We start from the raw sequence: 112018 nt of genomic DNA, 5'->3' as shown, positions 1-112018 counted from the left end.
CCGCGCCGGCGCAAGGCGTCCGCCTGGGTGCTGGCCGCGCTCAGCACGCTCGGTGTGCTGGCCGTGATCGCCCTGATCGCCGGCCTGATCCTCTCCAACCAGGGCAACGAGACACCGCAGACCACCGTGCCCAACGTGGTCGGCCTCGAGCTGGCGACCGCGCGGGCCAATCTGAGCAACGCGGGCCTCGTCGCCACCACCGGCGACCCCTACTACGGCGACGACTGCCAAAAGGGCACGGTCGCCAAGCAGAGCCAGCCAGATGGCGAGCGGGTCAACCGCGACACCGAGGTCGTCATCAACGTCTGCCAGGGTCCGCAAGAGGTCGAGGTGCCCAACCTCGTCGGCAACACCAAGGCCGCCGCTGAGTCGGCGCTGGCCAAGCTCGGTCTCAAGGCGGACTTTCGGCCGGTAGACAGCGAGGCGCCGGAAGACCAGGTCACCAAGGTGCCAGACGCCGGCAAGAAGGTCGCCAAGGACGCGACGGTGGTCGTCGAGATCTCCCGCGGCAACATCGTGCCGGTGCCCAACGTGGTGGGTGACGAAGTCGACAGCGCCGAGGACGAGTTGCGGCGGGCCGGCTTCGACGTCGACATCCGCAACGGCGAGCCGGCCCCGAGCGCCAGTGAGGCCGGCACCGTGCAGCGGCAGAGCGTGCGAGACAAGGCGAAGAAGGGCACGACGGTCGTGCTGACCGTCTTCACCGAGCCGGAAGAAGAGCCGACCACGCCGCCACCGTCCACACCGACACCGAGCGTGTCGGCTACGCCGGGTCCGTGATCGCTGGCGATTAGGCCTGTGGATAACTCTGTGGGCTGTGGATAACTGCCTACGAGGCGAAGGCGGCCCGGCGGCGCTCCTCGACCTCCGCGGCGAGCGCCGGCGCACGGTCGACCGCGCTCGGCAAGCCGCACGTGGCCAGCCAGTTTGCCAGCATGATGTGCCCGCCCTCGGTGAGCACCGACTCGGGGTGAAACTGAACGCCCTCGATCGGCAGGTCGCGGTGGCGCATCGCCATGACCACGCCGGACTCGGTGTGACCGGTCACCTCGATCTCGTCGGGCAGGGTCGACTCTTCGACCGCCAGCGAGTGGTAGCGGGTAGCCGTGAACGGGTCGGGCAGGCCGGCCAGTACGCCGGCGCCCTTGTGATGCACGTCCGAGGTCTTGCCGTGCAGCAGCTCGGGAGCCCGGTCGACGGTCGCGCCGAACGCGGCGCCGAACGCCTGGTGGCCCAGGCACACGCCGAAGATGGGCAGCGCGCCACCGTACTCCCGGATGACGTCGATGCAGATGCCGGCGCGCTCGGGTGTACCCGGACCGGGTGAGAGCAGGATCCCGGCGGCCCCGGAGCGGCCGACGGCGGCCAGGTCGATCTCGTCGTTGCGCCGCACGTCGCACTCGGCGCCGAGCTGGCCCAGGTACTGGACCAGATTGAAGACGAACGAGTCGTAGTTGTCGATCACGAGGACGCGCATGCCATCACCTTGGTGTCGCGGGCTCTGAAGTGCTGTAAGGGATATCGTGCTCGTCTCCGGTCGAGGGCTCGTCGCCGACCCCCGGCGCACCCGGATCGGCGGGCGCGCCCGGCACGCCGGAGTCTTCGGTCACCTGCACGTCGTCGAAGGGCAGCAGTGGCTCGGCCCACGGGAAGACGACATACCAGAACAGTGCCCCGATCGCGGCGATGAGCACCAGTGAGGTGGCCAGCTTGGCCGGCCATTGGCGAAACGGCAGGTGCCGCCAGATCCACGCGTACACCTTGGCCCCTAACCCAGCTCCGCGGGCTGGCCGGCGGATCGGGCCTGCTTTCGGGCCAGCTCGCCGTGGACGATGAGGCGCTGGTAGTTGTCGAACTTCGGGTTACAGGTGGTGAGCGTGACCATGGCCTGGGTGGGCTTGGCGCCGGGCCGGCCCGGCACCGGCGCCACGACCTCGACCTGCGTCGGCTTGACGATGCGGGTGCGGACCACCTTGTAGACGAACCACTCGGTCTTGGTCTCCACCACGATCGCGTCGCCGGTGTCGACCTCGTCGAGCCGCCAAAACGTCGCCCTGTTGCGGTGTCCGGCGACGGCGAAGTTGCCGACGTCGCCGGGATCGGCACTGCTGGGGTAATGACCGGGTGCGTACCGGATGTCCTTTTGTGTCACACCCTCGACGACGACCCACTGCTTGCCGAGCTTGGGGATGTACAGGCGGGCGATGGCCCGGCCGGCGAGCGCGTCGGGCGTGGCGCTCGGCGTGGGCCCGACGGTCGGGTCGGGCTGGTCCCACTGCTCGGCGAGCTGCTGGTCGAGCGTGTCCTGGTGAGAACCGATGACCGCGGTGGTGCCCCACACCTCGTATGCGGCGAAGAGCAGCACGATCACGCCGAACGTAATCATGATCTCGCCGAGCCCGCGGACTCCCGTGCGGATCCGCGAGCCGATCGTCGGGCGGGTGAGCTCGGAGTACACGCTCTTGTAGCCCTCGTCGGTCTGCTCGGGTCGCAGCTTTACCACCCGCTCGCCGCGCCGCGGCTGCGGAGGCGGGCTGGCGGCGCCCTCCGTGGACGGATCGGGCTTGGGTGGTGCGGGTGGCACGGCGCCGAGCAGCCCGGTGGCGTCCGCCGACACGGCCGGGATGATCGCGGTGGGCGTCTCGTTTCGGTCGAGCGACACGCGCGCCGGCGGCGAGGCCACGTCCGCGGGCGGCCGCCCGGCCACGGGACCCGGAGGAGGGCCGGGCACAACCGGCACGGCCGGCCGGGGGCTGGGACGCGGCGAGGGCCGCTCGCGTGCCGGCTCGTCCGCGGGCACGCGGGGTATGACGCCCGTGGGGTCCTCACCGTCGGGGGCGCGGTGCCGACTCATTGCGGGACCTCGACCTCGCTGAGAGCGCTGGAACCGTCGTACGCCAGCACGGTCACGCTCCCTTCCACGGTCTCCCGGTAGCCGAGGCCGAAGTGGTCGACGGCGTCGCGAAACAGGCGCACGCCGTCGGAGGCGTCCAGGGCGCCGCGCAGCTTCGACGAGTCACCGATCGCGGTGATCTTGAAAGGTGGGGAATACACCCGCCCATGTAGCAGCAGGGTGTTGCCGACGCAGCGTACCGCGCTGGTGGAGATCACCCGGACCCCCATGATCGACATCGCTTCGGCGCCACCGGCCCACAGTGCGTTGACCACGGCCTGCACGTCGCTCTGGTGTACGACGAGGTCGTCGTTGCTGGGGTTGCCCGGCCGGGTCTCGCTCAGCCGGGGCGCGTCGTCGAGCTCGACGGTCAGGCCCGGCCCACGCAGCGCGGTGAAGCCGGCGCCCTGCCGGCTCGACTCGCCTCGGCGGCGCTGCTCCGCGATCGGCGCGTCCGAACCGGCGAGCGCCTCCGTCTCGGCCTCGACCTGGGTCAGCAAGGCGGCGCGCTGCCGGTCGCTCTCGTCGACCTGCTCCCGCCGCTCTTCGATGAGCTGGGCGAGCTGGGGGCGCCGGTCGTCGCGCAGCGATGTGCCGTTGGCCGTGGTGGCGCTCGTGGTGAAGAGCAGACCGGCCGCGATCGCGATCAGGGGCACCCCGATCGACCAGGGAGAACGCCGGTGTCCGGTGGGCCTGGAGAAGAGCCCGGAGGCGGCGGTGCGCAGCGCTTCACGCCAAGAGGCGCCGCCGGAGGTGTACTCCACCCGTCTCAGCCCCCTCGTGCTTCCGCGCGCCGGCTTGACTACTCTAGCGGTAGGTGCGAGCCTCGCCCGGCTGACGGCCGGGTGCAGCGGCGCTAGTCTATGTACCAAAGTGCTGACAGGAGTAAGCGTCGTGCCCAAGTCTCAGGTCCGGAAGAAGAAGGTCTACACCCCGCCGACCGACGTCCGTCCGTCGGCAGCGCAGGCAGCCAAAAAGCCGAGCCCGATCTGGCTGCCGATCACCGCGGTGGGTCTCATCTTCGCCGGCATCGGATGGCTCGTCGTCTATTACTTGTCGGAGACCGCCTACCCGGTCGAGTCCTGGGGTTACTGGAATCTCGCGGTCGGCTTCGGCTCGATGGTCGCCTCGCTGATCCTGCTGTCTCGCTGGCGGTGACCCGCAAGTCCTGGCCAAACCTCTAAGGTTGTGCTCTGGGCTGCGACTTTATTCACGTTACCGGCCGGTAACTAACACAGTACGCTGCTCTCGTGGCGACGATGCCACAACCTTTCCACAGGGAGGGCTACGTACATGGGCGCCGTCCAGGTCGTGACCACTGCCGTTGCGGCCGCGATCACCGTTGTCGCGGTGGTGTTGGCTGTGCGGGCGGTGTGGCGGATGCTCGCGGTCATCCGGCTCGGCCAGCCGGATTCGACCCGCTTCGCCGACAAGCCGGTCCGGCTCACGCGGATGCTGGCCGAGACCGTCGGGCACACGCGGATGCTCAAGTGGTCCGTCGTCGGTGCGGCGCACTGGTTCGTGATGGTCGCGTTCATCGTGCTGTCGCTGCTGGTGCTCGAGGCGTACTTCGAGGTGGTCGACCCCGAGGGTGGCCTGCCGATCATCGGCGGTTGGGCGGTCTACGGCCTCGCGACAGAGATCATCGGCGTGTTCGGCCTGGCCGGCATCCTCGTGTTGATCGGCATCCGCCTCGCCAACCGGCCCACCCGGCCGCAGGGGCGCTCGCGGTTCACCGGTTCGACGATGTGGCAGGGCTACTTCGTCGAGTGGGTGATCGTCGCCGTCCTGATCTGCGGCTTCCTGATCCGCGGCTTCAAGGCCGCGACCGGGCACTCGGAGTGGCCGACCTGGGCCGCCCCGGTCTCGCACGCCCTCGGCGACGTGCTGCCCGACTCCGAGGCCGCGCTATCCATCGTCGCGATGGTCAAGATCGTGGTGTCGATGGTCTGGCTGATCACCATCGCGACCCACCTGACCATGGGCGTGGCCTGGCACCGGTTCGCCGCGTTCTTCAACATCTTCTTCAAGCGCGACCCCGCCCGCCCGGCCGGCTCCGGCCTCGGCGGGCTGAAGCCGATGACCTCGAACGGCAAGCTCCTCGACTTCGAAGAGGCCGACCCGGACAAGGACCAGTTCGGCGTCGCGAGCGTGGAGCAGTTCACCTGGAAGGGCCTGCTCGACTTCACCACCTGCACCGAGTGCGGCCGCTGCCAGTCGCAGTGCCCGGCCTGGAACACCGGCAAGCCCCTCTCCCCGAAGCTCCTCGTGCTGTCGCTGCGCGACCACGCGTACGCCAAGGCGCCTTACCTGCTGGCCGGAGACGACCACTCGAACGTGGACGCGCTCGCCCTGGCGGAGGCGCAGCGGCCCTTGATCGGAGGAGCCGACGAGCAGGGTGTGATCGATCCGGACGTGCTGTGGTCGTGCACCACCTGCGGCGCCTGCGTCGAGCAGTGCCCGGTCGACATCGAGCACGTCGACCACATCGTCGACATGCGCCGCTACCAGGTGCTCATCGAGTCGTCGTTCCCGTCCGAGGCCGGCGTCATGCTCCGCAACCTGGAAAACAAGGGCAACCCCTGGGGCGCCCCGCCGAACACCCGCGAAGACTGGACCAAGAGCCTCGACTTCGAGATCAAGCGGGCTGACGGAGACACCGAGTTCGAGTACCTGTACTGGGTCGGCTGCGCCGCCGCGTTCGAAGACCGGGCCAAGAAGACCGCCCGCGCGGTCGCCACGCTGCTGCACGAGGCCGGCGTCGACTTCGCGATCCTGGGCGAGGGCGAGACCTGCACCGGCGACCCGGCCCGGCGGATCGGCAACGAGTTCGTCTTCCAGATGCTCGCCCAGCAAAACGTGGAGACGCTCACCGAGGCCAAGGCCACCAAGATCGTCGCGTCCTGCCCGCACTGCTTCAACACGCTCGCCAACGAGTACCCGCAGCTCGGGCTGAAGAACGTGCAGGTCGTGCACCACACTCAGCTGCTGGCCGACCTTGTCGCGGGCGGAAAGCTGACCCCGGTGCAGCCGCTGGACGGTGCGGTCACCTACCACGACCCCTGCTACCTCGGCCGGCACAACAGGGTGTTCACGCCTCCGCGTGAGGTCCTGGGCCAGGCCACCAGCGAGCTCACCGAGATGCCCCGCAACCAGGAGCGGTCGTTCTGCTGCGGCGCCGGCGGCGCCCGCATGTGGATGGAAGAGCGCATCGGCAAGCGCATCAACACCGAACGCGTCGAGGAAGCCCTCGCCACCGGCGCCACCACCATCGCCGTCGGCTGCCCGTTCTGCCACACCATGATCAACGATGGGGTAACCGGCAAGGGAGCAAACGAGCAGGTAGAGGTGGTCGACGTGGCGACCGTGCTCCTCCGTTCGGTCAAGGCCGACGCGTAACCGGACCCAGCTGTCGGATTAGCGCCAAGGCTCCTCGCGTGCCTCCGGTAGAAAGGCACTGATGCGCGGCTGGGCCTTGGACTTCCTCTCCCAACCGTGGCCGGCTCTTACGTTCGTGCTGCTGGCGGCGGTCGCCGTGGTGGCACACCGGCCACTCGCGGAGCGAACGGGGTGGGCCCGCTGGCCCAGCCTCGGTCTCTTGCTGAGCCTGGCCGCCGTGCTCACGCTCACCTTGCCGCCCGCGCCCGACATGCCGATCGGCGTGCCCGGCGTCGCGGACGTCGACCGCTGCGTCGGCGCGCTCTCCGACCCCGGGCAGCTGTGGCACGCACTGATATCGACCACCGAGCGGGGCGAGCGGGTCGGCAACATCCTGATGTTCGTACCGGTGACGTTCTTCGCCGTGCTCGCCACCCGGCGCACGGCGCTCGTCGCCGGCGCGGGCGTGCTCTCCTCCGGCGCGATCGAGCTCGCCCAGTCGGTCATGCACGTGGGTCGCGAGTGCGTCGGCTACGACTGGGTCAACAACGCGATCGGCGCCGGGCTGGGCGTACTCCTCGGCGTACTCGCCACCCGCGTGTCAACCCGCCAACGCGCTGACGTGGGAGAATCACCGCCGAGGTGAACCGACCATCGACGGCCTTTTACTGACCACAATCCTGCCGCTGCTCGGCTTCGCCGCGCTGACGGCGGGCAACGCCTTCTTCGTCGCCGCCGAGTTCGCGCTGGTCACCGTCGACCGTGCCGAGATCGCCCAGCGCGCCGAGGCGGGCGACCGCCGCGCCGCCACCGTGCGAAAGGCGTTGCACGAGCTGTCGTTCCAGCTCTCCGGCGCGCAGCTGGGCATCACGATCACCGCGCTGCTGACCGGCTACCTCGCCGAGCCCGCGCTGGCCAAGCTCTTCGCCCCGGCGATCCGCCCGCTCGCCGGCGACTCCACCGACTCGGTCACCCCGGTCCTCGCCCTCGTGCTGGCGACGCTGCTGTCGATGCTCTTCGGCGAGCTAGTACCCAAGAACGCCGCCCTCGCCCGCCCGATGCCGGCGGCCCTGTCGACCGCCGCGCCCATGCGCACCTTCTCGATGGTCTTCAGGTGGCTGATCCGCGCGCTCAACAACTCGGCCAACTGGCTCGTGCGCCGGCTCGGTGTCGAGCCGCAGGAGGAGCTGGCGAGCGCGCGTTCGCCGGAGGAGCTGGGCCTGCTGGCCGCGATCTCGGCGCGGGCCGGCGCGCTGCCCACCGAGACGGCGCGGCTGCTCCAGCGCACGATCCGTTTCGGCGAAAAGCGGGCCGCCGAGGCGATGACCCCGCGCGTCGACGTGGTCGCCCTGAAGAGCACCGCCACCGTGGCCGAGCTGATCGCCGCCGCCCAGGAGACCGGACGCACCCGCTTCCCCGTGTACGAGGACACCCTCGACCTGGTCACCGGCGTGGTCGGTGTTCCGGACGCGCTCGGTGTACCCCCGGCGAGAAGGTCGACGACGACGGTGGCCGCGGTGGCCCGCGAGCCGGTCTATGTCCCGGAGAGCCTGGATCTTGACGGGGTGCTGGCCGCGCTCCGCGCGGCCGACGCCGACCTGGCGATCGTGGTCGACGAGTACGGCGGCACCGACGGCGTCGTGACCGTCGAAGACCTCGTCGAGGAGCTGGTCGGGGAGATCGCCGACGAGTTCGACCCGGACGCGGTGGATGACGCCGGGCCGGTGGAGCTGACCGTGCCGGGTGGCGAGCGCACGTTCCAGGTCGACGGGCTGCTCCGCGAAGACGAGCTGGCCGAGCAGATCGGGTTCCGGCTGCCCGAAGGGCCGTACGAGACGCTCGCCGGCTTCCTCATGGCACGGCTGGGGCACATCCCGGTGGCCGGCGAGACGGTGGAGGAGAAGGGCTGGGAGTTCACCGTAGTGGAAGTCGACCGGCACCGGATCGAGCAGGTGCGCGTGGTGGCGCCGGAGGTGACGGCCCATGACTAAGATCCTGATCACGGTCCTGCTGCTGCTCGGCAACGCCTTCTTCGTGGGCAGCGAGTTCGCGCTGATCGCCTCCCGCCGCACGGTCATCGAGCCACTCGCGGAGACATCCCGGCGAGCCCGGTGGGCGCTGTCGGCGATGAACCAGATCCCGCTCATGATCGCCGGTGCACAGCTCGGCATCACGCTCTGCGCACTGCTGCTCGGGGCGATCGCGGAGCCGGCGCTAGCCCACTTCCTGGAAGGTCCGTTCCACACGCTGGGCGTGCCCGAGAGCGCGCAGCACCCGGTCGCGTTCGTGCTGGCTCTGGGTGTCGTGGTCTTCCTGCACACCGTGATCGGCGAGATGGTCCCGAAGAACATCACGCTCGCCGGCCCAGAGGTGTCGGCGCTGTGGCTGGGGCCGGCGATGCTGGCATTCTGCCTGGCCACCAAGCCGCTGCTGCTGGCGATGAAGTGGGCGTCCCGGGCAGTGCTGCGGATCTGGCGGATCGAGGCCACCGACGCGGTCAAGACCGTCTTCACCGCCGAGGAACTGGCCGGGCTCGTGTCGCAGGCGCGCACCGAAGGCCTGCTGGACGCCGAGGAGCACGCCCGGATCACCGGCGCCCTCGCACTAGGCCAGCGCACGGCGGCCGACGCGCTCCGCCCCTGGGCGCAGGTCACGACCGTCTCGGAGGACGTCTCGCCGGCGTCGCTGGAGGTGCTCGCCACCCGCACCGGCCGATCGCGCTTTCCGGTGGTACACCGGGAGACCCGGCGCGTGCTCGGCTTCGTGCACGTGAAGGACGTGCTCGGATACGAGGGCCCGCGCCGGACCGCGCCGGTGCCCCAAGAGATCGTGCGCCCGCTCGCCGTGGTGCCTCCCGAACGGACGCTGGCCGAGCTGCTGCTCGCCATGCGCCGCGAACGCCGGCACATGGTCCTGGTCAGCGACGGCCGCGCCGCGCTCGGAGTGCTCACCCTCGACGACGTCCTCACCGCCGTCGTCGGCCCACGCGCGCCGGTCTGAGCGGCGCCTCCGGCGGGGCGTGCCGTAGCCGAGCGCCGAGCTGCCGCGACCGGACATCGCGGCAGCTCAGGTGGATCACAAGCTCACAGGAACGACGGGCGGACGTCCACGTCGGCCAGGTCGACGAACATGATCCGGTGTCCGAACTGGATCTGCACGTACCTCTTGTCGCCGCGGATCACCGTCCAGTCCCCCGGTGAAGAGCCGTCGAACGTCACGGCCCGGTAGTACTCGCTGGGCAGCACGTTGCCGACGGCGTACCGCTGGCCGGCCGCGAGCGTGTACTGCAACGGTGTGATCGCCTGGTACGGCACGCCCTCCGGGTAGGCGGCCTGCTCGGGGTAGGCGCGCCCGTACACAGGGATCGTCGCCTTGCCCGCCTTGGGCGTCACCACCAGCCCGGTGGCCCACTTGGCCGCCGGCGCTGAGCCGGGGTTGTAGAACCACGCCTTCTGCCCCAGGTACCAGATCGCCGTCCAGTCGCCCTGCCGGCCGGCCACCGCGTACGTCTGCCCGGCCGACGCGCGGGCGCCGTGGTCGGAGATGTGCATCGTGGCGTTCTCGCCGCCTGGGCGCAGGCCGATGTCCTTGACCAGCGGGGCGGCCGCGTCCGGCGCGGTGTGCAGGATGACGGCCGACGAGCCGCGCGGCGGGCAGGGCACTGTGGCGCCGCCGGAGCAGCCGACGAAGGCGGGCTTGTTCGTGGCGAAGTCCGGGTCGATCGTCACGAGCCCGCTGCCCGGCCAACCTGTGGTGCGGAACGGCGCCTTCAGCAGGTCGAAATAGTGCGACCAGTTCCAGTACGGGCCTGGATCCCAGTGCATGCCGCGGACCGTCGAGGGGATCGTGCCGGGCACGTTGTCGTGGCCGATGATGTGGTTGCGGTCGAGCGGGATGCCCAACCGGAGCGCGAGGTGCCGCACCAGCTTGGCCGACGTGCGGTACATCGCCTCCGTGTACCAGGTGCCCTGCGCCGCGAAGCCCTCGTGCTCCAGCCCGATCGCCTTCGCGTTGACGTACCAGTTGCCCGCGTGCCAGCCGACGTCCTTGGCCTTGACGTGCTGCGCGATGTGCCCGTCGACCGAGCGGAGCGTGTAGTGCCAGCTCACGTACGTGGGGTCGAGCACAAGGTCGATCGACGGCTTGAAGTAGCCCTCGGTGTCGTGGATGACGATGTACTCGATCTTCTGCTGCTTCGGCCGGTTGCCCTTGTCGTGGTTGCCGTAATCGCCGCCGCCCAGGTCCTGGTACGGCGCCGGGATCCACTCGCAGGAGATGTCGGTGGGGCATTCGAGTCCGTCCGGGCGGGCCAGCTTGCGCAGGCCCAGGCGGGCCAGCCAGCCGCGGTCCGGGGCTACGTCGCGCGCCGCGAGCGTCACCCGCTGGCCGTCGTCGGTCACCCGCGTCGCGCCGGCGCTGATCGTCGCGAAGACCTCGTCGGCGAAGGCCGCCGCCGCGTCGGCACTGTCCGCGCCGGAATACCTGGCCACCGCGCCGTACCAGGCCGCCGGGTCACTCACGCTCCCCGCCGGTCCACCAATGCTTCTCTGGTACGAGGCGAGAAGCGCCGCCCCGCCGCCGATGTTCGCCGCCGGGGTGGAACGCAGCGCCTCCTCGGACGCGCCGGTGATCGCCGCCGCCCGGTCGAGCGTTTGCAGCGCCTCGGGCGCCGGAGCCGGCACGCCGCCCGAGTCGACGTTTCGGGCTTGGCGGCTGTCGTCGCCGCGCGGGTCCTCGCCGTCGTGGTCGTGGTGGTTGCCACCCGGCAGCGACGTCACGTACGCGGCGTCGGTGAGGTGCATCGGGCCGTACCCGCCGCTGGTGCTGGGCGTGCCGGCGTTGGTGTCCCAGCGGGACTCCAGGTAGGACACGGCGAGCAGGACGCTCTCCGGCACGCCGTACTCCGCCGCGGCGGCCGCGTACTCCTGCTGCCTGGTGTCCTGCGGGCTGGACGCGAGGGTGGGGACGGCCGGCACCAGGGTCGCCGCGCCGACCACCGCTGTGGTGAGGGCGATGCGCGTTGTCAGGTTGGGCATGGAGAAACCCTGGCTGGGTCGAGTGGTTGTCGTCAATAGATTCCGCCGGATCTCGTGTCTACGTAAAAAACCTTCAGGCCCCTCGGCCGGGGGATTGTCCGTCTCGCCACGAATCTCCACAATCGAGCAATGTCGCGCAAGATGCACACGACGCGCCGGCTGGCGGTTGTCCTCTTCGGGCTCGCGAGCCTGCTCCTCGCCGCCTCCGCGCGGCCGTCGGCCGACCGCGAGCCGGCACTGTCGTTGCGGTACACGTTCGACGGCTGGTGGCTCGGCCCGGTCGCGGACGTTGACGGGCGGTACCCGCTGAACCCCCGCGGCACGCTGGCCTACACGCCACACGGCGCCGGGTGGGCGGCACGCTTCCCGCCGCGGTGCGTGGCGCCCGGCTGCCCCCGCGTGATCCTCGAAGGCCTGCCCGCGCCCGAGCTCAACCCGGGCACCCGTGGCGTGCGGTTCGGTGCCTCGGTGCTGATGGCGCCGGCGGACACGGGCGACGGCGCGAACGTTGTGCAGAAAGGGTTTTCGACCGGCGGCGTCACCCAGCTCAAGCTCCAGGTCGACGGTAAGGCGGGCCAGCCGAGCTGCGTGCTGGCGAGCAAGACCACGATCTACCGGGTGGTCGCGCCGGTGACGGTGGCCGACGGGCGGTGGCACGCGCTCGCCTGCGCCCGCTCCGGTCGCCTGCTGTCGATCGCCGTGGATGGCGTGCCACGCGCTGCGGTCACAGTGCCACCGAATGTGTCCATTGTGAATTCCGAGCCACTGCGAATCGGCGGAAAGAACGTGTCCTTCGACAACGACCAGTACGCCGGCCTGCTCGACGACGTGTTCCTAACCATTGACTGAGGCCGTTTCGATACACGCGGTGCTACCAACCGGTATACGGACCGAAGGGGTTGTCCACACGGCTTGCGCGGGTGATTGGGCCGCTCCTACCCTTGGGGATCGTTGAGCCGGCGGTCGGCCTCCCAGCCTGGGAGACCACGGCTCAGCCCGCCGAGTCGGACCAAGAAACGAGCCGGGGACCCAAGCACCTCGGGGTGAATCCGCGAAAGCGGTAGGGCGCGCTCTCCCGCCCGAACCCGTCAGCTAACCCGGTAGGCGGCCAGGGAGAAGGAGTAACGGCTCCGGTGGCACGCTATGCCGCGCGTCGCACCGTAATCACCGCTCTCGTCGCTGTCGCGACCGTGCTCTCCAGTGGCACCGTGGCGCACGCCGCGCCCACGCCGGCCGAGATCGAAAAGCAGATCGACGCTGCCTGGGTCAAGCTGGAGCCGCTGGCGGAAAAGCACAACGCGACCCGGCTCGACCTCCAGGCCAAGCGCCAGAAGGCCCAGGCGCTCGCCAAGAAGATCGCGCCACTCCAGCTCCAGATCGACCTCGCGATGCAGAAGGTCGGAGAGTTCGCGGCCGAGCAGTACAAGGGCGGCAACTTCTCGGCGCTCAACGCGGTCCTCACGACGGGTTCGCCCAGCACCTTCACCAACCAGCTCGAGATCCTCGACGTCTTCGCCCGCCGCTCGCAGGCCGACATCCAGGCGGTCGTCGACCTACGCGCGAAGTACGCGGAGCAGAAGGCACCGCTCGACCAGCTCGTCGGCCAGCTCACCGAGGAAGAGGCGCAGCTGGCGGCGAAGAAGAAGCAGATCGACGGCGAGATCGCCAAGCTGGAGAAGATGCGCCTCGAGGCGTACGGCGAGGGCGGCGGCATCGGCGAGCTCCGGCCGGCACCCTGCCCCGTCGAGTACGACGGCAGCGCCGGCACCAAGGCGGCCAAGTTCGCCTGCGCGCAGATCGGCAAGGGCTACGTCTTCGGTAACGAAGGCCCCGACACGTACGACTGCTCGGGCCTCACGATGAAGGCGTGGGCGGCCGCCGGCGTCGGGCTGCCACACAACGCGGCCCGCCAGCGCGGCACGGTCGACCCCATCAGCAGCAAGAGCGACCTGAAGGTCGGCGACCTCATCTTCTACTACCCAGACCTCCACCATGTCGGCATCTACGTTGGCGGCGGCTACATCGTCGACGCGTCCAAACCCGGCGTACCGATCAGGATGCGCACGATGAACGCCGCGCCGATCAACAGCTACGGCCGACCCGGATAAGCGTTACCCACCCCCGTGGCCGCGCCAGTCGCGTGTTCCCCCGTCACGCGACCGCACCGGCCAGTAAAGGAGACGCCCTCCCATCCATCCGGGATGGGAGGGCGTTTCTTGCTTGGGCCAGATTTCCCGGGCCGCGTCAGCTGCGGACCGCCGCTCCCGCCGGAGACCGCGCAGGCCGGCGGCTCGCAGGGCGAGCCGAGATCCCCGGCCTCCGCTGCCACGTCCGCGCTGCAAGACCAACAGCGGACGGGTGAGGCCGCGGGAGCAGCGGTCTGGACCACGACGGACGTCGCGGTAGCTCACATCTTTGTCTTGAAGTGGATCTTTTAGGTGGTCGTCGGCCAGGTGCGCCAGTTTTTCCAGGCCCGGCTCGGTGTGGGGCCGCGCTGGCCCTGGTAGCGGGAGCCGTAGACGGTCGAGCCGTAGGGGTGCTCGGCTGGCGACGAGAGCCGGAAGATGCAGAGCTGGCCGATCTTCATGCCCGGCCAGAGCGTGATCGGCAGGTTGGCCACATTGGACAGCTCGAGCGTGACGTGGCCACTGAAGCCCGGGTCGATGAAGCCGGCCGTCGAGTGCGTGAGCAGCCCCAGGCGACCCAGGCTCGACTTGCCCTCCAGGCGGCCGGCGAGCTGGTCGCCGAGGGAGATGACCTCCAGCGTGGAGGCCAGCACGAACTCACCCGGGTGCAGCACGAACGGCTGGCCCGGCGGCACCTCGACCTGCGAGGTCAGCTCGTCCTGCTGCACCGACGGGTCGATGTGCGTGTACAGGTGGTTGTTGAACACGCGGAAGAGCCGGTCGAGCCGCACGTCGATGCTCGAGGGCTGGACCAGCGCCGGCTCGAAGGGATCGAGCGCGAGGCCGCCCGCCTTGATCTCGGTCACGAGGTCACGGTCGGAGAGCAGCATCAACACACCATAGGGGACTACCTGCCTCGAACATATGTTCGATAGGATGTTGGGCATGGCATCCTGGTCCGACTTTAGTGCCGACGAGCCCCGCCTGTCGGAGGCGATCCGCGCCCTCATGCTGCAATACGGTCCCGGCCTGGGCTACCTGGCGACCGTGCGCGCCGACGGCGGCCCGCGGGTCCACCCGGTCTCGCCGGTCATCACGGACGACGGGCTGTATTGCTTCGTGGTCGACTCGCCCAAGCGGCGCGACCTGGAGCGCGACGGGCGATACGCGCTGCACTCGTTCCCACCGGAAGACAGCGACGACGAGGCCTATCTGGCCGGCCGGGCCACGGTGGTCACCGACCGCGCCAAGGTCGCCCGCCTGGCCGGCCACCTGCGGGCGGCGCCACAGGTCGATTGGCAGCTGTTCGAGTTCACGGTCGACGTCGCGATGCTGGCCCGCCACGGGCGCAATGGCGCCACCCCCTTCGCGGTCGAGCCGCCGGCCCGCCCCGCGGTGCAGGTGTGGCTCGACCCGTCGGCCGCCCCCACTACGGCGCGCGAAACGCGTCCCAGCCCGCGAGCATGCGAGATGCCTGCCCCGGCGTAAATTCGAGCATGCACGCGTCCGTGCTGTAGTCCATGTAGTTGTGGATCGGGTCCAAGCCCGGGTCCGCCGTGCACGTGTCCCGGCCCTCGGGGCAGCCACTCGCCTGCGACGCCTCGGCGGGCGTGTCGTTGACGAGGTCGCCGTCTTCGGTGCAGCCGTTTTGGAACGTGTGGAAGAGGTTGAGCCAGTGCCCGACCTCGTGCACGGCCGTGTCGCCCTCGTTGTAGGGCAGTGACGTCCCGCCCGGCAGTGACTCGCTGTGGACGACGACCCCGTCGCTGGGGTCGAGCGCCGGCTGGGGGTAGGTTGCCCAGCCGAGGAGGCTGTCGCTGAGGTCGCCGAGGTAGAGGTTGAGCGTCTCCATGCCACCGACACGGAGCGCCGTCTTCATGGCACGCTCGGCGGCGGATTCGTAGACGATGGGGTACCAGGCCGGGTTGACCACTCTGTCTACTTCGACGAGCTCAAACGCGAACTCGGTCGCCGTCGCATAGGCCCGGTTGAGCACGTCGATCTGCGCGGTGACCATCTCGTCGGGGATGTTGCCGCCTTCTCGGGTGCTGTCTCCCGAGATGACGTGGACGATGACCGGGATCGTGACGGTGGCCGTCGTCCGCGGCCCACCCTTAGCGGCGAGGGCCTGCTGAGTCAGCCGCTCACGCTCGCGGACCTGGTCGGCGGTGAGGTGGTTGGGGTCGCGGGTCGCGGTGGTGGCCTTGGCGGGCGTTAGGCAGGTCGCGCCGGCGCTCGCGGTGATGAGTGGCATCGGCCCGCCCACGACAGCCAGGGCCGCGACGATGGCTCCGGCCGCACGCCAAGCCCGCATCGCAAGCCCTCCCCGGGTTCGCCTGTCAAGGTACGGCGAACCTACCTCGCATCGATGTTCTTGAAAATAGGGAAATTCGGATTGGCACGCCTTTGGGAGGCTTCGGCCTGGGGTCGGTGAGGTGCGTGCGCCGCGGTCGTGTGACCAGGTACAGTGGTCTCCGCTCGCGGGTGTAGTTCAATGGCAGAACATCAGCTTCCCAAGCTGACAGTGCGGGTTCGATTCCCGTCACCCGCTCCAACTTCCGCCTCGTCGCCGCCTGTCGCGGGGTTTACTCGTCACCATGGACGACCGCCTGAGCGACTTCCAGCGTGAAGTGCGTGCCTTCACCGACGCCCGTGACTGGCACCGGTTTCATACGCCGAAGAACCTTGCCATGGCCCTTGCCGGCGAGGTGGGTGAGCTGCTCGCCGAGCTCCAGTGGCTGACGCCCGAGGAGTCCGCTCGGGTGATGGGCGACCCGGACGCCGGCGGCAGGGTGGCGGCCGAGATGGGCGACGTAGTGATCTACCTGGTGCGGTTGGCGGATGTGCTCGGCATCGACCTCGTCGATGTCGCCCGGGCCAAGCTGGCCGACTCCGCCAGGCGCTACCCGGTGGGCTGGCAGCCGGCGTCAGTCCGGGGCGAGGTCGTCTGAGGTCAGCAGTGACCTGATGCTCAGGTCGGCGGTCACCTCGCCGCCGCAGTCGGCGACCACCGTGGCGCATCCCACGGGCACCGCGCCGAGCGTGCGAGCGACGTCGTAAAGCGCCCTCACCTGGGCGCCTGTCGTGACCCAGTCGTCGACCACCAGTACGCGGTCGGCGGGGCTGATCAGCCGGCTGCGCACACCCAGGCCCAAGGTGCGGCCGCGGTAGTCGACCGCCGTCCGGGCCCAGGTCATGGGCTCGGCGATCTGGCGGTCGGCGCCTTCCTTGTGACCGGCGGCGAAGCCGACGCCCAGCGCCGTTGCCACCAGCGGGCCCAGCAGGTATCCGGTGACTTCCGGTGAGACCACGACCGTCGGGCGCGACGAGCGGAACAGGTCGGCGAGGGCTGGGCCGAGCGCGGAGATGATCTCGGGGTCGCGCCACCAGCCGGACATGTCGCTGACCAGGTGGGTGCTCTCCGGACCGGGGTCGATCCACCTGAAGGCGTGGATCAAGCGTTTCCTGAGGTCATCCACAGGAACTATCTTCCGCCTTTGGACAACCGACCCACATACCCTCATTCGATCGGCTGAACGTTTCACCGCAAAGCCGTACGAAAGCCATAGATCACTTTGACATCGGAAGTGGCGGTCTGGCTACGGTCCGCCGGTGACCGGAAAGCATCACCGCAGGTCCCAGGGGAGTCGGGTCAGCGCCGTGGCCTCGGCGGCCGTGGTTGGCGCGCTGCTCGTCGGGGGTGGGGTGGGCGCGGTCCAGTTGGTTGGGGCGCGGACGCCGGAGGCGGTAGAGATCACCGCGGGCCCTACGACGAGCGCACCCACCATCGAAGCGACCCCGACGCCGTCGAAGACGCCGCAGCGGGCATCGCGGGGCAAAGCTCGGGCCGCGGAGCCCACCAAGACGACACCCAAGACCAGCCCCAGCCCGAAGACCACGAAGACCGAAGTCGTCACCGGCACCGGTTCGTGCGGGGCGTCCTTCTACGACGAGCCGCAGGGCACGGCGAACGGTGAGACGTTCGACCCCGAGGCGATGACGGCCGCGCACAAGACCTGGGCCTTCAACACGCGAGTGCGGGTGACCAACCCGGACAACGGCAAGTCGGTCATCGTGCGGATCAACGACCGCGGTCCGTACATCGACGGGCGTTGCATCGACCTGTCGCGGGCGGCCTTCCGCGCGATCGCCTCGCTGGACCAGGGGCACGTCGAGGTACGGTACGAAATCCTGAAATGACCGGGTGAAAGGCAACCTTCGGCCAAGCCGATCGCGAACTTTGCACCAGGCGGTCAAAACCCCATCGGACGAGGGGTCAACTTCGTTCAGTCGCGCCCGTCGATCAGGCATGCTGTTCGGCGTACCCATGCGTTTGCTGCCACCGGGCCGCCGCCCGCTGAGCCCTGGTTCCCGCGCCGGCCTCGGCGCGGCCCTTGTGCTGCTCGCGCTCGTGTCCGCGATCGAGCTCGCGGACGGCTCGGAGGCCCGCTACATCGGCCTGATCGTGGCCGCGCCGTTCCTGGCCGCGGCCTTCGCGTCGTGGCGTGTGGTGTTGGGGGTGGGCGTGCTGGCCACCGCGGTCGGCGGGGCGTTCGCCCTGGCCGGGCGGGAAAACCGGCTGGCCAACGCGACCATCGTGGTGGGCATCGGCCTGGCGACGGCCATCGCGGCCGCGGTCGCCGTCATCCGCGAACGGCAGGCCGAGCGCATCGCCGAGCTCTCCCGGCTGGCCTCGGTGGCGCAGCAGGCGGTGCTGCGGCCGCTCGGGCCCCAGGTGGGCACGCTCGCGGTCGCGGGCCGCTACATCTCGGCCACGGCGGCCGCCGATATCGGCGGTGACCTCTACGAGGCGCTGGATACTCCGTACGGCGTCCGCATGATCATCGGAGACGTGCGGGGCAAGGGTCTCGACGCGGTACGCCTGGCCAGCATCGTGCTCGGCTCCTACCGCCACGTGGCGTACGAGCGGGCCGACCTGCGCGCGATCGTCGCCGACCTGGACCGGGCGGTGGCCCGCAGCGTCGGTGACGAAGACTTCGTGACGGCCGCGCTGGTGGAGGAGCGAGGCGGCACCCTCACGATCGTCAACTGCGGCCACCCGGCCCCACTGCTGCTGCGGCGCGGCGAGGTGATCCCGCTGGAGCCGCCGGCGCCGGCGCCACCACTGGGCTTCATGCCGGTGGTACGCCCGCGGGTGGAGCGCCTCGAACCGGGCGACCGCCTGCTGCTCTTCACCGACGGGCTGGGCGAGGCGCGGCGGGAGGGCGAGTTCTTCCCGACGGCTGACCGGGCCTGGCGGCTGCTCGGCCACGGCACGGTCGGAGACGGGCTTGCCTCGCTGGAGACCGCCCTGGTCGAGTGGGTGCACGGCCGCCTCGACGACGACATCGCGCTGGTGCTGATGGAGTACGCGGGCGCCCGCCCGGTCACCGCCGCCGCTGTCCCCAGCTGGGAAGTCGGCGCGCCGGAAAACTAGCCACGGGCGCAGTGTCGGCGTGCCGACTTGCCCGCGGGCTAATCGCCACTAAAGGGGACGAAACTTCGCCCCTGTGGCGACGGTCACCTTAGCTGTCTCCTTGTCGCTCGCTACTGACCGGTAATAAAATCAACTTACTGACCGGTAACCACTGCCCGGGAGCGGGGGCCAACGAGCATGACGCACTACAAGAGCAACGTCCGTGACCTTGAGTTCAACCTCTTCGAGGTCTTCGGAGCCGAGAGCGACGCGTTCGGCAAGGCGCCGTACTCGGATATCGACGCGGACACGGCCCGCAGCATCCTCGGCGAGATGGACCGGCTGGCGCGCGAAGACCTCGCGGCCGGCTTCTCCGCGGGTGACCGCACGCCGCCCGTCTTCGACGCCGCCGCTCACTCCGTCGCGATGCCGGAGGAGTTCCGCAAGTCGTACGACGCGTTCATGAAGGCGGAGTTCTGGCGGCTCGACCTGCCCGAGGTGATCGGTGGCACGCCCGCGCCCCGGGTGTTCTGGTGGGCGCTGGCCGACCTCGTGCTCGGCTCCAACGCGCCGGTCTGGATGTACGCGTCCGGCCCCTCCTTCGCCACGACCCTGCACCGCGAGGGCACGCCTGAGCAGAAGGAGTGGGCAAAGCTCTTCGTCGAAAAGCGCTGGGCGTCGACCATGGTGCTCACCGAGCCGGACGCCGGCTCCGACGTGGGTGCCGGGCGCACGCGGGCGATCCCGCAGCCGGACGGCAGCTACCACATCGAGGGCGTAAAGCGGTTCATCACGAGCGGCGAGCACGACCTGACGGAAAACATCATCCACTATGTGCTGGCCCGCCCGGTCGGCGTCGAGGGCGCCGGCGGCGCGGGCACCAAGGGCCTGTCGCTCTTCGTCGTGCCGAAGTTCCACTTCGATCCCAAGACCGGCGAGCTCGGCGAGCGCAACGGCGTCTTCGCCACCAACGTCGAGCACAAGATGGGCCTCAAGGTCTCGACGACCTGCGAGCTGACCTTCGGCGAGCACGGCACGCCGGCCAAGGGCTGGCTGCTGGGCGACGTGCACGAGGGCATCCGGCAGATGTTCCTCATCATCGAGTACGCCCGGATGATGGTCGGCACCAAGGCGATCGCCACCCTGTCGACCGGCTACCTCAACGCGCTGGAGTACGCCAAGGAGCGCGTCCAGGGCGCCGACCTGCTCCAGATGACCGACAAGACCGCACCCCGCGTGACGATCACGCACCACCCGGACGTGCGGCGGTCGCTGATGCTTCAGAAGTCGTACGCCGAGGGGCTGCGTGCGCTGGTCATGTACACGGCGACGTGGCAGGACCGGATCAACCTGGCCGAGGCGGCCGGCGACGAGCGTGCCGCCAAGATCGCCAAGAAGATCAACGACCTGCTGCTCCCGCTGGTGAAGGGCGTCGGCTCCGAACGGGCGTACGAGCTGCTCGGCCACGAGGCGCTACAGACCTTCGGCGGCTCCGGCTACCTCCAGGACTACCCGCTGGAGCAGTACGTCCGCGACTCGAAGATCGACACCCTGTACGAGGGCACGACCGCCATCCAGAGCCTCGACCTCTTCTTCCGCAAGGTGGTCAGGGACGGTGGCAAGGCGCTGCTGACCGTGGCCGGCGAGATCCAGGCGTTCCTGGAGAGCGAGGGCGGCAACGGCCAGCTCAAGGAGGAGCGGCTGTCGCTGGGCAAGGCGCTGGCCGAGGTGCAGACCATCCTCGGCACGATGACCGGATGGCTCGGCGAGGCACAGGGCGGCGAGCCGCGCGCGCTGTACAAGGTGGGTCTCAACTCCCGGCGCCTGCTGCTCGCACTCGGTGACCTGATCATCGCGTGGCTGCTCCAGCGCCAGGCCGAGGTAGCGCTGCGCGCGCTGGCCGGCCAGCCGTCGGCCGCCGACAAGTCGTTCTACGAGGGCAAGGTCGCCGCGGCTCGGTTCTTCGCGCACGAGGTGCTGCCGCGCATCGGCGCCGACCGCCGGATCATCGAGTCCACCAACCTCGAGCTGATGGATCTGCCCGAGGAAGCTTTCTAGTTTCCCGGGCCCGTGTCAGCTGCGGACCGTTGCTCCCGCCGGAGACCGCGGAGGCCGGCGGCTCGCTGGAGCGAGCCGAAATCCCCGGCCTCCGCTGCCGGGTCCGCGGGTCAAGCCCAAACCGCGCGACCAACAGCGGGCGGGTGAGGCTGCGGGAGCAACGGTCCGGACCAATGCCCTTACCGTAAGTTGATCAAGGTGCTGGCCTGGACATTTCGGGGCGCACGGGGTGACGGGACCGGCAAGGGTCCACGGCGCTACATGGCGGGCCGGCCGCCGGCCACTGTCTGTGACGCAGCGTCAGCAGGCTCGGCTGAGAAACTTCCAGATCTTGGAGAGTTAAGGTTGAAATAGCGCCCTAACTCTCCAAGATCTCGAATCTTCGGCCGCAGGCACCGGCGACGGCGGTTACTCACTGCGACGTTTTCGGTTCTCCCATCGCGTGGGTCGGCAATAGGCATTGTGGACAAACACCGCGGGCCGCGCATCGCCGGGCGGCAAGGGGGTCGACCGCGACCAAACGCGAGGGTGGGCGCGACCAACAGCGGACGGGTGAGGCCGCGGGAGCAACGGTCTGGACCACGGCGGACGTCGCGGTAGCTCAATTCTCGATTTTGGTTGGTTTCTGACCTTCCCGGCCAATCGGACGCTGTAATGGTCGGATGGGCATCAGCGGCGGGATTTTCCTGATCGCGCTGGGCGCCATGCTGGCGTTCGCGATCCGGTTGGATCCATGGTGGATCGACATCGACACGGTCGGCATCGTGCTCATCCTCGCCGGCGTAGCCGTGATCCTCGTGACCCTCTGGTATTGGCAGGACCGGCGGCGGCGCGTCGTCCGCTCGTGGGTCGAGGAAAACCGGCTCTCACACCAGACGGGTGACGGTGGCTCGCAGCCCCCGATCCCGCCGGACGCCCCACCGCCACCGTCGCCGTCGGGTTAGCCCCGAGCCGTGTGCGTGTCCGCGAGCGCCGCCTTGCCTGGCTCGATGTCGGCCCACGCGCCCTCGAAGCGGTGCACCGCCAGGCCGCTGGTCCGCAGGCCGTCGGAGTCACGCATGGCGACCGGGTCGAGCAGGCCGGAGAGGTCGGAGATCGTCGGATTGTGCCCGATGACCAGCACAGTGCCCGCGTCGCCGGCCGCCCCTCGGATGAGATCGAGCAGGTCGCGCGCGGTCCCCCCGTACACCATCGGCTCGTAACGGACCTCGGGCCCGGAACCGCCGAGTGCCAGGGCGACCCCGTGCCAGGTCTGGCGGGTCCTCTTCGACGGCGAGCAGATGACCTCGGCCGGCAGCAGGTCACGGCGGTGGAGCCAGGCCCCGACCGCGGCGGCGTCGGCGTGGCCACGTGCCGTGAGTGGCCGGTCGATGTCGGCGGTGCCCGCGGGGCGCTCGGCCTTGGCGTGGCGCAACAGCACGATGGTGCGTTCCGTCATGTGTCACAGCTTGCCTGATTGAGGGACGAAACACCTGGGTAAGCAAGGCTTATGGGTATCGGTGGAAGCATTTTCCTCATCGCCTTGGGCGCGATCCTCGCGTTCGCGGTCGAGGCCAACCTCGGTTGGCTCGACATCAACGTCGTCGGTTGGGTGCTCATGATCGCCGGCTTCGCCGGACTCGTGCTCACTCTCTGGTTTTGGCAGAACCGCCGCCGCACTATCGTCCAGCCGACCGTAACCGAGCGGGTCGTGCCGGCGCAGACCGAGCGGATCGAGGAACGCCGCGAGGTGCGCCGCCCGAGCGGCCGGCTCTACGAGTAGATCGCGAAGTAGATCGCGATGTGGTGGCACAGCGCGGCCACCAGCGTGCAGGCATGAAAGAACTCGTGGTGGCCGAAGACCGTCGGCCACGGATTGGGGCGGCGTAGCGCGTAAAACACGGCGCCGACCGTGTACGCCACGCCGCCCACGATCAGTAGGACCAGCGCGGCGGTGCCGCCGCGCCGCCCGATGTCGGGCAGCACCGCGATCGCGACCCAGCCCAGCCCGATGTAGAGCGGCGCGGACGCCCAGCGCGGCGCGTGCGGCCAGAAAAGCTTGAGCACCACGCCACCCACGGCGCCGATCCACACGATCGCGAGCAGGATCGTCGCGGGCTTTTGCGGGAGCAGGAGCGCGCAGAACGGCGTGTATGTGCCCGCGATGAAGATGAAGATCATGGAGTGGTCGAGGCGCCGCATGATCTGGAAGCCGCGCGGCGTCCACACGCGGCGGTGGTAGAGGGCGCTCGTGCCGAAGAGCCCGCACACCGTGAGGCTGTAGATCACGCAGGTCACCAGTGGCGCGGTGCCGGGACGCGTGGCGGCCAGCGAGCAGAGCACGACGCCGCAGACCGCGGCCACGAAGAACGCGTACGCGTGCAGCCAACCGCGCATCCGCGGCTTGCCCACGTCGACCGGGCGAAGCCGGACAGGTGCGTCAGTCGTCACGGCATCCAGGTTACGACACCGTAGGTTACTTGCAAGTAGACCTGAGACATCGGGCACGATGACGTCATGCACACCCGCCGCGCCGGCTCCGCCGCCCTGCTGCTCGAGTGCGCGGACGGCGCCGAGGTGGAGGCGTGGCGGGCCGAGCTGTGGCGCCGCCGCGAGCGGGGCGAGCTGGCCGCCGCCGAGATCGTCCCGGCCGCGCGCACCGTCCTCCTCGACGGCCTGGCCGACCCCGAAGAAACGGCCGGCCTGGTCGCCAGTTGGGCGCCGCCGCCGGCCGCCAGCACCGCGCCGGGCCCGCTCGTCACAATCACCGTCTGGTACGAGGGAGAAGACCTCGCCGCGGTAGCAGCCGAGTGGCACGTGCCAGTTGCGGAGGCGGTGAAACGCATCGCCGGCACAGAGCTGCGGGTGGCGTTCTGCGGCTTCGCACCCGGGTTCGCATACCTGACCGGGCTGCCGTGGTCGGTACGCCGCCTCGACACCCCGCGGCCTCGCGTGCCCGCCGGCTCGGTGGCCCTGGCCGGGGAGTACGCGGGCATCTATCCCACCGCCTCGCCAGGTGGGTGGCGGTTGATCGGTCACACCGACGCCGAGCTGTTCGACATACACCGGGATCCACCGGCCCTGCTGGCGCCCGGCACGCGCGTGCGGCTGGTCGCCGCGTGATCGAGGTGCTGCGGGCGGGTCCGCTCACGACGGTGCAGGATCTGGGCCGCCCCGGCTTCGCCCATCTCGGTGTGCCACGCGCCGGTGCGCTCGACGCGCCGGCGTTGCGGCTGGCCAACCGCCTGGTCGGCAACCCCGCAGGCGCGGCGGGGCTGGAGGTGACGGCGGGCGGGTGTTCGCTGCGGCTGCCGTCCGCCGGGACTGTGGCGCTGACCGGTGCCTGCGCGCCGTTTTTGGTGGCCGGGCGGCCGGCTGGCTTCGGGCTGCCCGTGCCGGTGCCGGCCGGCGGCGTGGTCACGGTCGGTCGCGCGGTGCACGGCGTCCGCTCGTACCTGGCCGTCGGCGGTGGCATCGAGGTGGAGCCGGTGCTCGGGAGCCGGTCGACCGACACGCTCTCCGGGCTGGGGCCGCCACCCCTTCGCGACGGCGACGCGCTCCCGCTCGGGCCGGCCGCCGAGCCGTCCACTGTGGACTTCGTGCCGTGGCGACCGCCGCCGACGGCGCTGGCGCTCCGCATCGCGCTGGGACCGCGAGCCGACTGGTTCACGGACGAGGCGGTGGCGGCGCTGCTCGGCACGGTGTACACGGTGAGTCCGGTCAGCAACCGCGTCGGCGCGCGACTCACCGGCGTCGCCCTGACCCGCGCGGTGGTCGAGGAGCTGCCGAGTGAGGGCATCGTGCTCGGGGCGGTACAGGTGCCGGCGAGCGGCCAACCGCTGATCTTCTTGGCGGATCACCCCACCACCGGCGGATACCCGGTGATCGGGGTGATCGAAGACGTAACGCCGCTCGCGCAGGCGGTGCCCGGTACTACCGTGACCTTCCATGGACCTCAACGCTGACCTGGGCGAGGGTTTCGGCGCCTGGCGCCTCGGCGACGACGACGCGCTGCTCGACGTGGTCACCTCGGCAAACGTGGCGTGCGGCTTCCACGCCGGCGACCCGGGCACGATGCGGCGCGTGTGCGCGGCCGCGGCGGAGCGGGACGTCGCGGTGGGCGCGCAGGTCGGCTACCGCGACCTTGCCGGCTTCGGCCGGCGGCGGATCGAGTACACCTTCGCCGACCTGCGCGACGACGTGCTCTACCAGATCGGGGCGCTGGACGGCTTCTGCCGGGTGGCGGGCATCCGCGTGCGATACGTGAAGCCGCACGGCGCCCTCTACAACACGGCGGCCGTCGACGAGGCGCAGGCGGCGGCGGTGGTGGCCGCGGTGGTCGACTACGACAGCTCGCTGCCGGTGCTCTGCCCGCCCGGCTCGGTGCTCGCCCAGCTCGCGACCGGTGCGGGGCTGCGGGCGGTGGCGGAGGGCTTCGCCGACCGGGGATACCAGGCGAGCGGCGCGCTCGTGCCCCGATCGTCGCCCGGCGCGCTGGTGGAGTCGCCGGACGAGGTGGCCGCGCGGGCGGTGCGGATGGCGGTGGAGTCGAGGGTGCGCACGGTCGACGGGGTGGAGCTGCGCCTGCCGGTGGAGTCGATCTGCGTACACGGCGACACGCCCGGTGCGGTCGCGCTCGCTCGTGGGGTGCGTTCTTCTTTGGAAGGGGCGGGCGTCTCGCTAGGCGCCTTCGTCAAGTCCTCTGAGGACGAGCGGTAGGCGTGCGGTGCCTTCCGCGGTGACGTTGATCGGCACACCCCAGTCCTGGCGGGTGAGGTGGCAGGCGGCGTGCTCGGCCTCGGCGTCGCAGGTCGCGGCCTGCGCCATCACCTGGAGCACGCCGTCTTTTACGGCGGGGTTGAGCACGAGCCGGCGGGAGAGCTCGGTGGTCGTGCCGGCGCCGTCGAGCAGCAGCTCGGGTGGAGACGCCGACACCTCCAAGCGCGTCGACGGGCCGAACGACTCGTCCAGCTTTTGCCCCGGCGCCGGTGTGAAAACCACGTCGAGCCGCACCTCGCCGGGGGTGAGGTCGGTCGGTGGGCGCTCGGTGCGATGGCGGGCACCGGCCACCGTCGCCGCCTGCGGGATCGCGCCGGGCGCCAGCCGCACGATCCGGTGGGCTCCCGACTCGACGACGAGCACGCCGCCGTCGGCCGCCAGCACCACGTCGCTCGGCTCGGCCAGGTCACTGGCCACAGTGGACACCGCGTCGGTGGCGGGGTCGTAGCGGCGGACGGCGCCGTTGTAGGTGTCGGCCACCAGCACCGAGCCGTCCGGCAGGGCGCACACGCCGAGCGGGTGCTGCATCAGCGCCTGGCTCGCCGGCCCGTCCATGTGGCCGAAGTCGAAGAGTCCCTGGCCGACCGCGGTGTGCAGCACACCGTCGCGGATGTAGCGGAGGGCCGAGGTCTCACTGTCGGCGAGCCACAGCGTCGTCCCCCGCGCCTCCGCGGAAAGGCCGGAGGGCTGCGCGAGCCACACATCCGGGATCGGGCCGTCGCGGAGCGCCTCGACGGTCGTGCCCGCGTACATGCCGGTGGTGCGCTTGACCGGGTCGAACCACCACAGCTGGTGGATGCCGGCCATCGCGACGATCACCCGGTCGTCGTACCAGGCGACGTCCCACGGCGAGGATAGGTTGGCGGCGAGCGCGTCGTGCGCATGGTCGTCCACAGTGGAACGCCAAGGATTTCCGCTGCCGGCGATCGTGGTGACCTCGCCGGTCTCCAGCCGCAGGCCGCGGAGCAGGTGGTTGACGGTGTCGGCGACCACGACGTCGTATCCGGCGATGCCGGCCTCGTGCTCGGGGAGCAGGCACACGCCCTGCGGCTCCGAGAAGGCCGCTGCCTCCGGCCCGCCGTCGGCCCGCCCGCGCTGTCCCGAACCGATCCGCCGCACGACCGTCTCACCGTCGGGCGCCAGCTCCACCAGCGAATGGTGCGCCGAGTCGGAGACGAGCAGGTTGCCGCTGGGCAGCACGAGCGCCTTGCCGGGGAAGCGGAGGGTGGTGGCCGGGTCGGCCGGCGGCACGTACGGCCCGTCGCCCCGGTGCAGCGTGCCCTTGGCCTCGTGGGTCGCGACAAGCTCGTCGAACAGGCGGCTCAGCCCTTCGGCGTGCCCCTCGCCCGCCATCGAGGCGACGACGTACCCCTCCGGGTCGACGACGGAGAGGGTTGGCCAGGCCTTGGCCGCGTACTGCTGCCAGGTCTCCAGCTCCGGATCGTCGAGGACCGGGTGAGCCACGCCGTACCGCTCGACGGCGGCGGCGAGCGCGTCGGCGTCCCGCTCGTGCTCGAACTTCGGCGAGTGCACGCCGATGACCACGAGCACGTCGCCGTACGTCTCTTCGAGGGGGCGCAGCTCGTCGAGGACGTGCAGGCAGTTGATGCAGCAGAACGTCCAGAAGTCGAGCAGCACGATCTTGCCGCGCAGGTCGGCGAGCTTGAGCTGCCTTCCCCCGGTGTTGAGCCAGCCCCGCCCGCGCAGCTCGGGTGCCCTCACCCGGGCGTGCCGGCCGGTGGGGGACGGACGCTCCGCCACTGGCCGTTCGGCTTTCGCGCGGTCAGCCAGTGGCTGGTCGGCTTTCGCGCGGTCAGCCAGTGGCTGGTCGGCTCTCGTGTTGTCAGCCAATGGCCCTTCGGCTCTCGTGCTGTCAGCCACTGGCCGCCGGCTTGAGGCAGAGCACCTCGTCCTTGCCACCGTCGCCGGCGAGCACGATGTGCGGTTGACTCTTGTCGGCGCACTTGTCCGCGGTGTCCTCCTTGGACACCACCGTGAACGCATTGGCCTCGTCGCACTGCGCCGCGACCGCGCCGGTGGTGCCGGACTGCTTGACGCAGGTGCCGACGTCCGGGCTGAAGGCGCCGTCGGAGCCGCGCAGCGTGAGGAGCCACACGAAGCCCAACGGGACGATCACCAGCAGTGCCGCGGCGACCACCACCAGCACGAAGACGCGCAGGTTGCGCTCCTTCGGCGGCGCGTCTCCCTCAGGCTTGGCAGGTGCCTCCGTGGCCGCCGTCCGGTCCGGCTGGAACGAATTGAAGCGGTCCTGCTCGTTGTCTTGCGGCCCAACCCAGGCGCCGCCTTGGGGTGCCCCCGGCGGGAAGCCGGCGGCTGGGAAGGTGGCCGTGCCGTGCGGCGGCCCCTGCGGCGGCTGGAACGCACCGTGGGGGCCGGGCGGGTCCTGGGATCCGTAACCACCTGGTGGACCGTGCGGTGGCTCGAAGCCTCCGGGCGGCCCTTGGTGCGGCCCGAAGCCGCCCCCGGGTGGCCCTTGGTGGGGTGGTTCGAACCCTCCAGGTGGCCCCTGGTGTGGCCCGAATCCACCGCCGGGTGGCCCCTGGTGCGGGTCGAAGCCCCCAGGTGGCCCCTGAGGCGGCCCTTGGCGCGGGTCGAACCCTCCGGGCTGGCCCTGCGGTGGCGGGAAGCCGCCTGGTGGCGGCGGGTAGGTCGAAGGTGGGAACGTCGCAGGGCCAGGCGGGCCGCCGAACCCCTGCGGTGGCTGGTTGGGCCCCATCGGGCCGGCAGGGCTGCCCGGCGGCGGACCGACCGGGCTGCCGATGCCAACCGGACTGCCGGGCCCGACCGGGCTGCCAGGTCCGACCGGGCTGCCAGGGTGGCCGTCGCCGTATGGCGAGCCGCCCGAAAAGACACCGGTGGGCTCGGAGTACGGCGCGGCCGGCGAACCGGGCGGTCCCGGCGGAGCGCTGGACGGCGGCGGGGCGACGCGCGCGCTGGCCGACACGCTGCCCTGGCGGGGCGCGGGAGGCGGCGGTGGCGGCGCATCGTCCGGGTCAACCGGCGCCGGCCGGCCGTAAACACGCGGCTGAGGCGTCGACACCTGCGGCGGCACCGGCTGCTCGGTAGGCGGCGTGACCCGGCTGGCGACGGGCACCGAGGCACTAGCCGACACCGGCTTGGGCTCGACACCGGGCGTACGCGGCTGCGGCACCGGCGGCGCGGCATCCGGATGCGGCTGGCCGAACTCGTGGCCATTGGAGCCAAAGGGACCAGCACCCGGCACCGACGCGGCGCCACTGGGCCGGGGCGCCGACGCACGCGCGGGCGGCGCGTCGTCGTCCACACTGAACAGCCCACGGCCACTACTCGGCTCATCCGGCGGAGGCGTGCCGAGGTTGGCGCCCGGTACCCGCACCTCCTGACCCTCGAAGGGCCGCGGTGGCGGTGTGTCTTCACGCTCCGGCTGGCGGTGACCGGCAGCGAAGCGGGGCTGGTCGTAGCCACCCGCTTCGGCGCGCGCCGGCTCGTAGCCGCCGCTGTCGGGGCGTGCTGGTTCGTAGGCGCCACTGTCGGGGCGTGCTGGTTCGTAGCCGCCGCTACCCGGCCGGCCGGATTCGAAGCCGCGGCCAGCTGGGCGGCTCGACTCGAAGCCGCCGCCTTCGTAGTGCCCCGGCTCGAAGCCGCCTGGCGCCGGTCGGCCAGGCTCGCGACCGCCCGGCTCGTAGCCGCCGGCATCGGGATGCCCGGGCTCGAAGCCGCCGGCGTCCTGCCGACCGGGCTCGAAGCCGCCGGCGTCGTGGCGCCTGGGCTCGTAGCCGCCGGCGTCGTGGCGGCCCGGCTCAAAGGCGGCGGGCTCATGGCGCCGAGGCTCGAAGCCGCCCGCGTCATGGCGGCTGTTTTCAAAGCCACCCGCTTCGGGACGACCAGGCTCGAAGCCACCCGGCTCCGGCCGCCCGGGCTCGAAGCCACCCGGCTCGCGATGGCCCGGCTCGAACCCGCCGTCATGACGGCCGGACTCGAAGCCGGCTGGCTCATGACGGGTGGAGTCGAAGCCGCCAGCGTCGTGGCGGGTCGGTTCGAAGCCGCCAGCGTCATGACGGCCGTGGTCGAAGCCGCCGGCGTCGTGGCGGGTCGGTTCGAAGCCGCCGCCAGCGTCGGGGCGGCCTGGCTCGAAGCTGCCGGCATCGTCGCGGGCGGGCTCGAAATCGCCGGGCCGGAAGCCGTTGCCGGCGCGGCCGCCGAAGTCGACGCCGCCCTCGGGGAAGCGACCGCCACCACCGGCACTGGGGCCGAACGAGCCGGGCTCCGATCCGTCTGAGTCGCGGCCGCCGAAGTCGGCGCGGCTGGGCGGACCGGCGTCGAAGGACCGGTCGGGCTCGGCCGGGCCACCGTCGGGGTGTCCCAGGGCCTCGTAGCGGCTTGGTGGCTCGGCGCGCCCGGAGCGGCCGGAGTCGAAGGCGTCCGGCCACGCGGTACCGAAGCCGCCGCTGCCGCGCGGGCCTGGACCTGGCTCGAAGCCGCCGTCGTCGCGCTGGCCTGGACCGGCGAAGCCGCCGTCGTCGCGTTGGCCTGGGCCGGCACCGAAGCCGCCGCTGTCGCGCGGGCCTGGACCTGGCTCGAAGCCGCCGTCGTCGCGCTGGCCTGGACCGGCGAAGCCGCCGTCGTCGCGTTGGCCTGGGTTGGCGCCGAAGCCTTCCCCGCGGTCGGCCTGACCGAAGCCTTCGCGACCGCCCTGCCCGTAAACCCCACCGCCGGCGGGGCCGAAGCCTTCACGATCGCCTGCGGGGCCGAAGCCTTCACGAGGTGGACCGCCCGCCGGGCCGAATGCCGCGTCGCGGGGCATCGGCTCTAGCGGCTCGTAGCGACCGGGCTCGCGCTTGGGCAGGTCGCCCCGCGCGGCGAGGGGCTCAGGTGGTGAGCCAGGGGGCGGCAGGTCAGGCGGGGGGAAGCCGAGGCCCGGCTGGTATCCGGGCGGGAAGCCACGATCATCGCCATGGACCGGGGCGGAAGCCGGCGGTGGTGTGCCGGGCGGGACCGGCGGCGGGAAGGTCGCGGGCGGCGCGGTCGGGGCCGGCGGCCAGGAGCCAGCTGGTGCCCATGCCTCGGGTGGCAGCCCCACCGGCTCGGCAGCCGGGGGCGGCACCGAGTGGGAGCCCGGCGGCACGGAGGCGGAACCCTGCGGCACCGAGGCCGAACCCTGCGGCACGGACGCGGAGCCCTGCGGGACGGAGGCGGCGCCCTGCGGGCGGGCGCTGCCGTAAGCGCCACCCTGTGGCACCGACGCCGAACCCGAGGTGCCACCCGGACCGGGTGGTGGCGGGTATGCGGCTGGCGGGGGCGGGTAAGCGGCCGGCGGCGGGTATGCGTCGGGCTGGGGAGACCAGCCAGCGGGGAAGGTAGGTGCGGGCGGAGCCGGCTCGGCACCGCCGGGCGGTGGTGCGTCCCACGGTGGGGCGGCACCCCACTCGCTGTCGTGCGCCGCCTGGGGCGCGGGTCCGCTGGCGCCCCGCGCAGCGTCGTCCGGCTCGTGGCCGGGGTGCTGCGGGCCCTCGGACGTCATGTTGCGCCTCCTCCATCGCATCTCGGCCGAGCCGCCTCCGCGCGGGAGGTCCGGCTGGGCCGGCCGTGCAAATCGCCGGCCCTTCGCACGCTGCGCTGTCAAACGGTGGTCGATCGATGACGGCGGGTGCGTGGTCAGTGGCGGCGACCCCGCCAACCGTACCGGGCGCTCGCAGCCATGAGGAATCCCGGTCTCAGGACCTGTAAATGCCCGTAGAGGCCGGCACACATGCCAACGACCCGCCCGGTGAAACCGGACGGGCCGTCGATCTGAGTAGCGAAACTACCCGTAGTGACGCTGCGCGATGATGCGGATCTCGTCGCGCACGGCAGGCGAGTTGGCCTGGCTGAGCGCGCGCTCGATGGCGCGAGCGCGGCGCGAGGCCTCCCGGCGGCTGCGGTAGCGGTCGATCATCTTCATGGCATTCCCTCCCCCTGTGCTCTCGTCTATTGAAGCGCGAGGGAGGGGTGGGCGGCCAACGATTATTAGGTGAGGTCGGCCACCCGCCGAACAAACTAAGACCAAGCCAGGAGTGTGGCCTCCGGATCGGTGAGGAAAGCGCCTACATCGCGGAGGAACTTGGACCCTTGCTCGCCGTCGATGACCCGGTGGTCGAACGAGAGGCCGAGCGTCGTGACCTGGCGCACACGGATCTTGCCCTTGTGCACCCAGGGCGCCTCCTTCACCATGCCGAGCGCCAGAATCGCCGACTCACCAGGCGGCAGGATCGGCGTGCCGGTGTCGACGCCGAAGATGCCGACGTTGGTGATGGTGAAGGTGCCGCCGGACATGTCGGCCGGCGAGGTGCGCCCCGACTTGGCGGTCTGCACCAGCTCGGTCATCGCGTCGGCGAGCTCGCGCAGCGACAGCCGCCCGGCGTCCTTGATGTTGGGCACGATGAGGCCGCGGTCGGTGGCGGCGGCGATGCCCAGGTTGACGTACTGCTTGACGACGATCTCGTCGCCGGCCCACGTCGAGTTGACGATGGGGTGGCGGCCGATCGCCAGCAGGACCGCCTTGGCGACCACCAGCAGTGGGGAAATGCGCACATCGCGCCACTCCGGCAGCGTGCGCAGCCGGTCGAGCGCCTTGATCGACCGGGTCATGTCGATCGTCAGGAACTCGGTGACGTGCGGCGCGCTGAACGCCGACGAGACCATGTTTTCCGCGGTGAGCTTTCGCACGCCCTTGACCGGGATGCGCTGCTCACGCTCGGACGAGAAGGCCGGCGCGGCCGCGGGAGCCGACACCGCCGCCTGCACGTCGTCGCGCGTGATCGAGCCCTGCGGGCCGGTGCCGGTCAGGCCGGCGAGGTCGACGCCGAGGTCTCGGGCGAGCTTGCGTACCGGCGGCTTGGCGAGGGCCCGCGCCGGAGGCGCTGGCGCCTCCTCGACCGGCGGAGGCGGCGGGGGAGCGGGAGCTACCTCTACCGGAGGCGGGGAGACCGCGGCGGTACTCCCATTTGCTTTTCGGGGGCGACGCGACGCCGCGGCCGTCCGCGGGCCGTAACCCACCAGGACCGGGGTGCGCTCGGGCTCGGCCGGCGGCTCGCCGGCGTCCGGGTCGGTGTCGATCGAGATGATCGGGGTGCCGACCTCGACTGTCGTGCCCTCTGCCTGGTGGATCGCGTGGACCTTGCCGGCCCACTTGGCCGGGATCTCGACCGCGGCCTTGGCGGTCTCGACCTCGACGATCGGCTGGTTGAGCTCGATGGTGTCGCCCACGGCCACGAGCCACTTGAGGATCTCGCCCTCGACAAGGCCCTCGCCGAGGTCGGGGAGGGGAAACTCCTTGATCCGCGACATCCCGCTCACCAGCCGAAGGTGCGGTCGACGGCGTCGAGCACCCGGTCGAGGTCGGGCAGGAAGTCCTCCTCCAGCCGCGCGGCCGGATAGGGCGTGTCGAAGCCGGTCACCCGCAGCACCGGCGCCTCCAGGGAGTAGAAGCACTCCTCGGTGATCCGGGCGGCGATCTCGGCGCCGAGCCCCACGTTGCTGGGCGCCTCGTGCACGACCACGCATCGGCCGGTGCGGCGCACCGACTCGTAGACCGGCTCGAGGTCGAGCGGCGACAGCGTGCGCAGGTCGAAGACCTCCAGATCGCGGCCATCCTCGGCCGCGGCGGTCGCCGCGTCGAGGACGGTGCGCACCATCGGGCCGTAGGCCAGCACCGTCGCGTCGGTGCCGGGGCGCAGCCGCCGCGAGGCGTGCAGCGGGTAGGTGGCCTCCGTGTCGACGTCACCCTTTTCGTGATAGCGCCGCTTGGGCTCGAAGAACACGATCGGGTCGTCGGAGGCGATGGCCTGCTGGATCATCGTGTACGCATCCTGCGGCGAGCTGCACGCCACCACCTTGAGGCCGGCGGTGTGCGAGAAGTACGCCTCGGGCGACTCGGAGTGGTGCTCGACCGCGCCGATGCCCCCGCCGAACGGTATGCGGATCACCATGGGCACCTTGACCTTGCCCTGCGACCGGTAGTGCATCTTCGCGACCTGGGAGACGATCTGGTCGTACGCCGGGTAGACGAAGCCGTCAAACTGGATCTCGCACACCGGGCGGTAGCCGCGTATCGCGAGGCCGATGGCGGTGCCGATAATGCCCGACTCGGCCAGCGGGGTGTCGATGACCCGGTCCTCGCCGAAGTCTTTTTGCAGGCCGTCGGTGATGCGGAAGACGCCGCCCAGCTTGCCCACGTCTTCGCCCATGATGAGCACCTTGGGGTCTTGCTCCAAGGCGCGGCGGAGACCGGCGTTGAGCGCCTTGCCGATGGTGAGCTTTTCGGCCATCAGTGCGCACTCCCCTCGAACGAGTCCAGGTACTCGGCGAGCCGCTCCCGCTGGGCGTCCACCAGGGGTGAGCCGTTGGGATAGGCGTGGTCGAAGAGGGTCAGCGGGTGCGGATCAGGCATGGCGAGCACCCGCTCGCGCAGATGAAGGGCCTCCTGCTTGGCCTGCTCGTCGACCTCGGCGATGAAGTCGGCGTCGGCGATCTGCTGCTTTTCCACGAACGCGCGTACGCGGGCGATCGGGTCTTTGGCCGCCCACTCCTCGACCTCGCTGGCCACGCGGTAGCGCGTCGGGTCGTCGGTGGTGGTGTGTGCGCCCATCCGGTACGTGTACGCCTCGATCAGGGTGGGCCCCTGCCCGTGGCGGGCGCTGTCGAGCGCGGCCCGGGTCACCGCGTACGTGGCGAGCACGTCGTTGCCGTCGACCCGCAGGCCGGGGAAGCCAAAGCCGTCCGCCCGCCGGTAGAGGGGGATGCGGGTCTGCTTTTCGATCGGCTCGGAGATCGCGTACTGGTTGTTTTGGCAGAAGAAGACGATCGGCGAGTGGAACACGCTGGCCCAGATGAACGCCTCGTTGACGTCGCCCTGCGAGGCGGCGCCGTCGCCGAAGTAGCAGATCACGGCCTCGCCGTCGTCGCCGCCGACCTTGCCGTCCTTGGTGATGCCCATGGCGTATCCGGTCGCGTGCAGCGTCTGAGCGCCGATCACGATCGTGTACATGTTGACCTTGAACTCGATCGGATCCCACGCGCCCTGGTCGACGCCGCGGAAGAGGCTGAGCGGCATGATCGGGTCGATGCCCCGGCAGTAGAGCACGCCGTGCTCGCGGTAGGTGGGGAAGGCCATGTCCTGCGGCCGCAGGGCCCGCCCGGAGCCCACCTGCGCCGCCTCCTGCCCCAGCAGGCTGGCCCAGATGCCCAGCTCACCCTGGCGTTGGAGGGCGGTGGCTTCGGCGTCGAGGCGGCGGATCACCACCAGGTCCCGGTAGAGGCCCCGGTACTCCTCGTCGGTGAAGTCGACCGTGTACTCCACGCCGTCGGCGCCGACGGACTTTTCGATCCGCTCCCCGTCCGGGGTGAGTAACTGGACGAAATCCGGCGCTGGTTCGCCGGCAACCTCCTTGCCGCGGGCTGGAGCTCCGCGGTCGCCCTTCGCCATCCGTCTCTCCCTGTCGTCGGTGCGGCTGCCGGGGGTGTCCCGGACCGCGCGGCTCGGTCGCCACGCCTAGCCCGGGTGTGGGTTGCCGCGTGGCGGTGGCGGCGGACCGTCTCGTGATCACCGCGGCTGGGCGGAGACTACGGCGGCGGTGCCGTCGGGTCCATATTCGCAGAGGTGAGGAGGCTCTCTATAGAGCCACCTCAGATCCGGCGGCCGCCATCTTCATCTGTTGGCTGGTAGTGGCGTATTTCCCCTCTTCGGTCAAGGCCACCAGCAGTGGGCCAAGATCGCCACTGGGAGCGGATTGGGCGGATTAAGGCGGAAAGTTGGCACATTGACACGCCCGCCAGCGGTGGCGCTGTGTGTCGCGTTGGCCCACTCTGTGTGAGGACCTTGACGCAAAGGAGCTTCGGTCGTGCCGCAGTCCGGGGACAGCCCGGTGCCACTGCTCGTTCGCCACCGGCGGACGGGCGGCACACACGTCGCGGTGCGGCGGGTCGCCGGCGTGCACCGGGCAGGCGGCCTGGCAGGTCCCACCAGGCGGTACACGGTGATCGTGGTCATGCTCGCCACCATGTCGTCACTGCCGATCATCGCGGCCATCGGCACCGGCTCGGCAAACGTGGGTGATTCGGTCGACGCGAGCGGCACCACGCCGTTCATCGCGCCGCCCTCCGAAGGGCCGGCGGTCGTGCCGCCGCCCCCGCCGCCCACCGTGCCGGTCGAGGTGCCCGTGCCGGCGGGCGTGGCGGAGCAGCTGCGCGCGGTGGCACCCAAGCGGGAGCCCCGCCAGCGACGCCCGGTGCGAAAGCTCAAGCGGCCGGTGCGCGCCACCGAGTCGGCGCCCGCGCCCGCACCACCCCGGCCGAGCAGGCCGGTGAAGCCGACGAAGCCCTCGCCTTCGCCTTCGCCGTCTCCCTCGCCCACGCCGTCGCCGCGGCCGCCGCTCATTCCCCGGCCGCCGCTGCCATCCGCGCCATATGTGCCGCTGCCACCGTCGGCGAGCCACTCGGTGCCGCCCACCGGACTGCCGACCTGCTGGCCCGATCTCGATGCCTGCCTGTCGGATCCGAGCGCTAGCGTCCGGCCATGACTGTTCACTATCAGGTGACGTTCTCGACCGCCGATCCGCACGGGTTGGCGGCGTTCTATGCCGAGGCGGTCGGCTACGTGGTGGAAGACCACTCCGCCCTGATCAAGTCGTTGCTGGAGCAGGGCCAGACCACCGAGGCGGAGGTGGAGACCGTCGACGGGCGGCTGCGCTGGCGCAAGTACGCGGCGATCCGTGACCCCGAGGGCCCATTCGACGAGTTCTCCGGCGCCGGCCGCGGCGGGCGGATGCTCTTCCAGGACGAGCCGACACCCAAGACCGCCAAAAACCGGCTGCACCTCGACCTGCACGTCGGTGACCGGCAGGCCGAGGTGGTCGAGCAGCTGACCAAGCTCGGCGCGCGCCGGCTGTGGGACGCCTCGCTCGGCCCGATGAGCTGGGTCACGATGGCCGACCCCGACGGCAACGAGATCTGCGTCAGTTGAGGTCGTCGCGGTTGGCCTCGAGCCAGGCGTCCAGGGCCGCCGGGTCGCTGGGGTCGATGCCCTCCGCGATCAGCTGGGCCACCGCCGCCGTGGCAGGGCTGCGCCGCTCGCCGGTCGTGTAGAGGCGGACGAACTCCGGCACCATCTCCTCGATCGCGGCGTCGGTGCGTTCCGCCGCCGTCGCGGGCAGGCCGCGCTGACGGTTGGCGTATTTGGCCCAGGCCCGCACCACGCGCGGCAGCATCGCGGCGTCGTCCATGTCGAGCACCGCCCGCCGGTGCACCCAGTCGAGCAGAAAGAGGCCGGCCACCGCCGGGCTCCACCGCATCGGGTCCGGGTCGGGAAACGTCGCCGTGTGGTCGAAGACCAGGCTGAGGCAAAAGTGCAGCGACGGCAGCTCCGCCTCGGAGACGTGGGTCAGCCCGAAACGGGCCGCCTCCGAAGAGTCGAGAAACCGGCGTACCAACTGCGTGCGTTCGTCGGGCGAGAGCGGCTCGGGCTCGGCCGGCACCGCGGCGAGCGCGGGCGCGGGCAGCAGCGCCAGCCGGGCGCCGGCCAGCGCGCGGTCGGTGGCGAGCGAGCCCTCCTCCGGCAGGTTGGTCAGGCCGTCGGTGATCCGCAGATGGCGGGCCACCTCACCGCGGAGCCGGCGGGGGTCCTCCTCGCGAAACCAGGTCAGCTCGTCGCCCGCGCACATCTCGCGCACCTGCTCGAGGATGCGCTCGGCCGGCCCACCCACGAAGACGTCCTTGGTGATGCCGATGTTGTGGTCGACCAGGGCCACCACGGCGTGCTCCGGCCCGCCCGAGTCGCGGTCGTCGTAGGCGAAGGTGGCCAGGTAGGAGGTCTGGTCGCCCCACACGTCGCCGTACGCGTACGTGCCGGTCAGGCGTACCCGGCCGAGCTGGTCGGCCCACGACGGCGCCTGCGGCCCGCGCTTGACGGTGGCGGCGCCGGGAGCCTCGGGCACGAGCGTGGCGAAGATCTCCCGGATGGTGGTCGCGGCTGCGGTGCGGCGACGCGAGGTGGCGGCCAGAAACGCGCTCACGAAGTCACGCACCGCGCCGGCGCGGTCTTCTTCGGCGATGGCGTAGACGCTGCCCAGCAGGGCGGTCCCGAGCATCTCGGCGTCGAGCGCGCAGTCCAGCTTGGTCACGTCACGCGCGGCCCGGAGCACCGCGTCGTATGGAGTCGTTGGCGTGGCCATGTGCCAGACCCTACGCCCGCTCGCGGCGATCAAATACAAAAAGTGCGGCCGGGACCGTCACGAGCGGGCGGAGTCGAGCGCCTGCCGGGCCTCCGCGTACGAGTGCAGGACCGTGCGCACCGGCGCCACGATGTGCTCGCGGGCCACCTCGGTGACGGCCGCGCGGAGCCGGTTTTCCGCACGCCGCCGCGCCCGCCGGGACGCCTGCCGGATCAGCGGGCGCACGAGCAGGCTGAGCAGGAGCCCGAACAGCAGGCCGCCGAGCAGCATGACGGTGGGCAGCGGCACTACGCCGACCTCGGGATAGTCGAGCGGTGGCAGGCCGAGCACCCGCAGGGCGTACCCGACGACCAGCCAGAGCAGCCCGGCCAACGCGGCGAGCGTGACAAGCCACTGCAACCCACCGACCGCCCGCCACCAGGTGGGGCTGTGGTCCATGTGGATATTGGTGCTGGCCACCGCCTTGTCGAGCGCGTCGGGTACGTCGTGCAGGCGCGAGCGGGCGGCCGTGTTGACCGCGGCGGACCAGGGCGCGGGCAGCGGCGTGGCGGCCCGGTCGGCGACCGCGCGCACCGCGAGGCCGACCGCGGCGCGCTGGGCGGCGTCCGGATCCGGGACCGAGGTGGCGCCGATCGGGGTGCCCGGCTCGACCGGCCCCTCGGGCAGATGCAGCCGGCGCAGCGGGTCGGCCCGCAGCCGCCGCCAGCCGCGCACGATCGGCCAACCGGTGGCCCGTGCGGCCCGGTGCTGGTATGCCCGCTCGGTCGCCTCGGCCACCGCCGGCACGCCCGCCGTAACGGCGAGCGCGTCGGTCAGCCCGCGCACGGTGTTGCGGTCGATCTCGTCCTCGGCGACCGCCGCTCCGACCACATCGGACAGCTGGTCGACCACGGTGTCGACGTCGCCGGAGAGGCGCCGCAGGGACGCCTGGCGCTCGGCGACGGTGTGTTCGAGCAGGCCGCGCAGCTCGGTGATGGCCCGCTGGTGCAGTGCGGTGGTGGCCAGCAGCGGCACGCCGTCGAGCTCGTCGGCGTCGAGCAGCTTGCGCAGGTCGTCGAGGACCCGCTCCACCTCGTCCTGGGGGAGCCGGTCGGCCTGGTTGAGCACCACGACCGTGACGTCCTTGTGGTTGCGAAACTCCCGCAGGTAGCGCGTGTGCACCACCCGGTCGGCGTACTTTTGCGGGTCGACCACCCACACGACAAGGTCGACAAGGCCGAGGAGGCGGTCGACCTCCAGCCGGTGCGAGCGCTCCACCGAGTCGAAGTCGGGCAGGTCGAGCAGCACCAGGCCGCGCAGCGCCGCCTCGTCGTCGCCGTCGAGCGCGCTCTCCCGGATGAACCGGTGCCGGGGCAGCACACCGACCCAGTCGAGCAGCCGGTTGGCGCCCTGTAGGTTGCCCCACACACAGGCGTGGGCCATGCCGGTCGTCGGCCGCCGCACGCCCACGGGCGACAGGTCGAGGCGGGCGAGCGCGTTGAAGAGGCTGGACTTGCCGCTGCCGGTCGCGCCGGCGAGCGCGACGACGGTGTGGTCGCGGGAGAGCGCGAGGCGTGCACCGGCCCGCTCGACAACGGTGTGTGCCGCGATCAGCCGCTGCTCCGGCAGGTGGCCGGCGACCACGCGGACGAACCTGTCGATCGCCTCCACCCGCCCGGCGAGCCGGTCGGCGTCGATCCGCTCCTCGCCGCGCAACCTACTCAGAAGGCTCACCTATCCACCCCCGGGAGGGTCAGGCCGGTGCCGCTGGTCAGCTCCGCCTTCGCCCGCATGTACTCCACCAGGGCGGCCGCGTCGCGCAGGTCCTTGCCCGGGTCGGCGCTGATGCCGGCCGCGATGAGGCGGTCGGCGTACCGCCCGGCCTCCGCGTCCAGCAGGGCGTTGGTGCGGGCGATCAGGTCGTCGCGGGCCTTCGCCGCCAGCCTGCGGATCGCCTGATCACCAAAGATCGCTTCGAGTACCTTCTGCGCCGCGACCGTGGTGCCGCCGGCCACCGCCACCTCCGCGCCCGTGGGGATGAACGCCGTCGAGGCGAACACCCCGATCATGACGAGCAGCCCGGTGGCGTTGACCGCGTAGGCCGCTCCCCGGGCGGTCGCGCGCTTGTGCCCCGCCTCCTTGCGGATCAGCTCCAGCACGCCGCGCTGCCAGTCGCGGACCAGCCGCTCGGCCCGCTCGGCCAGGTCGGGGCTGGGCCGGCCCAGTGAGGGCTCAAGGAGAGCGGCGCCGGCCGGGTGGGCCTGCCAGCTCGTATAGGCCGTGTCGGCCGCGTCGGCCGCCGCGCCGCGGATCAGCGTGACGAGGTTGGCCTCGATCGCCGACTTCAGCTCGCGGCCCGGCTGGGGGCGGCCGGTGAACGCCGCGACGATCCGGTCGCGCAGCCGCCCCACCCGCGCCTCCAGGGTGCGCAGCAGCTCGCCGGTGCCGACGAACTCCTGCCACCGGGCGAGCACCTCGCCGCGCAGCAGCCGCCCGTCCTGCACGCCCTGGGAGACCGTGCGGCGGCTGGCCCGGTACGCGGTCCGCACCCGTTCGTCGAGCGCGTCCGCCGTGGTCACCTGCTCGTCCGCCGCGGACGCCAGCCCTTCCACCGCGGGTACCAGCGCGGCGAGCGCGCCGTCGAGCGTCTGCCGCACCACGGCAGCGCGGGTGGCCGCGTCGGTCGCGATCCGCTGGAACCACTCGCGCAGCGGAGCGGTCACCCCCTCGGGCAGCAGCCCTTGGCGGTCCACTTCGGTCTCCGGGAGCACGAAGAGCGGCGCGGTGTCGAGGCCGTGGATGGAGAGCATCTCCAGCAGGTGGGCGGTGACCTCGTCGGTGGCCTCGGACGGCACCCGGTCGAGCACCAGGGCGGTCACCGTGCCCCGGTAGCGCGCGGTCTGCAACAGCTCCCACGGGACCGCGTCGGCGTACCGGGCCGCGGTCGTGACGAAGAGCCAGAAGTCAGCGGCAGCCAACAGCTGCGCGGCGAGGGCCCGGTTTTCGTCCACGACGGAGTCGATGTCGGGCGCGTCGAGAAAGGCCAGCCCGGGCGCCAGCGCGGGCGCCGCGACGATTTGCAGCGAGTGCGGGTCGGCGGTCGCCTCGGCCGTGCGGGTCAGCCCCGGCAGCAGGTCGCCGCGGCGAAACCACTGGGTATCGGCGGGATTGCAGACGAGTACGGGCGTGCGCGTGGTCGGTCGCAGCACGCCGGCCGGGCTGACGGGCGCCCGCACGAAGCTGTTGACCAATGTGGACTTGCCCGCGCCGGTGGAGCCGCCGACCACGACGAGCAGCGGCGCGTCGAGCCGGGCCAGGCGGGGGAGCAGGTAGTCGTCGAGCTGCCCGAGGAGGGCCGCGCTGACCCGGCGGGCGTCTTCGGCGGACGGCAGGACCAGCGGATAGGCCGAGCCGGCGATCGCGGACCGCAGCCGGCGGAGCGCCGAGGCGATCTCCGCGCCAGTGTCGTCGTCGTTTTCGGTGTCGTCGTCTCCGTCGGCGGGCGCGGCGAGCAGGGGCGGCGCCGGGTCGTCGGCAGGGACGACCGGCTGGACCCGCAGGGCGGGCTCGAACGTCGGCTGCGTCTTGGCCGCGACCGCCGCGGGTGCGGGTGCCGCCTCCGCCTCGGCCTCCACCTCCGCCGGGACGGCGTCGCTGGCGCCGGGCTCGCTGGCGCCGGGCTCGCTGGCGCCGGGCTCGCTGGCGCCGGGCTCGGAGGCGCCAGGCTCGTTGGTGATGGGCTCGGTCGGGGTGGCGTCCGCCTTGGCGCTGTCCGGCTCTGCCGCGGCCTCAGCCGGGGCCATCTCCGCCGCGTCGGCCATCTCAGCCGCCGGAGCGGGCACGCCAGGCCCGGCGGCTTCGGCCGCTCCCACGGGCGCTTCGATCGGCGCGTCGGTCTTGCCGACCACGGCGGTCTCGGCGGCGGAGCCAGTTTCGCCGGGCGCTTCGGCCTCGGCACCCTCCGGCGCCTTCGCGGGGGTCTCGGTCGCGTCAGCCGCTGCCGGCTTCGGGGGCGGCTCGGGTGAGTCGGGCGCTTTGGACGACTCGGGCGGATCGGTCGCTCTCGCCTCGGCCGCCGGTGTTGCTTCGGCGGCCGCCTCCTTAGAGGGCTCCTCGTCGGCCGGGGGCTCGGCGGTCGGCTCGTCCTCGGCGGTCGGCTCGTCCTCGGCGGGTGGCTCCGCCTCGTTCACCGTCGGGTCTGTGCTCTTTTTTGTGGTTTTCGGGTCTTTGTCCTGTGCGGCTGCGGACGTCTCGCGCTCAGCGTCAGACTCGGTGCCGGTGCCCTGGTCAGGCCCCGGCTCCGGACTGGCCGGCGGCTCCTCGGGAGTCACGGTAGGCGTGCCAGATCTGCCCGCCGGCATGTCACCGTGCGACGTCACGGGTAAAGACTGCCCGATCCACGCATCGCAGACAACAGGAACCGTGCCGCTTCCGCTCGCCTTTGCCCGTTTCGGGAGGGCCCGGGTCGCGCGCTCGATTCATCAGGATCTACGTGTGGGCAACGTTGCGCGTGTCGGACTCAACCTTTGACTTGACGCTGACGAAGCCCGTGGCACTATTGAGTCCGGTCCACTCAACTTGACACAAAGACTCACGTCAGAAGCGAGGGAAGCGAACATGGCACGTGCGGTCGGCATCGACCTCGGCACTACGAACTCCGTCGTAAGCGTGCTCGAGGGTGGCGAGCCCACCGTCATCGCGAACGCCGAGGGATCGCGCACCACGCCGTCGATCGTCGCGTTCGCCCGTAACGGTGAGGTGCTCGTTGGTGAGGTCGCCAAGCGCCAGGCGGTGACCAACCCCGACCGGACCATCCGTTCGGTCAAGCGGGAGATGGGCTCCAACTGGAGCATCGACATCGACGGTAAAAAGTACACCCCGCAGGAGATCTCCGCGCGGGTGCTGATGAAGCTCAAGCGCGACGCCGAGTCCTACCTCGGCGAGCGGATCACCGACGCGGTGATCACGGTGCCGGCGTACTTCAACGACGCGCAGCGCACCGCCACCAAGGAGGCCGGCGAGATCGCGGGCTTCAACGTCCTCCGGATCGTCAACGAGCCGACCGCGGCCGCGCTGGCGTACGGGCTGGACAAGGGCACCAAGGAGCAGACCGTCCTGGTCTTCGACCTCGGCGGTGGCACGTTCGACGTGTCGCTGCTCGAGCTCGGCGAGGGCGTCATCGAGGTGAAGTCCACCAGCGGTGACAACCACCTCGGTGGCGACGACTGGGACGAGCGGATCATCGACCACCTGGTCAAGACGTTCCGCGGCCAGCACGGCGTCGACCTGTCGCAGGACAAGATGGCCATGCAGCGGCTCAAGGAGGCCGCCGAGAAGGCCAAGATCGAGCTGTCCGCGGCCACCACGACGAGCATCAACCTGCCGTACATCACGGCCGGCCCGGCCGGTTCCGACGGCAGCCCGTCCGCGCCGCTGCACCTCGACGTGACGCTGACCCGGGCCGAGTTCCAGCGGATGACGCAGGATCTGCTCGACCGCTGCAAGGGCCCGTTCGAGCAGGCGATCAAGGACGCCGGTGTCAAGCTGGCCGACGTCGACCACGTGATCCTGGTCGGCGGCTCGACCCGTATGCCGGCGGTCTCAGACCTGGTCAAGCAGCTCACCGGCCGGGAGGCCAACAAGGGCGTCAACCCGGACGAGGTCGTGGCCGTCGGTGCCGCGCTCCAGGCCGGCGTGCTCAAGGGCGAGGTCAAGGACGTCCTGCTGCTCGACGTGACGCCGCTGAGCCTGGGCATCGAGACCAAGGGCGGCATCTTCACCAAGCTCATCGAGCGCAACACCACGATCCCGACCAAGCGCTCCGAGGTCTTCACCACGGCTGACGACAACCAGCCCTCGGTGCTGATCCAGGTGTTCCAGGGCGAGCGCGAGATCGCGGCGTACAACAAGAAGCTCGGCACGTTCGAGCTGACCGGCCTGCCGCCGGCGCCGCGGGGAGTGCCGCAGATCGAGGTCACCTTCGACATCGACGCCAACGGCATCGTCCACGTCAACGCCAAGGACCTGGGCACCGGCAAGGAGCAGTCGATGACGATCACCGGGGGCTCGGCGCTGCCGAAGGACGACATCGACCGGATGATGCGCGACGCTCAGGAGCACGCCGACGACGACAAGCGGCGCCGCGAAGAGGCGGAGACCCGCAACCTCGCCGAGCAGCTCCAGTGGCAGACGGAGAAGTTCATCGCGGAGAGCGGCGACAAGCTGCCGGCCGAGTCCAAGGACCAGATCAACGAGGCGCTCGGCGACCTGCGCAGCGCGCTGGGCGGCAGCGACATCGAAAAGATCAAGTCTGCGCACGAAAAGCTGGCCACGGTCTCCCAGCAGGCCGGCTCACTCCTCTACGCCCAGCAGGCCGAGCAGGCCGCCCCGGGCGAGCCGGGTGACGCCAACGCCGGTGCGGGTGCGGCTGGTGCCGCCGGTGCCGGTGCCGGTGGCGCCAAGCAGGATGACGTTGTCGACGCCGAGATTGTGGACGAGGACGACAAGAAGTGAGCTCAGCACGAGACGATGGCCAGGCCGCCGAGCGGGTCGTCATCCGTGACAAGCGGAAGATAGATCCGTCCGGCGGCAAGACGAAGGAAGCCGAGACCGCCGAGCCGGACCAGACCGACGCGGCGCCAGTCGAGGCCACAAAGGACAGTGCCACGCCGGACGGCCCGGCCAAGAAGGAGCGCAAGCCCAGCCACGCCGCACCCGAGCCCGACGAGGAAACGTCCACTGTGGATGAGCCCGCGCCGGAGGAAAAGGCCGAGTCGGCCCCGCCGCTGGGCGCCGAGCTGGAGGCGCTGCGCTCCGAGCTGGAGGAGCGCACGCGCGACCTCCAGCGGGTCACCGCCGAGTACGCCAACTACCGCAAGCGGGTCGACCGCGACCGGGGCGTACAGGCGGAGCAGGCCACCGGGCTGGTGATCAGCGCGCTCCTGCCGGTGCTCGACGACCTCGACCGGGCCCGCGAGCACGGCGACCTCGTGGGTCCCTTCGCCGCGGTGGCCGAGCAGCTTGTCGCGGCGCTGGGCAAGTTCGGGCTGACCGCGTTCGGCGAAAAGGGCGACCCCTTCGACCCGACCCGGCACGAGGCGGTCGCGCACCGCACCTCGTCCGAGGTCACCGAACCCACCTGCGTCGAGGTCATGCGCCGCGGCTACCTGCTGGGCGACCGCCTCCTGCGGGCGGCACTGGTAGCGGTAGCCGACCCCGAATAACACCCCTCAGTTGATCAGGGAGTTGGCGTCGGCAGCCCGCCCGCCGACTCCCTGATCAGCAGCAAAGACGGAGGAGCTAGTGAGTTCAAAGGACTGGCTGGAGAAGGACTTTTACGCCGTCCTGGGGGTGCCCAAGTCCGCCTCCTCCGACGACATCAAGAAGGCGTACCGCAAGCTCGCCCGCGAGCTGCACCCCGACCACAACCCCGGCAACACCAACTCCGAAGACCGCTTCAAGGCGGTGTCCGAGGCGTACTCCGTGCTCTCCGACGAGCGCAAGCGCAAGGAGTACGACGAGATGCGCGCGCTGTTCGGCTCGGGCCAGTTCCGGCGCAACGCGCGCGGCGGCGGGTTCGACCCGTCCGACCTCTTCGGCGGGTTTCCGGGCGCGGGTGGCGGTGGCGGTGACCGCAGGTTCGGCGGTGCCGGGTTCTCCGACCTCTTCAGCACGATCTTCTCGGGTGGTGGCGGCGGCGCCACCCGCACCCGCGGGCCGGTGCGCGGGCGCGACGTCGAGGCCGAGGTCGTGCTCGACTTCGGCGACGCCGTACGCGGCATCACGCTGCCCCTCTCGCTCCGCTCGCCGGGCGTCTGCGACACCTGCCACGGCAACGGCGCCAAGCCGGGCACCCAGCCGCGCACCTGCCCGGTCTGCATGGGTTCCGGCCTGACGACACGCAACCAAGGGTCGTTCAGCTTCTCCGAGCCGTGCCGCGAGTGCCAGGGCGTCGGCTCGATCGTCGACGAAAAGTGCCCGGAGTGCCACGGCACCGGTGGAGTGACCAAGACCCGCACGATCAACGTCCGCTTCCCGGCCGGCGTGGCCGACGGCCAGCGCATCCGGCTGGGCGGCCGGGGCGAGCCGGGTGAGCGGGGCGGCCCTTCCGGCGACCTGTACGTGCTGGTCAAGGTCCGCCGTGACGACCTGTTCGGCCGCAATGGCGACGACCTGACCCTCACCGTGCCGATCACGATCCCGGAGGCGCTGCTCGGCACCGACCTGCGGGTGCCGACGATGGACGGCGCGGTGACGCTGCGGGTGCCGCCGGGCACACCTAGCGGGCGCACGCTCCGGGCCCGCGGCAAGGGCGTGGCCCGGCGGGACGGCAAGGTCGGCGACCTGCTGGTCACGGTCGAGATCGAGGTACCGACGGACCTGACCGACAAGGCCCGCGACGCACTGGAGACGCTGGCCGGGGAGATCCCACCCGCCTCGCGGGAACAGTTGGACGCGCGAGTGCGTCGATATGGTTGACCAGAGGAGGTGAGCCGTGGTGGAAGAGGAGTTCTCGATTACCGTCGAAGCCGCCTCCGACGCGAAGGTGTTGATCATCTCCGTCGCGGCACGGCTGGCGGGGATGCACCCACAGACCCTCCGCCAGTACGACCGGCTGGGGCTCGTGCAGCCCGGCCGAGCGACCGGCGGCGGGCGGCGATACAGCGCCCGTGACGTGGCGCTGCTGCGCGAGGTGCAGCGGCTGAGCCAGGAAGACGGCGTCAACCTCGCCGGCATCAAGCGGATCATCGGGCTCGAGCAGCTCGTCGCCGAGCTCCAGGAGCGGGTGAGCGAGCTCGAGGCCGCGCTGGGTGAGGCCTACCAGCGGCTCGCCGAGTACGAGGCCGGTGCGTACCCCCGCCGGGGTGATCTCGTCCCGACCACCCGCACCTCCAACGCGCTGGTCGTGTGGCGGCCACGCCGCTCCTCCTGATCAGCGTTTCCGCAGCGCAGGCGGTCCCCGTCGACTAACCTGACCTTTGGCTTGGACGGCACATTCCGGGCCAAAGGCAAAATTGAGGAGGGGTCAATGGGGATCGCCGATTCTTTTAAGGACAAGGCTGACCAGGCCATCGACAAGATCGGTGGCGACCGGGCCAAGCAGGGCGTAGAGAAGGCCGGCGACAAGGTCGACGACATGACCGGCGGCAAGTACGCCAGTCACGTCGACAAGGGTCAGGACGCCGCGTCTGACTACATCGACAAGATGGACGACGACTCGAACCGCTGAGTTTTGTCGGCGCGAAATGGCGACAGCGCGCGGGCGGGGATCCACGGGGGGTCCCCGCCCGTCTCTTTTGTCAGGATCGGGTGGAAATCAGGCCAAGCGGCGGGACTGCCGTACGAGGCCGCCCTCGCACCAGTCGTGGTAGTCGAAGAGGTCGGGCTTGGCGAGCAGCACGCGGCTGTTGTGCGCCCAGGTGACCATCAGCTCGTCGCCGTACTCCTCGGCCTGCTCCACCAGCTTGCGCAGCCGCCGCTTGGGGTGGGCGCGGAAGTTGGTGCGGATGCCGTCGGCCGCGTAGATGTACAGGCAGTGCAGCGCGAAGCGGCGGGCCGGGCACGAGCGGTCCATGGCGAGGTCGAAAAGGGTGCCGATCAGGCGGTCGCCGGACACGAGCAGATCCCAGTCTTGCGGCATCGTCTGAAGCGGCACCGAATCGGGCTGGTAGGCCCAGGCGCGCAGCTCAGCCGCAGTGGGATCGACAGCGTTGGCGAAGCCCCTAAATGTCGACTGCTGTAAGGTCACCCGCCGCTCCCCTCGCGAGCATGCCCCCGCAGCCCCGGGGCCCCGGCCCCCAGGATTCTGCGGCGAAACGGTAACGCGTCGCGAGCTATTTACGGAAGGGGCGGTTAGCGCCATTCGCCAACCCGTTACGTAAGCGGCCCTTGTCAGTCCGTCGTCGGTAACGGCTCGGCACGCGGTATGGGGCTCCGGCTGCGCCGGATAATCCGCTTGAACCAGGCGAAGTCCGGCAGCCGGGCGAGCATCGGCCCGCTCACCACTGTGATCAAGACGTAGGCCGTGGCCAGGGGCGCGAGCTTGGGCTCGATGCCCGGCGTGGCGACCGCGAGGCCCGCGATGACGATCGAGAACTCGCCGCGTGGCATCAGACCCAGCCCGGCCCGGACGCGACCCGGCAGGGCGATGCCCACGCGCTTCGCGGCCACGTATCCGGTGATGATCTTCGTGCCCATGGTGACGACGGCGAGGCCGAGCGCGGGCAGCAACACCGGCGGCATGTCTCCCGGCGAGGTGGCCAGTCCGAAGAAGACGAAGAACACGGCGGCGAAGAGGTCACGTAGCGGCGAGAGCAGCTCGGTGGCGTGGTGGGCGACCGGGCCGGAGAGCGCGATGCCGACGAGGAAGGCGCCGACGGCCGCGGACACCTGAAGCTCCGCCGCCAGGCCGGCGACGAGAAGGGTGAGGCCGAGTACCCCCAGCAGGAGGGCCTCCGGATCGCGGGCGGAGATGAACGCGGAGATCGCGTGGCCGAACCGGAGCGCCACCAGCAGCACGACGATGACCGTGCCGACCGCGATCGACAGGGCCTTGGCCCCGCCGATGAAGCCGGTGCCGGCCAGCACGGCCGTGAGCAGGGGCAGGTAGAGCGCCATCGCCAGGTCTTCGATCACCAGGATCGAGAGCATGACCGGGGTCTCCCGGTTACCCAGCCGGCCCAGGTCGGCGAGCACCTTGGCGATCACGCCGGACGAGGAGACCCAGGTGATGCCGGCCAGCACCAGCGCGGCCACCCACCCCCAGCCCAGCAGCAGGCCGAACGCCAGGCCGGGCAGCGCGTTGAGTAGCCCGTCCAGCATGCCGGCGCGGGCGTTGGTACGCAGGTTGCCGATCAGCTCGCGCGCGGTGTACTCCAGGCCGAGCATCACCAGCAGCAGGATCACGCCGATCTCGGCGCCGACCGCGATGAACTCCTCGCTGGCCGAGAGCGGCAGCACGCCGCCGTGGCCGAAGGCGAGGCCGGCGAGCAGGTAGAGCGGGATGGGCGAGAGCCCGATCCGCCGGCTGAGCCGGCCGAGGAGGCCGAGAACGAAGAGGATGGCGCCGAGCTCGATGAGCAGAACCGTGGTGTCGTGCATCCGCTCAGCTGTCCGGATCGCCGTCGGCGAGGATCCGGCCGACGCCGTCGAGACCCTCGCGGGTGCCGACCACCACGACCACGTCGCCCGCCTGGAAGACGAACTCCGGCCCGGGGGAGGCGATCACCTGGCCGTCGCGCAGCACAGCCACGATCGAGGCGCTGGTGCGGGTGCGGGCCTTGGTCTCGCCCAGGAGCCGGCCGACGAAGCGCGAGCCGGCCGGGATCGAGATCTGCTCGGTGAGCAGTCCGGCGGCCTGCTGGCGCAGCCCGGCGAGCTGGCCGAGCATGAGCGACGCGCCGAGCACGTCGGCCAGCGCCTCCGCCTCGTCGTCGTTGAGCGGGATCGAGGCGAGGCACGAGTCGGGGTCGTCTTCGTCGTACAGGACGAGGTCGCGCCGCCCCGAGCGGTGGGTCACGACGCCCACGCGCCGGCCGGACTCGGTCACCAGGTCGTGTCGCACGCCGATGCCCGGCAGCGCGGTCTGCTCCACCCGTACTCGCACCCCGAACACGGTACCTTTCTGCTGTGAGCGAGCTATCCCCTCAGCGTCGCGAGCTACGCATGTCCGATGCCGACCGGGAGCGGGTCGTGCAGCATCTCAACGCCGCCGTCGGGGAGGGCCGGATCACGCTGGCCGAGTTCGAGGAGCGGGTGGCCGGGGTGCTGGCCGCACGCACATTCGGCGAGGTCGAGCCGTATGTGGCCGACCTGCCCCAGGTGGTGCCGCCGGTCCGCGAGGTCATCGAGCTGAAGTCGATGGCGTCCGACCTCAAGCGCACCGGCAGGTGGACCGTGCCGCGGCGGATCATCGTGCGCAACTCGGCGGGCAGCGTAAAGCTCGACTTCACCGAGGCACTGATCACGCATCCGATCGTGGAGATCCACCTCGAGGTGCTGGCCGGCACGACGGTGCTCGTGATGCCGCCGGGCGCCTCGGTCGACGCGTCCGACGTGCACACGATGGCCGGCAGCCTCAAGGTCCGCCACCAGATCGGCGAGCAGGGCGGCGGCGCGCACTTCGTGGTCACCGGCCGGCAGCGGATGGGTGACCTGGTGGTTCGCCACCAGTACCAGTTCTGGCGCTGGCGTTGGTGAGCTGACGAGCCATCGGTGCGATGGCGCGCTAAAGTTGAGCGGTCCACGCTCAACTCTGGGGAGTCAGCTTGAACGCCGAACGTTTGACCACCAAGAGCCGCGAGGTGATCACCGGCGCGGTCGCCATCGCCAACCAGCGCGGGCACGCCACCGTCGAGCCGTGGCACCTGCTGCTGTCGCTCCTCGACACCGGCGGGTCCACCGCGGGTGGCCTGCTGCGCGCGGTCGGCGCCAACCCGGCCGACATCCGCCGGGCCGCCGCGCGCGCCGTCGAGCAGCTGCCCAGCGCGCGCGGGTCGAGCGTCGCCGAGCCGAGCCTGTCCCGCGAGTTCGTCAACGCGATCGGCGCGGCCGAGCAGATCGCCCGCCCGCTCGGCGACGAGTACACCTCGACCGAGCACCTGCTCGCCGGCCTCGCCCGGGTGGGTGGCGCCGTGGCCGAGACGCTCAAGGCGGCCGGCGCGACCGAAGACAACCTTGTGGCCGCGTTTCCGAGCGTGCGGGGTGGCGACCGCCGGGTCACCACCGCCGACCCCGAGCAGACCTACCAGGCGCTGGAGAAGTACGGCGTCGACCTGACCACGCGCGCCCGCGACGGCAAGGTCGACCCGGTCATCGGGCGCGACTCGGAGATCCGCCGGGTGATCCAGGTGCTCTCCCGGCGTACCAAGAACAACCCCGTGCTGATCGGCGAGCCCGGCGTCGGCAAGACCGCCATCGTCGAGGGTCTGGCCCAGCGGATCGTGGCCGGCGACGTGCCCGAGTCGCTGCGCGACAAGCGGCTGATCTCGCTCGACCTCGGCGCGATGGTGGCCGGCGCGCAGTACCGAGGGCAGTTCGAGGAGCGCCTCAAGTCGGTGCTCGAAGAGATCAAGAATTCGAACGGCCAGGTCATCACGTTCATCGACGAGCTGCACACGGTCGTCGGCGCCGGCAAGGGCGAGGGCTCCATGGACGCCGGCAACATGCTCAAGCCGATGCTCGCGCGTGGAGAGCTCCGCATGGTCGGCGCCACCACGCTGGACGAGTACCGGGAGAACATCGAGAAGGACCCGGCGCTGGAGCGGCGCTTCCAGCCGGTGTTCGTGGGCGAGCCGACGATCGAAGACACGATCGGCATCCTGCGCGGCCTGAAGGAGCGCTACGAGGTGCACCACGGCGTGCGCATCACCGACGCCGCCCTGGTCGCGGCGGCCGCGCTCTCCGACCGGTACATCACGGACCGCTTCCTGCCGGACAAGGCGATCGACCTTGTCGACGAGTCCGCCTCCCGGCTGCGCATGGAGATCGACTCGCGGCCGGTGGAGGTCGACGAGATCGAGCGGGCCGTTCGCCGCCTGGAGATCGAGGAGATGGCGCTGGCCAAGGAACCGGACGAGGCCTCGGCCCACCGGCTCGAGCGGCTGCGGCGAGAGCTGGCCGACAAGCGCGAGCAGCTCACCGCCCTCTCCGAGCGGTGGCGCCTGGAGAAGGAGCACATCACCAAGATCTCCACCGCGAAGGAGGAGCTGGAGCGGCTCACCGGCGAGGCCGACCGGGCGGAGCGCGACAGCGAGCTGGAGCGGGCGGCCGAGCTCCGATACGGCCGGATCCCTCAGCTACAGGGCGAGCTGGCCCGCGCCGAGGCGGAGCTGGCCGTGCTCCAGGCCGACGGCGCGATGCTCAAGGAGGAGGTCGGCGCGGACGACATCGCCGCGGTGGTGGCCTCCTGGACCGGCATCCCGGCCGGCCGCCTGATGGAGGGCGAGACCGCCAAGCTGCTGCGCATGGAGGAGTCGTTGGGCTCCCGGGTGATCGGCCAGGCCGAGGCGGTCGCCGCGGTCTCCGACGCCGTGCGCCGGGCCCGCGCGGGCGTGGCCGACCCGGACCGCCCCACCGGCTCGTTCCTCTTCCTCGGTCCCACCGGCGTGGGCAAGACCGAGCTGGCCAAGGCGCTCGCCGGGTTCCTCTTCGACGACGAGCGGGCCATGGTCCGCATCGACATGAGTGAGTACGGGGAGAAGCACTCCGTGGCCCGGCTCGTGGGCGCCCCGCCCGGCTACGTCGGATACGAGGAGGGTGGCCAGCTGACCGAGTCGGTGCGCCGCCGGCCGTACTCGGTGGTGCTGCTCGACGAGGTGGAGAAGGCCCACCCGGACGTCTTCGACGTGCTGCTCCAGGTGCTCGACGACGGCCGGCTCACCGACGGCCAGGGGCGCACGGTCGACTTCCGCAACGCGATCCTCGTGCTCACCGCCAACCTTGGCTCGTCGGTGATCGCCGACCCGACCCTGTCGGAAGACGAGCGGCGCGAGGCGGTGCTGGCGGTGGTGCGCTCGCACTTCAAGCCCGAGTTCCTCAACCGGCTCGACGACATCGTGGTCTTCCACTCGCTGACCGGGCGGGAGCTGACGTCCATCGTGGACATCCAGCTCGAACGCCTGGGCAAGCGGCTGGCCGACCGGCGACTGACCGTCGACGTCTCGGACGCCGCGCGGACGTGGCTGGCCGAGCACGGGTACGACCCGATCTACGGCGCTCGCCCGCTGCGCCGGCTGGTGCAGTCGGCGATCGGCGACCGGCTCGCCAAGGCGCTGCTGGCCGGTGAGATCCGCGATGGCGACACGGTGCGGGTCGACCTGGCCGACTCCAAGGAAGGGCTGTCGGTATCGGCTGCGCGAAGTTCGGCATAAGCGCAGGTCACGGTGGGTAAGAATCGGGTATGACCGCTTCTATCGCCGCAGCGGTGCGGGAGCTGGCGAGCGCGGAGGTCGTCGCGTTCGCCGGCGTGGGGCTGGCCGCGCGCATCCTGCCGGTCACCGAGGCCTACCGCACGGTCGAGGCCACGTTGCCCGAGGGCGCCGACGATGCCCGCCCGCACATCGCCTGGCTGCTGGCAAACGGCTCGCCGGCCGGCAAGGCGTACGCGGCGACGCTGCTGGCGACCTTCGATCCCGAGGCGGCCCGTGCCGCGTGGGGCTCACTCAGCCACGAGGCCGCGGAGTTTACGACCTTCCATGGCTGCATCATGGATCGCACGACGCTGGGGCAGTACGCCACCGGCCAGTTGACCGTCGCATGAGGACGCCCGGCGGGGCGCCGTTTGCGGCGGTGAACTGGCAGGGTATGCATACGTACTGACCGTGATCTAGGGAAGGAGCGTCGTGGCGGATCCCACGAGCCCGGCCGCGCCCGCGCGTCCGGGGAGCGTCACCATCTCCAGCTACATGCTCTACCTGTACGCCGCGCTCGGGCTGATCGGGGTGATCATCGGCCTGTCGGTGATCGGCACGACGTCCGACGTGTACCGCGAAGCGTACGAAGGCACGTCGGCCGAGGGCGCTGAGGCGTTCGTGACCGTCGTTTCGGTCATCGTGGCGGTCGTCGGTGTGCTCTTCGCCATCGCGTTCGTGGTGCTGGCGACCTTCAATAACCGGGGCAAGAACGCGTCCCGGATCGTCACCTGGGTGCTGGGTGGCATTTCGCTCTGCTGCTCCGGCGTCTCGCTCGCCGGCACGGCGTTTAGCAACTCGATGAACATCGACTCCGGCGACAACGACGTGCCGGACGCGGCGGAGATCCAGCGGCGGCTCGACGACGCGCTGCCGAGCTGGTACACGCCGACCTCCATCACCATCGCGGTGATCAGCCTGCTCGCGCTGCTTGTGGCGCTGATCCTGCTGGCGCTCCCGGCGTCGAACGAGTTCTTCCGCAAGCCGGCGCCGGCCTGGGAGCCTCCGGTCCCGGGTGCGGCATACCCCGCCTATCCGCCGGCCACGGCGGCGCCCGCTCCCGGCGCACCGCCGGCACCTGGTGCGCCGCCGGCACCTGGCACTCCGCCCGCCCCGTCGGAGGGTGCACCACCGGCCGCGCCGCCCGCGGCGGAGCCGCCGGCGCAGGACAAGAAGGACGACCCGAATTCACCCCCCAGTCAGTGATCAAGCTGCCGGTCCTGTAGTTCTAACTGCATGACCGACGCCTCGATCATCGAGCCGACCCGGCCACGGCCGGCGACCGTCACCGCCGCGGCGGCAATCATGATCTTCATGGGAGCCGCCGGCCTGGTGAACGCGGTCGTCGGCCTGGCCGCTATCGGGGGTGTGGTCGACCGCTTCCGCGAAGCGGCGCAGGCCACCGGCGCGAGCGACTCCGACATCGACGGCCTCGCCGGGCTGGCCTGGGGCACGGTGATAGCCGGCGCGGTCCTCGCGGTCCTCTTCGGTGGCCTGCTGATCGCGCTCGGCGTAGGCAACCTCCGGGGCCGCAACGGCGCCCGCATCGCCACGTGGATCGTGAGCGGGCTCGGCCTCTTCTGCGGCTGCTGCGGCCTCCTCGCGGTCGTCAGCCAGAGCGCACTCACGTGGAACGTCTCCACGGACAGCCGCACCGAAGACCTCACGCAGGCGCTTACCGACGCGTATCCGGGTTGGTGGATCGGCCTCAACGGCGTGGTTTCCGCCGGCCAGGCGTTGGGTTACCTTGTAGTAGCTCTGCTGCTGGCGCTGCCCGCCTCGCACCCGTACTTCCGCCGCCAGGTGGAGCCGGTGGCGCCCACACCCCCGACCACGGCACCGCCCCTCCCCGTCACCCCGCCCCCGCTCCCCGAGGTGAGGAACTCCGATTGGCAGCCTCCCGAACGGCCCTGATCACGGGTGCCAGCAGCGGGTTCGGGGCGGCGTTCGCCCGCCGGCTCGCGACCGAGGGCTACGACCTGGTGCTAGTGGCCCGCGACGAGCAGCGGCTGGCCAGCCTGGCCGGCGAGCTGTCGAGCCGGCACGACGTCACGGTCACCCCACTCCCGGCCGATCTGTCCACTGACGACGGCTGCGCTGTGGTGGAGAAGCGGCTCGCCGAGGGCGTCGAGATGCTGGTCAACAACGCCGGGCTCAGCCTCAACAAGTCGTTCGTGAAGTCAACGGTGGAGGCCGAGACGCGGCTGCTGCGGGTCAACGTGCACGCGGTCATGCGCCTCGCCCTCGCTGCTCTTCCGAGCATGATCGAGCGGGGCCGGGGTGACGTGATAAATGTCTCCTCGGTCGCCGGCTTCGCCGCCGTGATGCCCGGCTCCACCTACTCGGCGAGCAAGGCGTGGGTCACCAACTTCAGTGAATCCGTCGCCCATTCGGTGCGCCGGCACGGCGTTCGTGTGATGGCACTTTGCCCTGGTTACACGCACACCGAGTTTCACGAGCGGGCCGGCATCGACATGTCCAAGACTCCAGAGTGGATGTGGCTCCAGGTCGACCGCGTCGTGGCGGACGGCCTGCGTGACCTGCGCCGCGGCAAGGTCGTCAGCGTGCCCGACTGGAAATACAAGGTGACGGTCTTCGGGATGCGCCATCTGCCGCGCGGTTTGCTTCAGACTGTCGCGCGCGACACGCGGGGACGCACCGGTCGCGACGAACAGTAATCGGTGATGTGACCGGGTCGACGGTACGAACCGGGCATACGGCAAGTACCCTTGTGCGCCATGGGGGACCATGACGACCTGCGTAAATCCATCACTGCACTGGCCATCGTCCGGGGCCGTGTCGTGCTGTCCTCAGGTCGCGAGGCCGACTGGTATGTCGATCTACGCCGAGTGACCTTGCACCACGAGGCCGCCCCGCTCGTGGGTCGGGTGATGCTCGACCTCACCGCCGACTGGGATTTCGACGCCGTCGGCGGGCTGACGCTGGGTGCGGATCCGGTGGCCGCCGCGATGCTGCACGCGGCCGCGGCGAGGGGTCGGCAGCTCGACGCGTTCGTGGTGCGCAAGGCGGAGAAGACGCACGGGTTGCAGCGCCGGATCGAAGGTCCCGATGTAGCTGGCCGCCGGGTGGTGGCGGTTGAGGACACCTCGACGACGGGCAGCAGCGTGCTGACCGCGGTCGAGGCGCTGAAACAGGCCGGAGCCGAGGTTGTGGGTGTAGCGGTTATCGTTGATCGAGGTGCGGGTGAGGCGGTTCGGGACGTGGGACTCCCGTATCGCGCTGCCTACACGTTGGGCGACCTCGGCCTTTAGGCCTAACAAGTTTGTCGATTCGGACCTGCTGATATGCAGGCGGATCGATGGTGTAGGTGGAAGGATGGAGTACGTGGGAACTGCGTTGGCTGAAACGACCATGCCCCAGATCTCGCCGCTTGGCGGCGAGCCGATCGAGCGCGCTGATGCCGAGCGTCTCGCTGGGGTCCTCAAAGCACTCGCCGATCCGGCCCGGTTGCGGCTCTTGAGCCTCATCCAGTCCGCACCGGAGGGTGAGGCGTGTGTATGCGACCTCACCGCACCGCTCGGCCTCTCGCAGCCGACGGTAAGCCACCACCTGCGAATCCTCACCGAAGCCGGCTTGCTGGAGCGGGAGAAGCGCGGTGTGTGGGCTTACTACAGGCTGGTGCCGACCGCGATCGCTACGATCGCGGACCTGTTGACTCCGCCGCGTAAGCGCGCCACCAAGAAGGCTCGCTGAGTTAGCGCGGAATCGCCCGGCGTCACTGGAGCGCGTCACCATTCTCGGTGACACCGGGCGATTTCCTCATGCCTCATGAAGGCTCCCTGGCAAGATTTCGCCCATCACGGGCGGTAGTCGCCAGAGTTTTGATCAAACCTGAGAGTGCCGGCCCTGAGCGGCAGGCGTCGCAGGGTCTTCGGCGGCGATGGCCGCTGCGCGACGGCGGGCCCGCCGGTCGCGGATGATCTCGATAAAGATCGGCAACACCGAGATCAACACGATGAGGGCCACCACCGGCAGGATGTAGCGGTCGATGTGGTCGCCGACCGCGTCATAGATGCTGTCCGCCAGGAAGTAACCGCCGAGGATGATCCCGTCGGTCCAGATGATGCCGCCCACGACGTTCCACAAGAAGAAGGTCTTGGCCGGCATGCCGAGCACGCCCGCCACCGGGTTGAGAAACGTACGGACGATCGGGATGAAGCGGGCCAGCACCACGGCCTTGGCCGGGCCGAACTTCTCGAAGTAGTACTCGGCCTTCTCCACGTACTCCCGCTTGAAGAGCCGCGAGTCCGGCCGCTCGAACATCCTGCGGCCGTAGCGCGCGCCGAGGAAGTGGCCCAACTGCGCCCCCGTGATCGCGCAGATCGGCGCGCCGATCAGCAGGCCCATCAGCGATATCCGGGTGCCGTCGCCGAACATCGCGTCGGCGACCGGCGAGGCGCCCACGCCGGCGAGGAAGAGCAGCGAGTCACCGGGGAGGAAGAAGCCGAGCAACAATCCGGTCTCGGCAAAAAGGATCACCCATACGCCCACCAGACCGAACGTCTGGAGTAGCTCCTTGGGGTCCAGCGGGTTGACGGCGAGCTGCTCGGTGAGCGCGCGGGTCTTCTCGGCTGTGTCCACGGGCACATAGGCTACCGGGGCCCGGCCAGGTAAAGCTGTGTGGTCGCTGAAGGCCGACTTACCGGTACTCGTCGTCCAGGTCGACGACCCGGGCCTGCTCGAGCGCGTCCCACTCGTCCACCTCGAGACCGCGGTGCACCTCGGGCTCGCGGTCGGCCGGGTCGAGGGCCGTCGCCTGCTCCACCGCGTCTTCCTGCGGCGCTTCCGGGTCACGCTCCTCCGGCGCGAGGTGATCTCCCAGCGCGAAGTCCTCGTCGGGGTTGGCCATGGGTGGCCTCCTTCCGCTCTTCCCGGGGGTACCCGGGGCAGGGTGCCCAGGGATCAAGGCGAGGAAACCGGCCCCCGCCCGGGTGCTGCGGTGTCAGGATGGGACGGTGGGTTTTCTGGTCCGATGGGCGATTAACGCCGTAGCGTTGTGGATCACGACGCTGGTGGTGCCCGACATCGACGTGACCGGTAGTTCCAGCGGTCGTAACGCGCTGACGCTGATCATCGTCGCGCTGATATTTGGCCTGGTGAACGCCGTACTCAAGCCGATTATCCATGTCGTCGGGTGCCTGTTCTACATCCTTACGTTGGGATTGTTCGCACTCGTCGTCAACGCCCTGCTCTTCCTGCTCACCGACTGGATCGCCGATCAGGCCGACCTGCCGTTCCACATCGACGGCTTCTGGCCCGCCTTCTGGGGCGCGATCGTGATGGCCGTGGTGAGCTGGCTGATCAGCCTCGTGATCCCTGACCGGTGGGAAGGCAAGGCGTAACGCTCCCTGGGGCGGTGGCCTGGCCCTCGCTGACCTGCGCGATACTTCCCGCGGAGGACAGCGCGGTCCGGCGCACTCAAGCCCGCATACATAGGAGCGTTCGACATGCCTATCGCTTCCCCTGAGGTCTACGCCGAGATGCTCGACCGCGCCAAGGCTGGCGCGTTCGCGTACCCCGCGATCAACGTGACGTCGTCGCAGACGCTCAACGCGGCGCTGCGCGGGTTCGCGGAGGCGGAGAGCGACGGCATCGTGCAGGTCTCCACCGGTGGCGCCGAGTACCTGTCCGGCCCCACTGTGAAGGACATGGTCACCGGCTCGGTCGCGTTCGCGGCGTACGCCGCCGAGGTGGCGAAGAACTACCCGGTCAACATCGCCCTGCACACCGACCACTGCCCGAAGAACAAGCTCGACGGCTTCGTCCGGCCGCTGCTCGCGATCTCGAAGGACCGGGTCGCGCGCGGCGAGGCTCCGCTGTTCCAGTCGCACATGTGGGACGGCTCGGCCGTGCCACTCGACGAAAACCTCCAGATCGCCGAGGAGTTGCTGGCCGAGGCGGCCGCCGCGCACGTGGTGCTGGAGATCGAGGTCGGCGTGGTCGGCGGGGAAGAGGACGGCATCGTCGGCGCGATCGACGAAAAGCTGTACACGACCGTCGAAGACGGCATGGCCACGGTCGCCGCCCTCGGCCTGGGGGAGAAGGGCCGCTACATCGCCGCCCTCACCTTCGGCAACGTGCACGGCGTCTACAAGCCCGGCAACGTCAAGCTGCGCCCGGAGATCCTCAAGGAGATCCAGGACGCGATCGGCGCCAAGTACGGCAAGGAGAAGCCGCTCGACCTGGTCTTCCACGGCGGCTCGGGCTCGCTGCTGTCGGAGATCCGCTCCGCGCTGGACTACGGCGTGGTGAAGATGAACATCGACACCGACACCCAGTACGCGTTCACCCGCCCGGTGGCCGCGCACATGTTCAGCAAGTACGACGGTGTGCTCAAGATCGACGGCGAGGTCGGCGACAAGAAGTCGTACGACCCGCGCGCCTGGGGCAAGGCGGCCGAAGAGGGCATGGGCAAGCGCGTGGTCGAGGCCTGCGAGCACCTGCGCTCGACCGGCACCACGCTCTCCAAGTAAACGAACCACGGCATCCGCGGCCGGTCCCTCGTTGAGGGCCGGCCGCGCGCCGTTCCGTGGTCATGGGCGGCTTTTCGGTATGATCGCCCGATAATGCCCCCGGGAGGTCGGTCGTGCTCGGCATCGAAGGGTACGAGCCGCAGTGGTGTCACAGCGGAAAGACGCTGGCAGCCGTCCACCGTCCCCGCTTCTCCCGGATCGTCGGCCGGACGCTGGAGGGCGCCTGGCTGATGTGGGACCTGGAGCGCCACCGGTGGTTCGCCGACGGTCCGGTGATCCTCGGCTTCGGCGACGTCAACGTCGAGGTCACCCACCGCAAGTTCGACGAGTGCGGCATCACCTGGGGCCAGGTGGACATGTCGATGCCGCTCGACTGGCCCGGCCTCACGCTCGACTGGCGACCCGACGCCCACCCCGCACTGCTCAGCGCGCGCGGCCGCCGTCTGCGTGAGATCAACGTGATCGAGCGGATCATGCCGTCACACTGGCGGCCGCGGGTGCTGCACGCGGTCGAGTTCCTCTTCGAGGGCTCCCGGCTCGCGATCTACAACGCGCTCGACGAAAACGGCATCACCGACGCCACCGACGTCGACCTGCCAGTCGGCTTCTGGTGCCGAGTGCCCATCGCGTAGGCCTCTTTCACATACAGATTCGAGCTACCGCGACGTCCGTCGTGGTCCATGCCGTTGCTCCCGCGGCCTCACCCGTCCGCTGTTGGCCCCCGCTCACCTCCCGCCCCTGCCCTCAAGAGGGCAGCCGTGTCACCGTCTGGGCGGGTATACGGGACCCCCGCTGGGAATTCACGCCCAAGAGGGCTGCCCTCTTGGGGCAGGTGGGGTCTTGGCCCGCGGACCCGGCAGCGGGGGCCGGGGGTTTCGGCGAGCCCTGGCGAGCCGCCGGCCGCCGCGGTCTCCGGCGGGAGCGGCGGTCCGCAGCTGACGCGGGCCGGGAAATCTGCTCCTATGCCTCGGCGGTGAGCACCCGGACCGCTTCGTGGACGTCGTCGGTGACGTGGATCGTGGTGGAGAGGTCGCCGGCCGGCGAGAGGGCCAGTAGCGGGCGGAGCAGCGACTCGATCGGCAGCGTCTCCGTCCAGAACGCACGGTCGAGGAAGACGTACGCCCCGCTCGCGCCGTCGGTGCCGTAGAACGTCTTGGTCGCCGCCTGGAAGACCTCCTGCACGGTGCCGGCCCGGCCGGCGGCGAAGACGATGCCGCCGCGTGCGAGGCGCAGGATCGTGTCTTCGCGGATGGCGTTGGAGAAGTACTTGGCGATCCGGCCGGCGAAGAGGTTGGCCGGCTCGTGCCCGTACAGCCAGGTGGGGATGGCGAGGCCACCGCGCTGGGCCCAGTCGACGCCGTCGCCCGGCGTGAAACGGGACCGCACCTCGAGCGCCACCCTCGTGTACGGCTCGTGGTCCAGGAAGTCGGGCGCGACGCTCAGCAGGTCGATGGCGGTGGTCAGCTCCTCGGCGTCGCGCGTGGCGAGGTAGGCGCCGAGGTTGGCGGCCTCCATCACGCCGGGGCCGCCGCCGGTGACCACCAGCCGGCCGGCGCGGGCCAGCTCCCAGCCGAGGGCGGCCGCCAGCCGGTACGCCGACGAGCCGCGCGGCACGGCGTGGCCGCCCATCACGCCGATCACCGAACCGGGGCCGTGGCTGCCCAGCCAGGTGAGCGTCAGGTCGGCGAGCGCGTTGTCGATGCCATGGTCGTGCAGCCGCTGGGCGAGCGCCTCGCGGACCGACGGCAGGGCGCCGCCCACCGTCAGGAAGTGCTCGTAGACCACCGTGTCGTACATGCCGGCGAAGCCACCAGTCTCGAAGCCGGCGGCCAGCTCTTCCGGGGTGTAGAGGTGGGCCGGATGCGTCGGGAAGGGCAGGTCGCGGAAGGGCGGCACCACGTGCGCGCCGCGCCGCACCACGTCGCACTCGGCCTCGATCGTGGCGAAGTGGCAGCCGACGAAGAGCGTGCCCGTGACGTCGACGCGTGACAGATCGGGCACCGGCTCGGCGTCCAGGCGCAGCCCCTGGATCGTCAACCCGGCCAGGCTGCCGGCCTGAAGGTGCAGATCGAGCTCGGCGCGGGACTCCACTTCCTCCGGAGTGGTGTCGAACGGCTCAAGGACATCAAGGGACGGCACGTGCCAATCCTGCCCCATATGCACAAGAGGGCGCCTGGCGGAGCACAAGAGAGAGCCCGGCGGCCAAGACCACCGGGCTCCCGTTACCGGGTCCTGGGGAGGCTCCGGACCTTCATTTCTACGCCAGTGTGGGTTCTCGCACACCGGCCGCACGCGTGACGAATCCCTCAGCCTTTCAGGCACTGTATGAGCGAGGTTGCGGGTTGAATGTGCCCATGCAGAACCTGTTGCCCGAACCGCCCGCCACGCTGCTGCCCGCCGACGACAAGGCCGCGGCCGCATTGGCGCAGGCGGAGCGGGTCGACACCGACGAGGCGTATGCCGAGGTGGCGGGCCACTTCCCGGCATACAGCGCGGCGTGGGCGACGCTCGCCAGCCGCGCGCTCGCCGGCGGCAAGTTCGTGACGGCGTACGCGTACGCCCGGACCGGCTACCACCGCGGCCTCGACCAGCTGCGCCGCAGCGGCTGGAAGGGGCACGGCCCGGTGCCGTGGTCGCACGAGCCCAACCGGGGCTTCCTGCGCTCACTGCATGCCCTCTCCCGGGCCGCCGACGAGATCGGCGAGTCGGACGAGGCGGCGCGCTGCGCGCAGTTCCTGCGCGACTGCGACCCGGCCGCGGGCGACGCGCTCTCCGGGGTCTAGCCGGCCGCTCGCATCTCCAGGTAGCGCTGCTCGGGCACGCTCAGCGTGCGTTTGGCGGCCAGCCGATACTGCTCGCGTGCCGCCTCCGGCTCGCCGGCGAGGTCAAGCAGGTGCGCCCGGACCGCGTGCACCCGGTGGTGCCCGGCCAGCGCCGGGTCGGCCTCGGCACGGTCGAGCTGGTCGAGCGCGACCCGCGGGCCGTACACCATGGCGACGGCGACGACGCGGTTGAGCGTGACCATCGGTCCGGGCGCGACCCGGTCGAGCAGGTCGTAGAGGCCGAGGATCTGCGCCCAGTCGGTGTCTTCGGCGCGGGCGGCCTCGTCGTGCACGGCGGCGATGGCGGCTTGAAGCTGGTACTGCCCGACCCGGGTGGTGGTCAGCGCGGTGCTGACCAGCGCCACACCCTCCGCGATGGCCGCCCTGTCCCAGCGGCTCCGGTCCTGCTCGGCGAGGGGCACGAGGCTGCCGTCCGGGCGGGCGCGGGACGGCCGGCGGGCGTCGGTGAGCAGCATCAGCGCGAGCAGGCCGGCCACCTCGCCGTCGTCCGGCAGGCGGGCGTGGAGCTGGCGGGCGAGCCGGATCGCTTCGGCGGTCAGCTCCACCCGGTGGAGGGCCGGGCCAGAGGTGGCGGTGTACCCCTCGTTGAAGATCAGGTAGAGCACCCGCAGCACCGCCGCCACACGCGCCGGCCGCTCATCCGGCGGCGGCAGCCGAAACTCCGCCCCGGTCGACTTGATCCGCTGCTTGGCCCGGCTGATCCGCTGGCCGATCGTGGCCTCGGGCACCAGGAAGGCGCGGGCGATCTCGCCGGTCGTGAGGCCACCGACCGCGCGCAGCGTCAGCGCCACCTGCGACGCGGGCGTGAGCGCGGGGTGGCAGCACAGGAGCAGCAGCGTGAGCGTGTCGTCGACCTCCGGGAGCGGCTCCACCTCCGGCGGCTCGAGCAGCGCCACCGTCTCCTCGCGCCGCCGCCGGGCCGTCTCGTTGCGCCACAGCTCGGTGCGGCGGCGCGACGCGACCCTGATCAGCCAGCCGCGCGGGTTGGCCGGCACACCCTCGACCGGCCATTGGGTTGCGGCCGCGAGCAGCGCCTCCTGCACGGCGTCTTCGCACGCCTCGAAGCCGCCGTGGTGCCGCACGAGCGCGGTGAGCACCTGCGGTGCGTGCGCGCGGAGGAGGACCTCGACCTCGGTCACATGTCCGGACCGTTCATCGCCAGGACCGGCCGCACCTCGACGAGACCGAGGCTCGCCTCCGGCACCTGCGCCGCGATCTCCAGCGCGCGCTCGAAGCTCTCGCAGTCGACCAGGTAGAAGCCAGCAAGCTGCTCCTTCGCCTCGGGAAAGGGCCCGTCGGTGGCGAGCGACTGCCCCTCGGTCGCCGGCAGCCGCCGCCCCTGCGAGGGGTCGGCCAGCGCCTCGGAGATCACCATCTCGCCGGAGGCGATCAGGCTCTCGTCGAGGGCGGCGTACGCCCGCCAACCCTCCGCCCGCTCAGCGTCGGAGAAGCTCTCCCAGATCTCCCGCGACTTCGGGTTATGCCAGATCATGATCAAATACTTCATCGGGTACCTCCTGGTTTCCTTATCCCATACGTCGAGGCCACCGGACGCCTTTCGACATGAGCCCTTGTGGCTGACCCCGTCGCGGGAGCTGTCGAGCTGGGCGCACGGGGTCGGGGCCATCGCCTCCGCCATCGTGGACAAGAGCCGACCGGCGCGCGGCATGGCGGGGCTGCCGCGACCAGCAGCGGGTCGCTGCTCGTCGGGCGGTCTCCGCGGCAGTCGCAGCCCCTGCCACGACGACGCCCCGCTGTTCGCCCCTCACCGCCGATCCGGCAACAGACAATGTGGACAAAAATTCACGCCAGAAGGGGTAGCCGCAACCACCGCGAAGGGTGAGGCCGCGGGAGCAACGGTCTGGACCAGGGATTCAGGGGCCACGCGACCCCGACCCCGAAAGATCTCTAGAGGCCTTCGGACACCGCTGCGGCGATCTTGAGCCAGGCGTCGAGGGTGGCGTTGGAGAGCTGGCCGTAGCGCATCGGCTCGCCTGTGTCGATCAAGCGGTCGTAGGGCGCCAGCAGCACTGCCCGCGTGCGTGCCTCGAAGTGCCGCTGGATCGGTGGCAGGTCGATGTCTTTGGCGCGCGGCGGTATCGACACCACTGTGACCGCCTGCCGCACGAGCCGGGTGCGCCCGGACTCTTCGAGATGGTCGAGCATGCGGGCGGCCGTCTCGGCGGAGTCGTTGCGGGCCGACATGGTGACGACGAGCTGGTCGGTGGCGTCGATCGCGGCCTGCCAGTTTTGCGCCCGCACGTTGTTGCCGGTGTCCACGAAGATCAGCTTGTAGAAGCGGCTGACCACCTCGCGGATCTCGCCGAACGCGTGTGCCGTCAGCATCTCTCCGGCCGTCGCCGACTCGTCCGAGGCCAGCACGTCGAACATGCCCTCGCCCTGCGCCCGCACGTACTGCGACAGGTCACCCACCCGGCCCCGCGCGCCCTGGAAGCTGGAGAGGTCGCGGAGCATGTCGCGCACGGTGCGGCTGTGGAAGTCTTGCTGCGCCCGCATGCCGAGCGTGCCCTGGGTCTCGTTGTTGTCCCAGGCCAGCACGTAGCCGCCGCGCTTTTGCCCGAACGTCATCGCGAGCAGCAGCACCGCCACGGTCTTGCCGGCACCGCCCTTGGGGTTGACCACGGTCACCTGGCGCAGGCCGCCGAAGTTGCGCCGGACCTTCTCGACGTCCTGGCGGAACTCCTGCTCGTGCCGCCCCGGTGCCAGCTTGACCAGGCCCAGCGTGCTCTTGTTGACGGCCGCGCGCACGCCGGTGCGGGCCACCGGCTCGGGCGGACGGACCGCACGGCGCCGCGCGAACTCCTCCGCCGTCGGCACGCCCGGCTCCGTCGGGCGGACAGGCTGTTCCTGGTACGCCTGCGGTGGCACCCGGTAGACCCCCGGTGCTTCCGGCTGGGGCGGCATCGCGGTGACGCCGGGGTGCGCCTGGTGCGGCTGGGTGGGCAGCGTCGCCGGCTCACCCGGGCCGGCCCAGCCCTGTGCGGGGTGGCCTGGCTGAGCGGGCGCCACCTCAGGGGCGGCGGGTGGAGCGCTGGGCTGGCCCGGCGGGGTAGCCCAAGGCGAGCCGGGCGGGTGGTGGAGCGGCGCCGCACCGGCCCACGGGTCGGCCGGCGGCTGGAGCGGCTGGTTGTGCGTCGGCGCCTCACTCGGCTGCGGCGCCCAGCCAGGCGGCCCAGCAGGCGGCGGCGCGGGCTGACCCTGCGCAAGCGGGCCGTATGCGGGCGGCACCGAGGTGGGCTGGCCGTGTGCGGGCGGGCCGGACGCCGACTGGTTGTAGGCAGGCTGGTCGTGTGCGGGTGGCGCCGAGGTGGGCTGGCCGTGTGCGGGTGGGCCGGACGCCGGCTGGTCGTAGGCGGGCTGGGCGGCCCCAGGGTGGCCGTGTGCGGGTGGGCCGGACGCCGGCTGGTCGTAGGCGGGCTGGGCGGCCCCAGGGTGGCCGTGTGCGGGTGGGCCGGACGGCGGCTGGCCGGACGACGGTGGGCCGGACGTGGGCTGGCCGTATGCCGCTGCCGGGCCGAACAGATCCGGGGCGCCGAAGACAGCCGGTGGAGCGGATGTCGGAGGCGCGGAGGTGGGTGGCGGCACCGGCGCGGATGGGATCGGCGGGGCGTACTCAGCCGGTGGTGAAGACGTCACCGGCGGCGCCGACGTGGGTGGCAGCGACGGAAACGGGATGCCGCCCGAGTGGTGGCCCGAGGAGACCGGGATGCCGGCCGGCGGCGTGGTGGCGATCGGCGGGCCGTTGTGCACCGGAGTGGGTGGCTCGACCTCCGGTGCCGCGCCGGCCAGGTGCCAGACGCCCGGGGGGAGGTTGTCGCTGCCGTTGGCCCACCCCTGCGGCTCGCCGAAGCCGGGTGCGGGTGCGGGTGTCTCCTCCTGAGCCGGGGGCTGCCCATAGACAGCGGGCTCCGGGCCGCCGCCACCCAGCGCGGGCGGGTCGGTGAAAGGCTGCTCGCCGACGTGACCCACCGGCGGCGGTGGGAACGGCTCAGCTACCGGCTGCGGAGGCGGTGGCGGCGCCGCGGGAGCGGGCGCGAGGTCTTCCTCCGGCACGTAGTCGGCCGTGGGCCAGAGCGGCTTGACGCCGCGGTTTGGGCCGACCGGCACCTGCCGCGACTTCGGCCGTTCCTCGTCCACCGTGCAACCTCCTCTCCCAACCGGCAGCCTCGCACAGGACTCAGCGGACGTATACCGCCCAGGCTCCTGGCTCGATCCACCACGACCGCTTGTGGCTCAGGGTGCCGCTGACGCCGTCGTCGACGTACCCGATCTCGGACTCGCGGGGGGTGACGGCCACCGCGCGGCCGCGCGCCCGGCGTACCTCGATGCGCACGCGGGGGCGGCGCAGCAGGCGCGGCACGACCACCGGCACCGCCACGGCGACCTCGATCACGCCGTCGGCCGGGTCGGGGGTAGTGAGCAGCGGCAGCCCGTCGAGCCGCGTGTAGCCGGCGCCGTTGCCGACCGCACAAGCCAGTATGGGGTCGGACCCGTCGCTCAGCACCGCGTCGTCCACCTCCACACGTCCGCGCCACGCGCCCCGCTCGCCGCCGACCAGCGCACCGTCGAGCGTGACCGACCCACCATCGTTGCGGAGGAGGTCAAGGCGGCGCACCTTGTCGCCGAGTACGGCCTTGGCCACCTCGGCGGGGTCGCGCGGGAGGTCGAGCTGGGCGGCGAAGTCGTCGGCCGTGGGGTCGAGCGGCAACACGCCGATCGGCGGCAGGTCGGGCACCGTGCGGTCGGCGGGCAGGTCGGCGGGGCGCTTGCTGGGCGCCGGGGCGTACCGGCGGACCATGCGCCGCACGACGGCGCGCAGCTGCCCGTTGGTGGCGGTGGCGACGACAAGCCGGCGGCTGTCGAGGGTCGCGTCGATGTCGGCGTCGGACTCGGCCGTTACCGTCTGTACGGTGGCACCGGCCGCCGTCAACGCGTCGGCACAGGCGAGCACCGGCACGCGCGGAGCGCCACAACCGCCGCCGAGCGTGAGCAACACCACGTCGTACACCGGTGGTGACCCCCTGCTGATCTCTATGGCCAGCGCTGAGCTGGTCGTAACTTCTTGTTAGCCTGACACCTCGGGCTCGCCACGCGGTCGCCACATTGGCACCCGAGCCCCCAGTAAGGCGGGAAAGAGATGCCAGCGATCGTGCTCATCGGCGCCCAGTGGGGCGACGAGGGCAAGGGCAAGGTTACCGACCTGCTGGGAGAGCGGGTCCACTACGTGGTGCGTTACTCGGGCGGCAACAATGCCGGCCACACGGTGATCACACCAGACGGCCAGAAGTACGCACTCCACCTCATGCCATCCGGCGCGCTCTCGCCCAGCGCGATGATCGTCATCGGCAACGGCGTGGTCGTCGACCCCAAGGTGCTGATCGGCGAGATCGACGGCCTCGCCGAGCGGGGTGTCGACGTCTCCCGGCTCCGCATCTCCGGCGACGCCCACCTGATCATGCCGCACCACCGGGCACTCGACCGCGTGGTGGAGCGCTACCTCGGCTCGTCGCGGATCGGCACCACCGGTCGCGGCATCGGCCCGGCGTACGGCGACAAGGTCGCCCGCATGGGCATCCGCCTCCAGGACCTCCTCGACCCGGGCATCCTCCGCAAGAAGCTGGAGCTGGTGCTGCGGGAGAAAAACCAGATCCTGTTCAAGGTGTACAACCGGAAGGCGCTCGACACGTCCGCGGTCGTGGAGGAGTACCTGGCGTACGCGGAGCGGCTGCGGCCGTACATCGCGGAGACGCGCACGATCCTGTGGGACGCGCTCGACCGTGGCGACACGGTGCTGCTGGAGGGCGCCCAGGCCACGATGCTCGACATGGACCACGGCACCTACCCCTTCGTGACGTCGTCCAACCCGTCGGCGGGCGGGGCGTGTGTCGGCGCCGGCATCCCGCCCACCGCGATCTCGAAGGTGATCGGCGTCAGCAAGGCGTACACGACGCGGGTGGGTTCCGGCCCGTTCCCGACCGAGCTCTTCGACGAAAACGGCGCACACCTCCGCAAAATCGGCGCCGAGTACGGCACGACCACCGGCCGCGAACGCCGGTGCGGCTGGTTCGACGCGGTGGTCGCCCGCTACGCCACCCGCCTCAATGGCATCACCGACCTGGTCGTGACCAAGCTCGACGTGATGACCGGCATGGAGAAGGTGCCGATCTGCGTGGGTTACGAGATCGACGGCGAGCGGATCGACACGATGCCGATGACGCAGACCGCCTTCCACCACGCCAAGCCCGTCTACGAAGAGCACGACGGCTGGTGGGAAGACATCACCAAGGCCCGCGCGTTCAGCGACCTGCCGGCAAACGCGCGCGCGTATGTCGAGCGCATCGAGGAGCTCGTCGGCACGCGAGTGTCCATCGTGGGCGTGGGCCCGGGCCGCGAAGAAAACGTAGTGCGCCACGACCTCCTGTAACTTCGTCCGAATTGTCGCTGCCCGGACCATGATCAACGGGCAGGGCTAGGATCCGACGGGTGCGCGTACTGCTTATCGGGGGTGGAGGGCGAGAGCATGCCCTCGCCCTGGGGATTTACGCTGACCCTGCCGTTGCACAGCTTGTCGCGGCGCCTGGCAATCCGGGTATCGCCGACTTGGCGATCACCCGCGATGTCGACGGCGCCAGTCCCCACGCGGTCGCCGCCCTTGCCGTCGAGGTCGCGGCCGATCTTGTCGTCGTCGGGCCGGAGGCGCCGCTTGTCGCGGGCGTTGCAGATGCGGTGCGGGCCAAGGGGATTGCCTGCTTCGGGCCGTCTGCCGCGGCCGCTCAGCTCGAGGGGTCGAAGGCGTTCGCCAAGGACGTGATGGGCGCGGCCGGTGTGCCTACCGCCAAGTCCCGGGCGTGCACCACGCGAGCCGAGGCTGAGCAGGCGCTCGACGAGTTCGGCGCGCCGTACGTCGTCAAGAACGACGGGCTCGCCGCCGGCAAGGGCGTGGTCGTCACGGACGATCGGGACGCGGCGCTCGCCCACGCGGAGGCCTGTGGGCGCGTGGTGATCGAGGAGTACCTCGACGGGCCCGAGGTCTCGCTCTTCGTCGTGACCGACGGCGAGGCGGCCCTGCCGCTCATGCCGGCGCAGGACTTCAAGCGGGTCGGCGACGGCGACACCGGCCCCAACACTGGCGGCATGGGTGCCTACGCGCCCCTGGACTGGGCACCGCCCGGACTTGTCGACGAGGTCATGGACTCGGTCGCGCATCCCACGCTCGCCGAGATGCGGCGCCGGGGCACGCCGTTCGCCGGGTTGCTCTACATCGGGTTGGCGTTGACCAAGGCGGGGCCGCGGGTGATCGAGTTCAACGCGCGCTTCGGCGACCCCGAGACGCAGGTGGTCCTCGCGTTGCTGGAGACGCCGCTGGCCGGGCTGCTGCGCGCGGCCGCCACCGGCACGCTCGGCGACCACCCGCCGCTGCGGTGGCGTCCGGGCGCGGCTGTCACGGTGGTGCTCGCGTCGGAGGGTTACCCGACGTCGTCTCGTTCTGGCGATGTCATCACCGGCGCGGATCGCGCCGGCATCATCCACGCCGGCACCGCGCGCCGGGCCGCCGACGGTGCGCTCGTCTCCGCGGGCGGCCGGGTCCTTTGTGGAACAGCGACCGGCCCCGATCTGGCCTCCGCCCGCGAAGCCGCCTACGCGCTCGTCGACGGGGTGACGCTGGCCGGCTCGCACCGGCGCTCGGACATCGCGCTCGCCGCGGTGGAAGGGCGCGTCTACGTGCCCTAACGGCACGAACAAGGGATTACCCCAGCGCCACCGCGACCCTACCGTCTGTGTCATGAAGAACAAGACGGCAACGCTCGTGCTGGCGGGCGCTGTGGTGTTCGCCAGCACCATCGGCGCGGTCGCTGGCTGCCTCTCCCTGACCAATGGCGGAGAAACGGGTAGCGGTGCCGGTAGCACGCCGTCACCCAGCGCCGACGCCGGTCTCGGCACGGCGGAGGCGACTCCGAGCCCCAGCCCCGATGCGACGCGCGAGACGCCCACGGATACGGAGACGACGAGAGCGCCGACCACGACACGCCCGCCGCAAAACCAGGGCCCGCGGATCGTGGTGTTTCGCGTCAAGCAAAAGCCGCAATGTCCACAAGGGAGCAGCGAGTACCCGGTGGAGGGTACCCCGGTGATCCTGGAGTGGAAGGTGACCGGCACCGACAAGGTCACGATCTCCGTCGACGGCCCGGGGATCTACGGCACGTATCCGGCCGAGGGTTCGGAGACCTTCACGTTCTCCTGCGGCGGCCACGACCCGGGCGAGACGGTCAGACACACCTACCTGCTGAAGACCGTCGGTGGTGGGTCGGTGAAGTCGAAGCAGCTCAGCGCGACGGCCGAGGCCTACGAGGTCGCCGACGTCTGATCCGCCCGCTCAAAACGGGCGCAGGTCGCGGACGACCACCTTGCCGGTGGCGTTGCGCGGCAGGTACGGCACGAAGTACACGTCGCGCGGGATGCAGTAGCGGGCCCGGTAGCGGCGCACGTACTCGCGTACCGCGTCGGCGTCGAGTGTCTCGCCGCGGTGCAGCGCGAGGAAGGCGGCGAGGCGCTGGCCGTACTCCGGATCGGGCACGCCGATCACCGCGACTTCGCGTACCTGTGGCAGCTCGGCGAGCAGGTTTTCCACTTCGGACGGGAAGACGTTTTCGCCGCCAGAGATGATCATGTCGTCTTCCCGGCCCACCACGAAGAGCCGCCCGTCGCCGTCGACGTGGCCGAGGTCGCCGGTCGCGATCAGGCCGTCGTGCGACTCCTTGTCGGCTCCCGAGGTGTACCCCTCGAAGAGCATCTCGTTGCCCACGAAGATCCGCCCGACCTGCCCGTCCGCCACGGGCTGGCCGGTAGGTCCGAGGATCGCCAGGCGGGTGCCGTGTGGCGGGCGGCCGGCGGTCTGCGGCGCGGCACGCAGGTCGCGCGGCGTGGCGATCGAGGCCCAGGAGACCTCGGTCGAGCCGTACAGGTTGTAGAGCACGTCACCGTAGGCGTCCATGAAGCGCGTGGCCAGCCCGCCCGGCAGCGCCGAGCCGCTCACCGCCACGATCCGAAGCGGGTTGGGCTGGGGTGGCGCCACTTCCAGCAGTCGTTGCACCATCACCGGCACGGCGAAGAGCGCACGTACCCGATGCTGGGCCGCGAGCCCGACGCAGCCGGCCGGCTCGAAGCGGCGCTGGAGCACGACGGTGGCCCGGAGCGCGAACGAGACCTGGAGCGCCGCGTACCCCCAGGTGTGGAAGAGCGGCGCGGCGATCATGATGCGGTCGCGGGCGTGCAGCGGGATGCGATGGATGATCGACACGAGCGGGCCGAAGCCGGCCGGCGTGCGGCGGCGGGCGCCCTTGGGCGTGCCGGTGGTGCCGGACGTGAGCACGATCGTGCGGCCGTCGCGCTCCGGCGGGCGCAGCTCGCCGGGCGGTGCGTCGGCGATCAGCTCGGCCGCCCGCTCCTCGGTGATCCGCTCCACCTTGGCCGGCACCGCGAGCACCTTCTCGGCGAACTCCGCGTCGTGGATCAGGATGCGCAGCTCCTGCTCGTCGGCGACCGTGGTGAGCTGGGCCGGGGAGAGCCCGGTGTTGATCAGCACGGTGTCGGCGCCGATCAGCGTGCCGGCCACCATCGCCTCGACCATGCCGGCGTGGTTGCGGCAGAGCAGGCCGATGCGGTCGCCGGAGCGGACACCCGTGGTGCCGCGCAGCGCCCGGGCCAGCCGCTCGGCGTTGCCCAGCAGCTGGCCGTAGGTCACCGCGCCGCGCCACTCGTCGACGATCGCCACGCCCTCCGGGTCGCGGGCGGCCGCCTGGCGCAGCTCGCCGGAGAGGCTGAAACCCCATCGGCGCAGCGCGTTGAGCTGGGCGGCCACCCGCACCGGCGATCCGGGCGTGAGCAACCCTCGTCGGGTCAAGGTGGCCACGACGAACGGGGTGATCATCGAATCTGTACTCCAGAGATGGCACGGGAGATCACAAGGCGCTGGATTTCGGACGTGCCCTCGAAGATGGTGTAGATCTTGGCGTCGCGGTACCAGCGCTCGACCGGGTGCTCACGCAGATAGCCGGCGCCGCCGAGCAGCTGCACCGCTTTCTCCGTGACGGCCACGGCCACCTCGCCGGCCTTGAGCTTGGACATCGAGCCCTCGCCCGCCTCGAAGGCGCGGTTGTTGCGACCCATCCAGGCGGCCCGCCACACCAGCAGCCGCGCGGCGTCGATCTCCATCTTCATGTCCGCGAGCGCGAACGCGACGGCCTGGTTCTGGACGATCGGGCGGCCGAACTGCACGCGGCTCCGGGCGTACTCCAGCGTGTACTCGTACGCCGCGCGGGCCACGCCGATCGCCTGCGCGCCGACGGTCGGCCGGGTCAGCTCGAACGTGCGCATCGCCGCCTGGCCGGCCGCCCGCTGCCCGGACCGGGCGCGGTCGAGCCGCTCCCGCAGCGCCTCGCGCCCGCCGAGCAGGCACCGCCCGGGTACGCGGACGTCGTCGAGGAACACGTCCGCGGTGTGCGACGCGCGCAGGCCGAGCTTTTTGAGCTTGCCGGGCGAGGACAGCCCTTTCGTGCCGGGCGGTACGACGAAAGCGGCGTGCCCGCGCGACCCGAGCTCCGGGTCGACCACGGCGGTCACCACGTGCACGGTCGCGATCCCGCCGTTGGTGGCGTACGCCTTCTGCCCGTTGAGCACCCACTCGTCGGTGGCCTCGTCGTACACCGCGCGGGTGCGGATCGCGCCGACGTCGGAGCCGGCCTCGGGCTCGGTGTTGCAGAACGCCGCGACGGCCGGCTCGTCGACCGTGCCGTAGCACTGCGGCACCCACTCGAGCATCTGCTCAGGGGTGCCCGAACCGTAGATCGAGGCGACGACGAGCGAGGTGCCCAGCAGCGCCATCCCGATGCCGGCGTCGCCCCAGAAGAGCTCCTCGTTGGCGATCGGCAGCGAGAGACCGGTGGGATCCGACCAGCAGTTGGCGAGGAACTCGAAGCCGTAGAGCCCGATCTTCGCGGCCTCCTGGATCACGGGCCAGGGCGTCTCCTCGCGGGCGTCCCACTCGGCGGCGGCCGGGCGCACGACCTCTTTGGCGAAGCCGTGCACCCAGTCCCGCAGGTCCCGCTGTTCCTCGTTCAGGTCGAGCGAGAATTCCGACATATCAACCCTTGGGGATGTCGAACAGGTTGGCGATGTTGGCCGCGAGGCCCAGGTCGCCCTTCGCCTTCAGCTTGCCGGTCATGAACATCATCACCGGGTTGCCGGCGCCGGACACCACCTTTAGGAACTCGACCGGACCCATCGTGAGGCTCAGCTTGGGGTCACGGTCGGGCGACGGCGAGAGCGTGCAGACACCGTTTTCGATCACGACCTCGTACGTGTCGACCCCGCCGTCGGGGCGGTCCGTGACGTTCCAGTGGATGACCGCGTTGGTCGAGCCGGCCCGGTCGGGCCGGAAGAGCGAGGGCATGCGGGCGAACACCTCGTCGAGGATCTTCCCGCGCATGTCGCTCGACATCACCTCTTTGATCTGCGAGTCCGGAGCGGACTTTACGATCTGGGCGAACTGCTTCGGGTCGACACTGGAGAAGTCAGATAGGTCGAAGTCGGTCATCGTTGTGGCCTCCGGCTGAGTAGTTACTCGTGCGTAACCTTACGCACGAGTAGGTATGGTGGCAAGGGTGACCGCGGTATCAGGTACCCCGACCTTCAAACGACTGCCGCGGGCGGTACGTGAGCAGATGATGCTCGACTCCGCCGTCCGCGTCTTCTCCCGGCGTGGCTTTCACGCGGCGAGCATGGACGAGATCGCCGAGGACGCCGGCATCTCCAAGCCGATGGTGTACGCCTACCTGGGCCCCAAGGAGGAGCTCTTCGTCGCCTGCCTCCAGCGCGAGGGCAACCGCCTGATGGAGGCGATCGCGGACGAGGTCGTCGGCGCGGACACCCCGGACCAGCAGCTCTGGCGGGGCCTGCGGGCGTTCTTCGCGTTCGTCGGCGCGCACCGCGACGGCTGGGCGGTGCTCTACCGGCAGGCGCGCGGTGAGCAGCCCTTCGCCAGCGCGCTGACCGAGATGCGCGAGCGCATGGTCGAGGTCGTCGAGATGATGCTTGGGCGCGCGCTCGCCGCGGAGGGGCGCGAGGTCCGCGACACCGATCTCCAGGTCATGGCGTACGCGCTGGTCGGCGCCTCGGAGTCGCTCGCCGACTGGCTCGCCGACCACCCGGAGGCCGACCCGGAGAAGACCGCCACCCGGATGATGAACGTCACCTGGCTCGGCGCCGCCCAACTCCTGCACGGCGAGACCTGGACTCCGTAGTCGCTCCACTCACGACCTCAAGATAAGATCCAACCCAAGATCAAGATTTGGGCTACCGCGACGTCCGCGGTGGTCCGGACCGCTGCTCCCGCGGCCTCACCCGTCCGCCGCTGGTCACGGTCACCGCGAGGCCCGGGGGCAGCACCTCGGCAGAGCCGCGGGCAACGCCGCGTAACCAGAAGTCGCGGCGACCGCACCGTCGCGGCGACTGCTCTGGGCGATGAATCCCGACGCCCTCGCTGGGGTGAGCGTGAGCAACAGCGGATGGGTGAGGCCGCGGGAGCAACGGCATGGACCACGACGCACATCGCGGTAGCTCACATCTTTGGAAATTGGCTTCAAAGCCACGAAGACAGACGCACCCACTAGGTGGGCGTTACCGTGCCGGTCAGGTGTGGCTTGCCGGACTTGGCGCCGTGTAGGGCGAACGTCCACTCTGGAGTCGTAGAGAACGCCACTGTGGACGGTAGGAACACGGGCAGCTTGAACGAAACCTCCACTGTGTACGCGTCCGGCAGGCGGCCCTCCAGCGCGGCCAGGCACCGGGCCTTGCTCCACATGCCGTGCGCGATCGGCCGGGCGAATCCGAACAGGCGCGCGCCGAGCCGCGACGTGTGGATCGGGTTGTGGTCGCCGGAGGCGCGCGCGTAGTCGGTGCCCACGCGGGGGCTCAGGCGCCAGCGGGCCGACGCCGCCGGCGGCTCGGTCTGGTCGGCTTCGCGCCGCCCGCCGGCTGCCTTGCCCTCGCGGCGCAGGTATGTCGACACGTCCCGCCACACGACCTCGCCGCCGACCGAGGCGGTGGCGACCACGTCGAGCTGGCGGCCGCGCGGGTGCTCGCGCAGGTCGGCGGCGTGCACCGACAGGTCGAGCGGCTCGCCCGCGTCGATCGGACGCAGCAGCTCGATGCGGTTGGCCACATGCACGAGCCCGACGACCGGAAATGGGAAGTCTCGCCGCGACATCAGCCGGAACGCCAGCGGGAAGGCGAGCACGTGCGGGTACGTCGCCGGCAGCGTGTCGGAGAGGCGGAATCCGCAGACGCGGTTGTAGTCGGCGAGGTGGGTGCGGTCGACGGTCACACCCGACCGGTCGAGCACGACCTCGGGCAGCCAGCCGGGCCGGTTGAACCCGGGCACCAGGCCGATCGCGGCGCGGGCGAACATCACGCCCCCAGCAGGCTCTGCCCGCAGACGCGGACGACGTTGCCTGTGATGCCTCCGGACGCGGGCGAGGCGAACCAGGCGATCGTCTCGGCCACGTCGACCGGGAGGCCGCCCTGCGCCATGCTGTTCATCCGGCGGCCGGCCTCGCGGATCATCACCGGCATCTTGGCGGTCATGCGGGTCTCGATGAAGCCAGGCGCGACCGCGTTGATCGTGATGCCGCGCTCGGCGAGCACCGGCGCCATCGACTGCACCAGCCCGATCACGCCCGCCTTGCTGGTGGCGTAGTTGGTCTGGCCGCGGTTGCCGGCGATGCCCGCGATCGAGGCGACGCCGATCAGGCGCCCGCCGTCGGTGATCAGGCCGCGGTCGAGGAGTACCTCGTTGATCCTCTCCTGGCTGGAGAGGTTGACGTCGAGCACCGAATCCCAGCGGTCGGCGTCCATGCGGGCGATCGTCTTGTCGCGGGTGATGCCGGCGTTGTGCACCACGATGTCGACGCGGCCGTGCCGCCCGCCGATGTGGTCGGCCAGCCGGTCGGGCGCGCCGGCCGTGGTGAGGTCGAGCTGGTAGGCGGTACCCCGGATGTCGTTGGCCACCGCGGCGAGCGCGTCGCCGGCGGCGGGCACGTCGAGGCCGATCACGTGCGCGCCGTCGCGGGCCAGGACCCTCGCGATCGCCGCGCCGATCCCGCGGGCCGCGCCGGTGACCAGGGCGACCTTGCCGTCCAGCGGGTGCTCCCAGTCGGCCGGTGGGTTGACCGCGGTGGCCGGGCCGATGCGGATGACCTGCCCGGAGACGTACGCCGAGCGGCCGGAGAGCAGGAAGCGGATCGTCGACTCGATCGCGCCCTCGGCGCCCGGGGTGACGTAGACGAGCTGTGCGGTCGTGCCCCGGCCGAACTCCTTGCCGATGCTGCGGGTCAGCCCTTCGAGCGCCCGCTGCGCGGTGGCCTCCCGGGGCGTCTCGCACGCCTCGGGCGGGGTGCCCAGCACGATCACCCGGCCCGACGGGGTGACCGAGCGGGCGTTGGGGTGGAAGAAGTCGTACAGCGCGCGGAGGCCGGTGGAGTCGGTGACGCCGGACGCGTCGAAGACGAGCGCGCTGTGCCACTCGCCCTCCTCGGCGACGCCGGCGGCCTTGAGGATCTCGCGGACCGGCTCGTGGAGGCGGCCGCCAGGGGCGGAGTCGAGCAACACCGGGCCCGGCACCAGCGGCTGGCCGGGGCGGTAGCGGCGCAGGCGGGGCGGTGCGGGCAGGCCGAGGCGCTTGACGACCGCCCGGCCCGGACCGGAGTTGGCGAAGGTCGCATACCGATCGCTCATAGGCGTATCCTACTCGTGAGTAAGTTTCTCTGGGAGGGGAAGTCCCGTGCAGAGGGTCGCGATCATCGGTGGCAACCGGATCCCGTTCGCCCGCTCCAACAGCCGGTATGCCACGGCGTCCAACCAGGACATGCTCACCGCCGCGCTCGACGGCCTCGTCGCCCGATACGGGCTGGCGGGCCAGCGGCTCGGCGAGGTGGTGGCCGGTGCGGTGCTCAAGCATTCGCGCGACTTCAACCTCACCCGCGAGGTCGTCCTCGGTTCGCGGCTGGACCCGCACACGCCCGCGTACGACGTGCAGCAGGCGTGTGGCACCGGGCTCGAAGCGGCGATCCTGGTCGCCAACAAGATCGCTCTCGGCCAGATCGAGGTGGGCATCGCCGGCGGCGTCGACACCACATCGGACGCTCCGCTCCAGCTCAACGAGGACATGCGGCGCGCGCTGCTGCAAATCAACTCGTCCCGCTCGCTCGGCGGCCGGCTGCGTGCGGCCACCCGGCTGCGCCCGCTCCAGCCGTTCCGGCCGGAGGTGCCACGCAACGCCGAGCCGCGTACCGGCCTCTCGATGGGCGAGCACGCGGCGATCACCGCGCTGGAGTGGGGCATCGGCCGCCAGGAGCAGGATCAGCTGGCGCTGGAGTCCCACCAGAAGCTCGCCGCGGCGTACGAGCGGGGCTTCTTCGACGACCTGCTCACGCCCTACCTCGGGCTCGGCCGCGACCAAAACCTGCGGCCCGACACCTCGCTGGAAAAGCTCGGCTCGCTGAAGCCGGCGTTCCGCGCGCCGAACGGCGGCGAGCCGACCATGACCGCGGGCAATTCCTCGCCGCTCACCGACGGGGCGGCGGTCGTGCTGCTGGCCTCGGAGGAGTGGGCCGCCGCGCACAACCTCCCCGTGCAGGCGTGGTTCGTCGACGGGGAGACGGCCGCGGTCGACTTCGTACACGGCGGGGAGGGGCTGCTGATGGCACCCACGTACGCCGTGCCGCGGCTGCTCGCCCGCCGTGGGCTCACGCTCCAGGACTTCGACTATTACGAGATCCACGAGGCGTTCGCGTCGCAGGTGCTCGCCACGCTGGCGGCCTGGGAGTCGCCCGAGTTCTGCAAAGACAAGCTCGGCCTCGACGCGCCGCTCGGCTCGATCGACCGGGCCAAGCTCAACGTCAACGGCTCGTCGCTGGCCGCGGGACACCCGTTCGCCGCGACCGGCGGCCGGATCGTCGCCACGCTGGCCAAGCTGCTCGCGCAGAAGGGCGCCGGCCGCGGCCTCATCTCGATCTGCGCCGCCGGCGGCCAGGGCGTGGTCGCCATCATGGAGCGCTGAGCGCCGCCTCGTACGCCAGCAGGGTGTCGATGAACATCCGGCGCTGCGCCGGGGTCAAGGGCGCGAGGGCGGCCCGCCGGGCCACGGCGCCCTGACCAAGCCAGTCGTCGATCGCCGCGTGGTGTTCGTCGGCGATGCTCACGATCGTGCGCCGCCGGTCGGCGTCGTCCTCCCGCCGGCGCAGGATCCCCTGGCGGCTGAGGTCGCCCACCATCAGGCTCACCGTCGAGGGCGCGACCTCCAGTCGCGCGGCGAGTTCGTTGACGCCGAGCGGCCCCTCGAAGAGCAGGTACGCGAGCAGCGACAGGTGGCGCGGCGCGACCTGGCCGCTCTCCGGTCGGGCGGCGTGCCGGCCGCCGACCTGAGAGTGCACTGCCTGGCCTTCTGCGGGGCGCTGACCACGCACCACACGAGGGAAGACGGCGCCTTTCCCGAGTTCGAGCGGCAGATGCCCGAGCTGGGCCCGGTGCTGGCGCGGCTCCGCCGCGAGCACGCGGCCATAGCGAAGCGGATCGAGGACGGGATCGACGACCTTGATCAGCTCGCCGAGGAGCTGGAGGCACACCTGCGGTATGAGGAGGAGCACCTCGTACCGGCCCTCAACCGACTGTGAGAATGGGCTGGTGATCCCCAATGTGCTCGCTGCCCGTTACGCGTCCGCCGAGCTGACCGCGATCTGGGCGCCGGAGGAGAAGGTACGGCTGGAGCGGCGGCTGTGGATCGCCGTCCTGCGGGCCCAGCGTGACCTGGGCATCGAGGTGCCCGATGGGGTCGTCGAGGCGTACGAGCGGGTGCTCGACCAGGTCGACCTCGATTCGATCGCCGCCCGCGAGCGGGTGACCCGCCACGACGTGAAGGCGCGGATCGAGGAGTTCAGCGCGCTCGCCGGCCACGAGCACGTGCACAAGGGCATGACCTCGCGCGACCTGACCGAAAACGTCGAGCAGCTTCAGGTGCGCCGCTCGCTGGAGCTGGTCCGCGACCGCTCGGTCGCCGCCCTCGCCCGGCTGGCCCACCTCGCTGTCGAGCACTCCGACCTGGTGATGACCGGCCGTTCGCACAACGTCGCGGCACAGGCCACGACGCTCGGCAAGCGCTTCGCGTCGGCGGCGGAGGAGCTGCTCATCGCCTACGAGCGGCTGGAAGACCTCATCGCCTGGTACCCGCTGCGGGGCATCAAGGGCCCGGTGGGCACGGCCGCCGACCAGCTCGACCTCTTCGACGGCGACTTCGACCGGCTCGCCGAGCTGGAGCGGCGGGTGGCCGCGCACCTCGGCTTCAGCCGGGTACTCGACAGCGTCGGGCAGGTCTACCCGCGGTCGATCGACTTCGCCACGGTGGCGGCGCTGGCGCAGCTCGTCGCCGGCCCGTCGTCGCTGGCCACGACGATCCGGCTGATGGTCGGGCAGGAGCTGGTCACCGAGGGGTTCCGCCCCGGCCAGGTGGGCTCTTCGGCGATGCCGCACAAGATGAACACCCGCTCCAGCGAACGGGTCAACGGCCTTGCGGTGATCGTCCGCGGCTACCTGTCGATGGTCGGTGAGCTGGCCGGGGACCAGTGGAACGAGGGCGACGTCTCCTGCTCGGTGGTACGCCGGGTCGCGTTGCCCGACTCGTTCTTCGCGACCGACGGGCTGTTCCAGACGTTCCTGACCGTGCTCGACGAGTTCGGCGCGTACCCGGCGGTGGTCGCCCGCGAGCTCGACCGCTACCTGCCGTTCCTGGCCACGACGAAGATCCTGGTGGCGGCGGTGCGGCGGGGCGTCGGGCGCGAGGCCGCGCACGAGGCGATCAAGGAGCACGCGGTCGCGGTGGCGCTGGCGATGCGGGAAAAGGGCGTCGCGGAAAACGACCTCTTCGACCGGCTCGCCGACGACCACCGGCTGGGCCTGACCCGCGCGGAGATCGACTCGCTGGTCGCCGACCGGGAGGCCTTCGTCGGCGCCGCGCCGGCCCAGGTGCGGGCGGTGGTCGACCGGATCGCCGAGGTCGTGGCTCGCCATCCGCAGGCCGCCGCCTACGCACCGGCTCCGATCCTCTAGTGCGCGCTGGGCCGGGGAGCAACCTCCCCGACCCAGCGGCGTGACACGGCCCGCCGGGTAGCGGGCCGTGCGGCCCACCGGCACGTCATACGGCCGGCGGTCGCCCGGTGGCTCAAGACAGTGACATCCTCCACTGGTTACGCGACCGCCTTCGTCGCCACGACGGCGGTCCCGTATGCGCAGAGCTCCACCCACAGCGTGCCGGTGTCGCGGTGGTCGAACCGCATGCCGAGCACGGCGTTGGCGCCGCGCTTCCGGGCCGCCCGGCCCAGCTCGGCCACGGCCTCGGTGCGCCAGCGCAGCAAGTGTTGTGGAGCTCGGGGGTCGTACGCGCCACCGCGGAGGGACTTCACTCCTTCGGCGAACGCGTTGCGGGTGCGGGCGAGGGAGATGACGACTTCGCCCAGCACCGCGTGTATCTGGTAGCCGGGTAGGTCATCCGTCGTAACGACGAGCACACCGAGAAAGTAGGACTTTCCGGGCACCGCCACGCCGGCAATCGGTGGAAGCACCCGCGTACCGCAAAACCGCGCGGCGCGGACAAGCGTCCGCGCCGCGCAGGTTCGAGGTCGTAACCGTCACACACCAGACACCGAGCGGATCCAGCTCCGGTTGAACGCGACGCTGCCGTAGTTCTGGATGTTCACGCCGTTCGCGGTCGAGGCGACGCCGACCTGCTGGCCGTTGTAGAACTGCGGGCCACCGGAGTCGCCGCGCCACGCGTTGCCGTTGATGCGGGTGGTGCGGATCGCCTGGCCGCCGTACGCGTCGGTGGCGTTGTTGGTGGTCACCTGGACGCTCGCGGTCTTGAGCTGCACCGAGGCACCGCAGCCGCTGTAGCAGGTCATGCCCCAGCCGTAGATCGAGTTGGTCGAGCCGACCGGCGGGTTGCTGCTGGCGAGCGACACGTACGAGGTGCTCACCGGGCTGCTGAGCCGCATCAGCGCCAGGTCGTTCTGCCCGAAGGTGGCGGACACGCTGCGGGTCACGCCGCCGGACGTGCGGTTGACGCTGCCGACCCGCACCGACATCGTGCCGTTGAGGCAGTGCCGGGCGGTCAGCACCCAGTTCGCCGCGATGATCGTGCCGGAGCAGGTGAACGAGCCGTTGGCGAACACGGCCGCGGCCCACGGGGCGGAGGAGACGGTGCTGCCGCCGATGATCAGGGGCGTTGGGTCGCCGGCGACCGCGGTGCCGGGTACGACGAGGGCGCCGGTGACCGTTGCGGCGATCGCCGCGGCGGCGAGGCGGATGCGCATGGGAACTCTCCTTCGTGAGGGGGTTTGCCACACGCTAGAGAGCATCGATGGTCGTCTACAAATAACATTGCGGTCATATCGCTTTCGCGGCGCCCGCCGGCCGGCGGGTATAGTCGCTGCTCAGCGAAGGGGAGTAGCCCCCAATCGCGCGGTCGACACACTGGTGCTCCGGCGCCCGGCCACGCGAACCGCGGCAATCGCGGTGGGCGAGACCTTCGACCCAGGCCCGCGTGGGCCGGGTCGAGGGGCGCCCGTCTCCCGGCCCGGCCGGGAAGGATCCCGATGGAACTCGTGCTCGTCGCGCTCACCGCGTTCGTGCTGATCCTGCCGGTGGAGCTACCGGACAAGACGTTCGTGGCCACCCTCGTGCTCAGCACCCGCTACCCGGCCCTGCCGGTGTGGCTCGGCGTGATCGCGGCGTTCGGGGTCCAGTGCCTCGTGGCGGTCGGCGCCGGCCACCTGCTCTCCCAGTTGCCACAGCAGCCGGTCGCGCTCGTCGCCGCCGCGCTCTTCGCCGTCGGCGCGGTGATCCTGTTCCGCGGCGCCCGGCGCGCCGACAGCGGAGAGAAGGAACAGGAAAAGGAGTACGCGGAGAAGGTCGCCCCGGCCCGGAGTGGGCTGCGGGCGGCGGGCGCCAGCTTCGCCGTGCTCTTCACCGCCGAGTGGGGCGACCTGTCCCAGCTGCTCACGGCCGGTCTGGTGGCCAGCGGCAAGCCGGCGATCCCGGTCTTCTTCGGCTCCTGGGCAGCACTCGCGGTGGTCTCGGGGCTGGCGGTGCTCCTGGGACGGTGGTTGCTCCGCCATGTCCGGCTGTCACTCGTGCGGTACGTCGCGGCCGGCGTCTGCGCCCTGCTCTGCGTGATCACCGTGGTCGGCGCCGTGACCAGCTGAGCAGGGCGGCCGGTGCGTGCCCGTCGCTCTCTACCAGGTACGCTGGGCAACGCTCGTCTCCGTTCGCGAGGGCGACACATCCGGCCCAGCGGCCGATAGCGGCAAAATCTGCGTACACAAGTCAGGAGTGTCCAGTGGCTCGCGTCGTTGTCGACGTCATGCTCAAGCCGGAGATCCTCGATCCGCAGGGCCAGGCGGTCGCCAGCGCGCTGCCCCGGCTCGGTGTCGACGACGTCACCTCCGTGCGGATCGGCCGGCGCATCGAGATCGAGTTCGCCGGCGAGCCCGACCTCGACCGGGCTCGTGAGATCGCCGACAAGCTGCTGGCCAATCCGGTGATCGAAGACTTCACGTTGCACGTCGACGGCTCGGTCGAGACCGAGAGCGACTCGCAGGAGTCCGAGCCCGCCGAGGCGCCGGCATGAGCACGCGGGTAGGCGTGGTCACGTTCCCAGGCTCGCTCGACGACGGCGACGCGGCCCGGGCGGTGCGGCTCGCCGGCGCTGACGCCGTGGGCCTGTGGCACGCCGACCCCGACCTGCACGGCGTCGACGCGGTGGTCCTGCCCGGCGGCTTCTCCTACGGTGACTACCTGCGCGGCGGCGCCATCGCCCGCTTCGCCCCGGTGATGGAGACGATCGCCGACGCGGTCCGCGACGGCCTGCCGGTGCTCGGCATCTGCAACGGCTTCCAGATCCTCTGCGAGGCGCACATCCTGCCCGGCGCCCTGATCCGCAACCAGCACATGCACTTCCGCGCCCGCGACCAGCGGCTGCGGATCGAGGCCGTGCAGCCGGTGTGGACCAACGCGTTCACCGACAGCCAGGAAGTCGTCATCCCGATCAAGCACGGCGAGGGCCGCTACGTCGCCGACGAGCGCACTCTCGACGAGCTCGAGGCCAATGGGCAGGTCGTCGCGAGGTACATCGGCGGCAACCCCAACGGCGCGCAGCGCGACATCGCCGCGATCAGCAATGCCGCTGGCAACGTTGTCGGCATCATGCCCCACCCCGAGCACGCGGTGGACGCCCTCACCGGCCCTTCCACCGACGGCCTCGGCTTCTTCACGTCGATGCTGAAGTTCCTCGCCGGCGCCCCGGCGGACCAGGGAGCGTCATGACCACCCAGTCCGAGTCAGCGGACATCGTCGTAGGTGAGTTCGACGGGGGGCCTGACACAGTCAAGCGCGCCGCCGCGACGCCTGAGGAGCTCCAGCCGTACGCCGAGCTGGGCCTGCGCGACGACGAGTACCAGCGGATCCGCGAGGTGCTCGGCCGCCGGCCCACCCAGTCCGAGCTCGCGATGTACTCGATCATGTGGAGCGAGCACTGCTCCTACAAGTCGAGCAAGGTGCACCTGCGCCAGTTCGGTGAGAAAGCGCCGCCGAGCGACAAGCTGCTCGCCGGCATCGGGGAAAACGCGGGCGTCATCCAGATCTCCGACGACCTCGCGGTGACGTTCAAGGTCGAGTCGCACAACCACCCGAGCTACGTCGAGCCGTACCAGGGAGCCGCCACCGGCGTCGGCGGCATCGTCCGCGACATCTTGGCGATGGGCGCGCGGCCGGTCGCGGTCATGGACCCGCTGCGCTTCGGCGCCGCCGACCACGAAGACACCGCCCGCGTGCTGCCCGGCGTCGTCGGCGGCATTGGTGGATACGGCAACAGCCTCGGCCTGCCCAACATCGGCGGCGAGGTCGTCTTCGACCCCTGCTACCAGGGCAACCCGCTGGTCAACGCGCTGTGCATCGGCGTGCTGCCGGTCGACCGCCTGCAAAACAAGGCCGCCGCCGGCGCCGGCAACATCGTGGTGCTGATGGGCGCCAAGACCGGCCGCGACGGCATCGGCGGCGTGTCGGTGCTCGCCAGCGCGACGTTCGACAGCGAGAGCGAGCAGCGCCGCCCGTCCGTGCAGGTCGGCGACCCGTTCATGGAAAAGCTCCTGATCGAGGCGTGCCTGGAGCTCTACGACGACCGCCGCGTCGTCGGCATCCAGGATCTCGGCGGGGCCGGCCTGACCTGCGCGCTCACCGAGACCGCCGCGGCGGCCGGCACCGGCATGACGGTCGAGCTCGACAAGGTGCCGCTCCGCGAGCCGTCGATGGCGCCGCACGAGATCCTCGCCAGCGAGTCGCAGGAGCGCATGCTCCTGATCGTCGAGCCCGACCAGCTCGAGGCCGTGCTCAAGACCGCCGCCCGGTGGGGCGTGCTGGCCACCGCGATCGGCGAGGTCACCCCGCCCGGTCCCGACGGGCTGCCCGGCCGCGTCACGATCACCTGGCAGGGGCACACGGTCGTCGACGTTCCGCCAGGGTCGCTCGCCGACGACGGCCCGGTGTACGCCCGGCCGATGCGCGAGCCCGCCGACCTGATCCTGCTCCAGGCCGACCGCGCCGAGACGCTGCCCCGACCGTCCACACCGGACGCGGTGCGGGAGACCGTGCTGCACATGATCGCCTCGCCCAACCTCTGCGACAAGACCTGGGTGACCGAGCAGTACGACCGGTACGTGCTCGGCAACACTGTGCTCGCCCAGCCGGAAGACGCCGGTGTGATCCGCATCGACGAGCGCTCGGGCCTCGGCGTGGCCCTCTCCGTCGACGGCAACGGGCGATACGCGCGGCTCGACCCGTACACCGGGGCAAAGCTGGCGCTCGCCGAGTCGTACCGCAACGTCGCCGTCACCGGTGCCACGCCGCTCGCGGTCACCAACTGCCTCAACTTCGGCTCGCCCGAAGACCCGGCGGTGATGTGGCAGTTCGCCGAGGCGGTGCGCGGCCTCGCCGACGGCTGCGCCGAGCTGGGCATCCCGGTGACCGGCGGCAACGTGAGCTTCTACAACCAGACCGGCGCGGCGGCGATCCACCCGACCCCGGTCGTGGGCGTGCTCGGCGTGCTCGACGACGTCGCACAGCGGGTGCCGATGGGCTTTCCCAAGCCGGCCAACCCCGAAGGCGACATCATCTTCCTGCTCGGCGAGACGAGCGTCGAGCTCTCCGGCTCCGAGTGGGCCTGGGTCACCCACGAGCACCTCGGCGGCGTGCCCCCGCGGGTCGACTTGGGCCGGGAGAAGGCGCTCGCCGGCCTGCTCGCCGAGGCCGCCCGGGTCGGCCACCTCACCGCCGCCCACGACCTGTCCGACGGCGGCCTCGCGCAGGTGCTGGTGGAGGCCTGCCTGCGCCACGGCGTCGGCGCCCGGGTCAAGCTGCCCGACGAGTTCACCGGCGGCTCGATGCCGTTCGTCTTCCTCTTCAGCGAGTCGGCCGGCCGGGCCATGGTGTCGGTGCCGCACGGCCACGAGAAGGCGTTCACGGCGCTCTGCACCGAGCACGGCGTCCCGTGGACCGCGCTTGGCGTGACCGACGAGAGCGGCGGCCAGCTCGAGGTCCGCGACCAGTTCACGATCGGGCTCGACGAGCTGCGCGAAGCGCACACCGCGACCCTGCCGCGCATCTTCGGTGGCTGAGCCGGTATTCGCGCAGCCCGGTGCCGGGGTTCGCTTCGACTGGGGTCTCGCCGGAGCGTCCGAGCTGGGCCGGGTGTGCGCGGCGCTGGTGGTCGTCGACGTGCTGTCGTTCACCACGTCGGTCGACGTCGCGGTCGGGCGCGGCATGCGGGTGCACCCGTTTCCGTGGGGCGCGCAGGCCGACGACTTCGCCCGCCGGATCGGCGCGATCGCGGCCGTCGGGCGGCGCAAGGTGAGCCGGGAGCGCCCCTGGTCGCTGTCGCCGGCGTCGCTCAGGTCCGCGCCGGTCGTGCCCGACCTGGTGCTGCCCTCGCCGAACGGCTCGGCCATCTCCGCCGCCGCGAGCGCCACCGGCCTTCCAGTCGTCGCCGGCTGCGTCCGCAACGCACCCGCCGTCGCACGCTGGCTCCTTTCCCAGGGGTACGGCACGTCGCGCGCCCCGATCGGCGTCGTCGCCGCCGGTGAACGGTGGCCGGACAGCACGCTCCGCCCCGGCGTGGAGGACCTGCTCGGAGCGGCCTCGGTGCTCGACGGGTTGGCCAACGCACCCGGCGGGCTGTCAGTGGAGGCGGCGGTGGCACTGGCCGCCCTGACCGGCGTGCCGGACGTGCCCGCGGCGATCCAGGGCTGCGCCTCCGGCCGCGAGCTGGCCGAGTCCGGCTTCGCCGAAGACGTCGCGATCGCGATCGAGGTCGGCGTCTCAGACGTGGTGCCGGTGCTCGACAAGGGCGTCTTCGCCGCTGCGTGAAACCCTGCTGAAGCTCGTGATCCGGCAGGATGTCGTGATGAGCGACTTGGTGCTGCGCGGCGGCCGTCCCTGGCGGAGTCCGACCGCGGCCGACATCCTGGTGCGCGACGGCGCGATCGCCGCGATCGAGCCGGACCTGCCGCCGCCGCCCGGCGCCGAGGTGGTCGACGTGTCCGAGCGGTTGGTCCTGCCCGGCCTCGTCGAGGCGCACTGCCACCTCGACAAGACGCTCTTCGGCGGCGACTGGGTGCCGCATACCGCCGGCGACGCGCTGGCCGACCGGATCGCCACCGAACGCGGCCGCCGTGGCGAGCTGGGTGTGCCGGACGTCGACCGGATCACCGCACTCCTGGTGCGGATGATCGCGGCCGGCACCTCGTACGTGCGCAGCCACACCGACATCGACCCGGCGCTCGGGCTGTCCGGTGTGGAGGCTGTCAACGCCGCGGCCGCGCGGCTCGCCGGGCGGGTCACGGTCGAGCAGGTGGCGTTCCCGCAGTACGGCATCCTCGCCAACCCGGGCACCGAGGCGGTGCTGGAGCGGGCGCTCGCGGCGGGCGTTGGCACGATCGGCGGGCTGGACCCGGCCGGCTTCGACCGCGACCCGGTGCGGCACCTGGACATCGTCTTCGGGTTCGCCGAACGGTACGGCGCGGGCGTCGACATCCACCTGCACGACGGCGGCACGCTCGGCATCTGGCAGCTGGAGCTGATCGCCGAGCGCACCAAGGCGGCCGGGCTCGACGGGCGGGTGACGGTCAGCCACGCGTACGCGCTGGGCCAAGCCGACGGCGCCACCCAGGAGCGGATCGCCGGCCGGCTGGCCGAGGCGGGTGTGGCCGTGGTGACCGCGGCGGTGTACGACTTTCCGGTGCCGCCGATCAAGAAGCTGCTCTCGGCCGGCGTCACCGTCGCCTGTGGACACGACGGCGTCCGCGACCTGTGGGGCCCGTACGGCAGCGGTGACATGCTGGAGCGCGCGATGCACGTGGCGTACCGGAGCATGTTTCGCCGCGACGAAGACATCGAGATCGCGCTGACCGCCGCCACGTACGGCGGCGCGCGGTTGCTCGGCATCCCCGCGTACGGGCTGGCGATCGGCGCGCCGGCGGACCTCGTGGTCGTCGACGCCCGTACGCCCGCGGAGGCGGTGGTCGTCCACCCGGTTCGCGACCTCGTGCTCAAGGCCGGCCGAGTGGTCGCCCGCGGAGGCGTGCTGGAAAAGTGAAGTGGCCGCGCCCGAAACGGGCGCGGCCACTTGTCGGGCTCGGTATCCGATCAGTCGTCGAGCCAGTCGAGCGAGCGGCGCTCGCCCCGGCCGGCCGGCTGCTGCGGCCCACCCCGGCCGGCGCGCGGGCCGGCCTGCTCGTCGTAGTAGCCACCCTGGTCGTCGTAGCCGGCGCCACGCGGGTCGGCACCGCGCGGGTCGTAGCCACCGCCCCGCTGCTGCGGCACCTGGTCGTAGCCACCGCGCGGGTCGTAGCCGGGCTGCTGGTCATAGCCGTTGCCGCCGTAACCGGCGCCGGGCTGGCCGCCGTAGCCGCCACCCTGCTCGTAACCGCCACCACCGCCGGCCGGCCGGCCGTAGCCACCGTCCGCGGGGCCGTAGCCGGCACCCTGGTCGTAGCCACCGCCGCTGGGCACAGGGCCGTAGCCAGCACCGCGGTCGGGCTCGGGCTCGGCCCGGTAGCCACCGCCACCGCCGCCGTAGGGACCGGACTCGTACGCCGGGGGCTGAGGCTGGCCGTAGCCGCCACTCGGCCCGGCGCCGTTGCTGCCGTCCCACCGGCCGGTGGGCTCGTCGTAGCGGTCGCTAGCGCCGCCGTATCCAGCGGCACCGCCGGGGGCGCCGTAGCCGCCGCCTGGAGGCTCGCGGTAGTCGCGCCCGCCGCCGTAGCCGTCCTCGCCACCGCGTCCGCCGCCCGCGTACGGGCCGGCTGGTGCTGCCGGGCTGCCGTATCCGCCCGGAGCGGCCGGGCCGCCGTAGCCGTTGGCGCCGCCGCGCTCGTAGCCGCCCTGCCCGGCCGGCGGACCGTAGCCGCCGCCGCTCGTCGGGCGTCCGTAGTCGGGGCCGGCCGGCGCGCCGTTGGGCCCGCCGTAGCCGCTACCGCTGGTCGGACCGGGGCCATAGCCGCTACCACTGGTCGGACCGGGGCCGTAGCCGCTACCACTGGTCGGACGGCCGTACTCCCCGGCGCCGGCCGGGGGCCGGCCGTACGCGCCGGCGCCGTTGGGGCCGCCGGGCTGGGGACCGCCATAGCCGTTGGCCGGGCCGGACGCCGCGCCGTACACGCTCGTGGCGCCCGCGACGCCGGGGCCGTAGCCAGCCTGGCCGTTGTAGCTCGGGCTCTGCGGGGGCAGCGGCGCTCCGTAGGGATCGGGGAACTCGTCGGCCGCCGGCACCGGGCTCTGGAGCATCGTCGGCGCGTCGGAGATCGAGGGGCGGCCCACCATGGTCGGTGCCGCGCCCGCACCGGCGCCCGCGATGCGGGTCGCGTCGTTGGCGGGATGGTAGACGCCGGCCGCACCGGGAACCGGCGTGCGGCCGCCCGGACGCACCGGCTGGTCGTCGTCGATGCCGGGGTCGCCGTTGTCCTGCTTGCGACGCACGACGAGGAGCACGATCGCGCCGACACCGAGGGCGACGAGAAGGCCACCGACGATGATGAGGAGCCACGAGCCCATGCCGCCGGAGTCCTCGTTGGACGCGTTGTCGGCGGCGATGCCGGAAGCCTCCGGAGTCGCCTCTTCGCTCGCCGCCGCCTCTTCGGTCGGCGGCGGGACCGAGGCGCTGGCGGTCGGCGTCGCGGCGGCCTTGGCCGACGTCAGAGCGAACTGGACGGTCAGGGACTGGCCGGCGCTGCCGTTGACCCGCTTGGCCTCCGGGTCGGGCTTTTGGTAATCCGGGTGCGAGACGCCGATGAGCAGCTCGCCGACCGCGATGGGCTTGCCGTCGCAGGACGTGAACCGGTAGTTACCCGTGCTGGTCGTATTTGTGCTGCAATTGTGGCCCTGCGAGTCGAGCAGCGCGACGATGACGTCTTCGATGCCGTCGCCGGTGGTCGTGTCCTTGACCTTGCCAGACACCTGCTTGACCGACTGCTCCACCTGCTTGGCGACGAGTGTGACTCGCACGGTCGCCTGCTGGTTTCCGCCACCCAGACCGCCACCGTTGGCTTGGATCGTGACCGTCGCCTGCTCGTTTTGGGTGAGGTTGCCGGTGACGCGGAAGGTGGCGGTCTTCTGCTGACCGTCCTGGTCTCGGGTCACATTGCCCAGAGAGCAGCCGTCGGTGCAGCTCAGCTTTCCGTTGTTGGAGCTGACGGTGATGTCGGCCCGGGTGTTGTCGTTGTCCTCGAAGTCGAGTGTGTACCTGATCTGCGTGCTCTGGCCGGCCTCCACCGAACTTGGCGACGCAGAGGTGTTGGTGATGTTTGGCGCGGCCATCGCGGCTGTGGGGAAGGCGACGGCAGCGCCGACAACCAGCGCCCCGACCACACCGGCGCGAAGCATCCAGGCTCGTCGGTGCGTAGTCACGTCCACCGCCCTTCCGTCTCTGTCATCCCGCTCACGGCCGCCGCAGCGCAGCAACCAGCCCGTGACAAGTACACCGTCGGCCACTATGCCTTGTTTGGGGGTACCGGCGCGACCCAGGGGCGGGACGATGTGGCGAATCCCAGGGTCGTATCGTCCCGACGTGTCCCCTGCGCACAATAAGTCCGTCGTGTTGGAAGCGGTCTTGGCGGCGCTCGACGCGGGCCAGACGCCCGACCGGTCGATGCTGCGCGACGCCGTCCGGGAGCTCCTCTCCGCCCTCGCGCGCCGCGCGCCGGGACGGTCGGTGGAAGTGCGCGTCCCACCATACGGTGCGGTACAGGTGGGTGAGGGTCCACGACACACCCGGGGTACACCGCCGAATGTCGTCGAGATGGATCCGGTCACTTGGGTCCGTTTAGCCACGGGTCGGATGGCGTGGGACGAGGCGGTTACGCAGGGGCGCATCAGTGCTAGCGGCAACCGGGCCGACATATCAGCCTACATACCTATGTAACACCGTAGTAATTTAACGACCTCGGTAACGAGAGGAAGCCGAAAGGTGGCTCTCTGTTATCGGCCTCGCCTCGCGTACACTGTGGCGACAGGAAGTCCCGGATCAGCACTGAGGAGCGGCAGGTGCCCCGAGGCGACGGCCGGTTGAGCCACGACCTCGACCCCCAACGGCCCGGCCCGCAAGATGCTTGCGGCGTGTTCGGTGTCTGGGCGCCGGGGGAAGAGGTGGCAAAGCTCACCTATTTCGGTCTGTACGCGTTGCAGCACCGTGGCCAGGAGGCCGCGGGCATCGCGGTCAGCGACGGCTCCGGCGTGGTGGTCTACAAGGATCTCGGCCTCGTTGCCCAGGTCTTCGACGAGCCGACGCTCGCCAGCCTCCGCGGCCACCTCGCGATCGGGCACGCCCGCTACTCCACGACCGGCGGCTCGACGTGGGAAAACGCACAGCCGACGATCCGCGCGACGCCGGCCGGCACCACCATCGCGCTCGCGCACAATGGCAACCTTGTCAACACCGCTCAGCTCGCCCGCGAGGCGACGACCCGCGGTCTCGGCTCTGACGGCGCCACGTCGGACACCGCGCTCGTCACGATGCTGCTCGCCAGCCGTCCCGACCTCTCTGTCGAGGCGGCGGCGCTGGAGGTCCTGCCCACCCTCCGCGGCGCGTTCAGCTTCGTCTTCATGGATGAGACCACGCTGTACGCGGCACGCGACGCACACGGCGTGCGTCCGCTGGTGCTGGGCCGGCTGGAGCGTGGCTGGGTGGTCGCCAGCGAGACCGCCGCGCTGGACATCGTCGGGGCCAGCGTCGTGCGCGAGGTGGAGCCCGGAGAGCTGATCGCCGTCGACGAGCATGGCCTGCGGTCGGCTCGCTTCGCCGCGCCCGAGCCCAAGGGCTGCCTCTTCGAGTACGTCTACATCGCCCGTCCGGACACCACGATCGCCGGCCGCAATATCCACGCCGCACGCGTGCAGGTCGGCCGGCAGCTCGCCAAGGAGCACCCGGTCGAGGCCGACCTGGTGATCCCGGTGCCGGAGTCGGGCACGCCCGCCGCTATCGGCTACGCGGAGGGCTCCGGCATCACCTACGGCGCCGGCTTGATGAAAAACCCGTACGTCGGGCGCACCTTCATCCAGCCGTCGCAGACCCTTCGCCAGCTCGGCATCCGGCTCAAGCTCAATCCGCTCCGGGAAAACGTCCGCGGCAAGCGGCTGGTGGTCGTCGACGACTCGATCGTCCGCGGCAACACCCAGCGGGCGATCGTGCGGATGTTGCGCGAGGCCGGCGCCCTGGAGGTGCACGTGCGCATCTCCTCCCCACCGGTCACCTGGCCGTGCTTCTACGGCATCGACTTCGCCACCCGGGCCGAGTTGCTTGCCAATGGCCTGGATATCGAGGGCATCCGCCGCTCGATCGGCGCCGACACGCTCGGCTACGTGTCGCTCGCCGGCCTCATCGCCGCCACCGAGCAGCCGAAGACGCGACTGTGCCGCGCCTGCTTCGATGGCGAGTACCCGATCGAGCTGCCCGCCGGCAACCTGATCGGCAAACACGTGCTAGAGGGCGTCGACAAGCGCGTCGTCGCCGATAGCGGCACCGCGGGGGCGCCGCATGACCACGAGGCCGGAGCCGACCGCTCCGCGCCTGGCGCACATCCACTCGTCGCCAGTCCCGGCGGCGGGGACGCGCTGCACCGCCCGTAGCTAGTTCGTCGAGAGATCCTCGACCGCTACCCGACGCGGCCCGCCGCGAATGCACAAAGGGGAGAACCGTGACGCACGTGACCGAGCGCAGCAGCAGCGCGGGCAGCAACGGCGCCGGAAGCAGCCGCCAGCCGTGGAGTGCGGGGACGAGCCGTTCCGGCCGCAAGCGCACCGTGACGTACGCGGACGCCGGAGTGTCGATCCACGCCGGTGAGCGGGCTGTCGAGCTGCTGAAGTCCAAGGTGCATCGGACACTGCGGCCGGAGGTCATGGGCGATCTCGGTGGCTTCGCGGGGCTGTTCCGGCTCGACGTCAAAAAGTACAAGAACCCGATCCTCGCCTCGTCCACCGACGGCGTGGGCACCAAGCTGGTGATCGCGCAGCAGCTCGACATCCACGACACGGTCGGCATCGACCTCGTCGCGATGGTGGTCGACGACCTCGTGGCGTGCGGTGCGGAGCCGCTGTTCCTGCTTGACTACATCGCCTGCGGCGAGGTCGTGCCCGACAAGGTCGCGGAGATCGGCGCGGGCATCGCCGACGGCTGCCGGTACGCGGGCTGCGCGCTGCTCGGCGGCGAGACGGCCGAGCACCCCGGTGTGTTGCGCCCGGACGAGTACGACCTGTCCGCCACCGGCGTGGGCGTGGTCGAAGAGAGCGACATCCTCAGCCGCGAGCGGGTCGAGGTCGGCGACGTCGTGATCGCCATGGGCTCCTCCGGCCTGCACTCCAACGGCTTCTCGCTCGTGCGGCACGTGCTGCTCGGCGCCGGCCGGATGCGCCTCGACACGGTGGTGGACGACTTCGGCCGCCAGCGCACCCTCGGCGAAGAGCTGCTCACGCCGACCAAGATCTACGCGCGCGACTGCCTCAAGCTGATCGAGGAGTGCGAGGTGCGGGCGCTCGCGCACGTGACCGGTGGCGGCATCCCCGGCAACCTCGTGCGCATCCTGCCCGAGCACGTCGACGCGGTGGTCAACCGCTCCACCTGGAAGCCCCAGCCCATCTTCGAGCTGGTGCAGGCCAAGGGCCGGATCGACGACCCGGAGATGGAGTCGACGTTCAACATGGGCGTCGGCATGTTCGCGATCGTGTCGGCCGATGACGCCGACCGGGCGCTCGCCTTCCTCGCCGGCCGTGGCATCGCCGCCTGGCAGGCCGGTGAAATCATCGAGGGCACGGGCATGGTGCAGATGATCGGCCAGCACACGCGCGGCTAGTAACCCGCCGCTGATCTGGAAAAATCGGCGCGGGTGGATTCATCGGCGCGGATATATTCTAGATCGACGGGGCGGCGGCGGAGGAGTTGCACGGTGGCGGGCCAGCGGCAGGCGTTCAGCGGCATGCGTGGCATCGCCCCCGTACCGACCTATGTCGTCATGCAGCCCACGACGCTGTGCAACCTCGACTGCGCGTACTGCTACCTGCCCTTTCGGGCCGACGACCGCAAGATGCCGGCGGAGGTGGCGGCCGCGGTCGCCGGCGCGGTCAACGAGTGGGCCGTCGACGGCCGGTTTTCGGTGGTGTGGCACGGCGGTGAGCCGCTCGCGACCGGGCGGGAGCGCTTCGCCGAGCTGCTGGCACCCTTCGATCGCGCGGTCGAGCACCACGTGCAGACCAACGCCACGCTCGTCGACGACCGGTGGTGCGAGTTCTTCGCGGCGCACGAGATCCGGGTCAGCGTGAGCGTCGACGGCCCCCGCGAGCGCAACGCCGAGCGGGTCACCCGCGGCGGACGCCCCTCCTACGACCGCATCATGGGCGGCATCGAGGCGCTTCGCCGGCACGGCATCGGCTTCTCGGCCCTCTGCGTCGTGGCGCGCCCGGAGCCGGGGCTCGCCACGGAGCTGTACCAGTACTTCCTCGACCTCGGCTGCGATGTCCTCGGCATCAACATCGAGGAGTTGGAGGGCGTCAACGCCCGTTCCAACGCGCGCGACCCGGCGGCGGTCGCCGGCTTCTGGTCCGAGCTCGTCGCCGCGTGGCGCCACGACCCGCGCATCCACGTGCGCGAGGTGGAGTGGTCGCTGCGGTACGCCGCCGCGGTGCTCGACGGCACGGCCGACGAGGTGCTGCCACGGCAGCTCGACCCGATACCCACCATCGGGTACGACGGCTCGGTGGTCCTGCTCTCTCCCGAGCTGGCGGGCTTCACCGATCCCCGGTACGCGGACTTCACCAGCGGCAACGTGCTCTCCAGCCCGCTGCCCGACATCATCGCGGGCGCGGCCGCGGGCACGCCGTGGGTAGCCGAGTTTCTCGCCGGGGTGGAGGCGTGCCGGGCCACCTGTCCGTACTTCGGCTTCTGTGGCGGCGCGCACGCCGCCAACCGCTACTTCGAGCATGGGCGTTTCGACGGTACGGAGACCGATCACTGCCGCAACAGCAAGATCCATCTACTAGAGGGAGTGTTGGACCATGCCCGAGACCACGAGCCACCGGCCCCATGACGGTGCTCTCGATCCGGTGGCTCAGCGGGTGCACGACGCCCGGGCCGGGCTGACCGCGCTGCTGACCGAGGCGGAAGAGGCCCGCCGGCAGCGCGCCGAGGCCACCCCCACGGACTCCGGCGCGGTCTGCGCCTGGAACCACTTCGAGAACATCCCCACGTTCTACAACTGGAACAACCGTCCCCGTTGACGAACTGACCCCGGGATCAGGGCGCTCCGACGAGAACGGGGCGCCCTGATCGTGTTAGGCGGGTGACGTGGCGCGGGCACGCATGAGCACGCGGGCTGTCACCGCGTGCTCAAGTGTGACTACCGGTCAGTGGGCGCGGGGCGCCCAGTCGTCCGGGTCGTCTGCGTCGTCGTCCTCGTCATCGTCGACGTACTCCTTGTAGTCGTCGTCGATGACGTGGTCCGACTTGCCGCTGCCGGAGAGCTCTCGCTGCAAGGCGGCGAGGTCGGTGTTCGGGGAGTGGTACTTCAACTCCCGGGCCACCTTTGTCTGCTTGGCCTTAGCACGGCCGCGCCCCATGGCTCGACCCCCTCGCACAGAATTCGGGGCAGCCCGAAGGCGGGCCCCGATGACGTCAGGCATCTCTCGTGGCTCTTACGGTACATGGGGATGCCACGGTTCGGCACCTCGGGTTACCCGCGCCACCCCCGCGCGTCGCGCGAGATCGTCCGGATCCGGCCTCTGGGGTGGGTAAGGGTCGTTTTGCGGATCCGGTCATGACCGACACCGCCCGTTAGCCGAGATGGATGGAACGGAGCCGCCCAACCTCGGCCATGCGCCGCTCAGCCAGGTGATCGGCGGCCACGGCCGGTGGCACTCCGTCGGCGTCGGCGAGCCGGAGGATGTCCCTCGTGGTCTCGTAGATCCGGGTGGCGCGCAGCTTCGCCCGCTCGAAGTTGAAGCCCTCGATCTCGTCCGCGACCTGGATCACGCCGCCCGCGTTGACCACGTAGTCCGGTGCGTAGAGCACGCCGCGGTCGGCGAGCAGCTTTTCGATGCCGGGGTGGGCGAGCTGGTTGTTGGCCCCACCGGCGACCACCTTGGCACGCAGGATCGGCACCGTGTCGTCGTCGAGCGCGCCGCCGAGCGCGCAGGGCGCGTACACGTCGATGTCGGAGGTGATCAGCTCGGTCGTGTTCGCGACGATGTCGACCTGTGGGTGCGACCGGCGGACGAACTCGACGGCCGACTCGTTGACGTCGGTGGCGACGACCTTGGCACCGTCGTCGAGCAGATGGCGCACCAATACCTTGCCCACCTTGCCCAGGCCGGCCACGCCGACGCGGCGCCCGGCGAGCGTCGGCGCGCCCCAAGTGTGCTCGGCGGCCGCACGCATGCCCTGGAAGACGCCGAAGGCGGTGAGGATCGAGGAGTCGCCGGCGCCGCCGTGCTCGCGGCTGCGGCCGGTCACGTAGCGGGTCTCGCGGGCCACGACGTCCATGTCGGCCACGTAAGTGCCGACGTCGCAGGCGGTGTAGTAGCGGCCGCCCAGCGACTGCACGAAGCGCCCGTACGCCCGCAGGAGCGGCTCGGTCTTGACGCGCTCCGGGTCGCCCCAGATGACCGCCTTGCCGCCGCCGTGGTCGAGGCCGGCGAGCGCGTTCTTGTACGCCATGCCGCGGGAGAGGTCGAGCACGTCGCGGAGGGCGTCTTCTTCGCTCGCGTACGGGTAGAAGCGGGTGCCACCGAGCGCCGGGCCGAGCGCGGTCGAGTAGATGCCGATGATCGCTTTCAGGCCGGTCTGCTGGTCCTGGCAGAAGACGACCTGCTCGTGCGGGGTGGCGTCCTGGCTCTCTGTGCTGGTGAACACGTGCATGGGCTGCCTCCGGTAGGTCGTGGTGCACCCTTTTGGGGCGCGGCGACTCCAACGGCCGGCGGGGTGTTGCCGGCTCGATTCCGAGCCTAGTGCGACGCACCGGCCCCTCGCGTACCGCCAGAAACGAACCTTCTTCGACCCCACTCGCCCTCCGTCGTTGTCAAGCCAAAGGTTGGGCGCACTCGCCGCTCTGTCCGGTTGAAGAAGGTTCATTGGTGACGCCGACGTTGTCGGCGTACTTTTTCGTGGGAGGATCGCGCCGTGCCGTCGCTGTTCGCTTCGTATTTGCGGGTCTATGAGCCGTTGACCGCCTTCGACCGCGACCGCCAGATGTTCTGGCGGCGGTACGTGCGGGAGGGCCGTGCGGTGGCGCCGATCGAGGGCCCCGGCCGCCAGCGCACCGCCGTGCTGGAGGCGCTCGGCGCTGGCTGGACCCGCCTGCCCGACCTGCCCGACGAGGCGTACGTGTTGGAGGCCGACGACACTCTGCTGGTCTGTCCCTGGAACCTGCGCGTGCGCGTCGCTGAGGCGGCCCTGAGCGCCCGTGACGGGGTGCCCTCGGTGCTCGCCGACGCGTTCGTGCCGCCGATTCTGGCGGGCCAGGCGAAGGCGATCGTCGAAGACTGGCGCAGCGGCGCCCGGGTGCTCGAGCACGGTGTGCCCCGCGTGCACGAGCAGATCGCGACGTGGGGTGTGCCGCTGCGGTGGTTCGTCTTCGTCGACGCCGACGAGCGCGAGCTCGTCACCCGGCGCGGCCGGCGGGCGCTGCGCTACCGCACGGAGATCTCCAAGGCGCGGCGGCGGGCCCACCGGGGCGTCTCGGTGCTCCGCAAGTCGGTGGGCGACGCGCCGATCACCGAGGCGGTCGAAGAGGGGGCGCGGTGGTTGGAAGAGTTCCACCCCCGATCGGTCGTGGAGCTCGATTACGGCGGTCTTGTCGACTTGCTGTCGGACGACGTCCTAGAAGACGACGATTCGCCCAAACTGGTCGCCGCCGGGCTCGCCGGGCTGTCCCGTGGAGACGCCGACGCGGCGACCGAGGCGTACGAGAAGCTGGTGTCTCGGTGGCGCGCGGTCCAGTTACTGGAACGGTGCAATTAAGGCCGATTTCGGTACACTGGGCGCGCTCCCAGTGGCCCAAAAGCACGTAATTGGCTAATCACGAAGCGTGACACAGGGTCCAAAAAAGACGGTTTCTGGCGTATAAAATCACCATAAATCGGTCATTGCTCATCCGTCCATCCAAGGACGTTAGGCCGTTCGGCCCATGTCGGACATCGGGGACTAGCCGGACCATGGGAGACGCGTCGGCCGGCGGGACCCCGGCCGATGTCTATAGGTATGTGGAGGAGTGACCGATGGCATCGCGAACGCACGAACCAGAGCCGCTACTCACGCCGGCCGAGGTGGCGTCGATGTTCCGTGTTGACCCGAAGACTGTGACCCGGTGGGCGAAGGCGGGAAAGCTCAGTGCGATCCGGACTCTGGGTGGCCACCGGCGTTACCGCGAGTCTGAGGTTCGTGCTCTGTTGCAGGGGCAGATTCCCCAGCAGCGTCAGGGAGACTGACGGACCGCTCTCCAGTCGAGCCTTTGTGCGAAGGGCGGGACACCCGTAAGGTGTCCCGCCCTTCGACTGTGTGGGAACGCGAACTACGTCAATGCGGGATCCGGGCTGGCCAGAGCGCCGTCGCGGAGCATGAGCACGCGGTCGGCCATGTCGATGAGGCTGGCGTCGTGGGTGGCCACGAGGGCGGTCATGCCGCGCGCCCGCACCAGGGCCCGGAGCAGGTCCATAATGGACCGTCCGGTCTCGGAGTCGAGCTGGCCGGTCGGCTCGTCGGCGATGAGCAGCTGAGGATCGTTGGCCAGCGCCCGCGCGACCGCCACGCGCTGCTGTTGGCCACCGGACAGCTCGTACGGCCGCTGCGCCGCGTGCGCGCCCAGCCCCACCATCTCCAGCAGCATCGCCACCCGCTGCTCGCGCTCGGCCGGCGGCACCTTGGCCAGCCGCAACGGCACGCCGACGTTTTCCGCGGCCGACAAGATCGGGATCAGGCCGAACGACTGGAAGACGAACCCGATCGTGCCGCGCCGCAATGACAGCAGCTCCGCCTCGCCAGCGGCGGTGACGTCGTGCCCGGCCACGCACACCGTGCCGGCGGTGGGGCGGTCGAGCCCGCCGATGAGGTTGAGCAGCGTGGTCTTGCCGGCGCCGGAGCGGCCCCGGATCGCCACCAGCTCGCCCTCGCCGGCCGCGAAGCTCACGTCGCGCACCGCGTGCACCACCCGCCCGCCGCTGCCGAAGTCACGGCTGACGCCCTCCACCTGGACGATCATTTCTCCCCACCATCCCCGCGGCGGACCTCGACGTGGTCGGGTTCGAGGTTGAGCTTGACCCGTTCGCGCAGCGCGAGCGAGTCGACGAAGGCGGCCGGCAGCTGCATGCGGCCGGCGCGGTCGAGCAGCGCGTACTCCTCGGTCACCAGCTCGTGCGACCCGTCGTCGGCGACCCGTGCCGAGCGGCGCACCTCCGATGCCGTCCGGCCGTCGCGGATCGCGACCGTGCGGCGGACCTGGGACGCGACCTGCGGGTCGTGGGTGACGACCACGATCGTGACGCCGAGCTCCGCGTTGATCGTGCGTAGCGCGCCGAAGACCTCGCCCGCGGTGGCCTCGTCGAGCTCGCCGGTGGGCTCGTCGGCGAAGAGCACCTCCGGGTCGTTGGCGACCGCCACGGCGACCGCACAACGCTGCTGCTCGCCACCACTCATCTGGGCCGGCCGCCGGTCGGCGCAGTGCGCTACGCCGACCATCTCCAGAAGCTCCTGGGCGCGCGTGCCGGCCCGGCGCCGGGCCAGGCGCATCGGCAGCTCGACGTTTTCCTTGGCGGTGAGGTACGGGAGCAGGTTGCGGGCGGTCTGCTGCCAGACGAAGCCCACCATGTGCCGCCGGTAGCGCAGGCGGCGCTTCGCCGACATCGTGAGCAGGTCGACGCCGGCCACCCGGGCGATGCCCGCGGTCGGCACGTCGAGGCCGGAGAGGATGTTGAGGAGCGTCGACTTGCCCGATCCGGAGGCGCCCACGATCGCCAGCAGCTCGCCGCGGTCGACCACCAGGTCGAGCCCCTGGAGTGCCACGACCTCGATGCCGTCGGTCTTGAAGATGCGCACCAGGCCGTCGCAGACGATGTGGCCACGCAGCCGGTCGGTGCCGCCGGCCCGCGCCGCCGCTCGCTCGGCCGCCCGCTGCTGCAACTCCGCGAGGCTGGGCGTGTCGGTCGTCGCTGTCACTGTGTCCCTCCGGTCGCTCGCTCAGCACCGGCCCGAGGAGGCCGCCTCCGCCGCTCGTTCAAGAGCCCTCCTGTCCCACGCGCAGCACCTCACCGAGGCGCAGCCGCCGGTTGATCACATTCTCGACGAAGACCGCGGCGGCCAGGGAGGCCGCCACGAGCGCCAGCACCGCGCCGACCAGGAGCGGATCGAGGGCGGTGCGCACGGCCGCGCCGCTGGTGAAGCTCGACAGGCCCAGCGCCGGCCCGATCACCCGGGGCAGGAACACGCCCACCAGACCACCGGCCAGCACCGCGATGGCCACGAGGGGCACCAGCTCGTACACGAGCAGGCCCCGGCCCTGCCGACCAGAGAGGCCGAGCGTGCGGAGGCGGGAGAGCACCTGACCGCGGATCCGGGCGCCGGCCAGCACGGTGAAGCCGACCGCCAGCAGCGCCAGCGCGGTCGCACCGACCGCCCCGGTCGTGAACGTGAAGCTGAGCACCTCGTTGGCGCCGGTCTCGTCCAGGTCGCGGCGGTGGTCGGCCCAGGTGGTGACCGTGACGCCGCTGGCCGAGCCCTCGGCGCTCGCCGCGCGCAGCGCCTCCGCGCTCGCGTCGCCGGCGACCAGGAACTGGTTGAGCGCGACCGCGGCCGGGTCCGGCAGCGCCTGGAGCGGCAGCACGATGAACCGCCCGCTCGTCGAGCCGATACCCGGGAACGCGTCCGCGACCGCGGCGACCGTGAAGTCGAACGCGTGGCTGTGCATGGTCGTCGCCCCGCCGGCGCCCACCTCGGCGGCGATGTCCGGAGAGACGAGTGCCGGCAACGGGCCACCGCCGGGCCGGGCGTCGACAAGGGCGGGCGGCACCGAGACGCCCACTCCGCTCGACCTGACGACCCGGTCCAACGCGGCCGCGTCCACCACGGCCACCAGCACCGAGCCGCGGCCGCTCGCGCTCGTGTAGCTGGTCGCCGTGTCGACGGCCACCGGCGCGACCGCGGTCACGCCGGGCACGGCGGCGAGCCGCTCGGCGGTATCCGGCGTGAAGGCGAACCCGGACACCCGCGCGTCGGCCGGGATCTCCTGGTCGGCGGCGCGGTCGCGGGCGTCGCCGATCGACGACATGACCACGGCGCTGAAGATGCCGGTGGCGATCGCGACCACCAGCACAGCCAGCGGTCCGATCGTGACCGGTGCGCCCCGGCCGGCGCGTGCGAGGCCGAGGAAGGCGACCGCGCCGCGGGCCCGCGCGGCGAGCCTGCCGAGCTGCCCCAGCGGCCACGGAAACACCCGCAGGGCGATGATCGCCGCGCCGACGGCGAGCAGCACCGGCACCGACGCGAGGTAGGGGTCGACGCCACCGTCCTGGCTCAGCCCGCGCCGCCGCAGCAGGTACACGCCGAGGCAGGCGACCACGAGGAAGAACAGCTCGGCCGTGAGCCGGCGCACCGAGGGCCGGTGGCGGACGAGATCCTGCCTGCGGGCGGTGAACGACAGGCGGCGCTGGCTCACCGCCGCGAGCACCGGGATCACCAGCGTGGCCACCACGCCGGTAGCCACGACCAGCCAGCCGGTGGCCGCCGCACGGCCGGGTACGTACGTGCCGAGGAGCCAGCCGGCGGCCGTGGCCAGCGGGAGCACGACCAGCGACTCGGCCAGCGCCCGCCCGCCGATCGCCGCGATCGTGCCGCCCCGCGCCCGCAGCAGCGCGAACTCCTCCCGCCGCCGCTCCACCGCCAGCGCGGCCGCGAGCGCGATCAGCCCGAGGAGTGTGGCGACGAGCCCCGCCTGTACGACCGCCAGCAGCGCCGAGACCGCACGCAGCTGCCCGTCGAAGCGCACGAGCGTGGCGTCCAGGTTTGTCGACGTGGTGAGGCCGGGCGCCGGCGGCGTGCGCTTGACCTCGGCGAACGCGGTGATGAGCGGCTCGAGCATGCCGCCGTCGAGCCGTTTCTCGTCGATCCGGTATCGCCAGGTGAGCGACAGCGGCCCCAGCGAACGTGCGGCGGTGCCGAGGCCCGGGCCGTCGGTCACCGCCATCACGGCACCAGGAGTCTCCGGCGGCAGGCCCGCAAACGGCTCCAGCGCCAGGCGCAGGGTGTCCCAGGCGCGGTCGGTGGCGTCGACCGGCTCGAAGACGCCGACGACCGTCACCGCCGGCAGGCCGGCACCCACCCCCCTCTGCGGGGCGGGATCGACCTCGAGGACGGTGCCCACCGATGCGCCGAGCTGCTTGGCCACCGCGGTGGAGACGGCCACCTCGATGCCGCGTACCTCCGGGCCGTTCGCCGGCCAGCGACCCGCGGTGACGCGTACCCGATCGGTCATGCCGGCCTGGGTGCGGAGGCCGAACTGGGTCCGCGGGCCGGCCGGCGCGAACGTGACCCCTTCGATCCCGGCGGTGAACCACGCGTCGCCTATCAACCCGCGCACCTGCGCCGGCATCCGGTCGCGGTGGGTCGCCAGCGCGGCCTCCGCGGAGCCGAGCTTGGGGTCGTCTGCCACCGAGTCGGGCCGCTGCTCGAGGGTGATATCCCTGGCGGAGTACGGCAGCCGGGCGACGTCTTCGCGCAGCGCGCGGTCGGTGAGGTCGTTGGCGAGCCGGGGCGCTGCCGTGATCAGGAGGGCGGCGACGAGGGCGAGGGCGGCGAGCAGCCCGAACTGTCCGGCGAAGACCCGGACCCGCCAGAGCACGGCTCTCACGCGTCCGCCCCGATCCGCAGCTGGGCCGCGATGAGCCGTTGTCGGGCCGCGAGAGCCACCGACGCGCTGAGCACGAGCGTGAGCGCGAGCAGCCCGGCCGCGGTGGCCCCGACCGGCGACCACTCGACGGTGAGCAGCGGCTCCGGCACCGGCCGGCCGGCCGCGGGCGTGAGGATGACCAGCGGCGCCATCGTGGCGGCCACGCCCACGCCCACCACCAGCCCGACCAGTACGCCCACCCCGGCCAGGAACGTCTGCTCCGCCACCAGCGAGCGGCCGAGCAGGCGCGGGCTCGCGCCGAGCGTGTGGAGCACGGCGAGCTCGCCGACCCGGCGGCGGGCGGTGGCGCGGATGTCGACGCCGATGCCCATCGCCGCGATGAGCACCGCGCCGAGGGCGGCGGCGAAGAGGGCGGCGCGCGCGCCCACGCCGTACGGGTCGCGGCCGGCCGCCGCCGCGGCGGCGCGGCGGTCGAGCACCTGGATGCCGGACAGCGCGGTGGCGGCCGTAGCGGTCGCATGTGGATCCGCGCCGGTCGCGAGCCACCACTCCTGCGGCTGGCGCACCTCGCCGTAGCCGTAGAAGGCCTCCGCGGCCAGGGACGGGAGGTCGGCGAGCAGCGCGGCGGTGTCCTCGGTGCCGGGCACGGCGGACACCGTGCCCACGACCTTGACGCCGACCTCGTCCGCCCCGAGCGACATGCGCGTCTCGTCGCCGCTGCCCATGCGCAGCGCGGAGAGGGCCGCCGGCGTGGCGACCACCGGCACCGGCGCGGCCTTGCGGGCGCGGGTGACGACGAGCGTGACGGGCTGCGCGCCGCCCCACCTCGCTGCGGTCTGGAGGGTGTACTCGGCGGTCGCCTCGGCACCGCCGACGGCCTCGTCACCGGCGCGGGTACGCGCCTGCCACGGCCCGGCGGCGCCCAGGTCGACCGGCGTGCCTCCGGCCGACAGCGAGCGCATCCGCCAGCCCACCTGGAAACCCGCCGGCCCATTGGTGTTGACCAGGAACCCGGCCAGCCGCGCCGGCTGGAGGTCTGCGGGCAGGTCGACGGAGAAGCGCAGCGGCTGTGCGTTGCCGCTGAAGCCGAGCGGGACCCGCCGGTAGCCGCCCGCCACCGCGAAGACCGCGGAGGTCTCCACGGGCGGCTCGGGCGGTGCCCAGAACTCGTTGGTCCAGTTGGCCACCTCGGTCTCCACCACGCCGGAGATCCGCCGGGTCTGCGCCGGCAGGTCGACGACGGGCGACTCGGCCCGAGCGTCGCTCAGCTTCGCGAAGAGGCTCTGCGGTGAGCCGCCGGCCAGGTCGTCGCGGACCCGCACCACATCGGCCGCCCGCGTCGCGTCCAGCGAGATCACTGACGCGCTCACGCCGTCGGTGCCCAGCCGCAGGCTGTCTCGCCAGGCCGGCAGCACGGTCTCGGCGCCGGGCAGCGCCTCGATCTCGGCCGCCCGCCCGTCGGGCGCGAAGCGGGTCGACTCCAGTAGCCGCAGGTCGGCGCCGACCTGGTGGTCGGCCTGGTCGACCAGGGAACGCTCGGAGGTGCCGGCCAGGCACCACGCGAGCGTGCTCACCGCGACGGCGAGCGCGAGCAGGAGCACCGGACCGGCCTGCGGCCGCCGCCCCGCCTGCCACATGCCGAATATCGTGGCGGTCCACGGCTTGCGGTCGACCGCCCGCTCGGCGAGCCGGGTCAGCGGCGGGAGCGCCCGCAGCGCGATCGCCGCGCCGGCCAGCACGCCGAGCGTCGGGCTCGCCGCGAGCAGGGGATCGATACCGAGATCGCCGCCGGCCAGCGGGGAAGAATATTGCCGCAGCTGGAACCAGCCGAGCACGGCCAGGCCCACCAGCGCGATGTCGAGGCTGGCCCGCTGGGCGGCCGCGCGCCGGGTCGGGCGGGAGCGGCTGGCCATCTCCGCCACGTACGTGCCGCCGCGGCGCAGTGCCGGGCCGAGCATCGCCAGCGCGCAGCCGGCGGCGGCCAGGCCGGCCACCACCCAGGTCAGCGCGTCGAACCGGGGGTTGAGCCGCAGGGCACCGGCCGCGAGCATGGGCACCCGGTCCACGTACCGGAGGATCTGGCTGGTCAGGAGCGGCGCCAGCACGGCCGCGGGTAGGACGACCAGCGCGGCCTCGCGGGCGGCCAGGCCGGCGAGCTGCAATCGGGCGGCGCCGCGCGCCCGCAGCAGCGCGGTCTCGCCGCGGCGCTGCTCGTTCATGAGCAAGGCGACGAGCACGAGCGCGTATCCGCCGAGCACCACCATCAGCAGCATCGGCGTGACGAGTGCCGAGCGGCCGACCAGGTCGGCCCGCTCCAGGCGCCCGGTGAGCTGGTCGAGCCGCGAGGTGACGAGCCCGGACGAGCCCAGGCCGACCTCGTCGGCAAGCGAGTCGACGGCGGCGGTGGTGGCCCGGCGGAGCCCGCCGAGGGCGGAGAGCGGTGCGCCGCCCAGGTCCGGCTCGACGAGCCAGGCGGCCGAGGCGCTGGTGGCGTAGCCGCTGAGGAAGTCGGCCCGGTCCACGACGAACGGCCCGTACGTGGAGGACTGCGGCGCGACGCCGTCCGCGACGCCGGGGGCGAGGCGCCAGTACGGTGCGGTCGGGTCGCGCGGGCGCCAGATGCCGGAGACCTCGATCTCGGAGGTCTTGCCGCTCAGCCGGTCGCGGATGGCGACCCGCTCGCCCACGTCGACGTGCAGGGAGCGGGCGGCCGCCTCGGCCAGCACGGTGCGCACCGGTGTCGCGCCCGGCTCAGGCCACGCGCCGGCCACCAGGTCGGCGTGCTCGGCCAGCCCGTCGAGAAACGTGACCGACGCGAAGACCACGCCGTCCTTGTCCGGGCGGGCGTCACCGACGTCGCCGGTGAGCTGCCGCCCCACCGCGTACCCGGCGGTGGAGACCTGCGCGGGAATGCCCGCGAAGCCGCCCGCGAACTTGTCGTGGACCGCGGCGTCCCGCGTGGCGAACTCCCTGCCCCCGGCCGGGCCCTGGACGAGGATCGAGCGCTCCTCGGGCGCCGCGGAGGCGACGGCGCTGCGCGCGCCGGCGTCGACCACCTCGCGGCTGTAGTCGGCCAAGCCGGTGAGCAGGACGGTCGCGATCAAGGTCGCACCGGTCGCCGCGAGGAGGAGACTTTTCACTCCACGGGCGCGACGAAACACCAGCCTCATGCGTCTCCGTCTCTTCGCCGTCTACGAGCGATGGATGTCTCGGGAGGCGAAGAAGGTTGGCGCAGTTACCGGAACGTGATCTGTCGGAGAGTAGTCAATAAATCACCTGCCGTTGGTCAGCGGCCGTTAGCGTCGATGCATGAGGGTCGCGCGGAGCCGGCTGCTCCAAAACGCCGCAGCCAGCTCGTGCATCCTGCTGATCCTCGTGGCCATCGGCGTCGGCCTGCCCATGGTCGACCGGGCGCTGCCCGCCGAGCGGCCCGTCCCGCCCCACCTGCCGTACGAGGTGGGTGGCGGTGTGACCGTCGTACCGCCGGCCGGGGCGATGCTCGACGTGACCCGCACCCGCCCCACCGCGCGGCAGGGCACCGCGCTCTTCGTCCTCGGCCAGGTCCGGTACGTGATCGTGGTCGCGCCCTTCGGCGGTGACCTCGACGGCGCCGTCGACCGCCTCCGCCGCAAGGTGGCCAACGCGGACGGGCAGCTCGAAGCGGGCCTGCCGGCGCTGACCGGCACGGGGCTCACCGGGCGCGAGGGCGCGTACACGACACCGGACCGCGCCGGGCGGTACGCGGTCTTCCTCGCGCCCGAGGTCTCCATCGAGGTGACGGTCAGCGGCACCGAAACCCAGCTCGCGGAGAACGAGCCGGCGATCGAGGCGAGCGTCGCCACCATCACCTACCGGGGGCGGTTGTGACGGCGACGGCCGGGTGCCCCGGTGGCCACGGTGTGCCGCCGCGGAGCGCCCGCACCGCTCCCGTACATCCGACGCCGGCCTGGGCGGTGGCCCGAAAGTCGCTCCTGCTGCCGGCGTTCTGGCTTGTCGCGCTGCTGATGGCGGTGGGCGCCGTGCGCACGGTCGTGCTGATCCGGCACGCGATCGCGGAGTTTCCGGTGGCGACCACCGCCGCGCTGGCGCTGTTCGCCGTGTACGCGGTGCCGTTCTGGCTCTTCGTCGCCGCGCTCGACTACCTGGAGCGGGAGCCGCCGCTGCTGCTGGCGACCGCGTTCGGCTGGGGCGGGCTGGTCGCCACGACCGTCTCCGCGCCCGGCAGCATCGCGATCCAGAACATGCTCGCCAAGGCCTACTCCCCGGGCTTCGCCGCGGCCTGGGGCTCGGCCATCGCCGGCCCCACGGTCGAGGAGGTCGCCAAGACGCTCGGCATCGTCGCGATCGTGCTGATCGCTCGGGCGCAGATCAACAGCGTCCTGGACGGCGTCATCTACGGCTCGCTGGTCGGACTCGGCTTCCAGGTGGTCGAAGACGTCGTCTACGCGGTGAGCGCGGTCGCCGCCGCGGGCCGGGGCGACGACGTCGGGCCGGTGGTGGGCACGTTCTTCGTGCGGGGCTTCCTCGCCGGCCTCTGGAGCCACACGCTCTTCAGCGCGCTGGCCGGCGCCGGCGTGGCCTCCGTGCTGGTCCGGACCGACCGCACCGTGCGCTTCCGGATCGGCGTGGCGGTGGCCTGCTTCCTCGGCGCGTGGGCGTGCCACTTCGTCTGGAACTCACCGCTGCTCGCCGTCGAGGTGGGCGACAACGGATACCTCCTGATCGCGGTGCTGCTGGCCAAGGGCATCCCGCCGATGCTGGCGATCCTGCTGCTGGTGCGCACCGCCCGGCACCGGGAGGCGGACTACTACACCCAGCAGCTCGCCGCGCTCGACGACCCGGACATCGCCACCCCTGCCGAGCTGCGCGTGCTGAGCATGGGACACCTGCGGGCCAACGCCCGGCGCTACGCGTACGCGCGGGTGGGCGTGCTCGGGCGGCGGGCGGTGCGCCGGCTCCAGCGGGCCCAGGCACGGCTGGCGCTGGAGCTGAGCCGGACGCAGGCGACGCACGAGTCGGCGGCGGTGAGCCACTGGCGCGACGAGGTGCTGCTCCAGCGGGGCCGGCTGCGCGCACTGGGCCACCCGGAGGCGACGACGCTCGACGACCGCCGCGGCTCCATGCGCCGCCGCATGCTCATCCTCACCGTTACGCTACTCATCCTCGCCGCAGCGTGTGCCGCACTGTCTTTCTAGAAGACGAAGATTTGAGCTACCGCGACGTCCGCCGTGGTCCCGACCGCTGCTCCCGCGGCCTCACCCGTCCGCTGTTGGTCGCGCCGCGTCACAGACGGTGCTCCCGCGGCCTTGCCCGTCCGCTGTTGGTCCTGCGGTTTGGTCTTTGCACCGCGGACCCGGCAGCGGAGGCCGGGGGTTTCGGCGAGCCCTGGCGAGCCGCCGGCCTCCGCGGTCTCCGGCGGGAGCGGCGGCCTACAGCTGACGCGGCCCGGGAAATCTGCCTGAGAAACATTAGGGGCGCCCCATTGAGGGGCGCCCCTAACTCTGATCGGTCATTCGGTCGGTGGGTGGCCGCCGTCGCCTTCTACAACCTGGTCCGGCGTGCCGTCCTCGTCCAGGTCGGACATCGTGACGTTGACCTTGCCGTCGCCGTCCGTGTCGAACTGGTACAGATCGGTCTTGCCGTCGCCGTCGGTGTCGGCGGCCCACAAGTCGGTCTTGCCGTCGTTGTTGGTGTCCATCTTCAACAGGTCGACGCGCTCGTCGCCCCTGGTCTCGACCGTTTCCTGCGGCTCGCTCATAGTCGTCCCTCGCTTAGGGTGTCGTCCTGGTCCCAGGTCCTACGGCACCCTAAGCGTCGGTGACGATCCGTGCCAGCCGAACGGGCGGTCAGCTGGCGGCGTACGGGTTGACGGGCTGCTGCTCGGGCGTGCCGTCGTGGTTGGTGTCGGTCACAGCCACGTCGGGCGTGCCGTCGTCGTTGGTGTCGACGAAGGCCACGTCCGGCTTGCCGTCGTAGTCGACGTCGGCGATCCAGGTGTCGGCCTTGCCGTCGTAGTCGGTGTCGAGCGTGACGTGGTCGACCTTGTTGTCGTCGTTGAGGTCGGCGGCGGCGTAGTCGACGCGGCCGTCGGCGTTGGTGTCGGCGAACGCGGCGTCGAGGTCACCGTCGTCGTCGTAGTCCTTCAGGATCGTGTCGAGCCGGCCGTCGTGGTTGCTGTCCACATAGGTCGTGTCCGCGTACCCGTCGCTGTCGCTGTCGTGCTGCACGACGTCCGCGTACCCGTCGCCGTTGAGGTCGACCACGACGTCGGTGGAGCCGTCGACGTTCTTCTCGACGATCGAGTCCGGGTCGCCGTAGTGCGGCGGCTCGTCGTGCGGCTGGTCGTGGCCGTACGGCGGCTCGTGGCCGGGCTGCTCGTAACCGGGCTGGTCGTAGCCGGGCTCGTGGCCACCGTCGCCGGCGTGACCGAAGCCCTCGTGTCCGGTGTCCGGGGTGTCGGTCAGGGTCGGGTCGTCGAACTCGCTCATCGTGGGCTCCGTTTCGGTGATTGCTTCGTTGATGAGGGAACCGTACGGCCCGAACACCACCCGAGGGATCCCGGAAACGTGCCACCAACGTCGACTAGTGGCGGAGCTCCACCCCGGCCGCGACGAGGGCCTTGATGACGTTCGCCGACTCGCCGAAGCCGATCACCAGTACCGCGTCCGCCTTGAAGTCCTTGATCTGCTTGGCCCCGTCGCCGAAGTCGAGGGCAGCGGCCGGATCCTCCGGCGGGTCGTAGGTCAGCAGCTTGATTTTGCTGGCCTCGACGCCGGCCTTCTCCAGCTCGGCCCGGACGTTGCCCTGTAGGCCCTCGCCGTAGGAGTCCTTGCGCGCGACGATCGCGATGTGCTGCGGGCCGTCCCGCATGATCACGTCGGCGAGTGCCTTGCCTTGCAGCAGGTCGGAGGGCGCGGTGCGGAAGTAGAGGCCCTTGTCGTCGATCTCGCTCAGCCCGGCGTCGGTGTTGCAGGGCGAGAAGAGGATCAGGCCGGCCTTCACCACGTCCGGCAGCACGGCCCGGGAGATGCCCGAGGCGCCGGCGCCGATGATGACGTGTACACCCGCGTTGACGTGCGAGGCGACCGTCGCCTTGGCCTTCTCCGGGTTGGTGCCGTCGTCGCCGTCGATCCAGTCGACCGGCTCGCCGAGCACGCCGCCGGCGGCGTTGACGTCACGGATCGCCAGGGCCGCGCCGGCCGCCAGCGGGGGGTTGGCCAGGGCCAGGTCACCGGTCTCCGGCAGCAGGCCGCCGATCTTCAGCGGCGCGCCGGTCTGCGCGGCGTCCCGGCCGTCGGAGGGGCGGCCGGCCGGCGAGCGCTTGTTGGTCGTGGACGACTCGTCGCCCGCGCCCACGAACTCCGTCTTGCCGTCGTCGAGCCGGTCGCTGGAGTCGAAGTGCAGCGTCGCGTAGCTGGCCGTGGAGGGCTCGCCGGCGTCGGTGAAGCCACCGCGCTTGAGCGAGACGCCGCGGTACTCGATGTCTTTACCGGTGCGCGCGAGCGCGAGGCAGTCCTTCGCCGTGTCGCAACGCTCACCGCCGGTAGTCACGCCGTTGATGTACTTTGCGATCTCGCTAGGCGCGGTGCTGCCGGCGAGCTGGGCGGCGAGCGCACTGATCACCACGGCGTCGTAGCTCTCGCCCGCGTACACGTAGTCGCCCAGGTCGGCGTCGACCGAGCGCAGCCGGCCCTTGAAGTCTTCCGAGAGCGGGGTCAGCGGCGTGGTGCCCTTCATGCCGGCGAGCACGCCAGCCTGATCCTTGAACTGCTCTCCGAACGAGTTGATCATGTTGCCGTCCGACCCGTAGAGGCGGACCGGACCGGCGGGGGTCTCCTCCGGTGCGTCTTCCGTCCTCCCGCAGCCCGCGATAGCGAGCAGGAACGCGGTGCAGGCGGCGATGGCGGCGCTGCGCGAGCGGCTCATGGCTTGTCCTCCCTCCCCGGGGGTCGGCGGGGCTCCGCTGGGGACACTAGCGTGCCGCCCGTACGCAGTGTGACTGCGGTCGCTGGCCATTCTCGTACGGGCCGGTAACCTGCGCTGCGTGGAACCTGCGACAGAGGTCTCGATCGTCCCGACCGCGGACAGCCCGGGTGCGCTCGCCGAGCGGATCGGGATCACCATCCTCGACGTGTCCGCCGAACGGGTGGTGGGCACGATGCCCGTCGAGGGCAACACCCAGCCCCTCGGCCTGCTGCACGGTGGCGCGTCGGCGGTGCTCGCCGAGACACTCGGCTCGTATGGCGCGGCCATGCACGGTATTACGATCGGCCGCCCACTCGCGGTTGGCATCGAGCTCAACGCGACACATCACAAGAGCGCACGCTCCGGCATCGTGACCGGCGTGGCCACACCGGTACACCTGGGCGGCACACTCGCCACCTACGAGATAGTCATCACTGACGAAAAAGGGGCCCGCGTCTGTAGCGCCCGGCTCACCTGCTTCTTGCGCCCGGTGCCCTGAAGCTGTGTTTGCGGCCTGCGCCGTGAGGCTGTGTTTGCGCCAGCGTCGGGGCGGTTGTTCTGCGGCCAGCGTCTTGCGGCCTTTGCCGAGCGCGGCTTGACCCGGCGGCATACCCTTCGGCTCGTGACGGATGTTCCGCCCGAGGCGTTCGACGATGCCGCCCAGGTGCTCCGCAGCGCGCTGGCCGGCGACAGTGACGCCGTCGTCGGAGCCTTCGACGCGGTCGTCGACCGAGCCGGCGTCGCCGGCGCCTATGACGTGGCCTGGTGTCTGGCCGCCACGATGGTCGGCGACAACGTGCAGCAGGGCCGCTGGACGCTCGACTTCCCCGGCATCGACGAGGCCCGCTACGACGCCCGCTGGGTGGCCAGGTTCGTGAGTGCCTACGCCAACGCCGACTCCTCGACCGGCGAGGCCCTCTTCGGCGCCGCGCTGGCCGACGGCCAGCTGCCTGAGTGCCTTCTCACACTCGCGGGGTCAGCCGTCGCCACCCTCCGCCGCCGCGCCGCCTAGCCTTCGCCGCGCCGCCCAGCCTCCGCCGCGCCGCGTAGCTTTCGCCGCGCTGCCTGGCCTTCGCCGCGCCCCGCGTAGCTTTCGCCCGCGCTGCCTGGCCTCCGCCGGGCCGCCTAGCCGAGGTGCGGCTTCGGGCCGCCCGCCAGATAGTGCCCGATCCGCATGCGCATCGAGCGGTCCATCTGGAGATCGCCCACCGCGTCCGGAGCGACCCAGCGGACCTCGCGGGACTCGTCGCTCGGGGTCGGTTCGCCGCCCAGCGGGCGGGCCGTGAAAACGACGGAGAACTCCTGCCGCACCTCGCCGTCGCCGGTGTACAGGATGACGTGCCGCGGGTCGGTGTAGATGCCGACCAGGCCGGTGACCTCGACGCGGACGCCGGTCTCCTCCAGCGTCTC

Annotated in this window: 110 protein-coding genes, 1 tRNA gene, 1 pseudogene and 1 riboswitch (2 of these 113 only partly in view); of the genes and pseudogenes, 64 read left to right on the top strand and 48 right to left on the bottom strand. The window is 71.2% G+C overall.

The annotated features are described in order from the left end of the window. Positions 1–780 carry the 3' portion of a Stk1 family PASTA domain-containing Ser/Thr kinase gene (gene pknB, locus AC5L36_RS01060; protein ID WP_441216081.1) on the top strand. The gene continues 963 nt to the left of window position 1, outside the view, so only the last 780 of its 1743 coding nucleotides appear in the window; its start codon lies off the left edge, out of view; the stop codon is at positions 778–780. Between the two features lie 49 nt (positions 781–829). Here the strand turns inward: pknB and AC5L36_RS01055 are convergent, their stop codons facing one another. The 4 genes from AC5L36_RS01055 to AC5L36_RS01040 are packed head-to-tail and all read right to left on the bottom strand — an operon-like array spanning position 830 to position 3657. Then, complete coding sequence (locus AC5L36_RS01055; RefSeq protein ID WP_441216082.1) at positions 830–1477, bottom strand: aminodeoxychorismate/anthranilate synthase component II; 648 nt, start codon at positions 1475–1477, stop codon at positions 830–832. 4 nt (positions 1478–1481) lie between these two features. Then, positions 1482–1760 (bottom strand): hypothetical protein, encoded by a 279-nt coding sequence (locus AC5L36_RS01050; protein ID WP_441216083.1) that lies wholly within the window; start codon positions 1758–1760, stop codon positions 1482–1484. An 8-nt stretch (positions 1761–1768) separates the two neighbouring features. Next, the gene (locus AC5L36_RS01045; protein WP_441216084.1) at positions 1769–2854 is read right to left on the bottom strand and encodes a class E sortase; all 1086 of its coding nucleotides are present in this window, start codon (positions 2852–2854) and stop codon (positions 1769–1771) included. Further along, a complete protein-coding gene (locus tag AC5L36_RS01040) occupies positions 2851–3657 on the bottom strand; it encodes a DUF881 domain-containing protein (RefSeq protein WP_441216085.1) in 807 nt (268 codons plus the stop codon). The genes AC5L36_RS01045 and AC5L36_RS01040 overlap by 4 nt, the downstream gene beginning before the upstream one ends. A 130-nt stretch (positions 3658–3787) precedes the next feature. On the opposite strand from AC5L36_RS01040, the gene AC5L36_RS01035 reads away from it, so the two are divergent. The 5 genes from AC5L36_RS01035 to AC5L36_RS01015 all read left to right on the top strand — a co-directional run bounded on the left by AC5L36_RS01035 (position 3788) and on the right by AC5L36_RS01015 (position 9271). Continuing rightward, entirely contained in the window at positions 3788–4051 is a 264-nt protein-coding gene (locus AC5L36_RS01035; RefSeq protein ID WP_441216086.1) for a cell division protein CrgA, read from the top strand. Positions 4052–4186: 135 nt separating this feature from the next. Further along, positions 4187–6292: a (Fe-S)-binding protein gene (locus AC5L36_RS01030; RefSeq protein ID WP_441216087.1), complete on the top strand. Its 2106-nt coding sequence runs from the start codon at positions 4187–4189 to the stop codon at positions 6290–6292. Positions 6293–6353: 61 nt separating this feature from the next. Continuing rightward, positions 6354–6917: a VanZ family protein gene (locus AC5L36_RS01025; RefSeq protein WP_441216088.1), complete on the top strand. Its 564-nt coding sequence runs from the start codon at positions 6354–6356 to the stop codon at positions 6915–6917. A gap of 7 nt (positions 6918–6924) precedes the next feature. Continuing rightward, positions 6925–8262: a hemolysin family protein gene (locus tag AC5L36_RS01020; RefSeq protein WP_494907403.1), complete on the top strand. Its 1338-nt coding sequence runs from the start codon at positions 6925–6927 to the stop codon at positions 8260–8262. After that, positions 8255–9271 (top strand): hemolysin family protein, encoded by a 1017-nt coding sequence (locus AC5L36_RS01015; protein ID WP_441216089.1) that lies wholly within the window; start codon positions 8255–8257, stop codon positions 9269–9271. Before AC5L36_RS01020 ends, AC5L36_RS01015 begins: the two co-directional genes overlap by 8 nt. A gap of 83 nt (positions 9272–9354) precedes the next feature. On the opposite strand, the gene AC5L36_RS01010 is transcribed toward AC5L36_RS01015, so the two are convergent. Then, positions 9355–11307: an N-acetylmuramoyl-L-alanine amidase gene (locus AC5L36_RS01010; protein ID WP_441216090.1), complete on the bottom strand. Its 1953-nt coding sequence runs from the start codon at positions 11305–11307 to the stop codon at positions 9355–9357. 129 nt (positions 11308–11436) lie between these two features. Between AC5L36_RS01010 and AC5L36_RS01005 the strand changes: the two genes are divergently transcribed. Further along, on the top strand, positions 11437–12156 hold the full coding sequence (locus AC5L36_RS01005) for a LamG-like jellyroll fold domain-containing protein (RefSeq protein WP_441216091.1): 720 nt from the start codon (positions 11437–11439) through the stop codon (positions 12154–12156). Positions 12157–12294: 138 nt separating this feature from the next. After that, positions 12295–12430: riboswitch (cyclic di-AMP (ydaO/yuaA leader) on the top strand. Positions 12431–12440: 10 nt separating this feature from the next. Then, on the top strand, positions 12441–13415 hold the full coding sequence (locus AC5L36_RS01000) for a C40 family peptidase (RefSeq protein ID WP_441216092.1): 975 nt from the start codon (positions 12441–12443) through the stop codon (positions 13413–13415). A 326-nt stretch (positions 13416–13741) separates the two neighbouring features. Here AC5L36_RS01000 and dcd read toward each other — a convergent pair whose 3' ends face one another. After that, entirely contained in the window at positions 13742–14323 is a 582-nt protein-coding gene (dcd, locus tag AC5L36_RS00995; RefSeq protein ID WP_441216093.1) for a dCTP deaminase, read from the bottom strand. A 55-nt stretch (positions 14324–14378) separates the two neighbouring features. On the opposite strand from dcd, the gene AC5L36_RS00990 reads away from it, so the two are divergent. After that, the gene (locus AC5L36_RS00990; RefSeq protein ID WP_441216094.1) at positions 14379–14921 is read left to right on the top strand and encodes a pyridoxamine 5'-phosphate oxidase family protein; all 543 of its coding nucleotides are present in this window, start codon (positions 14379–14381) and stop codon (positions 14919–14921) included. Here AC5L36_RS00990 and AC5L36_RS00985 read toward each other — a convergent pair. Then, positions 14863–15747 carry a zinc metalloprotease gene (locus tag AC5L36_RS00985; RefSeq protein ID WP_441216095.1) on the bottom strand — a complete coding sequence of 295 codons (885 nt, stop codon included), beginning with the start codon at positions 15745–15747 and terminating at the stop codon, positions 14863–14865. The two genes, AC5L36_RS00990 and AC5L36_RS00985, sit on opposite strands and share 59 nt — an antisense overlap. Before the next feature lie 166 nt (positions 15748–15913). On the opposite strand from AC5L36_RS00985, the gene AC5L36_RS00980 reads away from it, so the two are divergent. Next, positions 15914–15987: transfer RNA gene (locus AC5L36_RS00980), tRNA-Gly, on the top strand. A 43-nt stretch (positions 15988–16030) separates the two neighbouring features. Continuing rightward, entirely contained in the window at positions 16031–16384 is a 354-nt protein-coding gene (locus tag AC5L36_RS00975) for a nucleotide pyrophosphohydrolase (protein WP_441216096.1), read from the top strand. Here the strand turns inward: AC5L36_RS00975 and AC5L36_RS00970 are convergent. Further along, positions 16361–16957 carry a phosphoribosyltransferase family protein gene (locus AC5L36_RS00970; RefSeq protein WP_441216097.1) on the bottom strand — a complete coding sequence of 199 codons (597 nt, stop codon included), beginning with the start codon at positions 16955–16957 and terminating at the stop codon, positions 16361–16363. The two genes, AC5L36_RS00975 and AC5L36_RS00970, sit on opposite strands and share 24 nt — an antisense overlap. An 88-nt stretch (positions 16958–17045) precedes the next feature. On the opposite strand from AC5L36_RS00970, the gene AC5L36_RS00965 reads away from it, so the two are divergent. The 4 genes from AC5L36_RS00965 (at position 17046) to AC5L36_RS00950 (ending at position 21851) form a co-directional block, all read left to right on the top strand. Continuing rightward, the gene (locus AC5L36_RS00965; protein WP_441216098.1) at positions 17046–17633 is read left to right on the top strand and encodes a septal ring lytic transglycosylase RlpA family protein; all 588 of its coding nucleotides are present in this window, start codon (positions 17046–17048) and stop codon (positions 17631–17633) included. A gap of 109 nt (positions 17634–17742) precedes the next feature. Continuing rightward, on the top strand, positions 17743–18870 hold the full coding sequence (locus tag AC5L36_RS00960) for a PP2C family protein-serine/threonine phosphatase (RefSeq protein ID WP_441216099.1): 1128 nt from the start codon (positions 17743–17745) through the stop codon (positions 18868–18870). 177 nt (positions 18871–19047) lie between these two features. Further along, positions 19048–20907 (top strand): acyl-CoA dehydrogenase, encoded by a 1860-nt coding sequence (locus AC5L36_RS00955; protein WP_441216100.1) that lies wholly within the window; start codon positions 19048–19050, stop codon positions 20905–20907. A 662-nt stretch (positions 20908–21569) separates the two neighbouring features. Further along, a complete protein-coding gene (locus AC5L36_RS00950) occupies positions 21570–21851 on the top strand; it encodes a DUF6458 family protein (RefSeq protein ID WP_441216101.1) in 282 nt (93 codons plus the stop codon). Here the strand turns inward: AC5L36_RS00950 and AC5L36_RS00945 are convergent. Then, on the bottom strand, positions 21848–22345 hold the full coding sequence (locus AC5L36_RS00945; protein WP_441216102.1) for a SixA phosphatase family protein: 498 nt from the start codon (positions 22343–22345) through the stop codon (positions 21848–21850). The two genes, AC5L36_RS00950 and AC5L36_RS00945, sit on opposite strands and share 4 nt — an antisense overlap. A gap of 51 nt (positions 22346–22396) precedes the next feature. Here AC5L36_RS00945 and AC5L36_RS00940 point away from each other — a divergent pair, with 51 nt between their 5' ends. Continuing rightward, positions 22397–22669 (top strand): DUF6458 family protein, encoded by a 273-nt coding sequence (locus tag AC5L36_RS00940; protein WP_441216103.1) that lies wholly within the window; start codon positions 22397–22399, stop codon positions 22667–22669. On the opposite strand, the gene trhA is transcribed toward AC5L36_RS00940, so the two are convergent. Continuing rightward, complete coding sequence (gene trhA, locus AC5L36_RS00935; RefSeq protein WP_441216104.1) at positions 22660–23337, bottom strand: PAQR family membrane homeostasis protein TrhA; 678 nt, start codon at positions 23335–23337, stop codon at positions 22660–22662. The genes AC5L36_RS00940 and trhA overlap by 10 nt on opposite strands. A 66-nt stretch (positions 23338–23403) precedes the next feature. On the opposite strand from trhA, the gene AC5L36_RS00930 reads away from it, so the two are divergent. From AC5L36_RS00930 to AC5L36_RS00920, 3 genes are read left to right on the top strand one after another with little or no spacing between them, the layout of a single operon-like run. Next, positions 23404–24009 carry a 5-oxoprolinase subunit B family protein gene (locus AC5L36_RS00930; protein WP_441216105.1) on the top strand — a complete coding sequence of 202 codons (606 nt, stop codon included), beginning with the start codon at positions 23404–23406 and terminating at the stop codon, positions 24007–24009. Beyond that, positions 23907–24851 (top strand): 5-oxoprolinase subunit C family protein, encoded by a 945-nt coding sequence (locus tag AC5L36_RS00925; RefSeq protein ID WP_441216106.1) that lies wholly within the window; start codon positions 23907–23909, stop codon positions 24849–24851. The genes AC5L36_RS00930 and AC5L36_RS00925 overlap by 103 nt, the downstream gene beginning before the upstream one ends. Further along, positions 24835–25605 (top strand): LamB/YcsF family protein, encoded by a 771-nt coding sequence (locus AC5L36_RS00920; RefSeq protein ID WP_441216107.1) that lies wholly within the window; start codon positions 24835–24837, stop codon positions 25603–25605. The genes AC5L36_RS00925 and AC5L36_RS00920 overlap by 17 nt, the downstream gene beginning before the upstream one ends. On the opposite strand, the gene AC5L36_RS00915 is transcribed toward AC5L36_RS00920, so the two are convergent. Both AC5L36_RS00915 and AC5L36_RS00910 read right to left on the bottom strand, forming a co-directional pair. Next, a complete protein-coding gene (locus AC5L36_RS00915) occupies positions 25567–27426 on the bottom strand; it encodes an NHL domain-containing thioredoxin family protein (RefSeq protein WP_441216108.1) in 1860 nt (619 codons plus the stop codon). The genes AC5L36_RS00920 and AC5L36_RS00915 overlap by 39 nt on opposite strands. A 112-nt stretch (positions 27427–27538) precedes the next feature. Then, complete coding sequence (locus AC5L36_RS00910) at positions 27539–27832, bottom strand: LppU/SCO3897 family protein (protein ID WP_441216109.1); 294 nt, start codon at positions 27830–27832, stop codon at positions 27539–27541. A 1263-nt stretch (positions 27833–29095) separates the two neighbouring features. Between AC5L36_RS00910 and AC5L36_RS00905 the strand changes: the two genes are divergently transcribed. Both AC5L36_RS00905 and AC5L36_RS00900 read left to right on the top strand, forming a co-directional pair. After that, on the top strand, positions 29096–29944 hold the full coding sequence (locus AC5L36_RS00905; RefSeq protein WP_441216110.1) for a hypothetical protein: 849 nt from the start codon (positions 29096–29098) through the stop codon (positions 29942–29944). A gap of 78 nt (positions 29945–30022) precedes the next feature. After that, entirely contained in the window at positions 30023–30478 is a 456-nt protein-coding gene (locus AC5L36_RS00900; protein WP_441216111.1) for a hypothetical protein, read from the top strand. 990 nt (positions 30479–31468) lie between these two features. Here AC5L36_RS00900 and AC5L36_RS00895 read toward each other — a convergent pair. The 4 genes from AC5L36_RS00895 to pdhA form a co-directional block, all read right to left on the bottom strand. After that, a complete protein-coding gene (locus AC5L36_RS00895) occupies positions 31469–31606 on the bottom strand; it encodes a hypothetical protein (RefSeq protein ID WP_441216112.1) in 138 nt (45 codons plus the stop codon). Between the two features lie 95 nt (positions 31607–31701). Next, positions 31702–32991: a dihydrolipoamide acetyltransferase family protein gene (locus AC5L36_RS00890; protein WP_441216327.1), complete on the bottom strand. Its 1290-nt coding sequence runs from the start codon at positions 32989–32991 to the stop codon at positions 31702–31704. A gap of 5 nt (positions 32992–32996) precedes the next feature. Then, a complete protein-coding gene (locus AC5L36_RS00885; protein ID WP_441216329.1) occupies positions 32997–33974 on the bottom strand; it encodes an alpha-ketoacid dehydrogenase subunit beta in 978 nt (325 codons plus the stop codon). Beyond that, entirely contained in the window at positions 33971–35128 is a 1158-nt protein-coding gene (pdhA, locus tag AC5L36_RS00880) for a pyruvate dehydrogenase (acetyl-transferring) E1 component subunit alpha (RefSeq protein ID WP_441216113.1), read from the bottom strand. Before pdhA ends, AC5L36_RS00885 begins: the two co-directional genes overlap by 4 nt. 415 nt (positions 35129–35543) lie before the next feature. Between pdhA and AC5L36_RS00875 the strand changes: the two genes are divergently transcribed. Together AC5L36_RS00875 and AC5L36_RS00870 are read left to right on the top strand one after the other, a co-directional pair. Then, on the top strand, positions 35544–36221 hold the full coding sequence (locus AC5L36_RS00875) for a hypothetical protein (RefSeq protein ID WP_441216114.1): 678 nt from the start codon (positions 35544–35546) through the stop codon (positions 36219–36221). After that, positions 36218–36664 (top strand): VOC family protein, encoded by a 447-nt coding sequence (locus AC5L36_RS00870; RefSeq protein WP_441216115.1) that lies wholly within the window; start codon positions 36218–36220, stop codon positions 36662–36664. Before AC5L36_RS00875 ends, AC5L36_RS00870 begins: the two co-directional genes overlap by 4 nt. Here the strand turns inward: AC5L36_RS00870 and AC5L36_RS00865 are convergent. Genes AC5L36_RS00865 through AC5L36_RS00855 form a run of 3 tightly spaced genes read right to left on the bottom strand, consistent with a single transcriptional unit; the run spans position 36657 to position 42040 of the window. Further along, positions 36657–37871, bottom strand: coding sequence for a hypothetical protein (locus AC5L36_RS00865; RefSeq protein WP_441216116.1), 1215 nt, complete (start codon positions 37869–37871; stop codon positions 36657–36659). The genes AC5L36_RS00870 and AC5L36_RS00865 overlap by 8 nt on opposite strands. A 57-nt stretch (positions 37872–37928) precedes the next feature. Further along, a complete protein-coding gene (locus tag AC5L36_RS00860; RefSeq protein ID WP_441216117.1) occupies positions 37929–39584 on the bottom strand; it encodes a GTPase in 1656 nt (551 codons plus the stop codon). Beyond that, on the bottom strand, positions 39581–42040 hold the full coding sequence (locus tag AC5L36_RS00855; RefSeq protein WP_441216118.1) for an ABC transporter: 2460 nt from the start codon (positions 42038–42040) through the stop codon (positions 39581–39583). The genes AC5L36_RS00860 and AC5L36_RS00855 overlap by 4 nt, the downstream gene beginning before the upstream one ends. 427 nt (positions 42041–42467) lie before the next feature. Here AC5L36_RS00855 and dnaK point away from each other — a divergent pair, with 427 nt between their 5' ends. The 5 genes from dnaK (at position 42468) to AC5L36_RS00830 (ending at position 47079) form a co-directional block, all read left to right on the top strand. Beyond that, a complete protein-coding gene (gene dnaK, locus AC5L36_RS00850; RefSeq protein ID WP_441216119.1) occupies positions 42468–44363 on the top strand; it encodes a molecular chaperone DnaK in 1896 nt (631 codons plus the stop codon). Further along, a complete protein-coding gene (grpE, locus tag AC5L36_RS00845) occupies positions 44360–45073 on the top strand; it encodes a nucleotide exchange factor GrpE (protein WP_441216120.1) in 714 nt (237 codons plus the stop codon). The genes dnaK and grpE overlap by 4 nt, the downstream gene beginning before the upstream one ends. Before the next feature lie 79 nt (positions 45074–45152). After that, a complete protein-coding gene (dnaJ, locus tag AC5L36_RS00840; RefSeq protein WP_441216121.1) occupies positions 45153–46328 on the top strand; it encodes a molecular chaperone DnaJ in 1176 nt (391 codons plus the stop codon). 19 nt (positions 46329–46347) lie between these two features. Beyond that, positions 46348–46782 (top strand): heat shock protein transcriptional repressor HspR, encoded by a 435-nt coding sequence (locus AC5L36_RS00835; protein ID WP_441216331.1) that lies wholly within the window; start codon positions 46348–46350, stop codon positions 46780–46782. A gap of 51 nt (positions 46783–46833) precedes the next feature. Continuing rightward, a complete protein-coding gene (locus AC5L36_RS00830) occupies positions 46834–47079 on the top strand; it encodes an antitoxin (RefSeq protein ID WP_494907207.1) in 246 nt (81 codons plus the stop codon). Between the two features lie 87 nt (positions 47080–47166). On the opposite strand, the gene AC5L36_RS00825 is transcribed toward AC5L36_RS00830, so the two are convergent. The 3 genes from AC5L36_RS00825 to AC5L36_RS00815 all read right to left on the bottom strand — a co-directional run bounded on the left by AC5L36_RS00825 (position 47167) and on the right by AC5L36_RS00815 (position 49455). Continuing rightward, a complete protein-coding gene (locus tag AC5L36_RS00825) occupies positions 47167–47598 on the bottom strand; it encodes a hypothetical protein (RefSeq protein ID WP_173057268.1) in 432 nt (143 codons plus the stop codon). A gap of 143 nt (positions 47599–47741) precedes the next feature. Next, positions 47742–48950: a cation:proton antiporter gene (locus AC5L36_RS00820; protein ID WP_441216123.1), complete on the bottom strand. Its 1209-nt coding sequence runs from the start codon at positions 48948–48950 to the stop codon at positions 47742–47744. 4 nt (positions 48951–48954) lie between these two features. Then, on the bottom strand, positions 48955–49455 hold the full coding sequence (locus tag AC5L36_RS00815) for a cation:proton antiporter regulatory subunit (protein WP_441216124.1): 501 nt from the start codon (positions 49453–49455) through the stop codon (positions 48955–48957). 23 nt (positions 49456–49478) lie between these two features. Between AC5L36_RS00815 and AC5L36_RS00810 the strand changes: the two genes are divergently transcribed. The 8 genes from AC5L36_RS00810 to AC5L36_RS00775 all read left to right on the top strand — a co-directional run bounded on the left by AC5L36_RS00810 (position 49479) and on the right by AC5L36_RS00775 (position 56473). After that, positions 49479–50048 (top strand): DUF1707 SHOCT-like domain-containing protein, encoded by a 570-nt coding sequence (locus AC5L36_RS00810; protein ID WP_441216125.1) that lies wholly within the window; start codon positions 49479–49481, stop codon positions 50046–50048. Between the two features lie 68 nt (positions 50049–50116). Further along, positions 50117–52720: an ATP-dependent chaperone ClpB gene (gene clpB, locus AC5L36_RS00805; RefSeq protein ID WP_441216126.1), complete on the top strand. Its 2604-nt coding sequence runs from the start codon at positions 50117–50119 to the stop codon at positions 52718–52720. A gap of 29 nt (positions 52721–52749) precedes the next feature. Further along, positions 52750–53109 carry a hypothetical protein gene (locus AC5L36_RS00800; RefSeq protein ID WP_441216127.1) on the top strand — a complete coding sequence of 120 codons (360 nt, stop codon included), beginning with the start codon at positions 52750–52752 and terminating at the stop codon, positions 53107–53109. A gap of 82 nt (positions 53110–53191) precedes the next feature. Then, a complete protein-coding gene (locus AC5L36_RS00795) occupies positions 53192–53965 on the top strand; it encodes a hypothetical protein (protein ID WP_441216128.1) in 774 nt (257 codons plus the stop codon). A gap of 30 nt (positions 53966–53995) precedes the next feature. Further along, positions 53996–54673, top strand: coding sequence for a hypothetical protein (locus AC5L36_RS00790; protein WP_441216129.1), 678 nt, complete (start codon positions 53996–53998; stop codon positions 54671–54673). Further along, on the top strand, positions 54649–55437 hold the full coding sequence (locus AC5L36_RS00785; protein ID WP_441216130.1) for an SDR family NAD(P)-dependent oxidoreductase: 789 nt from the start codon (positions 54649–54651) through the stop codon (positions 55435–55437). Before AC5L36_RS00790 ends, AC5L36_RS00785 begins: the two co-directional genes overlap by 25 nt. Positions 55438–55497: 60 nt before the next feature. After that, a complete protein-coding gene (pyrE, locus tag AC5L36_RS00780; RefSeq protein ID WP_441216131.1) occupies positions 55498–56031 on the top strand; it encodes an orotate phosphoribosyltransferase in 534 nt (177 codons plus the stop codon). 64 nt (positions 56032–56095) lie between these two features. Next, positions 56096–56473 (top strand): ArsR/SmtB family transcription factor, encoded by a 378-nt coding sequence (locus AC5L36_RS00775; protein ID WP_173040617.1) that lies wholly within the window; start codon positions 56096–56098, stop codon positions 56471–56473. Between the two features lie 132 nt (positions 56474–56605). Here the strand turns inward: AC5L36_RS00775 and AC5L36_RS00770 are convergent, their stop codons facing one another. Together AC5L36_RS00770 and AC5L36_RS00765 are read right to left on the bottom strand one after the other, a co-directional pair. Beyond that, the gene (locus AC5L36_RS00770; protein WP_441216132.1) at positions 56606–57367 is read right to left on the bottom strand and encodes a DedA family protein; all 762 of its coding nucleotides are present in this window, start codon (positions 57365–57367) and stop codon (positions 56606–56608) included. Between the two features lie 52 nt (positions 57368–57419). Further along, entirely contained in the window at positions 57420–57629 is a 210-nt protein-coding gene (locus AC5L36_RS00765) for a hypothetical protein (protein WP_441216133.1), read from the bottom strand. Positions 57630–57735: 106 nt separating this feature from the next. On the opposite strand from AC5L36_RS00765, the gene AC5L36_RS00760 reads away from it, so the two are divergent. From AC5L36_RS00760 to AC5L36_RS00750, 3 genes are all read left to right on the top strand, one after another. After that, a complete protein-coding gene (locus AC5L36_RS00760) occupies positions 57736–58122 on the top strand; it encodes a phage holin family protein (RefSeq protein ID WP_441216134.1) in 387 nt (128 codons plus the stop codon). A gap of 105 nt (positions 58123–58227) precedes the next feature. Continuing rightward, positions 58228–59253, top strand: coding sequence for a class II fructose-bisphosphate aldolase (gene fbaA / locus AC5L36_RS00755; protein WP_441216135.1), 1026 nt, complete (start codon positions 58228–58230; stop codon positions 59251–59253). Between the two features lie 113 nt (positions 59254–59366). Further along, the gene (locus AC5L36_RS00750; RefSeq protein ID WP_441216136.1) at positions 59367–59885 is read left to right on the top strand and encodes a hypothetical protein; all 519 of its coding nucleotides are present in this window, start codon (positions 59367–59369) and stop codon (positions 59883–59885) included. A gap of 328 nt (positions 59886–60213) precedes the next feature. Here the strand turns inward: AC5L36_RS00750 and AC5L36_RS00745 are convergent, their stop codons facing one another. Continuing rightward, on the bottom strand, positions 60214–61410 hold the full coding sequence (locus tag AC5L36_RS00745; protein WP_441216137.1) for an LOG family protein: 1197 nt from the start codon (positions 61408–61410) through the stop codon (positions 60214–60216). Positions 61411–61607: 197 nt separating this feature from the next. Here AC5L36_RS00745 and AC5L36_RS00740 point away from each other — a divergent pair, with 197 nt between their 5' ends. Beyond that, positions 61608–62036: a DUF3151 domain-containing protein gene (locus AC5L36_RS00740; RefSeq protein ID WP_441216138.1), complete on the top strand. Its 429-nt coding sequence runs from the start codon at positions 61608–61610 to the stop codon at positions 62034–62036. Here AC5L36_RS00740 and AC5L36_RS00735 read toward each other — a convergent pair. The 4 genes from AC5L36_RS00735 to AC5L36_RS00720 form a co-directional block, all read right to left on the bottom strand. Continuing rightward, complete coding sequence (locus tag AC5L36_RS00735; protein ID WP_441216139.1) at positions 62033–63235, bottom strand: RNA polymerase sigma factor; 1203 nt, start codon at positions 63233–63235, stop codon at positions 62033–62035. The genes AC5L36_RS00740 and AC5L36_RS00735 overlap by 4 nt on opposite strands. Continuing rightward, positions 63232–63603 carry a YciI family protein gene (locus AC5L36_RS00730; protein ID WP_441216140.1) on the bottom strand — a complete coding sequence of 124 codons (372 nt, stop codon included), beginning with the start codon at positions 63601–63603 and terminating at the stop codon, positions 63232–63234. The genes AC5L36_RS00735 and AC5L36_RS00730 overlap by 4 nt, the downstream gene beginning before the upstream one ends. A 401-nt stretch (positions 63604–64004) precedes the next feature. Continuing rightward, positions 64005–66254: a MinD/ParA family ATP-binding protein gene (locus AC5L36_RS00725; protein ID WP_494907199.1), complete on the bottom strand. Its 2250-nt coding sequence runs from the start codon at positions 66252–66254 to the stop codon at positions 64005–64007. A 40-nt stretch (positions 66255–66294) separates the two neighbouring features. Next, the gene (locus tag AC5L36_RS00720; RefSeq protein WP_441216142.1) at positions 66295–67125 is read right to left on the bottom strand and encodes a diacylglycerol kinase family protein; all 831 of its coding nucleotides are present in this window, start codon (positions 67123–67125) and stop codon (positions 66295–66297) included. 129 nt (positions 67126–67254) lie between these two features. Between AC5L36_RS00720 and AC5L36_RS00715 the strand changes: the two genes are divergently transcribed. Genes AC5L36_RS00715 through AC5L36_RS00705 form a run of 3 tightly spaced genes read left to right on the top strand, consistent with a single transcriptional unit; the run spans position 67255 to position 70482 of the window. Continuing rightward, positions 67255–68541 (top strand): adenylosuccinate synthase, encoded by a 1287-nt coding sequence (locus AC5L36_RS00715; protein ID WP_441216143.1) that lies wholly within the window; start codon positions 67255–67257, stop codon positions 68539–68541. Between the two features lie 59 nt (positions 68542–68600). Further along, positions 68601–69848 (top strand): phosphoribosylamine--glycine ligase, encoded by a 1248-nt coding sequence (gene purD / locus AC5L36_RS00710; RefSeq protein ID WP_441216144.1) that lies wholly within the window; start codon positions 68601–68603, stop codon positions 69846–69848. A 52-nt stretch (positions 69849–69900) separates the two neighbouring features. Beyond that, positions 69901–70482 (top strand): hypothetical protein, encoded by a 582-nt coding sequence (locus AC5L36_RS00705; protein WP_441216145.1) that lies wholly within the window; start codon positions 69901–69903, stop codon positions 70480–70482. A gap of 9 nt (positions 70483–70491) precedes the next feature. Here the strand turns inward: AC5L36_RS00705 and AC5L36_RS00700 are convergent, their stop codons facing one another. Genes AC5L36_RS00700 through AC5L36_RS00690 form a run of 3 tightly spaced genes read right to left on the bottom strand, consistent with a single transcriptional unit; the run spans position 70492 to position 73710 of the window. Then, positions 70492–72045 carry an AMP-binding protein gene (locus AC5L36_RS00700; protein WP_441216146.1) on the bottom strand — a complete coding sequence of 518 codons (1554 nt, stop codon included), beginning with the start codon at positions 72043–72045 and terminating at the stop codon, positions 70492–70494. After that, the gene (locus tag AC5L36_RS00695) at positions 72042–73256 is read right to left on the bottom strand and encodes an acyl-CoA dehydrogenase family protein (RefSeq protein WP_441216147.1); all 1215 of its coding nucleotides are present in this window, start codon (positions 73254–73256) and stop codon (positions 72042–72044) included. Before AC5L36_RS00695 ends, AC5L36_RS00700 begins: the two co-directional genes overlap by 4 nt. A 1-nt stretch (position 73257) precedes the next feature. After that, positions 73258–73710, bottom strand: a complete 453-nt coding sequence (locus AC5L36_RS00690) for an SCP2 sterol-binding domain-containing protein (RefSeq protein ID WP_441216148.1) — start codon at positions 73708–73710, stop codon at positions 73258–73260. A gap of 127 nt (positions 73711–73837) precedes the next feature. On the opposite strand from AC5L36_RS00690, the gene AC5L36_RS00685 reads away from it, so the two are divergent. Beyond that, complete coding sequence (locus AC5L36_RS00685; RefSeq protein ID WP_441216333.1) at positions 73838–74416, top strand: TetR/AcrR family transcriptional regulator; 579 nt, start codon at positions 73838–73840, stop codon at positions 74414–74416. A gap of 365 nt (positions 74417–74781) precedes the next feature. Here AC5L36_RS00685 and AC5L36_RS00680 read toward each other — a convergent pair whose 3' ends face one another. Both AC5L36_RS00680 and AC5L36_RS00675 read right to left on the bottom strand, forming a co-directional pair. After that, the gene (locus tag AC5L36_RS00680; RefSeq protein WP_441216334.1) at positions 74782–75582 is read right to left on the bottom strand and encodes a MaoC family dehydratase; all 801 of its coding nucleotides are present in this window, start codon (positions 75580–75582) and stop codon (positions 74782–74784) included. Further along, positions 75582–76907, bottom strand: a complete 1326-nt coding sequence (locus AC5L36_RS00675) for a 3-oxoacyl-ACP reductase (protein ID WP_441216149.1) — start codon at positions 76905–76907, stop codon at positions 75582–75584. Before AC5L36_RS00675 ends, AC5L36_RS00680 begins: the two co-directional genes overlap by 1 nt. Positions 76908–76953: 46 nt before the next feature. Here AC5L36_RS00675 and AC5L36_RS00670 point away from each other — a divergent pair, with 46 nt between their 5' ends. Continuing rightward, positions 76954–78231, top strand: coding sequence for an acetyl-CoA C-acetyltransferase (locus AC5L36_RS00670; protein ID WP_441216150.1), 1278 nt, complete (start codon positions 76954–76956; stop codon positions 78229–78231). Here the strand turns inward: AC5L36_RS00670 and AC5L36_RS00665 are convergent. Further along, a complete protein-coding gene (locus AC5L36_RS00665; protein ID WP_441216151.1) occupies positions 78218–78604 on the bottom strand; it encodes a MarR family transcriptional regulator in 387 nt (128 codons plus the stop codon). The two genes, AC5L36_RS00670 and AC5L36_RS00665, sit on opposite strands and share 14 nt — an antisense overlap. Here AC5L36_RS00665 and AC5L36_RS00660 point away from each other — a divergent pair. After that, the gene (locus AC5L36_RS00660) at positions 78578–78844 is read left to right on the top strand and encodes a hemerythrin domain-containing protein (RefSeq protein WP_441216152.1); all 267 of its coding nucleotides are present in this window, start codon (positions 78578–78580) and stop codon (positions 78842–78844) included. The genes AC5L36_RS00665 and AC5L36_RS00660 overlap by 27 nt on opposite strands. After that, positions 78804–80273 carry an adenylosuccinate lyase gene (gene purB / locus AC5L36_RS00655; RefSeq protein WP_441216153.1) on the top strand — a complete coding sequence of 490 codons (1470 nt, stop codon included), beginning with the start codon at positions 78804–78806 and terminating at the stop codon, positions 80271–80273. The genes AC5L36_RS00660 and purB overlap by 41 nt, the downstream gene beginning before the upstream one ends. Positions 80274–80416: 143 nt before the next feature. On the opposite strand, the pseudogene AC5L36_RS00650 reads toward purB, so the two are convergent. Together AC5L36_RS00650 and AC5L36_RS00645 are read right to left on the bottom strand one after the other, a co-directional pair. Further along, a pseudogene (locus AC5L36_RS00650) lies at positions 80417–80731 on the bottom strand (heavy metal-binding domain-containing protein); the annotation flags it as partial. A 120-nt stretch (positions 80732–80851) separates the two neighbouring features. Continuing rightward, entirely contained in the window at positions 80852–81532 is a 681-nt protein-coding gene (locus AC5L36_RS00645; RefSeq protein WP_441216154.1) for a S1 family peptidase, read from the bottom strand. Between the two features lie 282 nt (positions 81533–81814). On the opposite strand from AC5L36_RS00645, the gene AC5L36_RS00640 reads away from it, so the two are divergent. The 6 genes from AC5L36_RS00640 to AC5L36_RS00615 all read left to right on the top strand — a co-directional run bounded on the left by AC5L36_RS00640 (position 81815) and on the right by AC5L36_RS00615 (position 87864). Continuing rightward, entirely contained in the window at positions 81815–82423 is a 609-nt protein-coding gene (locus AC5L36_RS00640; RefSeq protein WP_441216155.1) for a TMEM165/GDT1 family protein, read from the top strand. Between the two features lie 134 nt (positions 82424–82557). After that, complete coding sequence (gene purS, locus AC5L36_RS00635) at positions 82558–82848, top strand: phosphoribosylformylglycinamidine synthase subunit PurS (protein WP_441216156.1); 291 nt, start codon at positions 82558–82560, stop codon at positions 82846–82848. Then, entirely contained in the window at positions 82845–83543 is a 699-nt protein-coding gene (gene purQ, locus AC5L36_RS00630; protein ID WP_441216157.1) for a phosphoribosylformylglycinamidine synthase subunit PurQ, read from the top strand. The genes purS and purQ overlap by 4 nt, the downstream gene beginning before the upstream one ends. Further along, a complete protein-coding gene (purL, locus tag AC5L36_RS00625) occupies positions 83540–85888 on the top strand; it encodes a phosphoribosylformylglycinamidine synthase subunit PurL (protein WP_441216158.1) in 2349 nt (782 codons plus the stop codon). Before purQ ends, purL begins: the two co-directional genes overlap by 4 nt. Beyond that, on the top strand, positions 85881–86636 hold the full coding sequence (locus AC5L36_RS00620) for a 2-phosphosulfolactate phosphatase (protein WP_441216159.1): 756 nt from the start codon (positions 85881–85883) through the stop codon (positions 86634–86636). The genes purL and AC5L36_RS00620 overlap by 8 nt, the downstream gene beginning before the upstream one ends. A 37-nt stretch (positions 86637–86673) precedes the next feature. Continuing rightward, entirely contained in the window at positions 86674–87864 is a 1191-nt protein-coding gene (locus tag AC5L36_RS00615; protein WP_441216160.1) for an amidohydrolase, read from the top strand. 50 nt (positions 87865–87914) lie between these two features. Here AC5L36_RS00615 and AC5L36_RS00610 read toward each other — a convergent pair whose 3' ends face one another. Then, on the bottom strand, positions 87915–90149 hold the full coding sequence (locus AC5L36_RS00610; protein ID WP_441216161.1) for a carboxypeptidase regulatory-like domain-containing protein: 2235 nt from the start codon (positions 90147–90149) through the stop codon (positions 87915–87917). Between the two features lie 265 nt (positions 90150–90414). Between AC5L36_RS00610 and AC5L36_RS00605 the strand changes: the two genes are divergently transcribed. The 5 genes from AC5L36_RS00605 to amcA all read left to right on the top strand — a co-directional run bounded on the left by AC5L36_RS00605 (position 90415) and on the right by amcA (position 95030). After that, entirely contained in the window at positions 90415–90687 is a 273-nt protein-coding gene (locus AC5L36_RS00605; RefSeq protein ID WP_441216335.1) for a sterol carrier family protein, read from the top strand. A 122-nt stretch (positions 90688–90809) separates the two neighbouring features. After that, the gene (purF, locus tag AC5L36_RS00600; protein ID WP_441216162.1) at positions 90810–92390 is read left to right on the top strand and encodes an amidophosphoribosyltransferase; all 1581 of its coding nucleotides are present in this window, start codon (positions 90810–90812) and stop codon (positions 92388–92390) included. Between the two features lie 68 nt (positions 92391–92458). Beyond that, positions 92459–93610: a phosphoribosylformylglycinamidine cyclo-ligase gene (gene purM, locus AC5L36_RS00595; RefSeq protein WP_441216163.1), complete on the top strand. Its 1152-nt coding sequence runs from the start codon at positions 92459–92461 to the stop codon at positions 93608–93610. A 123-nt stretch (positions 93611–93733) separates the two neighbouring features. Next, positions 93734–94840 carry a cyclophane-forming radical SAM peptide maturase AmcB gene (amcB, locus tag AC5L36_RS00590; protein ID WP_441216337.1) on the top strand — a complete coding sequence of 369 codons (1107 nt, stop codon included), beginning with the start codon at positions 93734–93736 and terminating at the stop codon, positions 94838–94840. Continuing rightward, positions 94809–95030, top strand: a complete 222-nt coding sequence (gene amcA / locus AC5L36_RS00585) for a multiple cyclophane-containing RiPP AmcA (protein ID WP_441216164.1) — start codon at positions 94809–94811, stop codon at positions 95028–95030. The genes amcB and amcA overlap by 32 nt, the downstream gene beginning before the upstream one ends. A gap of 126 nt (positions 95031–95156) precedes the next feature. Here amcA and AC5L36_RS00580 read toward each other — a convergent pair whose 3' ends face one another. Beyond that, positions 95157–95369 (bottom strand): DUF3073 domain-containing protein, encoded by a 213-nt coding sequence (locus AC5L36_RS00580; RefSeq protein ID WP_441216165.1) that lies wholly within the window; start codon positions 95367–95369, stop codon positions 95157–95159. Positions 95370–95583: 214 nt separating this feature from the next. Then, complete coding sequence (locus AC5L36_RS00575; RefSeq protein ID WP_441216166.1) at positions 95584–96666, bottom strand: Leu/Phe/Val dehydrogenase; 1083 nt, start codon at positions 96664–96666, stop codon at positions 95584–95586. A 261-nt stretch (positions 96667–96927) separates the two neighbouring features. Between AC5L36_RS00575 and AC5L36_RS00570 the strand changes: the two genes are divergently transcribed. Then, a complete protein-coding gene (locus AC5L36_RS00570) occupies positions 96928–97767 on the top strand; it encodes a DUF8083 family protein (RefSeq protein WP_441216167.1) in 840 nt (279 codons plus the stop codon). 257 nt (positions 97768–98024) lie between these two features. Next, on the top strand, positions 98025–98234 hold the full coding sequence (locus AC5L36_RS00565) for a BldC family transcriptional regulator (RefSeq protein WP_007073996.1): 210 nt from the start codon (positions 98025–98027) through the stop codon (positions 98232–98234). Between the two features lie 83 nt (positions 98235–98317). On the opposite strand, the gene AC5L36_RS00560 is transcribed toward AC5L36_RS00565, so the two are convergent. From AC5L36_RS00560 to AC5L36_RS00545, 4 genes are read right to left on the bottom strand one after another with little or no spacing between them, the layout of a single operon-like run. Then, the gene (locus AC5L36_RS00560; RefSeq protein ID WP_441216168.1) at positions 98318–99004 is read right to left on the bottom strand and encodes an ABC transporter ATP-binding protein; all 687 of its coding nucleotides are present in this window, start codon (positions 99002–99004) and stop codon (positions 98318–98320) included. After that, the gene (locus AC5L36_RS00555) at positions 99001–99957 is read right to left on the bottom strand and encodes an ABC transporter ATP-binding protein (RefSeq protein WP_441216169.1); all 957 of its coding nucleotides are present in this window, start codon (positions 99955–99957) and stop codon (positions 99001–99003) included. Before AC5L36_RS00555 ends, AC5L36_RS00560 begins: the two co-directional genes overlap by 4 nt. 58 nt (positions 99958–100015) lie before the next feature. After that, positions 100016–102643, bottom strand: a complete 2628-nt coding sequence (locus tag AC5L36_RS00550; protein WP_441216170.1) for an ABC transporter permease family protein — start codon at positions 102641–102643, stop codon at positions 100016–100018. After that, positions 102640–105747 (bottom strand): FtsX-like permease family protein, encoded by a 3108-nt coding sequence (locus tag AC5L36_RS00545; RefSeq protein WP_441216171.1) that lies wholly within the window; start codon positions 105745–105747, stop codon positions 102640–102642. The genes AC5L36_RS00550 and AC5L36_RS00545 overlap by 4 nt, the downstream gene beginning before the upstream one ends. 205 nt (positions 105748–105952) lie before the next feature. Between AC5L36_RS00545 and AC5L36_RS00540 the strand changes: the two genes are divergently transcribed. Together AC5L36_RS00540 and AC5L36_RS00535 are read left to right on the top strand one after the other, a co-directional pair. Continuing rightward, entirely contained in the window at positions 105953–106510 is a 558-nt protein-coding gene (locus AC5L36_RS00540; protein ID WP_441216172.1) for a hypothetical protein, read from the top strand. Beyond that, positions 106507–107838 carry a PrsW family intramembrane metalloprotease gene (locus AC5L36_RS00535; protein WP_441216173.1) on the top strand — a complete coding sequence of 444 codons (1332 nt, stop codon included), beginning with the start codon at positions 106507–106509 and terminating at the stop codon, positions 107836–107838. The genes AC5L36_RS00540 and AC5L36_RS00535 overlap by 4 nt, the downstream gene beginning before the upstream one ends. Positions 107839–108152: 314 nt before the next feature. Here the strand turns inward: AC5L36_RS00535 and AC5L36_RS00530 are convergent, their stop codons facing one another. From AC5L36_RS00530 to AC5L36_RS00520, 3 genes are all read right to left on the bottom strand, one after another. Continuing rightward, complete coding sequence (locus AC5L36_RS00530) at positions 108153–108401, bottom strand: hypothetical protein (RefSeq protein WP_441216174.1); 249 nt, start codon at positions 108399–108401, stop codon at positions 108153–108155. Between the two features lie 88 nt (positions 108402–108489). Beyond that, entirely contained in the window at positions 108490–109131 is a 642-nt protein-coding gene (locus tag AC5L36_RS00525; RefSeq protein WP_441216175.1) for a hypothetical protein, read from the bottom strand. 94 nt (positions 109132–109225) lie between these two features. Beyond that, positions 109226–110569 carry an ABC transporter substrate-binding protein gene (locus AC5L36_RS00520; protein WP_441216176.1) on the bottom strand — a complete coding sequence of 448 codons (1344 nt, stop codon included), beginning with the start codon at positions 110567–110569 and terminating at the stop codon, positions 109226–109228. A gap of 118 nt (positions 110570–110687) precedes the next feature. Between AC5L36_RS00520 and AC5L36_RS00515 the strand changes: the two genes are divergently transcribed. After that, on the top strand, positions 110688–111107 hold the full coding sequence (locus AC5L36_RS00515; protein WP_441216177.1) for a hotdog fold thioesterase: 420 nt from the start codon (positions 110688–110690) through the stop codon (positions 111105–111107). A 123-nt stretch (positions 111108–111230) separates the two neighbouring features. Beyond that, entirely contained in the window at positions 111231–111620 is a 390-nt protein-coding gene (locus AC5L36_RS00510) for a hypothetical protein (protein WP_441216178.1), read from the top strand. Between the two features lie 113 nt (positions 111621–111733). Here the strand turns inward: AC5L36_RS00510 and AC5L36_RS00505 are convergent, their stop codons facing one another. Continuing rightward, positions 111734–112018: the 3' portion of an NUDIX hydrolase gene (locus tag AC5L36_RS00505; RefSeq protein ID WP_441216179.1), read on the bottom strand. 192 nt of this gene lie beyond the right edge of the window; only the last 285 of its 477 coding nucleotides appear in the window; its start codon lies off the right edge, out of view; it ends in the stop codon at positions 111734–111736.

It is taken from the genome of Phytohabitans sp. LZ39 (assembly GCF_059359075.1).
Note: the sequence above shows the minus strand (reverse complement) of the source record. Positions and strands in the feature narration are given on the sequence as shown.

Coding starts and splice junctions, on each gene's coding strand:
- AC5L36_RS01055 (WP_441216082.1), bottom strand. CDS start 1,477: ATGCGCGTCCTCGTGATCGACAACTACGACTCGTTCGTCTTCAATCTG.
- AC5L36_RS01045 (WP_441216084.1), bottom strand. CDS start 2,854: ATGAGTCGGCACCGCGCCCCCGACGGTGAGGACCCCACGGGCGTCATA.
- AC5L36_RS01030 (WP_441216087.1), top strand. CDS start 4,187: ATGGGCGCCGTCCAGGTCGTGACCACTGCCGTTGCGGCCGCGATCACC.
- AC5L36_RS01025 (WP_441216088.1), top strand. CDS start 6,354: ATGCGCGGCTGGGCCTTGGACTTCCTCTCCCAACCGTGGCCGGCTCTT.
- AC5L36_RS01015 (WP_441216089.1), top strand. CDS start 8,255: ATGACTAAGATCCTGATCACGGTCCTGCTGCTGCTCGGCAACGCCTTC.
- AC5L36_RS01010 (WP_441216090.1), bottom strand. CDS start 11,307: ATGCCCAACCTGACAACGCGCATCGCCCTCACCACAGCGGTGGTCGGC.
- AC5L36_RS01005 (WP_441216091.1), top strand. CDS start 11,437: ATGTCGCGCAAGATGCACACGACGCGCCGGCTGGCGGTTGTCCTCTTC.
- dcd (WP_441216093.1), bottom strand. CDS start 14,323: ATGCTGCTCTCCGACCGTGACCTCGTGACCGAGATCAAGGCGGGCGGC.
- AC5L36_RS00990 (WP_441216094.1), top strand. CDS start 14,379: ATGGCATCCTGGTCCGACTTTAGTGCCGACGAGCCCCGCCTGTCGGAG.
- AC5L36_RS00985 (WP_441216095.1), bottom strand. CDS start 15,747: ATGCGGGCTTGGCGTGCGGCCGGAGCCATCGTCGCGGCCCTGGCTGTC.
- AC5L36_RS00975 (WP_441216096.1), top strand. CDS start 16,031: ATGGACGACCGCCTGAGCGACTTCCAGCGTGAAGTGCGTGCCTTCACC.
- AC5L36_RS00970 (WP_441216097.1), bottom strand. CDS start 16,957: ATGAGGGTATGTGGGTCGGTTGTCCAAAGGCGGAAGATAGTTCCTGTG.
- AC5L36_RS00960 (WP_441216099.1), top strand. CDS start 17,743: ATGCTGTTCGGCGTACCCATGCGTTTGCTGCCACCGGGCCGCCGCCCG.
- AC5L36_RS00955 (WP_441216100.1), top strand. CDS start 19,048: ATGACGCACTACAAGAGCAACGTCCGTGACCTTGAGTTCAACCTCTTC.
- AC5L36_RS00950 (WP_441216101.1), top strand. CDS start 21,570: ATGGGCATCAGCGGCGGGATTTTCCTGATCGCGCTGGGCGCCATGCTG.
- AC5L36_RS00945 (WP_441216102.1), bottom strand. CDS start 22,345: ATGACGGAACGCACCATCGTGCTGTTGCGCCACGCCAAGGCCGAGCGC.
- AC5L36_RS00940 (WP_441216103.1), top strand. CDS start 22,397: ATGGGTATCGGTGGAAGCATTTTCCTCATCGCCTTGGGCGCGATCCTC.
- AC5L36_RS00930 (WP_441216105.1), top strand. CDS start 23,404: ATGCACACCCGCCGCGCCGGCTCCGCCGCCCTGCTGCTCGAGTGCGCG.
- AC5L36_RS00920 (WP_441216107.1), top strand. CDS start 24,835: ATGGACCTCAACGCTGACCTGGGCGAGGGTTTCGGCGCCTGGCGCCTC.
- AC5L36_RS00895 (WP_441216112.1), bottom strand. CDS start 31,606: ATGAAGATGATCGACCGCTACCGCAGCCGCCGGGAGGCCTCGCGCCGC.
- AC5L36_RS00890 (WP_441216327.1), bottom strand. CDS start 32,991: ATGTCGCGGATCAAGGAGTTTCCCCTCCCCGACCTCGGCGAGGGCCTT.
- pdhA (WP_441216113.1), bottom strand. CDS start 35,128: ATGGCGAAGGGCGACCGCGGAGCTCCAGCCCGCGGCAAGGAGGTTGCC.
- AC5L36_RS00870 (WP_441216115.1), top strand. CDS start 36,218: ATGACTGTTCACTATCAGGTGACGTTCTCGACCGCCGATCCGCACGGG.
- AC5L36_RS00865 (WP_441216116.1), bottom strand. CDS start 37,871: ATGGCCACGCCAACGACTCCATACGACGCGGTGCTCCGGGCCGCGCGT.
- dnaK (WP_441216119.1), top strand. CDS start 42,468: ATGGCACGTGCGGTCGGCATCGACCTCGGCACTACGAACTCCGTCGTA.
- AC5L36_RS00820 (WP_441216123.1), bottom strand. CDS start 48,950: ATGCACGACACCACGGTTCTGCTCATCGAGCTCGGCGCCATCCTCTTC.
- AC5L36_RS00800 (WP_441216127.1), top strand. CDS start 52,750: ATGACCGCTTCTATCGCCGCAGCGGTGCGGGAGCTGGCGAGCGCGGAG.
- AC5L36_RS00790 (WP_441216129.1), top strand. CDS start 53,996: ATGACCGACGCCTCGATCATCGAGCCGACCCGGCCACGGCCGGCGACC.
- pyrE (WP_441216131.1), top strand. CDS start 55,498: ATGGGGGACCATGACGACCTGCGTAAATCCATCACTGCACTGGCCATC.
- AC5L36_RS00775 (WP_173040617.1), top strand. CDS start 56,096: ATGGAGTACGTGGGAACTGCGTTGGCTGAAACGACCATGCCCCAGATC.
- AC5L36_RS00765 (WP_441216133.1), bottom strand. CDS start 57,629: ATGGCCAACCCCGACGAGGACTTCGCGCTGGGAGATCACCTCGCGCCG.
- fbaA (WP_441216135.1), top strand. CDS start 58,228: ATGCCTATCGCTTCCCCTGAGGTCTACGCCGAGATGCTCGACCGCGCC.
- AC5L36_RS00745 (WP_441216137.1), bottom strand. CDS start 61,410: ATGGGGCAGGATTGGCACGTGCCGTCCCTTGATGTCCTTGAGCCGTTC.
- AC5L36_RS00740 (WP_441216138.1), top strand. CDS start 61,608: ATGCAGAACCTGTTGCCCGAACCGCCCGCCACGCTGCTGCCCGCCGAC.
- AC5L36_RS00730 (WP_441216140.1), bottom strand. CDS start 63,603: ATGAAGTATTTGATCATGATCTGGCATAACCCGAAGTCGCGGGAGATC.
- AC5L36_RS00715 (WP_441216143.1), top strand. CDS start 67,255: ATGCCAGCGATCGTGCTCATCGGCGCCCAGTGGGGCGACGAGGGCAAG.
- AC5L36_RS00705 (WP_441216145.1), top strand. CDS start 69,901: ATGAAGAACAAGACGGCAACGCTCGTGCTGGCGGGCGCTGTGGTGTTC.
- AC5L36_RS00700 (WP_441216146.1), bottom strand. CDS start 72,045: ATGATCACCCCGTTCGTCGTGGCCACCTTGACCCGACGAGGGTTGCTC.
- AC5L36_RS00695 (WP_441216147.1), bottom strand. CDS start 73,256: ATGTCGGAATTCTCGCTCGACCTGAACGAGGAACAGCGGGACCTGCGG.
- AC5L36_RS00690 (WP_441216148.1), bottom strand. CDS start 73,710: ATGACCGACTTCGACCTATCTGACTTCTCCAGTGTCGACCCGAAGCAG.
- AC5L36_RS00685 (WP_441216333.1), top strand. CDS start 73,838: ATGATGCTCGACTCCGCCGTCCGCGTCTTCTCCCGGCGTGGCTTTCAC.
- AC5L36_RS00680 (WP_441216334.1), bottom strand. CDS start 75,582: ATGTTCGCCCGCGCCGCGATCGGCCTGGTGCCCGGGTTCAACCGGCCC.
- AC5L36_RS00675 (WP_441216149.1), bottom strand. CDS start 76,907: ATGAGCGATCGGTATGCGACCTTCGCCAACTCCGGTCCGGGCCGGGCG.
- purB (WP_441216153.1), top strand. CDS start 78,804: ATGAGGAGGAGCACCTCGTACCGGCCCTCAACCGACTGTGAGAATGGG.
- AC5L36_RS00645 (WP_441216154.1), bottom strand. CDS start 81,532: ATGCGCATCCGCCTCGCCGCCGCGGCGATCGCCGCAACGGTCACCGGC.
- AC5L36_RS00640 (WP_441216155.1), top strand. CDS start 81,815: ATGGAACTCGTGCTCGTCGCGCTCACCGCGTTCGTGCTGATCCTGCCG.
- purQ (WP_441216157.1), top strand. CDS start 82,845: ATGAGCACGCGGGTAGGCGTGGTCACGTTCCCAGGCTCGCTCGACGAC.
- purL (WP_441216158.1), top strand. CDS start 83,540: ATGACCACCCAGTCCGAGTCAGCGGACATCGTCGTAGGTGAGTTCGAC.
- AC5L36_RS00615 (WP_441216160.1), top strand. CDS start 86,674: ATGAGCGACTTGGTGCTGCGCGGCGGCCGTCCCTGGCGGAGTCCGACC.
- AC5L36_RS00610 (WP_441216161.1), bottom strand. CDS start 90,149: ATGCTTCGCGCCGGTGTGGTCGGGGCGCTGGTTGTCGGCGCTGCCGTC.
- AC5L36_RS00605 (WP_441216335.1), top strand. CDS start 90,415: ATGCTGCGCGACGCCGTCCGGGAGCTCCTCTCCGCCCTCGCGCGCCGC.
- amcB (WP_441216337.1), top strand. CDS start 93,734: ATGCGTGGCATCGCCCCCGTACCGACCTATGTCGTCATGCAGCCCACG.
- amcA (WP_441216164.1), top strand. CDS start 94,809: ATGCCCGAGACCACGAGCCACCGGCCCCATGACGGTGCTCTCGATCCG.
- AC5L36_RS00580 (WP_441216165.1), bottom strand. CDS start 95,369: ATGGGGCGCGGCCGTGCTAAGGCCAAGCAGACAAAGGTGGCCCGGGAG.
- AC5L36_RS00575 (WP_441216166.1), bottom strand. CDS start 96,666: ATGCACGTGTTCACCAGCACAGAGAGCCAGGACGCCACCCCGCACGAG.
- AC5L36_RS00565 (WP_007073996.1), top strand. CDS start 98,025: ATGGCATCGCGAACGCACGAACCAGAGCCGCTACTCACGCCGGCCGAG.
- AC5L36_RS00560 (WP_441216168.1), bottom strand. CDS start 99,004: ATGATCGTCCAGGTGGAGGGCGTCAGCCGTGACTTCGGCAGCGGCGGG.
- AC5L36_RS00540 (WP_441216172.1), top strand. CDS start 105,953: ATGAGGGTCGCGCGGAGCCGGCTGCTCCAAAACGCCGCAGCCAGCTCG.
- AC5L36_RS00530 (WP_441216174.1), bottom strand. CDS start 108,401: ATGAGCGAGCCGCAGGAAACGGTCGAGACCAGGGGCGACGAGCGCGTC.
- AC5L36_RS00525 (WP_441216175.1), bottom strand. CDS start 109,131: ATGAGCGAGTTCGACGACCCGACCCTGACCGACACCCCGGACACCGGA.
- AC5L36_RS00520 (WP_441216176.1), bottom strand. CDS start 110,569: ATGAGCCGCTCGCGCAGCGCCGCCATCGCCGCCTGCACCGCGTTCCTG.